Raw genomic sequence first — 115343 nt, forward strand, 5'->3', positions numbered from 1 at the left:
GATTTTAAAAAGATTAAAAATGAAATTCTTATGCAAGCTATTAAAACTAAAGCTAAACTTTCACCTGATCAATTGGGTCAAGAAGCAGGCAGAAAAATCTTAGAAGAAGAAATTGACAAATTTGCCGCTCAATTACACAAAGACAACGGTAAAATATTGCCTTTTGGTCGACCATTAGTAGATGTAATTGATGATAAAAACGAGTTTAAAGCAGTAATAAAATTGCAATTTTACAAAAGTGAAGAAATTGAAAAATTAAACATTGATGAAATCAATTTTGAATTTGATCCTAATATCGTTACGCAAGCTCAATTAGATGAAATTTTTAGTCAATTCATTAAAAATAGACCAACTTTTGAAGAAGTAACAGGCCGTGACATTATTGAAAAAGATGTTGTCAATTTAAGCATGAAAGCTACAAAAGATGGTCAAGTAGTTGATGAAAAAGAAAATGTTGACCTTCAAGCACTAAATTCTGAGTCTTTTTCAATAAATTCGCAGTTAATTGGCAAAAAAATTGGTGAAACCTTTACCTTAAATGATCCTGCTAATCAATTTTGAACTATCACTATTCACTCTGCTAAAGCTTTAAAAAATGTGGATTTACAACAAAGTGAATCTCAAGATGATAAAAAACTTTTAAATGAATTGCAAGAACAAAAATCTTCGTTTGAAAGCAACATCAAAAAAGAGCTAGCGGGCAAAACATTAGTGAGTTATTTCAATCTTTTTATTGATAAAGTTATTGAAAAAGATGAAATTGAATACAGCCCAGAAATTCTTGCTGATTTCGTTCGTATCAATGCTGAAAATGAAATTTATCCAGGCGGACTGCTAGAAGGTGTTGAAACAATGAGTCAAATTGATATTAGCAACCCTAAACATAAACAATTTATTTGACTGGCCCACAACGAAGCTAAAAGATCAATTGTGGGTAGCATGATTTTATCTTTATTTGGCTTACGTAATGAAATTGATGCTGATCCAAAACTATTTGAAATTGAAAGCAAATACGCTTGAGAAGTATTGCCACTTGTTTATCCAAATGCACCTAAAGCTAGTGTTGAACAAATTCATGATGTGTTGTTTAAACAACTTTGTGTATTAAAATTACTTGAAAAAAGATTGCCTGAGGAAGCAAAAACACTTAAAGAGCACCTAAAATACAATATTTAGGTGTTTTTTTGTTGCAAAAATATAAGTTATTGTTATCTTAAATAGTATTTAGTTTATAATATTAACGACAAGGGTGCTGGAAACGGCTGAGATTATACCGACGAGCAGATCATGGTAATTCATGCGTGGCTCAATAAAGACTTAAAAATATCCCCTTGTCACATAGAGGATATTTTTGTTTAATTTTTTAAATTAAATATATCAGTTCCTCTTTTGTAAAGGAACAATATGAAGATTAAAAAACACATATTCAACTCATTACTTTCTTCATCATTGCTATCTATTCCAATGTTAGCTATTGCTTGTGAATATACAGATAATGGCAATAAAACTAAAAAAACAAACACTCAAGTGGATCCTTATTTTGACGCTAGAGAAAATCTGCCACACGTTTTAACAGTAAAAAAAGCTAAGGCTTTATTTGATCAAAAAGCTAAAAGTGTTGTGATTCCAGATGAATTTACTGAAATTAGCAATAATGTTTTCAAAAATATGTACGATTTGGAAACTGTAGTTTTACACGATAAGATTACTGCTATTGGTCAAAATGCCTTCGATAATACCAATATTAGTACTTTGAAATTACCAAGCAAACTTACAACTTTAGGTGGTTTTGCCAACACTAAAATCAAAAGTATTCAGCTACCTAATACGTTAAAAAATATCTTGCCTAATACCTTGGATAATACCAAAATTGCACAACTTGATTTACCTAATGGTTTAGTTGAGTTAGGCGGTTTTAAAGACTCATCAATTTCATCACTTTCCCTTCCCGAATCATTGCTTGTAATTCACCCAGGTTCATTTGATAAAACTACAATTTCATCTTTACAAATCAATGAAAACTTATTGAAAATTGGCGGTTTTAGTAATACCGCACTAACTTCAATTAGCTTTAATCAAAAGCTTAAAGAAATTAGTCCAAATTCATTCTCACACTTACAAATAAATAAGCTTACATTACCTAAATCACTGCGTAAATTGGGTGGTTTTGCACACACAAAAATAGATACTGTTAGCGTTCCTGAAGGAGTTGTGGAAATTACTGCAGATGCATTTAATTCAGCTGATGCTTTACGATCATTAACATTGCCTTCAACACTGAAAAAATTAGGTGGCTTTGCCAACACTAATCTAGTGGCTGTAAATTTACCAGCTGGTCTAGAAGAAATAAGTAAAGGTGCTTTTGATACAACTTTAATTAGCGATATAACCTTGCCTCAAGGATTAATTCGTTTGGGTGGATTCGCTAATACTGCAATTAGAAACATTGAAATTCCTCAAAGCGTTCAATTTATTGAGCCTTCAACATTGGATTATCGCACCGAAATGACAGGAAGTTATCGCACACTAAACTTACCTAAAAATTTAAAAACTTTTGGTGGATTTAAAAACTGAAAAATTAAGGAAATTAGCTTACCTTCAACTCTTGAACATATCTATGGATCAACATTGGATTTTACAGATATTTCAGAGCTTTCCCTGCCTTCTAACTTAATTTCTTTTGGTGGTTTTTCAGATACCAATATCAAGTCAATAAATTTACCAAAAACACTGAAATATCTATATCAAGGAACACTAGACAATACAGCTATTAAAACTTTAGACTTGCCTAGAGGACTTGAAAGATTGGGCGGTTTTGCTGGAACACAAATAACTTCATTAAAAACACCAGCAAATCTTGAATCAATAGCACCTGGTTCATTTAGCAATACACAAATTGACTCGTTAATTCTAAATGAAGGACTAACCAGTATTGGCGGGTTTACTCGTACTCCAAAACTAACAGAAGTTATCTTACCTGATAGCATAAAAGTAATTGAGCCTTTTAGTTTTGAAGATTCAGCACTAACAGCAATTCAATTACCAAGCCAATTAGAAGTTTTAGGCGGTTTTGGTGGTAAAGACACCAAAATTAAAAAATTAATCATCCCTAAAACACTTAAATACATCAGTAGTGATGCCTTTAGAAGCAATCAATGAATTCGTAAAATTGAATTTCCAGAAGGTTTAATTGAGCTTAATGGTTTTGCCTTTAGTCGTGTAGCTCAAATTAATATTCCAAGCACAGTTAAACGTGTAGCAGGTTTTAATGTTTCATACGTAAACGAGTTAAATTTACCTGAAGGATTGCAATATTTTGAAGGTTTTCACGAAAGTAATGTCGATACATTGATTTTACCTAGCACTGTAATTTATGCTGAAATAAGTAAGCCACACTGAGCAACATTAGAACGAGTAATTGTTAAAAGTAAACATTTAATGAATAATATTGAATGAGTTAATGAGATGCGTGAGCAACATGTTAATTTAATCGATCAAAGTAATCAAACACAGGAGAATAATTAAAAATGAAAAAGAAATTAATTTTGTTAGGAACAGTGCCGAGTGCATTTTTACCCATTGCAGCCGTGGCTTGTACAACTAATGAAGATAAAAAAACACCAGGCGATGGCGAAGTAAAGCCTGGTAACCCAGATCAAGAAAAAACCCCATTACAATTAGCTAAAGAAAAATTGCACGAAGAAATTCAAATCGCAACTGAAAAACACAAAAAATACAGTGGCGACTATGACTTAAAAGCCTTTTATGAATCAGCCGAAGCTATTAATGAAGCTACAGCCGTATATCACAATGCAACTGTTGTTGATCAAGTTGAAGCAGGTATTACAAAACTAAAAGAAGCTATTAAAAAAACAGACGTATACTTTAGTTTAGGCAGAGAACAAAAACAAGAATTAGTTAAACAAACATTGCGTGAAGAAATTGCTAAAGCAAACGAGGTTAAAGCAACTTTAACTAAAGATGATGCTATCGAAGTAATTGAAACTAGCGTAGCTAGTGCAAATTCAATTCAAGAAGGAGCGGACCGTTACTACCGTAAACTAGGAGAAGCAACTAGAAACATTCACGATGCAGTTGAATTGGCTAAAGAGCTTGAACAAAAAACAAATTTAGAGTTATTTGAAAGATACATTAATACTGGTTCTGCAGTGTTAAACGAGTTTGAAAGACAATATGGTAACGATGCAATTTACCAAGATATTCAAGCTGATATTAGATCTGAATTCCAAAAAGCAGCTGAGTTATTAAACACACTTAAAGAGCAAGCACAAGTTCAACAAGGTCAAACGCCCGACGAAGCAAAACAAAGACAAATTGCAGAGGCTAACGCACAAGCGCAAACTAAAAAAGTTGAATTAAGAGCAACAATTAAGCGTTTAATTGATGGAGCCAAAAATGAAGCTATTACCCCTGAAATTGCACGCCAATTATTCAAAATTACTGATACAACAGTTGAAATTCCAGCAGCCGTTAAATTTATTCACGCTAACTCATTCAATGATTTTAGCGAATTAACAACGCTAACTTTAAATTCTCACTTAGTAAGCATTGACCAAGGTGCATTTAGTGACACAAAAATCACAGCCGTAACATTGCCAGCAAGCTTAACAAAACTAAGTGGTTTCGATAGAACTCAAGTTAGCTCACTAGTAATTCCAGCAAATGTTAAAACAGTCGATCACGCATTCAACAACGTTACTACACTTACAACTTTAACCTTACACGAAGGTCTAACATCAATTAGTGGTTTTGACAACACCAAGATTACTTCTTTAACTTTACCAGCAAGTTTAACCTCTTTAATTGGTTTTAGATACACACCAATTACTACTTTATCATTGCCAGCGGGTTTAACTACATTCAACACTAACTTGCCAAACTTAACTGAACTAACTATTCCAGCTGAATTTAATATTGATTCAGTAACATCAAACCAATCTTCAACTACTGGAGTTGTAATTTCTAAAGCAGTCTTTCCTAAATTAACTTCAATTTATGTAGCTACACAAGAACAAAAAACTAAATTAGAAGAAAAATTAGGTGGGGAAATTAGAATTGAAAATGAAAGTGAAATCCAGGAAAGTGTGACAACAGGTGAAGCCGCAGTAGCACAAAGACAAAAAGACTTAGAGGTTTATGTAGGATATCTTCAAGATATTGCTCATAAAAATGTGCTTGAAGCATGAGACACACTAACTGAAGATGTAAAAGCTAAATTAATTGAACATGTTGGCACATCAGCAACAGAATCCGATGAAATTAAACAAGCAATCTCAGATGAAATTGAATACTCAATGTCTTGAGCTTCATGAAAAAAACTTAATGTATTGGATACTTTAATTGAGAAAGCAAAAGAGTTGATTGGTCATGTCGGTTATAATTTTGAAAACGTTGCCCAAGATACAAAACTAACCCAAGAAACAAGAGATAATTTTGCTGCTAAAAACACAGAATACACTTCAAGAATTGATGAATTTAAAGAACTGCTAAAATCAATTGATGACAAGAAAAAACAATTAAAACAATATGAGGCAGCAGTCGCTTCGGCTGAATACTACTTAGAATACTTGAAATTCCTTTCAGAAAAACGTGTTAAAGACCGTTATTCAAGCCTAACAAGCGAGCAAAAATCAGCAGTTAAAGAAATTGTTAAACCAACAGCTGAAACTGAATTGGAAACTTGACCAAACGCCACCGATGAACAAGTAACAGCAAGAATTGAAGCTTTCTACTTCGCTAACCAATATAACGCTGCTCACAAATTATCTGAAACAGATGCGAAAATTAAAAAACTTACAGCTTTAGTAACAGCAGCTGGCTACACCCTTACGCAAGAAAATATTGCACAAGACTCTGAATTAGAAGATAGAGATCAAATCAAAACAGATTTCGACATGGAAAAAGATAAATATGAAGCAGCTAAAGGAAATGAATGAAAAACAATAATCAAAGTAAAACAAACAAGTCAAGCCTAAAAAAATTTATATTATCTTCGAGCCTAGCAACATCATTTGTTGCTGGCTCTTTCATAGCTGTAAGTTGTAGCAATTTACCTAAAACCACTGAAAAAACACACGTTGAACTGCTTAAATTCAAAGATTTTGATTTTGAAAATAAATCTGCTGAATACAAAATTGAAGGTGTTAAATTGCAAACCTTTAAAGACAAAAAAACAGATGATTTATATGTAAATATCAATGAATTCTTATCAAAATTACACGGTATTTTTGACACTAGTGATTTAAAATACACTAGGTTTGAAGATGGTAAATACTACTATAACCTTGGTGAAAATGTAATGATATTTGACGATAAAGACAATAAAGTCTTTATGTCTTCTACAGATGCGTTCCAGATGGTTAAAAAATCTTCAACTACTGATTATTTAAGACATTTAAATTACACAGATTTTGAATTAAAACGTTTAAGCAAAGACAAATATGCTGAGTTAAACCTTGGTGCCTACGGCATGTCAATTAAAGCAATTGATGACAACATTTTTATGCCTTTTTCAATTTTTAACTTGTTATTTTTAAGCCAAAATTATTACAATATTTACTTCAACAATGATAAATTTATAGGAACTACAACCACAGTAAATAAAGACATTAGTGCTGAAGAATATAATGCAGTAATGACTAACTCAAGAAATAACACTTCACCAAGCGAAAAAGAAAGAGTAAATAACTATAACTTCATTCGGTTCATATTTGATCATTTCTACGGCTTAAATAAAGCTTTTTTAGCTAAACATAATGCTAGTGATTTTGAACAATATTTTGCTTCAAGAGTGGTCAATAGCCAAGATGAAAGTATCCCAGAAGCAGAGCGTACAAAAACGCTTAAAGAGCGCTTACTTTCAACAAATGTGAGTGAATTTACTCACGCTTATGAAGATTTTATTTACCGTGAGTTAGATGAATTGCACACCTCAATTCAATCAGCTTCATACTTTCACCCTAAAGACTTTAGAGCTCACCCATCTGCTTCGGCTTTAAGTTCTAAAGTAAATCAATATATCAATTCACTTAATACTTTAAGTCGAATTAGAAGCAGAATTTTGGGTGGCGATAGAGTTAATAACTTTGTCAACTTCTACAACGATATTGCCATAATTTACCTTGATAAATTCAGCATCGGTACAGATGAACAACTGAAACAAGAAGACGCATTTAAGCACGATACCTTTACTAAAATGGTTAAGGCTATGGAACAAATTGAAGAAAGATCTAAAACTGAGCCTGTTAAACGTATCATTTTAGACTTATCTTTAAATGGTGGTGGCTCAATTGCTGCCATGGAAAAAGTTGCAGCCTTTTTAACTAATAAAGAACAAAAATTATACTTTTACGAAACGGTTAATAAATTATTGGCTTTTAGCAAATATAGAGTAGACGTAAACCAAGATGGTATTTATGACGATAAAGACGGCTACCCTGAGTATGAATGAATTATTTTAACAGGTTTAAATACCTTTAGTGCAGCTAACTTATTAACCCATATTGCAAAAGAAACTAAAACTGCAAAAATAATTGGCAACAAATCTGGTGGAGGAATGTATTCAATCTTGCCATTTGTATTGCCTGATGGCACCAGCTTTGAATTTAGTTCAAATAATGCTTGAACCTCATGAACTCCTAGCCCAGTTAACACCGAGGCTGATTTACCTTACACACAAGATGGAATTGACGTTGAAATTCAAATCCCTTATCTAGCTTATTCAAATTACGAAGTTATTGACGCGTATTTAACAAATCCTCAATTAGGAGAACAAAAATACAATAAATGATTGCGTGATATTAAAGTTTCGGCATGAAATAGTGAAAAAGAAAGAATTAATAAATACTTGCCATTCATTAAAAATACTCGTAAAAAAGCAGAATACGAAAACACATTGGCGCAAAACGCTATCGATGATAGCGATGATTTAGATCAAATTCAAACAAAAATTGAAAATCTACAAGAATTATTCCGTTTTGTTGAATTTGAATACACTCGTGAAAATAGATAACAAGTCAGTAATCTGGCTTGTTTTTCAATAGAAAAACACTCTTTTTGGTATAATTGAAAAATATTTATGGAGGTACACAATGTTAGAAGTTCAAAATTTAAGTAAAGTGTTTCGTGATAAAAAATTGTTTGAAAATGTTAATTTAAAATTTACCGAGGGCAACACATATGGAATTATTGGGGCAAATGGAGCTGGTAAATCAACCTTTTTAAAAATGTTAGCTGGTGAAATTGAACCTACAAGTGGTCAAATCGTTATTGAAAAAAATAGACGTTTAAGTGTTTTAAGTCAAGATCACAACGCCTATGATGACTTAATTGTTACCGAAGTTGTTGTAATGGGCAACACCGATTTATATAAAATCAAAGCTGAAAAAGATGCAATTTATGCTAATCCAGATGCCACAATGGACGATTATACTCGTGCAGGTGAATTGGAAGAAAAATTTGGTGAATTAGGTGGTTGAACCGCTGAAAACGATGCCCAAGAATTATTGGCAGGTTTGCAAATCCCTAAAGACAAATGAGATTTACCAATGAATCAGTTGACTGCTAATCAAAAAATTAAGGTTTTATTAGCTAAAGCGTTATTTGGTAACCCAGACATTTTGATCATGGACGAGCCAACTAACCACTTGGATTTACGTTCAATCAAATGATTAGAAAACTTTTTAGCTGAATACGAAAACGTTGTGATTGTTGTTAGCCACGATAGCGACTTTTTAGACAACATTTGTACTCACATTGTTGATATCGACTTTAACGAAGCCAAAATTTACACAGGTAACTACACATTCTGAAAAGAAAGTAGTCAGTTAGCACTTGAACTTATGAAGCAGCAAAACGCTAAAAAAGAAGTACAGATTGAAAAACTTAAACAATTCATTGCCCGTTTTAGTGCCAACGCTTCTAAATCTCGTCAAGCTACCTCACGTAAAAAATCATTGGAAAAAATAACTTTAGACGAAATTAAGCCATCAAATCGTAAATATCCTTACATTAATTGAGACATTAACCGTGAGCCAGGTAAAGACATTTTAAGCGTGGAGAATTTAACATACGAAGAAAATGGTAAAACTTTATTCCAAAATGTATCATTTAGCTTATCAAAAAATGAAAAAATGGTTTTAATTGGTGAAGACGACATTGCCAAAACTAGATTTTTAGAATGTTTATTGGGTCTAAAACAACCTACAAGCGGTGAAGTTAAATGAGGTCAAACCATTAAACACACCTACTATCCAAATGAAAATAAGAAATATTTCACTGAAGATATGACTATTTTAGAGTGAATTTCTCAATGACCTCTTGAAAACACAACTGAAGAAACTAGAGATGTATCTGACCAAAGAATGCGTGGCTTTTTAGGTAGAATGCTATTCTCTAATGATTCTGTGTTTAAAAAAGTTAATGTTACTTCTGGTGGTGAAAAAGCTAGATTGATGTTTTCAAGAATGATGCTTTTAGAAGCCAACTTTTTAGTTCTAGACCAGCCACTTGACCACTTAGATGCAGAAAGTATTGACTCATTAATAGCCGGCTTGAAAGCATACAAAGGTGGAGCAATATTTACCACATATAACCGTGCTTTAGTAAATCAAGTTGCCAACGTTATTTTGGAAATAGCTCCAGATAAAAGCTTTATTTACCATGGAACATTGGATGAGTACGAAAAAATAATGAACTATTAATACTGCTTTGGCAGTATTTTTTGTACAAAAAAACAACATTGCTGTTGTTTAGTAAACCATTAATGAATTAATATATTCAACAAATTCATCAGAATTTAATGGATACACTATGCCCGGGAATTTAACCGTGCAGCCTGTTCTTTTTGTTATTCAAACTGGCGAGTCTGATCTAGATTTGTCAGTTTTTTCCACTCTAATATAGAGGGTAATTAAACATATAATTGTTTTGCATATTTTTGGAAAATTTTACTTAATTATTATTTTAACGATTTAAAAAAATCGGTATTTCGTTAGAGTGTTTCTATTTGCAGCTCCGATACTTGTTTATTAATATAATCAGCAAATTTTAAGGCGTTCTCTAGATGTAATCTGTATTTTTTACGTGGATTTAACGTATAAATATTTAGTTGTCTTCAGCCATATGAAACGGTTGCAATGCTAACATCTTCCAGTCTAATGGTGTATCTTTGAAAAGCATTCTGAAATACTATTTCATTATATTGATTAACGATTATATCTCCCATAGATATATGATGGATAAATCAGTGAAGCAGTCATAGCATCAAGATTATTTCTATAAAGATAAAAAATACAAAAAAAGGTAATAGTAATGCATATAGACTTTTTTGAGTAATGCTTCACCCTATCAACAAAATAATGTTTGCAATAACATTGCCAAGTAAAAATAAAAATAAGTTGAAAAAACTTCAAAATATACGAGATTTAAATACTTTTCCTACCATGTTGCCTCTCCTTAAGATTTATAGATATTTTAATTGTTTAAATTTGAGTTTTTATCGATTTGTAAAAAAAAAAAACTCCAAAAATATGGAATTGTTATTCATATTTTTGCAAATAAAAATCTCGCGTGTGCGAGATTGATTGATTAAGTTATAAATTATTTGAATTCAACTGTAGCACCAGCTTCAGTTAGTTTTGCTTTTAGTTCTTCAGCTTCGTTTAGTGAAACGTTTTCTTTAACTGTAGCAGGTAGAGCTGAAACTAGTTTGTTTGCGTCCATTAAAGCTAAACCTAATGTTTCTTTAACAACTTTAACGATAGCTAGTTTTTTACCGTTGTCAGCTGTAATTACAACATTAACAGAAGATTTTTCTTCAGCAGCTTCAGCAGCAGCAGGAGCAGCAGCAACTGCAACAGCTGATGGGTCGATACCGAATTCTTCTTTCATTGCTTCAACTAATTCCATAACTTCTTTAATTGACATTTCTTTTAAAGCAGAAATAAATGTGTCTTTTTCTAATTTAGCCATTTTATGTTTTCCTTTCGTTTATAAATAAATTGGATTAATTATTCACTTTCTTTTTCACTGTAAAGTTTTAAAGAAAGGGATAGTTGTTGTAAAGGTGCGATAAGTGAACGAGCAAGAATTCCAAGTGCTTCTTCGTAGTTTGGTAAAGTAGCAACTTCAGCAACTCCTTGAGCGTCAAGAACTTTTCCTTCAAAAATACCAGCTTTAAGTACTAATAATTTATTTGTTTTAGCAAATTTGCTTAATACTTTAGCTGCTGCTAATTCGTCTTCATTACTGAATGCGTAAATGTTTGGTCCCACTAAGTGGTCACCTAATGATTCAAATTCAGTTCCAACTAATGCATATTTGAAGATACGGTTTTTGTAAACAACTAATTCAACACCAGCTTTTTTAGCTTCTTCACGTAGTTCTGTTAATTCTTTAACTGTTAAACCACGGTATTCAGCAACAACTAGACCTTTAGAATCAGCAAGTTTTTGAGCAATAACTTTAGCTTGTTCTTTTTTAATTAATTTGAAATTTGATTCTTTAGCTTGCATAATAAGCATCCCCCTTTCGTAATTAAATTATTGCAATACGAAAATTGAATTTAGACAATGAGTATGGATATACACTCGGTAACAAATTAAGTTGAAACAGTTACTGTCTTGATGTATTGCTTTGCTATTATAACCCAAATGAATTAAATATGTATATAAATATTTACTAATATTTTCAATATAAGTGAAGATTTCAAAAATTCAATGAATGAATTTATAATAATATTATATGAAAAATCAATTTATTAAGTTTTGAAATTATATTCAAAACGCTCAATATATCACACTTTGCACTCATAAAAACCCAGATGGAGATACTATCGGCTCAAGTGTAGCTTTTCAAGAAATTATTAAGTTAAATTGCCCAAACGTAAAAGATGTCAAAATCTCAGGTGGCGATTGCCCACGTAACTTAGAGTTTTTATTAAAAAGCAAACTTGATTTAGTTGAACAAGATTTCTTTGATATGTCATTGAAAGTAGTAGTTGATACTTCAACTCAAAAACGTGTTTTTGATCAAAGGGTAGTTGCCAGTGAATCGTTAAAATTTGATCACCACCCCGAAGAGGAAGAATTTATGTTTGGAATTGGAGGAGATCATTGACCCGCTACTGGTCAGTTATTAACCCAAATGGTGATGGATTTAAATTTAAAGCTAAATCAACAATCGCTGCGGGCTCTGGCCGTTGCAATTATTACTGATACAGCCGCTTTTCAAGAGCGTAATATCTCAAACAAAACTTTTGAAGCTATGGCTTATTTAATGACCCAAGGCTTAGAATACAAAAAAGTATTACAACAATTAAAGTTGAATAAGGAAGAAAAACAACTGATTTTTGACACAATTAATTCGCTAAAAGTTGAGAAAAATGTTTCCTACATCATCTCTGAAAAAGTAATTAGCAACGATATTGTGCGCCCTCTTGTCAACCAGTTAATGTCGCTGATTAACACTGAAGTAGGTTTAGTGATACTTAAGCAAAAACAAGGCTTTTACCGTTGTTCAATACGCTCAATTGATACTTTTGATGTAAGTTTAATAGCTAATGAATTTGGCGGTGGTGGCCACAAAAATTCATCAGGATTTAATATTGATTCATTAGATAAATTAACTCAAATTATTGATTTAATTAACAAAAAAATTCAAGGCTAACTTGAATTTTTGTTTACAAATTTAATTTTTTCTCTTGCTCTTTAATTAAATTATTTAAGTCTTTTAATTCTTTAAAAGTCAATGAACGATATGTTCCTGTTGGCATTTTTTCAACATTAATATTAGCAAAAGAAACTCTTTTTAGATTAATAACTTTGTGACCAATTGCTTCAAAAAGTTTTTTAACGTGGTGATATGAGCCAACATGCAGGGTAACTAAATATGATTTATTTTCAACTTGATCAACAATTTGCTTAGAAATTTTACCATTAACCTCAACACCAGCATTTAGTTTTTTAAACTCATTTAAGGTTAAAGGAGAATCAATTCTAGCACGATATGTACGTGGAATTTCATATTTAGGGTGAGTTAGTTTATTAACCAAAACCATATCGTTAGTTAAAATTAGAGTTCCAGTGGTATTGTAGTCCAAACGACCTACAGGTACAACTTTATAATCATTTGGCACTAAATCCACAACAGTTTGGCGCTTAAATTGATCTTTTACTGTTGAAACAGTTTTGACTGGCTTATTCAAAACATAATAAACAAATTTAACATCATTTCACTGAACAAGTTTGCCGTTTACACTCACCGCATCATCGCGAGTAACTTTTTGCCCAAGCGAGGCTAATTGATTATTGACTTTGACTTTACCTTTAACAATTAACTCTTCAGCTTCACGACGTGAGCACACACCTTGCTGTGAAAGAAGTTTTTGAATTCTAATTGCTTGATCCATAAAATACTCCTAATTCATTCATTTTTGATAGATTTTTTCTTGTTCTTGATCAAAAACAACACCTTTATCTTTATTATAATTATAGTTAATTCTAACCACTTCTTTAAAACCTTGTTCCAAGTTTTCCATGGCCAAAGCACGTAATTTTTGCACGCCATTGAATGCTCTGCCATCGCAAATTTTATCGGCGATAAACAAAATTTTATCTAGTTTTGATAATTCTAGTTTCAGTGTTGTATGGCATGAAATAGCTTCAAAAATTTCCTCATCATTGATCATATAAATGTATTTGACTCATAAACCGCCACAAACTTGGTGCAATTTATGTTTAGGGAATTTAACTTTATCATAACCTTCTAGCCCCATAAACTGAATAAATTCACGCGAAGCTTCTTCTGTTAGCTCTTTGCAAATATCATGGAATAGGCCTGCGTAGTATCCTTGATTATAGCTTAGGCCATTAGCTTTGGCTAATTTAGCAGCAAATTCAGCGGCCGCTACAGAGTGCTTTGCTCTTAAAGCACTCAACATTGAGTGAACAATTTCCTTAGCATAAAGTCTATTTTGGCCAATGTAAGCATTAACTTTTTCAGGTGTATACTCCAACGCACCCATACGAATTTGCGTAGAAGACTCCTCGTAGAATGGGTTATCTAATCTTAAAACATTAAAACGTTTAATGTTAGTTTTATCAATATTTGTTGAACGTTTAAACACAACAAATTGAGCTTTTTTACTCATTTGTTCAATAAATTCTCATTTATGTAAACTCGGTAATGAATCTGATCCAATAATGAAAAACAATTCATCATTTGGGTGTTTATGCGCAAAATAATCAATTGTTTGATACGTGTAGCTTAGTCCACCTTTTTTAGTTTCGTATTCACTGATTTCAAAATTTGGGCCAAGACCTTCAATAGCTAATTTAAGCATATTAATTCGATCTTGAGCGGGTGCATTTTTTTGTTTCTTTTTGAATGGGTTAGTTGCAGCAGGAATAAATATCAATTTGTCAAGATTTAATTCTTTATAAGCATACTTTGCAATTTCAACATGACCTTGATGCACAGGATTAAAACTGCCTCCAAATAGTCCTATTTTCATTAGTTTTTTACCTCCAAGTCAGTATCTAAATAACGCGAATGAATATTATCTTTAATTTCATCTTTAACAAATTCGCTTGCGATTTTTAGTCCTTTTTTCTTTATTTTGGTATTAATTTTATCAATTAATTGTGTTATTTGATCTTTTTCAATTGTGTTAGTTTGCACATTTGTGTCAAAAAGACTTTGTGGTTTATATGTGTCAAATTCGTTAACCAGGCTGGATAATTTTATACCAATTCCACGGATATATTCATCATTAAATACTTTGTTAAATATTCTGGAACCTATTTCATAAATTTCTTCTGTGTCGTTAGTAGGGATTTTGATGCTTTGTTGTTTTCTGAATCACGTTTTATCAACAGTGCGCATCGAAAAAGTGATTACATAGCCAAGTAAGTTTCTGTTTTTAGCTCTTAAAGAAACTTTTTTACACAATTGATACAAAATTTTCAATATTTCTTCACGCTCGTCAATATCAAATGATAAAAAAGTTAACTCATTACCGATTGATTTTAGCTCATTGTGTTCATAATTTAATTTATTTGGTCCCTCACCCCTAGCTTGCAAAACGTAGTCTTTAGTTAATGAGCGAAAAACAGTGTATAAGTAGGGATCATGCACATCTCGAGCGGCTAAGTCGCCAATAGTATTGATGCCAATTGCACGCAACTTTAGAGCAGTTGACTTGCCTATACCAAAATATTCTTCAATTTCCAGCGGCCAGATACGTTTTTCTATATCATCTCAAGTTGTGTGTAAAACGCCGTATGGCTTAGCCAAATTAGTTGATAGCTTTGCTAAAAATTTATTGTGTGAAATGCCTACAGAAATTGGTATTCTGAATTTTTCTCTGATTTGGCGTTGCATTTTGCGCGCTAAAAGTTCTGGGTCTTTATTTTTGCACATTTCACTAGCGTCTAATCAGCATTCATCAATTGAGTAAACTTCAATGTTTTTTGTGTATTTTTGAGCAATAAAGTTGAAAATTTTATTGCTCAAGGTAATATAAAGATTAAAATCTGGCTCAATAAAAATAGTTCTAGGTTCAAGCTCTAGAATTTTGTAATTTGGTCAACCAGATTTAGCCCCCTTATTCTTTAACTCATAGCTCACAGAGCAAGCAATTGAACGGCGTAATTTACGTCCGATAGCTATTGGTTTATTGTCGTATTGAGGATTAATTACTCTGTGTGCACTGGCAAAATAAGAGTCAAAGTCAATATGAAATATTATTTTATCCATTTAGTTTTTCTTTAATAGCACTTGAAAGCATTGTTGCACAATAAAAACGATTTGGGTGCTCTTTAACATTATTAAAAATTGCTAACTCACCTAATGTTTGTTCATTTTCAATGTGTCCATTTTTGACAAAAGATTCATATTTTTCAATAAAATCTTGAGCAAATTCAACACTTTTGCCTTGAAGTTGATCAATCAATAAATCTGAAGATGAGATCATAAACGCACAGCCTTTTGCATCAAAACTCAAATTATTAATTTTGTTGTCAACAACATCGAAATTAAATTCTAAGTAATCAGCGCACGCTTGACCATGCTTTATAGTTTTAGCTTCACCTTGGCTTTTTTTGTTGTTTGGTTTAAGGTAATGAGCCATAATGATGCTTCTTTTTTCGTTTTGATTATATGACAAGGAAATCACCTCCATTCCGCAACGCTTTAACAAGCTTACTTATTTCGTTTTTAGTATTATATACCCCTAGCGAAACTCTAACATATGAGTTTTGATCTTTAATATTTCTAACATAATGGGCACAAAATAATCCTGAGCGAACATAGATATTTTGTGTACCTAAATAGTGGGCAACATCGTGTGAATCAACACCTGCTATGTTAAATAAAATAATATGATCAGATGGGTTAGTATAAATTTGAATATTTGGAATTTTTTTCAATGATTTATACGCAAAAAGACTCAATTCTTCAAGAATTTTATTGCTTTTTTCATAGCCAATATGCTCGTTGAAAAAATCAATAGCTTTATCAAACATATACATACCAGCAAAATTAGCTGTGCCTGGTTCAAATTGTTCAATAGTATCTTTTTTAACTCATTGACAAGCTGAGTCAATATTTAATACTGATCCACCACCAAAATTTACAGGTTCAAGATTTTTTAATAGTTCGTTTTTGACCGCAAGCACCCCTAGACCAGTAGGGCCATAAAATTTATTGGCACTAAAAGCGGTTACGTCGCAATATTTCATTGAAACTTGTTCATAAACCACCGCTTGAGCAGCGTCATTAACGACTATACAATTAAATTTTTTAGCTAATTCGTAAATTTTAGCTAAATCATTTCTGAAATTGAAGTTATTGCTCATTTGCGTTAGTGCAACTACTTTTGTTTTAGGATTTATAGAATTAATTAAATTTTCCTCAACAATAACTTTTGCTCCTTTATTTTTAGCAATTTCAATTCAAGGTATAAAGTTTGAAGAATGGTTGTATGCTGAAATTAAAATTTCATCATCTTTTTCAATATTATTGGCAAATATTTGAGCAAACATGTTTAGTGATGCTGTGGTTCCCGATGTAAAAATTACACTAGTTTCATCAGTATTAGAATCTAGTAATTTAGCAACTTTTACTCGTAAATTATTGATTAAATCATTATTTTTTATACCTAATGGTGCATTTGCAGTTCTCACACTTACTGAAAATTTATTGTAAAAATCATTGCATGCTTGGACTGCAACGTCAGGTTTAAGTGATAGGGCTGCGCTATCAAAATATAAAATCTGTTTTGCCATATTAAAATGGTCTCTAAGTTTTTTCATAATTTAATTTTATTGCAAAAGTTAAAAAACACAATTTTGGATGCAAAAAGTTGTAATTTTGAACGCAAAATTCAGGTTCTTAAGCTAAGCTAAATAAAGTATAAATATTAATCTAAATATTTTGATTTTTTAACTTTTGTTGTATAGTTTTATTTATACCGAGCGAAACTGTGTCGTTAAGTTCGTTATAAAGTTCGGTTCGACGAACAAAAATCCAGTAAAAAATTATCCCGTTAACGCTATTGGCATGGCCAATGATTATATTGAGGAGAAAACAATGAGACAAACAACTATTGTAAATAAAGAAAAAGCAAACAAAAAATGATACGTTGTTGACGCCGAGGGTCAAGTTCTAGGTCGTTTAGCAGCTAAAGTTGCATCAGTACTAAGAGGAAAAAACAAACCAACATTCACTCCTAACGCTGACATGGGTGATTACGTAATCGTTATCAACGCTGAAAAAGTTGTTCTAACAGCTAACAAAGAAGAAGATAAAGTTTACTACCACCACTCAGGATATCCAGGTGGACTAAAAAGCATTACAGCTGCAAAATTAAGAGTTAAAAAACCTACAGCTCTAGTTCAAAAAGCTATCGCAGGTATGTTGCCTCACACAAAATTAGGTGACAAACAAATTAAAAACCTATTTGTTTACGCAGGTCCAACACATAAACATGAAGCACAAAAACCAGAAAGTTTAGAGGTAAAATAATATGGCATCAACTAAAACTATTGAATACCGTGGCTTAGGTCGTCGTAAATCATCTACAGCACGTGTTCTTTTAAGACCAGGTAAAGGCACATTTGTAATTAATGGTCGTGACGCTAGAGCTTACTTAGCATCAGATTTATTTTTACAAGATGCTTCACAACCTTTAGCTTTAACAGAAACTCTAGGACAATTCGACATTACAGTTAATGTTCGTGGTGGTGGTTTAAGCGGTCAAGCAGGTGCTATCCGTTTAGGTATTGCTCGTGCATTATTATTAGCAAGCGATTCATTTAGAGCTAAACTGAAACCAGCTGGTATGTTAACTCGTGATGCACGTGTTAAAGAACGTAAAAAACCAGGTTTACGTAAAGCTCGTCGTTCACGTCAATTCTCAAAACGTTAATTTTAATTTTTTTATTACAAAATACAAAAAGTTGCGGTATAATAATCCCGCAACACATAAGCGAGCGTAGCTCAGCTGGTTAGAGCACACGACTGATAATCGTGAGGTCGATGGTTCAAGTCCATTCGTTCGCACCATTTCACATAGTGACCAAAATAGCTTTGATGCTATTTTTTTATTATCTTCACTCAAAAGTTATATAATAAAAGTGACATCTTGGGGACAGGATGTCAACGTCAAATTATCATTCATCTCAAAATATTTTATCCATTTATTCGTATATTTGTTAGTTATCGCATATTAAGCTATTTTTTTATTAATTGCATATATAAGCCTCCTATCTATATTAAATTACGAGATAATAATACCTAGCAGACGTGCTAGGTTTTTAATTTACATATGTGCAATAATAATTTACAATTATCAAGTATGTCAAAACCAAATATTGAACTTATCACAAATATTTTTGATCTAGCTAATAAAATTAATATTTCACAAGCAGATCGTAGCGAAATAATTAAAACATTATCTAATGACAATAAAACAAAAGTTGAATTAATCTTTTCTAAAAACGCCAGCACTGATTGAATGAATTCAAAAATGTTTGAATTAGCATTCTTAATCCAAGGTAAAGCAGTCGTTGAAACAAATGAAAATAAAATAATCGAAATGACTGCTGGAGATTGCATATCAATACATCCTAATGCAACACATAGAGTCGTTAGCACTTCAAAAAATGCTTTGTGAATCGCAATACACACGGAGGAATAAATGTTTAAACCAGTAAAAAAACTTATAATACCCGCTGCTGGATGGGGAACTAGATTTTTACCAATGACCAAAAGCGTGCACAAAGAACTTGTGCCTATTTTAAACCGTCCCTCGCTTGATTTACTTGTTGATGAGGCTATTGATTCAGGCATTGAAGAAATAGTATTAATTATTTCCAAAAGAAAAGAAGATATGCTAAATGTATTCAATGTTAATGAACAGCTTGAACATGAATTAATGAACAAAAATAAACAAGATTTATTGAAAAATGTTCAAAAAACAAATCGTTTAAACAAAATTAAAGTTGTTTATCAACACCAACAATATGGCTTAGGTCACGCTTTGGCTTGTGCTAAAGAAGTAGTTGGTGATGAACCTTTTGCTATCATTTTGGGGGATGATTTAATTAAATCAAAGGTCCCGGCAATTAAACAACTAATTGAGTTTTATAACCACACCGGCGCAAATATTTTAGGAGTTCAAAACGTTGATATTTCCCAAGTAAGCAAATATGGAATCGTTAATCCTTTAGATTCAACAAAGAAAGATGAACAATATTTTGAAATTAGTGGGGCAGTAGAAAAACCACAACCTGATGTTGCACCGTCACAAAAAGCGATTCTAGGTCGCTATGTCTTTAATCCTGAAATATTACAAATACTATCAAATATTAAATATGATGGCCAAAATGAAATTCAAGTCGTTGATGCTTTTAAAGTGTTGCAAAATGAATATAAGCAAAAAATATACGCGTATGAATTTGATGGCGTTCGTTATGATCTAGGTTCTATTGAAGGCTTTGTTAAGGCCAATATTGATTACGCATTAGATGATTTAGAAATCAAAGATAAAATTGTAAAATACATTAAAGATAAAAACTTGTAGGAGTAATTATGAAAACTAAAAAAATTCTTATGACTTTAAGCCCTCTTGCTTTAGCACTTCCTGCTGCGGCGGTTAGCTGCAATAAAGAAAAAAATTTATCTAAAGATCACCAATATTTAATCAGTTTAAGAGCGAGTGCTGACACCATTGAAAAAAGATTAAAAAATAACAAGTTTAAAAATGAGGAACAAAATGTTTCTTTAGCTAGCCAATTGTCTGAAAAAATAGCCAAAGCTGATGAATTATTGAAACAAGAAAATTTAACCGACGAACAAATAAAAACATTGCTAGATACATTTGTTCCTTTAGCTAAAACTGCTTCAGATTTATTGAATTTTCAAGAAGATTTAGCTAAATTAGAGTTAGTCAAAACTCAATTGGAAACTAAAATTTCTGCAAAAGAAACGCCAGAAGACAAAAAGCAAAAATATCAAGAATTTGTACAAAAAATAACAAGTGCTATTGAATCAAAAAATAAAGAACAAGTTAGTGAACTTTTAAAACAATCTTACTTATTGTAGGATCCAAAAATGACAAAAAATAACACAAAATTATTCACAAATGATTGAATAAGCGTGTACGAATCAGAAAAAGGCTTTACCTACTGCCAACGTAAAAGCATAAACTCAATTGCTGCTTTACTGTATAGAAAAAATAAAGATAAATACGAATTTTTAATCCATTATCAACCTTTGCCTGAGATTGAAGAAAAACAAAATTGAGACGATTTGTATGCTTGCCCCATTACTGGCAGTATTGAGCCTGATCAAAGCCCTTTAGAATGCGTAATTAATGAGGTTTTTGAAGAAGCAGGATATAAAATAACACCAAACAATATTAAGGTAGAAAATTTTGCTATCGCCACTACTCAAATGAATGAAAAAGTGTTCAATTTCTTGGTGGAAGCTAGCAATCTAGAACAATTCCCTTTCTCAACCGACGGCAGCATTTTTGAGTCAGTAGCTCAAAATAAATGAGTTAGTGAAACTGAATTATGCAAAATTTTGGCCAAACAGATTCATCTTTCTTCGTTAGCTAGTTTATACTTAATGTTTAAAATTTACGTTCTATCTCAGTAATTTGGATACACTTGATAAGTGTATTTTTTTATCAAAATATTTATTTTAATATATAATAGAAAAGCAAAAACGGAACAGTACTCAAGTGGCTGAAGAGGCGGTCCTGCTAAGACTGTAGGGGTGGCAACACCCGCGGAGGTTCAAATCCTCTCTGTTCCGCCATTTTTTTTATTAATTTTTTCCCATTTTAATGACTTTAGATAAAATTATTATTAAATATTTTAGGAGTACAAATGAATAGTCAGCAAGCAAAAGAATATAAGGGTCTATCAACCCAACAAGCACAGGAATTGTTGCTAAAAAATGGCAAAAACAGTCTAATTAAAAACAAAAAAGTCAATCCTGTAGCTGCTTTTTTCAAACAATTTATTGACCCAATGATTATTTTATTGATTATTGGTGCGTTAATTTCACTTGGATTGGGCATTTATGAACACTTAAGTGGTAAAAAAAGCGGTATCGATTTGACTATTAGTTATGTTGAACCAGCAATCATTATGCTAGTAATTATGCTTAACTCAATGTTGGGTGCATACCAAGAGGTTAAATCAGATCGAGCTGTTAGAGCTCTAGAAAAAATGAATGAAACATATGCAAATGTTGTGCGTGATGGCGTAGTTCAAAAAGTAAAGGCCACTGAGTTAGCTGTGGGAGATTTAATAATTTTAGCGGCGGGTGATACAATCAGTGCTGATTGCAAAATTGTTGAATCTTCAAATTTAATGGTTGTTGAATCTTCGCTTACCGGTGAAAATTTACCAATTCACAAGCAAGCAAATTGAGATCAACAAACAAATGCTATTTTAGCTGAAAATACTCATTTATTGTATTCAAGCACTTATGTAACCAACGGAAAAGCTAGCGCAATAGTTGTTGCAACTGGAGTTAATACAGAAATAGGTAAAATCAATGATTTAATCCAAAAACAAGGTAAAAACACAACTCCTCTTCAATACAAATTGAATAAATTAGGTAAATGATTTGGTATTGGTGGTGTAGTATTACTTTTTGTAAGTTTAATCACTCAAGTGCTATTAAACAATTTAACAACCGGTTCTTGAGACAATTTAGATGTATATACTCATGCAACCGTTACTGCCATTAGTTTGGCTGTAGCTGCAATTCCAGAGGGACTTTTAACCTTTACAACAGTATTATTATCCGTTGGTGTAAAAAATCTAACTAAAGAAAAGGCTTTGGTTAAAAACTTGCTTGCTGTTGAAACTTTAGGTTCAGCATCAATAATTTGTACAGATAAAACAGGTACGCTAACTGAAAACAAAATGAAAGTTGTTGATGCGTACGCTTTAGCAACTGACAAAACATTAGTTAATGAAGGTTTTAACAATTCATTTTTACAAATAGCTAAAAATTTAGTAATTTGTAATGATGCCTTCATTAATTACGATGAGCAGACAAAAACATTTAATGAGGTAGGTGATCCTACTGAAACAGGTATGTTAATGTGAGCTCATGAACATAATTTACACAAAAATGAACTTTTAAGTCAAAACAAAATCATTGCATCGCTACCTTTTGATAGCGATCGTAAAATGCACTCAGTTTTAGTTAATGATGGTTCACAAAACTATGTAATAACCAAGGGTGCACCTGACGTTATTATTTCAAGATCAATTAATATTAATAAAGAAAAAATTAGCTCAATAAATGAAAATTGAGCAGCTCAATCATACAGAGTTATAGCCTTAGCACGTAAAATTGTTGACAAACAAAATTTAGATTTTAGCGATGAACAAAACCTTGAATTTATTGGTATGATAGCTATGGTTGACCCGCCGCGCGCTAACGTTAAAGAAAGCGTGCTTGCTGCTAAAAAAGCTGGTATTAAAACAGTAATGATTACTGGTGATCACATCACTACAGCTAAAGCTATTGCCTTAAATTTAGGAATTTATCAAGAAGGTGATATTTGTTTAACTGGTTCAGAATTAGCTACATGATCGCAAGAAAAACTGGAGCAAGAAGTAACTAAAATTTCAGTTTATGCTCGTGTAAACCCAGAAGATAAATTAAGAATTGTTAAAGCTTGACAATCACATGAAAAAGTTGTAGCAATGACAGGAGATGGAGTAAATGATGCTCCAGCATTGAAAGTATCTGACATTGGCTGTGCGATGGGTATTACAGGAACTGACGTTTCCAAACAAGCTGCCGACTTAATTTTGGTTGATGATAATTTCAACACAATAGTTTCTGCTGTTAAAAACGGACGTTCAACATTTGACAAAATTAAAACAATCATCATGAACTTGCTTGTTTCTTCAATTGTTGAAATAATTGTAATGATGGTTGGAATGATTGCGTTTTTCTTTGCATACAAAGGAAAATATGAAGAATTTTATATTTTCGGTGCCAGCCAACTACTTTGAATTAACCTAGTTTCTCACGGCTTACCTGCTATTGCTTTAGGTTTTGTTGATAGCGGTAAAAATGTAATGGACAGAGATCCATACAATAAAAAAGAAAGCATATTTGCACGCGGAATGGGAACAACATTGATTTGGCAATCATTATTGTTGAGCTTAGCAACATTAGTTTCTTATACAATAGGAGCTGAGTATGCTCTAGCAAATAATCTTGATTTAGCTAAAATCGCTTCAACATGTGCCTTTATCACCTTAGGTCTAGCTTGCGGAATTAACACAATAAACTTTATGAGTCAAAAATCAATCTTTACTTCATCAATTAAGAAATATTGATTAGTATGAGCAGCTATTTTATTTTCAGCAAGTACAATTTTACTGATTGGATTAATTCCAAGTATTGCACAAGTGTTTAGAATGGATAATATTGTTTCACATCCAACTCTAGTTGCTAGCTCTATTGCTTTAGGTTTAATCTTAGTTTTTGCAAATGAAATCAATAAATTGATTGCAAAAATACTGAAAAAATCACAATAATTACACACACGACCACATTTGGTCGTTTTTTCATACAAAAAAATAAGGCCTTCGCCTTATTCGCTTGGAATGATATTATCAGGGTCAACAAAAGTTTGTTTAACTTTTTCGGCTAACTCAAACATGTTGGCTTCAGATTCTTTGGCTTGGTAATAAAAATCAAGTCATTGTTTTTCTTTTTCATTATCATCCATATTATCATCATCAAAGTAAATAGCATCTTTAATGCTAATCAACAGTGGGTCGTGACGCACATGAGCTGGGATTAATGTATCCGCACCTTGACGATCGTTAAAAATAGTTCTAACAACATCTGTAGCTATATTTGCTAGCATTTGATTGAATTTTTTGCTTCCTTCTTCAGTATAAACTTGGTAAGGGTTTTTTTGCGAATATTGCACTAAGTTAACATTTGAACGTAATTTGTCCATAGTGTTGATATGATTTTGTCAATAACGATCAACCACAGATAAAACAGCTTGTTTTTCTGTATAAAGTAGGTAGTCTCTAGCAACAGAATCTTCAAAAACTTCACGTCAATGATTGTAGTAGGCAATATTTTTTTCTGTTAAATATTCCTTCATGTCACTTTCGTGAACTTTTGATAACTCTTCAAGAGTATACTTGTTTCTAATTCCCGCACCTAAAAACTGCGTATTTAAATATTCCAATAATTTTTCATAAATAAATGCACCATTTTTGTTGATAAATTCAGGATTAGTAACAATTGTATTGGTTGCGTTTTTGATCATTCTTTCAATAATGTAGCCTAAATCTTCATTAACTAAAATTAAGTCACGTTGTGCATAGAAAAGATCTCTTTGCTGACGAATAACATCGTCATAATGCAACACACTTTTACGTGAATCATAGTTGAAACCTTCAATTTTTTTCTGAGCCGCAACAAAGCCATTAATTAATGATTTAGTGGTAATTTCAGCATCGCCTTTGTCTTTAAATTGTTCTTTAAACTCTTCAAAGTTAGCAAAACGACGCATTAATTGATCATCTAGTGAAACGTAGAATTTAGATACCCCTGGATCGCCTTGACGACCACTACGTCCACGTAGCTGATTGTCAATTCTTCTACTTTCAGCTCGATCAGTACCAATAACGTATAGTCCACCTAAATCTTTAGCTCCTTGGCTTAATTTAATGTCAGTTCCACGACCAGCCATGTTGGTTGCAATTGTGACTGCTTTTACCTGGCCAGCTTGTGCAATAATTTCAGCTTCTGACGCATTTTGTTTAGCGTTCAATACGGTGTGAGGAATTAAAGCTTTAGACAAGAATTGGTGTAAGATTTCTGAATCCTCAATTTGGGCAGTACCGACCAAGACAGGTTGACCTTTTTCATATAATTCCTTGATTTTTTCAGTAACAGAGCTTCATTTTCCATACGCTGTAGCAAAAATTGAGTCAGGTAAATCTTGACGTAAAATTGGACGGTTTGTTGGCACCACATTTACACGCATGTTGTAAATGTCAATGAACTCTTGTTCTTCGGTTTTGGCAGTACCAGTCATCCCACAAAGCTTGTTAAACATACGGAAAAAGTTTTGGTATGTAATTGTAGCCAGTGTTTTGGTTTCGCTTTCAATTTCAACGCCTGCACACGCTTGAATTGCTTGCTGCAAGCCCTCTGAATATGAACGTCCTTCCATGATACGGCCAGTAAATGCGTCAACTAGTTCAATCTTGCCGTTACGCACAATATACTCAACATTTTCACGCATTACTTTATGAGCACGAAGCGAGTTTTGAATACGGTGAACCATCTCTGAGTTTTCAATATGATACAGGTTGCTAAACCCAAAATATGAATTAGCCTTTTGAATACCGCTATAAGTCAATGAAATTGCCTTACTTTCTTCGTCAATTTCATAATCATCTTCGGTCAAAGTACGAACAAAACGATCTGCCATGTAGTAATCACGAGTATCTTCACCTTCACCACCCGAAATAATTAGTGGGGTTTTAGCTTCATCAATTAAAATCGAGTCAGCTTCGTCAATTAGACAAAAGTGAAGCCCTCTTTGGACTTTATCACTCATTGATGTGGCCATATTGTCACGTAAATAGTCAAAACCTAGTTCTGAGTGCACTGAATAAGTAATGTCTGCCGCATAAGCTCTTCTTTTAGATTCAGGATCCATTTGGGCTTTGTTGATACCTACGCTCATTCCTAATCAGTTGAAGACTTCACCCATTTCAATAGCATCACGCTCTGATAAATATTCGTTAACTGTCGAAACAATGGCACCTTTACCCTCAAGCGCGTTTAAATAAACAGGAGCAATCGAAGTAATAGTTTTACCTTCACCTGTTTTCATTTCCGCAACTGAAGCTAAATCTAGTAGCAATCCACCAATCATTTGCACATCATAAGGTCTTTTACCTAGCACACGTTTAGTTGCTTCTCTAGACACAGCAAAAACCTCTGCACGCATCGATTCTAAGCTTTCACCATTAGCTAAACGAGATTTAAATTGATGAGTTTTGTTTTGCAAATCTTGATCGCTTAATTTCGAAATTATTGGTTCATACTGATTAATTTTCTTTAGAGTTTTTTCAGCAATACGCATTTCGGTTGATTTAAAGTCAAAAAATTTCATATTTGTAATTTTACAACAAATTATTATATTCATATTTAGATATTAATAGGAATGTTGTTATGTAACTAAAAACTGTTTGTTTATAGCGCCAATTAAATAGCGTGTAAATCGTATTGAAATTTATTGATATCAGTCTAATTTTTAACGTGTATTGATCTTTTAATAACATTTGGTAATTTGCGGTTGCAATTTACACACAAAAAAACGCCTCGGACAACACAAGACGTTTTTGATTTGCTTATTTATCTTCTTAATTTTGCATTTTGAGCATTGATTTTTTGTTCAATAAGAGCTTTTTCTTGCATTAACCTTGTTCTATAAACATAGTCAACAATTGCTTCGCCTAAACCGTTTTGTTCAACAGAACTTGTGTATAAAGACACTGATTTTTTGACAATTTCGCTTGAATTATCCATTGCATAAGCAAAGCCGGCAACTTTTAGCATACTTAAATCATTTTCGCTATCACCTATAGCCATAACATATTCGGGTTTAGTATTAAACACATTTTTGCAAGCGTATAAAAGTGCATCACCTTTGCTTACATTTTTTGCAGTTATTTCAATGTGGGTAGATAATAAAACAATATCAAGATCTAAATCTAGCTTAATTAATTCATTGTATATTTTCTTGATGTGATCAATTGGCTCAGCTATTTCAATCTTAAATACTGATTTTATAGCGTCTTTTGACAAATTATAGTCGTCAAAATCATTGAAAGTTTTGTAAAAATCACTCATTTCAAAACTCATGTTGTATAGCCCAAATTCTGTTTCATTGTGTCATGCGATTGAGCCATCATATTTATCAACAATTTTGATTATTTTTTGCGTATTTTCATCTGAAATTATTTGTTTGTAAACATATTCATCATTTAATATGTCGTATATCTGTGCACCATTTGAAGTTATCACATATCTTGAGTTTAGCTCTCTAGCTAAAAATTTGATTTTGTCATAAAGAGGGTTACCTGTTACTATAACAAACTCGACACCCTCTTTTTTTGATTCCAATACAGACTCTTTAACATCATTTTCTAGTTTGTGCTCTGGAAAAGAATATATTGTTCCATCCACATCGCTAAAAACTATTCTTTTAAACTGCTCATTCATTTTAAATTAAGCTCTCCTGTGTCATTTCTTTAGGTTTAGGTATATTTAAATATTTTAATATTGTTGGAGCTACATCTCCAAGGATTCCATTTTTTAATTCAACATTTTTGTCACTACATACAAACATTACTGGATTATCAGTATGTTTTGTGGCAGGTCCACCCTTTTTATCAATCATTACTTCAGCATTACCATGATCTGCGGTGATAAATAAAGTTACACCATTAGAATTAGCCCACTCTAAAACTCTAGCTAGTTGGGTGTCTAAAAATTCCACAGCCTCAATCGCAGCACTCAATACGCCAGTATGGCCAACCATATCGGGGTTTGCATAGTTCATAATAACCAAATCGAAGTTTAAGCCTTGTTCTAGCAATGTGCCCGTTATTTCTTTAGCACTCATTTGTGGTGCTAAATCATAAGTTTTAACCTTCAATGAATCAACCATTATACGCTTAGAATTTTGATATTCAACATCAACTCCACCATCCATAAAATAAGTTACGTGCGAATATTTTTGCGTTTCGGCCAGTCTAAGTTGTTTTAACCCTGAATTAGCAATAGCTTCACCGATTGGATTTTTAACTTGCATTTCTTCAATAGCAACAATTGAATCAATACCTTCATATTTCATCATTGTAACAAAACTTGAAAGTTTTACTGAATTTAAAGGCACATAATCAAATAAATTCGAACCGATTAGGCAATGTGACAATTGACGCGCTCTGTCTGGTCTAAAGTTAAAAAATATTACACTATCACCGTCTTTAACAAAATCCCCTTCAATGCTTGAGGCCGGAATAATAAATTCATCGCTAATGTTTTGTGAGTACATTTGTTCAACATATTCAATAACATTATTGAATTTATTGTTGCTTTTGCCAACAATAGCATCGAAATGCACTTGAACACGGTCGAACATTTTGTCTCTATCCATGCCATAGTATCTACCGCCTATTGAAGAAATTTTGTAGTTAAATTCACTAGTTAATTCAATAGTTTTACTTAATGAATCTAAAATTGATTTAGGTGCTACATCACGTCCATCGCCTATTAAGTGCAACGATACATTTTTTAATCCATTTTCGTGTGCTAGCTTCATTATTTCAAATAAGTGATCTTGATGCGAGTGGACTCCACCATCGCTTAATAAACCAATTAAATGCAATGTTTTATCAGTATTTTTTATTGAATTTATTGCATTTAACAAAGCAACATTAGATTTAAATTCACCTGTTTTGATTGACTGATTAATTAAACTTAGCCCAGTATAAACAATTCTACCTGCACCAATGTTTAAATGTCCTACTTCTGAATTGCCCATTTGACCTGCGGGCAAGCCAACATATTCGCCTGATGCTTGCAACAGTGAATGCGGATATTCGCTTAGCAATTTATCAAGTGTAGGAGTTTTAGCTAACGCGAAGGCATTGCCTTCATAATTTGGTCCAATTCCTAGACCATCTATCACTATTAAAACGCTTTTTTTCATATATTTCCTTTCAACTTATAGACATATATTCAAAAATTTAATGATTTATGCTGATTTAATTTTAATTGAATTTTTTTGCTAATTTTAAAATAATTATCTTAATATTAATATAATTAATAAACTAGAGGGGGTAAAATGAGTTATAAGGCACTATATCGAAAATACCGTCCAAGCATTTTTGATGAAGTTGTGGGTCAAGACCACATTGTGAAAACCCTAAAAAACATTATCCTAAATCATAAAATTTCACACGCATACTTATTTGCTGGTCCACGAGGGGTCGGTAAAACTAGCGTGGCTAAAATTTTTGCAGCTACACTAAATTGCTCGCATGCAGACACTTTAACTAATATTTGCGAACATTGTTTGCAAACTGTAAATCAAAATTTTGACATTATTGAAATGGACGCTGCTTCAAATAATGGCGTTAAAGAAATACGTGATTTACGCGACAAAATTCAACACACTCCCGCAAATGGTAAATATAAAGTCTACATTATTGACGAGGTTCATATGTTAACCAAAGGTGCGTTCAATGCTCTTTTAAAAACATTAGAGGAGCCACCTGCACACGCAATATTTATTTTGGCTACCACCGATCCGCAAAAAATACCTTTGACAATTCTTTCGAGAGTGCAAAGATATAATTTTAGAAAAATTCCAAACAACATTATTGTGCAACAGCTACAAAATGTATTGAAAAATGAACAAATTTTGTATGATTCTGAGTCATTAAACTATATTGCGCGTTTGGCGAATGGCGGCATGAGAGACGCTTTGTCTATTGCTGACCAAGCCTTGGCTTATGGCAATGGTAAAATCGAATTAAAAGATATTGTGTATGCCTTTGGAATTAGCGATAATCAAAATCTAGCCAATATTATTAATTTACTATACACAGGCGAAATCAAAAACTTGATATTGCTTGTTGAAGAATTAAAAAATGGCGGTATAGACCCCAATTTATTTGTTTTAGGTTTACTAAGTGCAATCAAGGATTTTTTGGTTTATGAACGCACTGCTGACGCATCATTATTGGAGCTATTCCATGTAGATGAAATCAACTCATTAAACATTGATTATCGATTCGCTCTTGAGTTATCAGATAGCTTTTATAAGTTAGCTCGAGAAACTGCATTTAGTGATGCACCATTTGAATTAATTGAACTAAGTCTAATTAGAATGTGTAAGCAGACAAAATCGAGCATCAACATTGGCAGACCTAAAGTAGATAATTCTGAGAATTTAGCAACAAAAAATACTGAAAAAGTTGAATTAAGCGCCAACAAGGAGGATTCAATGGGAAAAGAAAAATTACAAGACACAGTTAAAATTGCACTTGAACACAGTCAAGAGCTTCTAATTGAATCAAATGATGATTTAGCTGACGTACAAAATTTAAGTGATGATTTATTAAACCAAAACGATGATTTTAACTTTGAAGATGATGGATTAATTTCAACTTCGGAAATAGATTTAAGTGAAAAAACAAGTTTTTCTGCAAGTATTAAACTTCCAGATTTTGATACTGAATACAGCACTAAAACTGAGTACATAAACACATACACAAACGAAGAATTATCAAATCTGTTGAGACTTTCAAATATTGAAGCCGTAAATGATATCAACAACTCAATAAGTGTAGCTGTTAAGTTGAATATAGACCCAACTTATACGCAGTTAATTAGAATTTTGAAGGAAGTAAAAATTCTAGCAGCGGGACAACACTTTATAATATTGACCGCTAAAGATAATAGAATTTTGAACTATCTAAAAGATGTACAAAAAGACAGTATTTTTCAAGAGTTTATGCAAAAATACTGCGGAGAATACAAACATATTTACGCAATCGGAGACAGAGTTCAATACAAAGAGATTTCACGCCAAGTAATCAATGAATTTGATACAGGCAATGTAGGACCAACAACTCCATTAGAGCCAGTAAAAATTGATTCAATGGACACACCAACAGGTAAATTATTTAAAGAATTAAGTCTAGTATAAGGAGAAAAATTATGGATCAAGCAATGTTAAGAAAAATGCAAAAACTGCAAAAAGAATTACAAGACAAAACTGAAGAATTTATGGAACAAACATTCAGTGAAGAAAAATACGGGCTTGAAGTTGTTGCTAAAGGCAGCAAACGTATTGTAGCTATCAACATAAAGGACGAAGACTTAGTAGACCCTGAAGACCCTCAAACTTTATCTGATTTACTAACTCTTGTAATCAATCAATTGTTTACTAAAATTGATGAAGAGCAAGAAAAACTTATGCCGCAAATGCCAGGTGGATTTGGTTTCTAATGAAAATTAAAACTCTTGAAGAAGCTAATGAAATATTCAAGAAAATTCCAGGTATAAGCAAAAAACAAGCAGAAAAAATGTCTTCATTTTTGTTAAACCAACCTTCTGAATTTAGTACTGAATTAATTGAAAAAATCAATAATATACACACAAAAATTCAATTTTGCCACAAATGCAACTTCATTCGTGAAGAAGGCTTGTGTTTGAATTGTGATGATAAATTCAAGACTAATTCACTAATGGTAGTTGAGAGCCCAACAACACTAAACAAAATTGACGAAATGGGTATTTTTTTAGGATACTATTTCGTATTGCCATATTTAATGAGTGTTAAGGGACAATTAAATAGCCAAGATTATGAATACCAGCAACTTTTTGATTTTGTAGACCAATATAATTTCGAAGAAGTTATCATTGTCATTTCACCATCTTTGGAGGGCGAAATGACAACAAATCATTTACTTACACTTTTTGAAAATAAAGGTATTAAAGCTTCAAGAGCTGCCATTGGTATGCCGATGGGATCAAGTCTTGAATACTTAGATACTTTCACAATTAAGCAAGCAATTGAAAATCGCAACAAGTAAAAAGGGGTACATATGTTTATTACATTTGAAGGGCCAGATGCCAGCGGAAAAACAACTATTATCAATAAACTTGTTGAATTTTTAGCTAAAAAATGTCCAGGTTTGCAATATATTACAACTCGTGAACCAGGCGGAAAAGACATTATTGAAGCTGAAAAAATTCGCGAATTAATTCTTGACAAAAGGAGTGTTTTAAGCTCAGTTGCTGAAGCGTTGCTGTACACAACAAGCAGACGTATTCACCTTGAAAGAGTTGTCTGACCAGCTCTGAAAGAAAACAAACTTGTTATTAGCGATCGCTATGTTGATAGTTTTTATGCTTATCAAGGTTACGCTAGAAATCTTGGAGTTGAATATACAAAACAAATGTCTGCACTAGTAATTGAATCCACAATGCCTGACATTACTTTCTTTTTAAACATCACCCCTGAACAAAGTAAAGCTAGACTTAACGCTGGTCGCTTGGTTCAATACCACGATCGCTTAGATGCTGAAACTGACAACTTTAGAGACAAAGTTTATGAAGGCTACCTAAAATTGATAGAAAATGAGCCTGAGCGCTTTGTTGTTATCAACGCAAATCAGTCTGTGGATGAAGTATTGTCTGAACTTATCGATAAGCTGTTTGCTAACGAGAAATTCAAAAAATGATTTGATGAGGTTAATAAAGGTGATATCGAATAATTTTAAAAAACTTATTACCTCAGCAGCTTCGTTAAACAAAATAAGCCACTGCTATTTATTAAAAACATACAAAGGTGTAAATCTTGATGAACACCTTGTTTTTATGATCAATAATTTTACTAATTCCAATATAAAATCAATTGAAAACACACCAGCAAATATTATTGTTGCTGACGCATCTAAGTCAACAGGCGAAGGTCTTAAAAAAAATGACATTTTAACCATTTTTGAATCAAGCAGTTTTAGCAACATCACTAACTCAGAACAAAAAATTATCATTTTCAAAAATATTGAGTTAGCTTCACACGTTGCTTTGAACGCATTGTTAAAAACCATTGAAGAACCGGGCAATAACGTTACTTTTGTTCTAACAACAACCAACGCTCAGCTGTTGTTGCCAACAATTAAATCTCGTTCATTTATTATCAATATTAACAAATCAAGCAACGATGAAATTAAACATTTACTTGCTAGCAAAAATTTAAACCCTGAAATATCATGGCTTTATTCAAAAACGTTAAATGATGTCGATGAACTTGAAAATATCAATATATCAAGTGATCTGATTTTTTCACTGGTTAAAGCATTAGAAGATTCATTCAAAAATAAGTTTGCATTGTCTTATTTTCTAACATGTTTAAATAAAAAAGAAATGCATACTCAACTTGTCTTTTTATTCCGAATACTGAAATTTTTCTACAGTGCAAAATATTTGTATTTTCAATCAAAACCCAAGGAATTTCAGTCTTTATTCAGTAAAATTACAAAATCAAACAATGATTTTCGCAAATCAATAACAGCAATTGATTCATTTCTTAATAACATAAAAGAAAATATTAATTTGTTTTTACAGATTGAAGCATTAATTAACAAAATAATGGAGTGTTATGAGTAAAATTTATATAGTTGGAACACCTATAGGTAACCTAAAAGATATAACATTACGGGCACTTGAAACACTTAAATTTGTTGATTTAGTAGCCTGCGAAGATACTCGTGTGAGTGAAAAATTGCTGTCACATTTTGGGATCAGCAAAAAACTAGTTTCATACAGCAAAATAGACGAAAGTAAGTCAGCTGCATATATAATTGACTTAATTTTAAAAAACAATTTAAATGTTGCACTTGTTTCAGATGCTGGTATGCCTTTGGTGAGTGATCCTGGTTTTGAGTTAATTAAACTCGCAAGAGCAAATAATATTGATGTTCAACTAGTGCCAGGAGTAAATGCTGCGATCAGTGCTTTTGCACTGTCAGGTTTGTCTCAAACCTTTACTTTTCACGCTTTTCCAAAAGAAAAAAGTGGGCAAAGATTAAAACAAATTCAGTCTTTAGACACTGAAAATTCACATATTTTCTATGTTTCGCCACATAAAATTGATAATTTTTTCGCCGATATTCAAACATGTTGGGGCCAACAAGCAACAATTTTTGTTGCTAGAGAATTAACTAAAATTCACGAAAGTTTTTACTTAGGAAGCGTTGAGCAAGTTAAAGAACAATTAGCTCAAACATCGCAAAAAGGTGAATTTACAATCGTTGTTAAAATGAACGCCGCAAAACGCGAAAAGATCAACAAATATCAACATTTTTCAAAAGTCAATCATTAGCAATATTGGCTTTTTTTATGCTATAATAAACAATATTTATTGACTTTTTACTTTCCAAACAATAATGATAGGAGAAAAATGAATCATATAAACATATTTGCCCTTGGTGGCTTAGATGAAAACGGTAAAAACTGTTATGTTCTTGAATACAACAATAAAATCTACGTTATTAATGCCGGGACCAAAGTGCCAATTAACTCAAAAAATGGTGTTGATACATTAATTCCTGACTTTTCATATCTAGAAAAAAATAAAGATCGCATTGTTGGTGTGTTTATTAGCGATGTGAAAAATGAAACCTTCTCAGCTTTACCATGATTATTGATGCATGTACCAAATTTAAACATTTACACATCAGCATTCAATAAAGTAATGATTACAGAAAGAATTTCTAAATACAAGATTGAAAACAAAAGTTATAAGATCCATACACTCTCTAAAATGAGTAAATTCGGCGAAATATTGGTTCAACCTATTGAACTAGCAGGCTCAATGCCTGGGCACATTGGATTTGACTTTATTACACCAAATGGTGATGTTTTATTCATGTTTAACTTTGTTGAAGGTGATTTGGGAATTTACGGTAAACTTGATTTTGATTTTCTTAAAAAAGCCTTTACCAAAAGAAAATTATTAGCCCTTGTAGTTGATTCAGGTCGCGCTAACTATTCAGGCAAAGCAGTTGAAAAGATTAATTTACCTCAAACTGTTAAAGAACTTTTCTTAGCCGCTAGCCCTAACGAAAGAATTGTAATTGGTGCATATGATGAAGAAATGGTTGCAATTCACCAGATTTTGGATTTAGCTTACCAAACAAATCGTCCAATCGTTACATATGGTAAAACTTATGGTCAACTTTTCGAACTAATGCGTAAAGAGCACCCAAAATTGAATTTACCTAAATTAGTTGACTACAAACTTGCCAATAAAAACGATAACGCGGTTATTTTAGTTACTGGTTCAATTGAGCGTTTATACTCAAGATTTTTAAGAATCACAGATAATAACGACGTGTTTTTAAAGCTTAAAAACACTGATAATGTAATAATGATTGCTCCCCCAATTGCTGGTCTTGAAAGCATAGCAGCGGTTGCGTTAGATGAAATAGCACGCATTACTCCTAAAATTTCAGATGTTTCAAGTAAAGAATTTTACAGACACCGTCCTGCAAGTCAAGATTTAGTCGATTTAGTCAACAAATTGCAACCTCAATACGTAATTCCAGTGCAGGGTCTATATCGCTATTTATCTGAGGCTGCTAAACAAATTGCGCAAAATACTAACACTAAAGTGCAAAATTGTTTATTGTTGCAAAATGGTAAAATTGCTCACTTTATTGATGGCAAATTGGCAAGTACAAAAGGTAAAGTTAAAGGCGTTGGCGACGTGATTATTGATGGCTTTGGTATTGGTGATATTAGTACCGAAGTTATTGCTGAGCGTGAAATTTTAGGTCGTGATGGTGCAGTTATTGTCACTACAACTTATAATCCTGCAACTAAAAAAATTGTGGGTAAAGTACAAATTAATATTGTTGGATCACTTGACAAAAACGACAAAAAAGAAGCCGAAGAATTGATTATTTCAACAATTGCAAATCTTTTGGATACAGAAAAATTTGACGGTCTTAAAGATTTTCAAAACCGTGCAAGACACGTTGTTAGAAAGAAAATTTTTAAAACATTTAATAAAGAACCAATGATTATTGTGTCTTTAAATCAAGCAAATAGCAACTAAAAAACTGCCTAACGAGCAGTTTTTTTGCATTTGTGATTGTTTTGCTTTACTTCAATGTCACCTTCATCATCATTTGTACGAAAGTGACGTGGCAATGAGTTGTCTAATTTAATTACATCAACGTAGTAATCTATCAATTTTGGATTGAAAAAATACTGATTTTTTTGCTGTTTATCAATTAATTGCTCTAGGCCCTCATAAATAATTTCTTTAAGGGCTTCAGGATAATTGAATTTTTTGGCATTTTGACTAAATTCCTCGCGGTCAACTATTGAAATGTCGCGGCGTGGATAGCACTTTAAATCAAGGTCAAAATCAATAAATTTTATTGTATTATCTTCATAAATTGGCTTAGATGCTAAGTTGACATAAATGTAATTATGTTTCTTTTTTAGCATCACCAGTGCATTGTAATTTTCATTTTTAGGCATGAACCAAATCACTGGTTCACGGTATACTCATGAACTTTTTTCAGTTTCAGCTACCTTGGTTTTATAGATAAATAAAGCATAATGGTCTTCAGTGTTGCGTATTACCTTTACGCCATTTCATTGACGATAAAGATGACCATTATATTTGTAAGCCTGCACATTAACAATGGCTCCCAAGAGAGGAAAATTCATCTCTTTATTTTTACATATTGGCATATAATCCCCTTAAACAGATGGACTGTTATTATTAAAGCTCTAATCGCTATATTTTTAATTATAAGCTAAAGGCAACAATTTTGAGTGGTTTTAGTTGTTTAATTTGAGTTTTATTTAGCAAAAAGCAATTTTAGAATAAAATTAAAACAATATGGGATTTTTTAAATTTTTAAAAGAAAAAATATTCGGTAAAAAACAAGATAAAGTTGCCGAAAAAGAACAGCAAATCGAAGCTTTAGAAGAGCAAAAGCTTATTGAAAGTAAAAAACTTGAAAAATATGCAACGGGTTTAACTAATTCATCAAGTTTGGGGCAAAAAATATTCAATTTACAAAACAAACATAAAAAAATTAATGAAGAATTCTTTGAAGAATTAGAAGAAATTTTAATTATGTCTGATATTAGCGCTCAACTTGTTTATGCAATCATTACACACCTAAAAAATGAAGTTAGAGCAAGAAATCTAACTGATTCAAAGGATTTAGGTGAATTAACTGCTGATCAAATGTTTGTTATTTATACCAACAAAAGCGTTGTTGATACAACTTTAGATTTTCAAGATGGACGCTTAAATATCTTTGTTTTTGTCGGTGTTAATGGGTCAGGAAAAACTACTTCAGTTGCCAAAATTGCACATAAATACACATCAATGGGTAAAAAAGTTCTTGTAGCAGCTGCCGATACATTTAGAGCAGGTGCAGTAAGCCAACTTGAAGTGTGGGCTAAACGTGCTGGAGCTGATATTGTCAAAGCTGATAAAGAGGGAGCTGATCCTGCTTCAGTAGTCTTTGATTCATTGAAAAAAGCCAAAGCTGAAAATTATGATTTATTGCTAATCGATACAGCTGGTAGATTGCAAAATAAAGTTAACTTAATGAAAGAACTTGAAAAAATGTACGGAATTATTGAGCGTTTTCAACAAAACGCTCCACATGAGTGCTTGCTAGTGCTGGATGCAACTACGGGGCAAAATGGAATTAGTCAGGCTAAACACTTTAAAGAAGTGGCTAATCCAACAGGAATTATTTTAACCAAAATGGATGGCACCAGCAAGGGTGGAATTGTTCTTTCAATTAAAGATGAATTTGATCTGAATGTTAAATACATTGGTTTAGGCGAAGGAATAGATGATTTAGAAGAGTTTGATTTAGAAAAATTCATTTACACAATGACTAAGGAATTAATTGATGCAGCCCAAATCAACGATTAATACACTTGAGCAAAGAGAATACTACATCGACTTATTCGAAAAGTATAAAAGTTTTTTAACGCAAACTCAAGCGCAGTGTTTTCAATTGTATTTTTTTGAAAATTTAAGCTATCAAGAAATTGCAGATATTGGCGCAACCACACGCAGCGCTGCTTATGATAGTGTGAAAAAAGCTGTGCAAAAACTTGAAAAAATGCATCTTAAGATGCAACAAAACTAAATTAGCTCTTTAAAACAGGTTTTATATAAAAATTATTTTTGAAAAAATTAATAAAAGTTATAATTGAAAATGACTTCTTATTATTGAGAAGTAATATTGTCTTAGTTGACATTGACTCTTGTTATGTTTACAAACTTAACAAAGAGATAAAATCACACATAAATGTTCAATTTATGTGTCAATAACAATCAATATAGGAGATTAACATGGCAAGAGAAGGGTTTACATTCCAATGCACAGTGTGCAAAATGGAAAACTACATTAGTAAGAAAAACAAAAAAAACCACCCAGAAAAAGTTGAATTAAACAAATACTGTGGTAAATGTAACGCACACACCTCACACAAAGAGAAAAAATAAGCAAATGAAAAACGAGCTCAGGCTCGTTTTTTGTTTATCTATAACCATGGTTGAAATAGTATAAATGCGAATGCAACATTGGATAATATTAAGCCAAAAAGAGGAATTTTTTTGTTGTATAAAAACAAACTTAAACCAATTCCAATTGGCACATAAACTCATAAAGCAATGCGACGTCAACCACTTAAAAACTGGGCATTTGCACTGTTTTCGTTGAGTAAAATATACTCGCTAGCAGACTTATTAAAGCGGAAATTGGGAGCAATTAAAGCTATGAATAATTGTGCTGCCAAAGCAAAAATAATTGCTGTAACCACTGGGTTCATAACATTAATTAATTTTTTAAGAAAAGGCGAAGATTCAAACTTATCAATATACTTGAGTGCTAATTGCATCATTAAAATAGCTGGCAAAACAAAGGCTAAATAAGTTATAAACATTGCCAAATAACCTCACCAAGCACCTTGTGCAACCAAATAACCTGTAATAGCCGCAAATTTGGGACTTAATATTCCTGGCGTTGAATTTGAAATAGCAAACACACCTGCAATTTGTTCTGAAGTTATAGTTACGCCAAATCATTGTGACAACGAGGTTCACAGCCATGTAAAAATTGGCATAAATATTTGGCCACCACCAAAAACTGATAAGGAAATTAACGCTATTAATGGTATAGCTACTGCTAAGGCTAGTAACGTCATTATTCCTCTCTCCCTTGAACTTTTTCAGTATTTTTGTTAATTTTTTCCTTTTTTGGGTTTTTTCTGCGTTTTTGGATTAAATAAAATGTAGTGTAAATGCAAATTATTATCAGCATGATCGCCACAGGTATGTTATAGGGGGTAGGTATAAACAACGAGAAGCAAAATGTAACTAAAAATAATATAACTCAAAGACTTATTTTAATGTTTTTGATACCTTTTTTAAAATATCCTCAAGCAAAGCCAAGTAAACTTCCAACAATGGCCACAAGCACACCTGTTTGAACAACAATTAAATATTTTTGAGGTAATCACCCGATTGCAAAAATTAATAGTATTGTAAGTAAAATATGAGGTATAGCAGCTAATGTTACAACTAAAGAACCTTTTCAAAATCCTAAAGAACGAATCGCAATATATGCAAGCGCTTGAATAGCCATTGGTCCTGGCAACATATTGGTTACAACCACGTTTTTATCAAACTCATCAGAACTTAATCAACCATACTTATCAACAGCATATCGCTTAATTACTGGCATTAGGGCGTTACCACCGCCAAAACCTATGAATGTAACCATCAAGATCAGCACAAAAACATTTCAAAACGTTGGTTTTTTGTAATTTGTATTTTTCATAATTCAATTCTAAAATAATCTCATTTGATCTGTTTCATCAAGATGCGATAAAGCTCCTATTTTTTCTAATTTTTCAATAAGTGTTTTGTTAACTTTGCCCCTTAAAGATAAATCTTGAATGGAAGTAAATTCTTTTTCATTACGAGCTGCAATTATATTTTCAGCAACAGAATCCCCAAGACCATCTAAAGATTTAAACGGCGGTATCAAGCATTGGTTCTCCTCGTCAATAAGTCATTCATGAGCTAAGGAGCGACTTAAATCAATATTGGCAATATATAGCCCTCTAGCGTATAACTCGCGTGTAATTTCGAGTGTAGACATCAAATCACTATCTTTTGTTGATAATTCTTCCTTGGCGGTATTTTGCAGTGTTACTAATTTATTATGCGCGCGTCTACCATTTTTAATGTCGACCATTGACTCAATATCAACAGCCTTAGCGTGTGCCGCATAATAAGATGCATAAAAAGCTAACGGATAGTGAATTTTGTATCAAGCAAATCAATATGCCATTAATACATAAGCAACCGCGTGTGCTTTGGGGAACATGTAAGCAATTTTTTGCATACTGTCAATTTGTCAGTCAGGAACGTTGTATTTTTTCAACTCTTTTTCTTCATCTGCTGTCAGTCCTTTACCCTTACGTACTTTTTCCATAATATCAAATGAAAATTTATTAGGTACGCCTTGTTTAACTAATTTTTCAAGAATATCGTCCCTGCAAGAAAACACATCAGGCAATTTAAAACCTTGCTTCATAATTAAGTCTTGGTTGTTACCCAACCAAACGTTTGTTCCATGACTCAACCCCGAAATAGATACAAGATCGGCGAATGATCTTGGTTGTGCTTGATCAAGCATTTGACGAACAAAGCTTGTCCCAAACTCAGGTAGTCCTATTGCTCCGGTAGGTTCGCCCCCAATATCTTCAGGTTTGATGTGCAATGGTTTTGTTGAACTAAACACGGCAACCACATCATGGTCATTTTTAGGTACCGATGAAACTTTTATACCTGTGTATTTTTCCAACATTTTAATAACTGTTGGGTTATCGTGGCCCAGCAAGTCCAGTTTCAAAACATTATCGTGGATAGCTTTAAAGTCAAAGTGCGTTGTGAATCAAGTTGATTCAACATCGTCCGCTGGATAATTTATTGGCGTAAAGTCACTAACATCATATTCTTTTGGTATAACTATGACACCTCCAGCGTGCTGACCTGTTGTTCTTTTAACTCCTTCAATTTTTTTAGCTAAATAAGATATAAACGCTTCAGATGAAGACTTGCCTGTTTCTTCGAAAAAGTTTCTAACATAGCCTAAGCCAGTTTTAAAAGCAACAGTTGAGATGGTACCAGCCCGCAGTGTATGAGTGTCCCCAAATAAGCGTCTGGTTTCATTATGGATTTTGCCTTGGAATTCTCCAGAAAAGTTAAGATCAATATCGGGAACTTTATCGGCATTGAACCCAAGGAATGTTTCAAATGCTATGCTGTGGCCATCTTTGTCCATTTTAATATTGCAATTTGTGCAAACCTTATCGGGCAAATCATAAGCCGATGTGATGCCTGGTACATTGGCTAATTCAAATTTTTTACAATTATTACACAAATAATAAGGATCTAGTGGGTTAACCTCGCTAATTTCACACAATGTGGCAACAAGAGAAGAACCAACCGAACCTCTAGATCCCACTATGTAACCATCATCTAATGATTTCTTAACTAGTTTATGTGAAATTCAATATATAACATCAAATCCATATTTAATAATTGGTGTTAATTCAGCTTCAATTCTTTTTTCAATTAGTTCTGGCAATACCTCGCCGTATTTTTTTCTAGCATTGGCATAGACAAGCTCTTTTAATTTAACTGGGGAATTATCGAATTTTGGAGTGTAAAGACCATCTTTAAACGCTACAACTCTATCGCACATATCTGCTATTTTATTTGAGTTAGTGATTACAATTTCTTCAGTTAATTCAGTATCGCCTAAAAAACTAAACTGATTTAACATTTGCGTAGTGTTTAAAAAGTTTAGGTTAGGTACACTTAAACTGTGTTCTTTTGCTTTATCATAATTATACAAGTAGTGTCTTGCAGCACCTATACCTTTTGCATAAACTAAAACTTCAAAGGCTTTTTTGTCCACAGAGTCAAGATATTTAACATCCGCAGTTGCAACTGGTATTTTGTTATATTTTTTTGCTGTTAGAATTATTTCTTTTAAGGCATAGTTTAGTTGTTCACGAGTAATGAATTCACTGTCAATTCAATGTTGAAAAGCTTGAGGAGCAGGGATTTCAATGTAGTCATAACGTTGCACTTCATTAATAAACTCATCTCAAGATGAGTAAAAATAATCATCTATTAGTTTAGAACACAATGTTCCAGAACCAAATAATAAATCATCGTTAGGTTTAATATCCTCTAAAAAAGTTCTTGGGCGTGAATTGAAATTCGATGTCAAACATTCAGTTACCATATTAAATTGTTTTTTTAACCCTTTTTGCGTTTTCACCAACGTACTTATTGTATAAGGGAAACGCTCTTTAAACTTTGAATCAGGTTCGTAATTATATAAATCACTAAATGTCTCGATGTTTTTGAGTTTCATCTGATGCACAAGCTCAACTCAAATCTGTGCAAGCACAGCAGCATCATAATCTCCGCGGTGTGCAACATTCGGATTATAACTAACGCCTAAATTTGATGCCAAATCACCAAGACTGTGTTTTTTACGCTCAGGGAATAATAAGCGAGATAAAACAAGTGTGTCGATAACAGTTACATTCGGAAATGGTAGATCATGCAGTCTGAATTGCTCTTTAATGAAATGATAGTCAAATTTAGCATTATGTGCTAATGCTATTTTATTATTTAAATCATTATAAATTTTTTGTAAAGCTTCTTTATAATTCAAGCCATTTGTATCAACATCACGTTGAGAAATACCAGTTAATTTTGTAGTAAAAGGAGAAAGTTTTGATTGTGGCTTAATAAGGAATTGAACTATTTGAGGTTGAGAGTTATCGGCAGGTATACTATATGAACCATACTCTATTAGCTCGTGAAAACGAGGGCTCAAGCCAGTGGTTTCGATATCGAAAGACACATACGAAGTGTCGGAAATTTTTCCTTCTGGTAACGAACCTAGAAATAACACTGGTTTTTTTCTAAATGCAGAAAACGACGCACCGTAAATTGCTTTAACTTTAGATTTTTTTGCTTTTGCATAGAAATGTGGATAGCCTTGAACTGCGTCAAGATCACTTATTGCGACTGCACTCATACCTAATTTTTCGGCTCGATCAATAATATCGCCTGGATTTATTAAACCATCCATTGTGCTGAATTTGGAAGAAACGTGCAATTCAACTCTTTTATCTAATTGAGATAGATCATCTAATTCTATTTCATACATCGTTATAGATTTTTCAAAAGAATCAACAAATATTGTAGGTTCAGGTTTACCCATATTAGGTATAGTAATTGAACCTTTAATTTTTACAAATTGGCCAACTGAAATAATTTTAGTTTCATCATCATCTAGCTTGTTTGAACGAATCATTTTGCATTTAATCGCTTCAACATTATTTGTTAGAGCAAAGGAATAAATAAATTTACCATTTTTAGTTTCGCTGATATCAAAATCGAAAACTTGTCCGCAAAATTCTACATTTGTTTTTTCTGGCAGAGATAAAATTTCTTCGATTTCATGTTGCTCGTACTGTTTTTGAGACCATTTTTTTCTGAAAGTGTTAGCGCCAGATTCTGCAAAATTATTTTGCAATGATTTTTTCTCTTGTTGAAGCATTTGCAAAAACATATCTTGAGTTTTTTTAGCAGATGCATCTTCAATTTCGTCAAAAATATTATTGTTTTGTTTAGGCTTAACAGTTAGCTTTAGTTTGCTAAAACCATATTTTATTAAGTCTAATTCCAAAGATGAAACTAAATTTTGCATCTCTAAGTAGTTGGCGTCATCAACAAAATATATTTCGTATTCATAGTCCCTAACCACCTTAAGTTCATTGGCTCAATTTATGCGTCTTAACTTGAAGAATTTTTGTTTTTTTTGTATTAAAAAATCAATAAATTCAACTAATTTAGTGTGTTTATATTGTAAAAAATCAAAGTTAAATTTAGCAATAACTTTATATTGATTTGAAGATTTTATGGCTTTGTAAAAGGTGTAAAACTCATCGATTGAAATTTCATCAGCAAAGTCAATATTAACCAATAATTTATCGTTGTTTGACTCAAACTCCATTAATGTTAGTGAAGAATTTTGCATTGAATTAGGGATTGAATAGTTTAAAGATTCGCAAAATTTTTTAAAACGTAAAATGTCTTGATTCATATAAACCTCACTTATATTTGCAATTATAAAGCAAAAAGCCCATAGGGCTCTTACTCTTTTTCAAAATAGAATTTCATGATTTTGCTAGCCATTTCATTACGACGTTTGTAGTAAGTAGTTTTTGAACAAAACTCTTCATATCATTTCTTTTCGGCTGTATATCAGAAAAATTCACGTTCAAGAATTTCTATTTCAAATATTGTTAAAGTGCTTATAGCTAGTAATAAATTTTGTGAAAAGTAAGTATATAATGACTTAGTAAATTTGAAACTCTCATTTGATTTATCAGCATTTTGATAATAATTATTAATGTATTTAATTTTGGCATTAGCCATTTCCATTTGGCATAAATCTTGCACAAGTCTGTATTTGGCTAAAGATCCTTTTTGTGGTTTGTTTTTTTTGTTTTTGAAACATAAAGTTCATGTTTTTTTCTCCTTTTTAATTTAAAACCTAGCCCAAAAGGGCTAGGCAAAAAATTAATAGGCTCTCGCAAAAACCACAAACCGTTTGGTTTGTCTTTTACAACTAATGCATGGCGCAGTTTTAGTTGGTTTATCTAATGATTTAGGAATGCAACGTGTTGATGCACCAGTTTCAGATTTAATTCTTTCTTCATCTTCGTCATGACAGCAAAAAGGTGCGTACACAAATTTTTGATTTTTAATTTCTTGTTTAAATGATTCGTAATCATCAACAGTTACAATGTTGTTGTCCAAACGCGTTTTAGCATTTTGGTACAAATTATTGTGAATATCATTTAAGATTGTTTTTACGCTTGATTTTACTTGATCTACTGGCAGAATTATTTTTTCTAATGTATCACGGCGAACCAAAGTAACAAGACCTTTTTCTAAATCTCTAGGCCCTACCTCTATTCTCAGCGGTGTTCCTTGTATTTCTGAGTTAGATGCTTTGAAACCAGGGTTTTTATCCGAATCATCCAATCTGACTCTATATATACGACCTAGTTCTTTGACCAATTTGGCACATGTCTTTTTAACATCTGCATTTTTATTTCCGAATAACTCAAGTATATCAATTTGAGTTGGTGCTACTTTAGGAGGAATTATGATTCCCCTATTGTCTCCATGAGTCATGATTATAGCCCCTAATAATCTAGTTGATACACCCCAGGAAGTTTGATAAACATAATCTTTACCGTTGTTTTCGTCTTTAAAAACAATGTCAAATGTTTTTGAAAAGTTTTGAGCTAAATAATGGCTGGTTCCTGATTGCAACGCACGTCCATCTTTCATCATTGCTTCTACGGTATAGGTTGAGCAAGCTCCCGCGAATTTTTCCTTATGCGTTTTTTTACCAACTATAACAGGTATAGCTAAAACATTTTTTAAAAACTTAGCATATAAACTAATCATTGTTCTAGTGAAGTGTCTTGCTTCAATTGCGTTATTGTGACATGTGTGCCCTTCTTGCCATAGAAATTCGCGACTACGTAAAAATGGGTTGGTGGTTTTTTCTCATCTAACCACATTTGCTCATTGGTTATATATAATCGGTAAGTCTTTGTATGATTCAACTGAATTTTTAAATAAGTCAGCAAATAAAACTTCAGATGTTGGGCGAACAAATACACGTTCATCTAATTTGTCTTCGCCTACATGCGTAATAGTTGCAAGCTCAGGGTTGAAGCCTTCAATGTGGTCTTTTTCTTTATTAAATAAACGTTCTGGAATTAGCAAAGGTAAATAAACGTTTTTAACCCCTTGTTCTTTAAACTCGTCATTTAATTGTTGTTGTATCAATTCTCATATACCATAAGCATTAGGTTTAAATACTAATGTGCCTTTTAGTGGTCCATAGGCAATTAAATTACCTTGTTTGACTACGTCTGTATATCATTTAGCAAAGTCAACTTCTAGTGGTGTAATTTTTTCTAGTTCTTTCATAATTTACATTATATATTTTTTTAAAAAAGTTGATTACATTAAAAAAAAGCCCATTTTATGGCTTTTTCAAATTTATTTTAGAAGTCTTTTTATTCACTTTAACTTGCTATCAGTATATGGATGCGCGCTTAAAGATGTAGAAAAGCTCTTTCTTACATAACTACTAACAAGATTAGAAAATGTTAAAAATCCTTGATAACCGTGTGCTCTACCATTTCCCGAAGAGCCTACACCACCAAATGGTAGTTTATCATTAAGCAAACTAACAAGCAAATCATTTACAACTATTGAACCAGTTCTTAAGCTCTTGAACGCATGATTTATATTTTGTTTTGATTTTGTGAAAATATAGGTTGCAAGAGGTTCATTCTTAGCAAAGATTGTCTTGTATACTTCATTAATATTATCATATTCAATTACTGGTAGCAATGGTCCAAAGATTTCAGTTTGCATCTCTTTTTTAGTTCAATCTGATTCGAATGAAACTGGTATTATTTTATGTTCGTTGTCAATAATGTGGCTTCCTAATGGAGCTAATGAAGTTAGACGTTGAAAATGTAATTCTGTAATAATCTTTGGATATTCATTTAGGTTTGATTCAATTAATTCTGATTTTTTATTGAATTTTTCAATAAAAATATTAGATTTTCCCTTAGGAATCAAAACATAGTCGGGCGCAATACATGTCTGACCCGCATTTACACACTTAGCATCAAATATTTTATCAACAGCATAGTTAAAATCAGCATCTGGGTGAATGATGACTGGGCATTTACCTCCCATTTCTAGTACAGATGGCGTGTGGAAATGGGATATTTGCTGTGAAATGGCAGTTCCAGTTTTTTCTGAACCAGTGAAATACACAAAATCAAACCTGTTTTTAAGCATAGATTTTATGGAATCCACATCCTCATTCATTACATATATATGTTGCGAATTCAATTCTTGATTAATTAATTTCTTTAGTAATTTAGTTGTATTGACGCTATATTCTGATGTTTTTACTATCGAACGGTTCCCAGCGGCAATAGAAGAAATAATTGGCATAAACGTTAGATAAAATGGGTAATTTCATGGGCTTATAATTAGACATAAACCCCTTGCTTGAGGAATTATACTTGACTTGCCCCAGGATAAAGTCAGTGGGGTTGAAACCCTTTTACCTTTCATTCATCCTTTGAGTTTTTTAATAAATAAATTAACCTCTTTTAATACTAGTGCCACTTCACTAAAATAGGACTCGTTTTCATGTTTGTTTAGATCTAATTTTAATGCTTCATAAATTTTATTTATGTTTTCCATGATTAAAATTCTGATTTTTTTAAGAATTTTTATTCTGTCTGTATACGAAATATAAGGATTTTCGTGCAAATCCTTATATTGATCATTATAAACTTGTAAATCGTTTAAAATCATTAATTACTCTTCTGGATTAGAGAAAACATAACGACCTGTTTCGGTAACTAGAACATCGTCTTCATTTCTAGCTCCACCTAAGCCCTCAATATAAATACCTGGTTCAACTGTAATAACCATACCTGGTTCAAGAACATAGTCTTTTCCTTTAGCACTAACGTTAGGTAACTCGTGTACGTCGATTCCTAGTCCGTGTCCTGTGCTGTGCACAAAATACTCTCCATATCCTGCTTTTTCAATATATTCGCGGCAGATACGGTCAATTTCACTTGCTTTAATTCCGGGTCTTACAGCATCACGTCCTGCTTTTGCTGCTGCTTGTACTATTTCTAGAATTTCCTTAGCACGCGGGTCATTTGGAGTATCATCTCCTCTTTCGTCTCATAAAATAAATGTTCTAGTTATATCAGACGCATAACCTTTATATAATGCACCAAAGTCAATTTTCAGTAAATCACCAGCAACTAATTTTCTGTCAGTTGGGTGGTGGTGAGGTTCAGCAGAAGAAGGTCCTGTAGCAACAATTTCATCAAAACTTTCCTTGTCAACACCGTTAATTTTCATAATGTTGTTTAATTTGGCTGCAACTTGTTTTTCAGTAAAGCCTTGTGTAATTCATTTTTTCAATTGTCATAAAGATTTTAATGACTTGTCAACGGCTTCTTGGATTTTTTCAATCTCTTCTGCGGACTTGATTAGACGTAGCTCTTGACCTAATATTCACACCTCGTCACTAGGTTTAATTATTGCTTTTAAATACTCGTATGTTTGTAGTTTTAAATAATCTTTTTCAAATGCCACTTTTTGATATTTTTTAGCAGCAAAGAAATCCTTTAATGCTGTCCCTTGTAATAAGTGAATTTCAGCATTCTTTGCGTTGTTTCTAGCATATTCGATGTATCTACCATCTACAAATAAGTGCGCTTGATCTTTTTCAATTACAATGTATCCATCAGTAGTTTGAATACCTGTATATCATAGTCTAGTTTGTGGTGCATCTGAAACAATGGCATCCACGTTGTGTTCTTGAAACACTTTATCTAAATATTTTCTGTTCATTTTTGCTCCTATATTAATAACCAAATTTTTTCAAAAATTTAGCATCATTTATTCATTTATCAGCAGTTTTAACCTTAAGGCGTAAGTCAACATGTGCATTAAATAAATGCATCATTTGCTTGCGAGCATTGGTGCCTATCTGCTTAATCATTTTTGCTTCTTTCCCTATAACCATACCTTTTTGTGAATCTTTTTTTACAAATATAACTGCGTTGATGCTTATGCTGTCTTCATTTTCAATGAAGTCCTGAACCTCAACAGCGATAGAATGAGGAAGTTCATCTCTCAACAATTTCATAGCTGAAACCCTAATAATTTCTTTCGCCATGAACCTCATAGATTTATCAGTTATGTACTCACTGTCGTAGTATGGTTCCCCATCTTCAGTATATTGCTTTAATTCATCAATTAACATGCGCACAGAATTTGGGTTTGTGTTTGAAACACTCAATATTTTTTCGAAACCATATTCATGTATTTCGTCAATTTTCTCTTGCAATAATTGTGGGTCTTTAGCAAGGTCAATTTTGGTGATGACTGCTATTTTGTGTTGGTAATTAGATATTTTCTCTAATATCACTTTATCACCAGCCCCAATTTTCTCATTGATTGGCGTAAGAAATAATATACAGTCAACTTCTTGCAAAGCATCAAACGCGTTTTTATTCAAAACCTCACCTAGCTTATTGATAGGTTTGTGGATTCCTGGGGTGTCAACAAAAACAATTTGGTAATTTTCTTCGTTATAAACACCGCTAATTTGATCTCTTGTTGTTTGAGGGATGTTGGATACAATCGCTAGCTCATAATTCAATATTCTATTTAACAATGATGATTTGCCCACATTTGGGCGACCAATGATAGATACAATTGCAACTTTCATTATTTTATCTGCTCACTTCTAATTGGTAAAGGCACTAGCTCAACTAGTTTAAATGTTTTCATAACGTTGCCAACACCATTGAATAAATGAACTAATGCATCATCTTGCATAAATTCCGTCATAACCTGCCTGCATCCAGCGCACGGAGAAATCACGCCTTCGCCCGAAGAAATGATATAAATTTCCTTAAATGTACCCACTTTTGCTCCATGAGCTACAGATCCAAATAACGCAGATCTTTCTGCACACAAGCCTGATGGAAATGCTGCATTTTCAACATTAACACCTGGTCAATGTTTGCCACTTTCATCTACGGCTATGGCTGCTACTTTAAAGTTTGATCAAGGACTGTACGAATATTTTAATAATGACTTTAATTTTTCAACCATATTATTCCTCCCTTGTTATCCCTAGCGGACTGAAAATATCATCAACAATCTTATCCATTTCAATTTTATCTGTTTCTGTTTCGTGGTCATAACCCATCAAATGAACAAGTCCGTGTGCGAACAAATAGCAGTATTCCCTACGAATAGAGTGGTTAAATTCTTGTGCTTGTTGTTCAACCTTTTCGTGACTGATAATTAACTCACCAATTGGTAAAATCGGAAGTGAATCATATAATTCATCTTGACCAAAATCAAACGACAAAATATCAGTAGGATAATCTTTGCCTCGATACTCTTTATTCAACTTTTGAATTTTGTTATTATCAACGATTGAAACATCTAAAACTACCTTTTTATTAATGTCAAAATAATTCACTAAATTTTGTAATATATTTTTAAACTCTTGTTCAAATTTAAATGAATTACCATTTTCAATATTAATGTTAATTTCAATCATGCTTTTAATTATATTATTGTTTTTTATATATAGTTTAAATACTTAGTAAAAGATTTAAAATTTTAATTTGGTCATATACAAGAGTGCCGGCTAGGCTTGTAGATCCTTTCGATGAAATAACTTGTGGTATTTTTGCAAATTTTAACTGAATTAAATCATTAAACTTACTGTAGCCAACAATTTTAAGCGTGTAAACCTTGTCAAGATAATTAACATTAATTTTCTTTCCGATTTCGATATATTTTCAATAAATATCAGGATTTTTTATTCAAAAGTTTTTGTCTTCATCTAGGAAAATATCTAGTTTTATGGATCTTTCAATTTCAAAGTTCAATATAAACCATCCCACAGCCAACGTGGAAATTAAAAATAATAAAATCATTAAATAAAAGACTTTAGTTGGCTCTGTTAATTTCTTCAAGAACAACCTCCTGATTTTGATATAAATATTTTTTGGCATGACTTATTTCAATAAACCTTGCTTGATGTTGATAGTCGATAATGCTTTTTTGTAAATGCTTAAATACCTCATTATCAACATTTTCAAAAGCTTCATCTAGTAAAATTAACTTAAATTTTTGCGTAAAAAGTTTCAACAAAATAATAAATTGTCTTTGACCACTAGATATATTGGTTCCGTTATTTATTATTTTTAAATCAAATGTAATTTTTAATCGTTTCATCAATTGGTCTAATCCATAAACACTCATATTTTCCATCAAATTCTTGTGTAAAGTTGGATTTCCACACGTTAAAAAGTCGTATACAGACATCGATGACAAAAAGATTGAATTGTTTAATAGAATAGTGTTATTTTGTAATGATTTAGTGTTTATGAATTTGACTTCATGTCCGTTGAAACTTACTTCTCCTGAAATAGTTGAATATTTAAAATTCAAAATATTTAGCAACGTGCTTTTGCCGGAACCGTTATCTCCGCAAATTTGGATATTTTTATCTATTTTAAGCTCATTTATATCCAAAATGTCTTTTTTAGGTTCATACCCAAATTTTAAATTTTTAATAATGATTTGATTAATATCATTGATCTCTACACCTTTATTACTCATTTTAATTTCTTCAAAATTTAAAATAAAGTTAATCATTTGCGTGTGTTTTTCAATAATTTTACGCATCATTATTAAACTGGTTAGTGATATTAGAGGCTGGATAAAATATGGTGTAACAATTAGAATCATTACTAATGTACCACTAGTTATTTTATTGTTAAATATAAGTATGGAAGCTACAAAAATCAATATTAAACTTAAATTCCCAATTAACATATCGTTTACTAACGTATTAAAATTCTTTTTTATGTCTAATGAATATTCTTTTTCTTTAAATAAATAGTGTTTTTTAATGCGTTGTAATTCAACGAAATTTTGTGCAGATTGATTTTTAAAGCTATTAACAGAGTTAACTGCATCCATTTCAGAAACAAATTGGTCGTGGGAGCTAGCTATATAGTTGCCATACTTCCTATGAATGTAAAAATGAAAAATTATATTGATTATAGAAGTGATTATGCAAGCGACAACAACAACACCAAATAGAGGCAAACTAACCCAAATCAAGAGCACACCACTGAGAATAACTGAAACAAACTCAGTTAAAAGCGTGTAAATAAAATTTGCACGGTAGTTAGCGATAAAATTAACATAACTTAGGCGCTTTAAGATCTCATTCGATGTTAATTTAGAAGTAAAATCAAGACCAGAGTTGGATAGCTTTTGAAAAATTGTGTCTTTCAACTTAAATTCAATTTTATTAGTGAGTTTTTTAGTTAACAGATTTTTCATCATTAAGGATCCAAAACGGACAATATTTATTCATATGAATGCTATAAAAAGTATAAATAGAGTTTTGTGCAGATGACTTGGCAAAACATAATCAAATACAAGTTTGGCAAAAAATGAAGACGCAAAAGTGAGCGTTGAATACATAATTCCCAACATTAGCATCATTAATGTTTTTGAATCAAAACTAAATAAGTTTTTATATGTTGTGTCTATTGCGGTGATGGGTGGTTTTTCAGTATTAAAATCATCTTTATATACAAACGAAATGTAGTTAGCAAACACTTGTTCAAATCTTTCAAGAATTAATTTAGCTCTAGCTCCTGTTCTAGAATCTTGAAAAGTGACGAATTTAGTGTCGATTTTTTCAACAACTACATAGTGAAATAAACCCTCATCATTAATCAAGGCTATAAAAGGCATATCAACCTTATTTATATTAAGTAGGTCTTTAAAATTAGTTTCATAGGTTTCAAGTTTTAAACCAAACTCTTGAGCCATAGTATCTAATGTGGCTAAACTTATTCCTTGTGGACCATATGATGCTTTTAATTTCAAGTAGTTTATATCGACTTGTTTTTTTAAAATTTTATGCATGAAATATTGCAACACATAAATGCCGCAGTCTCGAGTGTCGTTTTGCTTGTTTATTCTCATATCTATTAATACTCAAAAATTTTATTTTTTGGCAAAAAAGGAAAAAATTATGTTTTTTACACCAAAAGTTAAACGTATTAGTAATAGTGTGAATGTTATAATTTAAAAAACATATAGGAGGTGTATATGCATAAAAAAGTTGTTGCTTTGGCTTCTGACCACGCAGCGGTAGAATTAAAAAATCAATTAGTTGAATATATTAAAAGTCTTGGATATGAACCTGTTGATTTGGGTCCAGTTGATGAAACACAAAAAGTTTCATATTCTCTACAAGGTCACAAACTAGCAAATTACGTAAAAGATAATGACGTGAGTTTTGGTATTGGTTTATGTGGCACTGGTTTAGGTATTTCATATGCTTTGAATCGTCACTGCGGAATTAGAGCTGCACGTGTAGCTTCGGTTGAGGACGCACATTTAGCTAAATTACACAATGATGCCAATGTTTTAGTATTTGGTGGGCGGCAAGTGAGTTTTGATGAAGCAAAAACAATGGTGGATGAATATATTAAAACAAACTATGAAGGTGGTAGACACCAACAACGTATTGAAGATATTGACCAATTTGAGGATTAAAAGCGATAATTCGCTTTTTTTATACACTTTTAATCAAAACGCAAGGAGTATAATTAATTATTATGCAAAGAATTTTCATTTCAACCATTACCAACGCCAATTTAATTGGAATCTGTATAGCTAGTTTTTTAATTATTTCCCTAGGTTATATTTTTGTTAAAAACGGAATGCTTAAATCCAACTGAATTAACGCTTTTAGCAAAATTGTTTTAGAAGTTTCTTTGCCTAGGCATAGCTATTAAAGGATTTATGTCTTCATTGACACTAAATACCCTTAAAGAGCAAGCCTGAATATTACTGATTTCAATCGCTTTTTATACATTAATGTCTTTAATTTCTTGACTTTGAATCAAATATGATTGAAAACTACCTCAATTTATTAAAAACGCTAACAATAAAAGTTTTGTGGGCTATCTGGCTTCAACATCAAATGGCGATGTACCAAGAGAACGTGTAATGGTAATGTGAATGCTACTTGTTTTTGGCATGACAACCACATTTGGTATTCCTGTATTAAGCGAATTTTATCGTGGCAGTGATTATCAATCAAGTGCCATAATAAGTGTAAGTATGTTTAACTTGCCACAGAGAATTTTCCTTTACACATATTGCCTTTCAATGATTACTGGCCTAAAAATAAATAAAAATAATATTGGCACAAGTATCAAAAAGTTAGCCACTAACTCAACATTATTGATCACAATAATAGGTTTTTTTCTATGAGTGAGTCAACTAATACCAGGGCTGGGCGGCAATAGCATTGACACTAACGCAGCACTTATTTTACCCGATGGAAGTGTTGTAAATTCAGTCAAAAAAGCTACATTTGGCACTAATTTTATGCCAATTTACTTTGATGCTCAAAATCAAGGTTATATATATGATGCAGCAGGTGGTTTTTACAATAAAACTAATATAGTTCCTTCGGGTTGAATGAATTTTAAAGTCACTATGCCATACTTGTATAATGTTGCCACGATGCTTGCATCATTATGTACGCCAATTGTTTGATTAACTGTTGGTATGAAAATGGGCGAAAGTAGCTTAAAAGAAACATTTAAAGACAAATATGCCTGATTTTACACAATAATTAAAATTTTTGTGATTCCAGCAATTATGCTGGGAATAATGAAACTATTTAACGTCTATGATGAAATAGGAAAAGTCCCTTCACTTTCAATGATAGTGGCAGCCGCTACTCCTCCCGGCGCAGTGCCTACAGCGCTTTGTTTATCTTACAATAAAGCACCAACATTTACCGCCCGTGCGTCCGCACTTTCAACAATAGTTTCGCTCGCAATGCTACCAATATGAATACTAATTAGCGAACTTGTCTTTGTATAAAAGTAAAATATTTGTATTTTGGTAAAACTTAATAAAATAAACACATGAAAAAAAGCACTGCTAAAACTATATATACCGGTTTAGATTTAAAAAAGACAAAGCGTTTGGCAAATCGCAAAATTAAAAAATCTTGAATTAGTCGTAACGTTATATCTAATGAGAATAAACAATGATGGATTATTGAAAAAACCATCAAATTTTTCTTAATGCTGATGCTGTGAATTTCCACACCTAAAATTGGCTGAAGAAATAAATCAAAAACCAGCGAATTAATTGACCGAACATACACCAAATTTATGGCAAAAGACTCAGCTTTTATACCTATTTCGCTTGCTTTTTACTTTTTGGTCTCATTTGTTCCAATTTTGACCATTGTTATAGTTTTGCTTTCTTTTATTGAGGGTTATAGCCAGGTTTTTCTTGAAACAATATTATCTAGAGTTATTCCCGGTGTGCATTCAATCCTAAAAATTCCAACCATCAATATTTCACAAGGTGCTCAATACACAACACTAGCCATTTTGCTTTTAACATCAACGTGACTAGGCTCAAGTGGTTGAGGTAGATTTATTTATTTGCAAAATTATATTTATGGACACGAAAATCTAGGTAACTTCTTTTTAAACAGAATTAAAGGCTTTTTTGTGGTTTTAAGCATCAGTATATATTTATTTTTAGTTAGTGCGCTCTATATAACTATTTACAATTTTATTGCTCCTAAATTGAATAACGTGGGCGAACAAATATTTTTCTATATCTCATTTGATGTGTACTTGATGTTGATTTTATACTTTGGTTTTACACTGCTATACAAACTTGCACCTAGCTTTAAATTGCCGTGAAACTCAGTGCTACCTGGAGTTTTGATCGCTTCATTCCCTACAATTATATTCATTGGAATGTTCGGATATTTAACTTCGTTAATGAATTACAATCAATACGGGGCCATCGGTACGTTTATGTATATTGCGCTGTTTGTTTCCTCGCTTTCATATTTTATTTACCTTGGTTTAATTGTTAATGAGTCATACTTCAAAACTTACTATTCGAGCTATACAATTTCCAAAGTTGCTTGATTATTCAAAAAGATTTAAATGTGGATTCCACATTTTTTATTTCTTTTAGCACTCTAAAGTCTTTTGTGCTAAAATATTAAACATGAGTAAAAAAGATTATTATGAAATCCTTGGCGTTTCACGCGATGCAACCGAAAAAGAAATCAAAACTGCATATCGTAAATTAGCCATGCAATATCACCCAGACAAATTAAAAGATGGAACTAGCGATCAAAAAATGCAAGAGCTTAACCAAGCTTATGAGGTTTTAAGTGATAAACAAAAACGTGCAAATTATGATCAATATGGTTCCGAAGAAGGTCCACAAGGATTTGGTGGCCAAGACTTTGGTGGTTTTGGTGGATTTGATGACATAATTCATAATTTCTTTGGTGGTTTTGGTGGATTCAAATCAAAAAACACTGGTCCTACAAGGGGAAGCGATTTATTAATGAATCTTAAAATTAGTTTTGAAGATTCTATCAAAGGTAAAGAAATAACCCAAAGATTGCAAAAATGAGAATCATGTTCAAGTTGTCACGGACGTGGAGCCGCTAGCGAAAGCGATATTAAAACTTGTTCAGGCTGTGGGGGTACTGGACAAAAACAAGTTCGTCAAAGATCAATATTTGGAGTTGTAAACAGCACAACAATTTGTAATGAGTGTCAAGGAAAAGGTCAAATCATTACCAATAAATGTAAAGAATGTAAAGGTAATGCCACCGTTCGCAAAGATAAAAATGTTACATTCAAAATTAGTGAAGGTGCTCAAACAGGAGACAGAATTAAAATTACAGGCTATGGCGCTAGTGGGGAAAATGGCGGCCCAGCCGGTGATTTGTATATTGAACTAGAAGTGGAACAACACAAACATTTCAAACGAGAAGGTTTGAATTTGTTCATGGATTATCCAGTTTCATTTATCGATATTATCAGAGAAAATGAGGTTTTAGTACCCACTCCATTTGGCAATGAAACAATTAAATTACGTCGCAATTACCAAAACGGAAAAACTCTTGTTCTTAAAGGCAGGGGTGTTCGTCGTAGTGGAAGAGCCGGTGATTTAAAAATCCAATTGCAAGTGGTCATTCCTGATTTATCTACATCTGAATTTGAAAAAATTTCAAAACAACTTTCGGACGTTAAAGATACAACAAATATTGACTTCGTTAAACAATTTAAGTAAAAGCGCCTTGCGCTTTTTATTTGCACTTCATCAGTATATATTTATAATATTTATATGAAAATTAACAAAAAAACATCTTGAGTTGAAAGGGCTAAGCATAATGACTATAGCAATGAAAGTATGCTGGCTAGCTTGGCAAGTGAAGATAATAAATTCAGTGAAGATTTAAATATTTTTAACACATTATTTCCAAATATTGATGTTGTTATTCCTATCAACAACTGCATTCTAAATGATGAATTTAAATATGAAGCTAAATTTGACAAATTAAAAATAAATACTGAAAATATTCAAAATATTCAAGCACAATTAATTGTATTTGAAAATAATAGCAAAACACCACAAGTAAATATTTTTAAAAAGGTATCTCTTCAGCGTAAAGATATGGTTAAATTTATTTCAGATAATATAGAAAATATTGATCTTAACGGCGAGTATGACTTAGGTTTAGAGTCAAGATTTAATAATGAAGATACATTGACTTTGATAGATTCAGCCGAAATTGTTATAAATAAGATACAACTTTAAAGCAAAAATACTAATTTTTAGTATTATTTAACTATTAATTTTTGGAGGTCATTATGAACAAAATCAACGTTGCTATTGATGGACCATCAGGCGCTGGTAAGTCGACTGTTTCACAAGCCGTAGCATCTAAAATCGGTTATACATTTCTAAGTTCTGGCAGTGTATATAGGGCTATCGCATACATCTTGATAAACAGAGGTATTAACTACACCGATGAACAAGAAGTAAGAAAACATCTTCAAGATTCAATTTTGCAAATATCTATTGATGAAAAACAAAGAATTTTTACATCAGATCAAGATATTTCAACCTTAATCAGATCTGATGAAGTTTCTAAGGTTTCGTCAAACATCGCTGTTTATAAAGATGTTAGACAATATGTTGTTGACTTTATTCAACGAATTACAAAAGCTTCAAAAGGATATATTATGGATGGTCGCGATACCACTTACCGTATTATGCCACACGCTGAGGTTAAAATTTACCTAACAGCCTCAGCATGCGAAAGAGCTCATAGAAGAATATTGCAAAACGAAGAATTAGGTTTTAACACTGACTTTGAAGAAGTTTTAAAAGAAGTTGAAGCAAGAGACCTTCAAGACACAAATAGAACCAATGACCCATTAAAAATAGTTGAAGATGCACATGTTATTGACTGTACAAAAATGTCTTTTGAGCAAGTTGTGGACGAAATAATTAAACTAATAAAGGCGAAAAGTGATGAGAAATAATATTATTGCAATAATTGGTAAACCAAATGTAGGAAAAAGTACTCTATTTAACCGTTTAGTCGGCAAAAAAAGCTCAATTACATATGATGAACCAGGAGTTACAAGAGATAGACTTTATGAGACATTTGAATGATCAGGACGTGAAATCAAAGTGATCGACACTGGCGGTATCGAGGTAGAAAATAGACCTTTTCAAGAGCAAATTAGAATCCAAGCATCTATTGCCATCGATGAGGCAAACATAATAATATTTATGGTTGATGGTTCTACAGATATGACTAATGACGATCAAATGATATTGAGTATGCTTAGAAAAAGCGGCAAGCCTATAATCGTTGCGGCTAATAAACTTGATAACGTAGATATGTTTGATTATTCATGATATTCTCTAGGAGAAAATATTTATAGAATAAGTGCGCAACATGGCCATGGTGTTGGGGATGTGCTAGATGCATGTTTGGAACACCTACAACTAGATGATCAAAAAACTGAAAAAAGATTCAGATTATCAATTATAGGTCGTCCAAACTCTGGAAAAAGTTCTTTACTAAACCTCCTATCTAAAGAAGAACGTTCAATTGTTAGCGATATTGCGGGAACTACTCGTGATGCCGTTAAAACTTTTGTTACAATTCGTGATCAGGAATTTGAAATAGTAGATACTGCGGGTATTACAAGAAAAAGTAAAATTGTTGATATGATTGATAAATATGCGTTAATGCGTGCAATCAGTGCGTTAGACGAATCTGATTTATCAATTATTATGATTGATTCAACACAAGAACTTTCTCATTTTGACGCCAGAATTATAGGTTATGCTCTTGAAAATTCAAAACCAATCATCATCGCGGTAAATAAATGAGATTTAATCGAAAAAGAAACCAATACAATGTCTGATTTTGAAAAAAACATGAGAAACAGGTTCCACTTTGTTCCTTGAGTTCCATTCTGCTTCATTTCTGTTCTAAAAAATCAAAGAATCGAGAAATTTATTGACACAATTTTGCAAGTTAAGCAAAATCTAGAGCGTGAAATTAAACCTTCATTGCTGTCAAATTTAATTCGTGAAACACAATTAATTCAACCAGCAGCTCCATACAATGGTGGCAGATTGAATATTTATTTTGCAAGAAAATACATAGAATCAAGAATCCCTACTTTTGTTTTCTATGTTAATAACAAAAAATATTTGCACTGAAGCTACGAAAGATTTTTAGAAAAACAAATTAGATCAATGATAGATTTCACTGGTTGCCCAATTAAACTAATTTTTAAAAACAAATCTGGTCTTGAATAGGCCATTTTTTTATGCAAAACTTCCACAAATTTTCCACAAAATACTGATAAAATGCTTGTTTTTTCGCTTTTTGCTTCCCAAAATAATCCTTTTTAATATAATCCAAAAAAATACAAGCGAAAGGATGTTTAAATGACTAAAAAAGAGTTTATTACAGAAGTAGCCGAAAGAATGGGTGTTCCCGTTAGAATTGCAAGCGACTTTTTTGATAAATTTGTTGTGGTTTTGAAAGATAAATTAGTTCAAGGCCACAAAATTCAATTAAGTGCTTTAGGCACATTCGAAACCAGCACAAGAGAGGGTCGTACAACCATCAACCCATTTACTAAAGAAACAATTACTGTTCCTTCAAAAAAAGTTGTTAAATTCAGAGTTTCAAAATATTTAAAAGACGCTGTTATTGAAAATTAAAAATTTCTTAGATATGGTAAAAAATCTATAATACCGGGAAAAGTTAATTCTACTTTGTACCCGGTTTTTTTAATCTCTTCATATTGCCAGCTTTTCTTATCAAAATTCAAAAATTTGTTTACCCCCAATAAGTAAAATTCGTCAACGTGACTAAACATAATAACAAAAAATGCAATACCCCCCATTTCATAAACTTTTTTAAGATATTCTAATTGGTGCTTCAAAATATTAGAGTTAGGAAGCCGCTCACCGTTGATGGTTTTGGCTTCAAAAGCAGTGAACATCCCGTTCACGCACCCAATATAATCAACAGTGCTTTTTTTATAAATAAAAGCACTTTCAACTTTATTATCCTCCTTGACACTTTTAAATTTAATTGGTAATCCTTTCTTCTCAATTAACGCTAAATTATTGCGTTCATAATAAGCGATTGTTCTGTTGATGATTTGTTCTAATAACATTCCTTTGTTCTTCATATTTTTGTTTACTCTGTTTTGTGCATAAATTTATAAAAAAGGAAAAATTTAACATTTTTATACAAAAAGTTCAATGGCAAACATATTAGTTTTGAACATTTAAAAAAATGCTTTTTTTAATATAATTAGCATATGAAATTAGGAATTGATGCCACCAGTATCTCACGATTTGAGGGTGTTTCGAGTAGCTTTGCTTCAAGATTTTGCCACATTGATGAGATTAATCAGTTGCAAAATCAACCCAATAGTGCTGAATACCTTGCCGGCATTTGAGCTATCAAAGAGGCAATGTTTAAGGCTGATAATTCGATGAGTAATTTCAGTAATATTTGTTTAAAAAGAACACAAAATCACTGAAAATACGATGGTTGATTGATTTCTATAACACACGAAAAAGATATGTTAATAGCAGTAGTTATTAAGGAGGAATAGTATGAGCTTTAATATCAAAATGATTTTTTTATGATGACACTTTCTTTGATGCATTTGAAGACTAAATGCAATGGCGATTAAATACCGTCGCCAACCGGATACATTGCCAGCGTTGCAAAGAAGTAATTATTTACTAAAACGTGCAAAGCAACTAATGTGATATTTCAATGTTAAATTAGAAGTGGATGGCTATGACAATTTAGCTAAAGGACCAGTTATTTTGATGCCTAACCACAAATCAAACATTGACTCATTATTAGTTTTAGCTGCGTTAGAAAAAACCGATTACCAAAGAATCGGTTCAAATAAAATACCAACATTTTTAGGTAAAGTTGAACTAAAACGTAGAAAATTAACTAGAAGAATTCTTGAGTTACTTGACACAGTATTCATCAATCGTTCAGACTTGCGTCAATCAATAAAAGCATTAGACACATTTGGAAATTTTGTTAAAACCAATAAAACATATGGGGTAATTTTCCCTGAAGGAACAAGAATTAAAACCACCGAATTAGGTGAATTTAAAGCTGGAGCTGTTAAAGTAGCACAGAGTTATTATTTGCCTATTGTTCCTGTTGCTATTAGCGACACACGTGAAGCTTTAAATAAAAATAGAGGCAAAAAATTGCTTGTTAAGGTAAGTTTTTTAAGAACCATTAAACCTGCAGAATTTGTTACTATGGACAATCAAGCTGTAGCGAATAGAGTTAAACAAGAAATTGAGAAAGCACTTGGAAATGTATAATACTGAAAATGAAGATGTAAAAGTTGAAAAAGTCAATAAATTCAACATCAAAATTGAAAATTATGATGGCCCTTTAGATCTATTACTTGCACTTGTACAAGACAAACACAAAAATATAATGGATGTAGACGTGGCTCAATTAGCCAGTGCATATTTAGAAATAATTCAATCTTTACAGGAAAATGAAATTGACTTAGCTGGTGAATATTTAGTTATGGCAGCAACTTTGCTAGCTTTAAAAACAAAAATGATGCTTTATACCCCAGAAGAAAAACCTGAAATTGAAGAAGATAAACGTGAAATTTTGCGTCGCTTGTATGAATATCAACAATTTAAGGAAATTTCTAAAGCACTGCGTGAACGTGAAGAAGCTCGTAAAGAAATTTTCATCAAAGCGCCAAGCAATATTGACGAGTATTTAGTTGATGATGATAAATCACAACTGGATGGTCAATCAAACCCACTAAAATTGGTCACAATTTTGCGTAAAATGTTTGAACGTACATACGCACAAAAATTACGTAAAACTAAGCTGGAACACTTCCATTTAACACCTCAAGATCAAATTCCTTTTATTCTTGATTTATTCAAAAAACACTCAGAAGTGGACTTTAAAATGATTTTTAATCAGCCAAGCTTAAACCACTTTGTAATTACTTTTTTAGCTATTTTAGTTTTAGTTAAAACACAAAAAATTGTTCTTGAGCAAAAAGAACAATTTGGCACAATAACATTTAAGAAAGGACCTGAATATGAAAAATAATATTTTAGAGGCACTTTTATATATTCAAGGTGATGAAGGCTTAAACTTAGAACAAGTTAAAGAAATTTTTAACCTAAACACGCCTCATGAAGCCAAAAAAGTAATGAATGATTTTACCAAAGATTACAACGGTCGTGACGGTGCACTTAAAGTTGTCAATTTCAACGACGTTTTTAAATTAGCTACTCGTGAAACATATAAAGAATACGTAACCAAACTTGTTCAAGTAACCAAAAAACACCGTTTATCTAACGCGGCTATTGAAGTGGCTGGAATTATCGCTTACAAACAACCAGTTACTCGTTCAATGGTTAATAACATTCGTGGCGTAGCCAGCGAACAAGTAATGAACACATTGTTAGTTAAAGGCGTTATTGAAGAAGTTGGTATTAGTCCTACACCTGGTAACCCTGTTTTATACGGCATCACTAATAAGTTTTATGACTACTTTAGAATTAAAACTATGGCTGATTTACCAAAATTAAGTGAATTCAATTACATTGACGGTTTGGAAAATGATAATCCTGATGATTTTAGCTTTTTTGATTCACAAAGAGCTGATCAAAATTCATAATAGTGGTTTAACCACTTTTTTACTTTAAATATGGCAAAACATACATTTACAGCGAGCAAAAACGACCAAAATCGCAAACTAATTAAATTTTTAACTTCTGTTTTTAAAGACGTACCTTTTTCCAAACTGCAAAAAACTTTGCGTTCAGGCGATGTTAAAATTAACTCAAAACGCACACGTGATGGCAATTATTTACTGCACCAAAACGATCTAATTGAGGTTTTTGGACTGCAAGAAGATGACTTAAAACTAGCCAAATTTGATCAAAAAATAGCACTAACGAGCCCAATTATCTATGAAGATGACAACATATTGCTTATCAACAAAAATGAAGGTGTTGAGGTTCATGGTGCCGATAACTGCCTTGACCAACAAGTGTACTCATATTTGAATTTCACACAGCAGGATGCCTTTAAACCTTCACATGTTGGCCGTCTAGACAAACAAACTAGTGGCATAATTATTTACGCCAAAAACTACGCAACCTTATCTTTATTGAACAAAAACCACAAAAACATTGAAAAAATATACAAATTTATTTCAAAAAATCCAATAAAACCAGATTATTACACTGTTTACTTAGTTAAAGACGAGCAGAACGAAAAAATGAAAATAGCTAGCAAAAATGAACCAGGCGCATTACAAGCTATAACCAAGATTTGAATTCAAAATGGTGAGTATTTTGCTCAATTACTAACTGGCAAAAAACACCAAATCAGAATAACATGCTCATCACTTAATGCACCAATAATAGGTGATATTAAATATGGCGGTCTCAAATCTGCTCGCATGTATCTGCACTCATTCTCAATAACATTTACCAATCTAGATCAACATCTAGAATACCTAAACAACAAAACATTTATAGCGCAACCAAAACACTGAATTTAAGGAGGAAAAATGAAAATTATTGACAAACAAAAACTCGTTGGAATTGTTAAAAACTTGATGCTTGAACCTAGTGATCAAGTAATAGATCAAATTCTTTCTGAATGAGGAACAATTCAACAACAACTAGAATACATGAATAAAATTGACACTACTAATGCAAAGCCTTTGTCACATATTGATGAAATAGTGAGAATAGATTTTTTACGCGATGATGTTGAAGATAATTCATGAGCAATCAGTAAACAAACAGCATTAAGCAATGCGTTTGAATCAGATCAAGACTACATCATCACTGAAAAGGTGGTTAAATAATGGAATTAAAAATTAAAGGTGATTTTTTAAAAGCACAAAATGAATTAAAAAACGACCAAAATAACTCAGTTTCATACGTTTATGAACAAAATATCAATCCTAACAAAGGCGGCTTACTTAGCGGAGCTACATTTACGATTAAAGAAGTTTTTGCAACCAAGATTGCTAAAACTACTGCATCAAGCAAAATTCTAGAAACTTTTCAACCTGGTTATAATGCAACACCAGTACAAAAACTTATTGATGCTGGCGCAATTCCGGTTGCTAAAGTGTATAACGATGAACTAGCGCTTGGTGGGACCGGGACTTATAGTGCTTTTGGTCTTATAAAAAATCCTATTGATCCACTAAGATTAGTAGGTGGCTCATCTTCTGGTTCCGCTGCTACACTAACAAAAAATATTTCATTTGCTTTAGGTTCAGACACGGGTGATTCAGTTCGTTTACCAGCTTCATATAATGGCCAAGTTGGCTTTAAACCTAGTTATGGAGCGATTAGCCGTTATGGTATGTTTGCGTACGCTTCTTCTTTAGATACAGTTAGTTATTTTGCGCACAATGTTAATGATATTGCCCTTGTTTCACAAGCTTTATACGGACTTGACAATAAAGATTTCACAACAGTTGACGTTGAAATCAATAATGTTACTAAACGTCAACCAAAATCAATTTGTTTATTAAATATTGATGGCCAAATTTTAAATCCTTGAGTGTTTTCTGAATATACTAAACTACAAAAAAGATTGAAAAATACAGACATAAATCTTGAAATTGTTGATGTAAATGCTGATTTACTTAGAGCTGTTAAACCTGTTTACGATATTGTTTCGTACTCTGAAGCATCAAGTAATTTAGCTAACTTGAATGGCATTGCTTTTGGTTCACGTAAAAAAGGCAACAACTGAGAGCAAATTATGACTAACACAAGATCTCAAGGTTTTGGAACCATGGTTCAACGCCGTTTAACTCTTGGTAGCTTTTTCTTGTTTTCAGAAAACCAAAAAGAATTATTTATTAAAGCCCAACAAGTTCGTCGTTTAATTAAGGAATATTGAGACAATTTGCACCAAAAATTTGATTTAGTATTATTTCCTGCCAGCGCTGATATTGCTCCTTTTATTGACTCAAGCAAAAATAAAAGCTATGACTACATGGACTACATTTTAACAACCAGCAACCTTGCAGGATTGCCATCAATTACTCTTCCATGAATCAAAAATGAACAGGGTTTAGGTGTAAATATTGCGGCTGAGTGCCCAATTTATAAAGACCAAGACTTGTTATCATATGCATTATGGCTAGAAGAATTTTTAGGAGGCCAACATGAATAGTTTTGAAATGGTTATTGGTATTGAAATACACCTTGAATTAAGCACAAAAACTAAAATGTTTTCGCCAGCTCGCATTGACTTCAATGCTGAGCCAAATACCACTATAAATCAAATTGATTTGGGCTATCCAGGTACATTGCCTTTATTAAACAAAGAAGCTGTAATTTCAGGAATAAAGCTAGCTAAAGCATTAAACATGCAAATTGACACCGAATTGCACTTTGATCGTAAAAATTATTTCTATACAGACTTGCCAAAAGGCTACCAAATCACTCAATTCTTTAGACCAATTGGTTCAAATGGTGAAGTAGTTGTTGATGTTGAAAGCGGATCAAAAGTGCAAATAGAACGTATTCATCTTGAAGAAGATACAGCGCGTCAACACCACGGCGAGGTCACTAAACTGGACTACAACCGTGCCGGCGTTCCTTTGATTGAAATTGTTACAACGCCATGCATACGCAGTGCTGAACAAGCTGTAGCATATGTATCAACAATTAGACAAATAGCGCTTTCACTTGGTATTTCTAACGCCAAAATGGAAGAAGGCTCATTGCGTGCAGACGTAAACATTTCACTTAGACCAAAAGGTTTAGATGTTTTTGGAACAAAAGTAGAAATTAAAAATATCAACACCTTTAGAGGTATTGCCAAAGCAATTGAAAATGAAGTGGAAATTCAAACAAAAAAACTTAGAACTGGCGAAAAAATCCTTCAACAAACAAAACGTTTTGACCCTGATACTCAAAGTAACATTGTAATGCGTACAAAAACAGGCGAAGTTGATTATAAATACTTTCCCGAACCAAATATTCCAATTATTCAATTATCTGACGCATTTGTCAATTCTGTCAAACTAAATGAATTACCGTGAGAAAGAACACAAAGATATCAATCTTACAATATTCAACAAATTTACATTAATTCATTGATTAACGATTTGGAATTGGCTAAATATTTTGATTCAATTGAATATGCTGACAAAGAAAAATTGTCTAAATTATTCTTTGCCGAAGTCGTTTCATTGGCAAACGCTTCGCAAAAACATGTTTGCGAATTAAATATTGATCCTAAACAACTAAAACAAGCTGTTGAACTGCTAGATCAAGAAATCATAAGTGGACGCTCATTTAAAAAGCTAGTTCCATTGTTACAAAATTGCTCACAAGATCTAAATGAACTAGTAAAAGAACATAACCTTGCTCAAATTTCTGATTTAGCAACAATCACAAAATGAGCAAACGAAATTATTGAACAAAACGCCACAGCTGTATTGGAATACCCAACCCGCCCAGAACGTGTATTAAAAATGGTGCAGGGTGCAATGATGAAGGTTTCGGGTGGACAGGTTAACCCAACTAAGGCTGCTGAAATTGTTAAAAATATTTTAGATGAAAAATTTAAATAGGCTTATGCCTATTTTTATTGCAAAATTATTGAAAAAACGTTAATTTTTTACTTTTTTTGTGCAAATAGCAAATAAAGGTTTATTTAAGTATATGGTTAAAAATAAATCTCTAGGTTTGATTATTGCTGGATTACCTTTGATATGTGTGACTTGCGCTAATCCGTGAAGCGAACATTATAATCGTTATAAAATAAATGAATATTTTATTGCTGATGGTGACACAATTTATGCGAAAATTGGCGGTAAAAAAGTTGGCATTAGATTGCTTGGAATTGACACACCAGAAACAAGAAAAGGCAAAGAACACTTAGCGCCATATGAAAATCATTTCGCACAAAAAGCAAAGAAATTTGTTGAAAAAATACTGAAAAACGATCAAATTTCAATCACTAAAATCACATCAGATAAATATCAAAGGTGAGTTTGCCGTGTTTCTACTGCGAGTATTAATGATTTGGGAATTGAAATAATAAAAAATGGGCTTGCTCGTGTAAAATACCTTGAAAAAGAAAGAAAAAATCTTGTTTATTGAAACAACAACGGCACAGTTATAGATTATTATAACTCACTTAAAAAAGCTGAGAATGAAGCTAAAATTAACTCTGTAGGAATTTGGAAATATAGCGAGAAAGATGTTTTTCACAAAAAATAGATATTTGCGACTGTAAATTTCAGTAAAAATAATGTAAATATATGCTTTTGTAAAAAACGACTTGCTATATAATTAAAAAGCAATTTATCATAATTGCCTCTAAACTAGTGGGAGATATATATCGCTAGAACCACATTTATCGAAAGGATAACTTAACAATGGCAAAATCAAAAGCTGATATTGTACGTGTTCGTAAATTACAGTTCAAAGCCGGACAAGCAAAACCAGGACCTGCTCTAGCTGGTGTTGGTATCAACATGCCTGACTTTACTCGTGCATTTAACGACGCTACTCGTGATAGAGGGGACGAACCAGTTCCTGTACAAATTACTGTTTACAAAGACAAATCATTCGACTTCAAAATTTTTACAGCTCCAGCAAGCTACAAATTAATCAAAGCTGCTAAGCTACCTAAAGGAAGTTCAAACGCTAAAACTACAAAAGTTGGTTCAATTACAGTTGAACAACTAAGAGAAATTGCTGAATACAAACTAGTTGACCTAAACACAAACGATGTTGAAGTTGCTATGAAAACCATTGCTGGTACTGCAAGAAACATGGGTATCACAATTGAAGGTTACACAGATGTTAAGGGAGACAAATAATGTCTAAAGTTGGTAAAAAAATTAAAGCTGCTTGAGGCTCATTTGACAAAACTGTTGCTTACGATCTAAAAGAAGCTTTAGACTTAGCAAAAAGAACTTCATACACAAAATTTGATGGATCAATCGAATTAGTATTCAAATTAAACCTAGACGTGCGTAAAGCAGACCAACAATTACGTGGTGCTGTGTTATTACCACATGGAACAGGTAAAACAGTTAGAGTTTTAGTTGTAACAAACAACCCTGAAAAACAAAAATTAGCTCAAGCAGCTGGTGCTGATCAAGTAGTTGACGGTGCTGCTCTTGAACAAAAAATTAAAGAAGACGACTTTGATTTCGATGTTATGGTTGCTGACCCAACAATGATGCCTGTTTTAGGTAAATACGGTAAAAAACTTGGACCTAAAGGTCTAATGCCAAACCCTAAAACTGGTACAGTTACTCCAACTCCTGAAAAAGCAGTTGAAGAATTGAAAAAAGGTAAAGCAAACTATAGAACTGACAAAGCAGGTATTGTACATACACAAATTGGTAAAGTGTCAATGGACACTGACAAATTAGTGGAAAACGCACAAACAGTTATTTCATTAATTAAAAGACTTAAACCTTCAACCGTTAAAGGTGCTTACCTACAAAACTTAGTAGTGTCACCAACAATGGGTCCTGGTATTAAAGTTAAAATTGAAAAATAATAATTAATCAAGTGTAAACTTGATTTTTTTATACAATAATGTTATGAATTTATTATCTAGCACTATAGAAATACCAAACAATATTCCCAGCAGGCAAATGCCTACATCATTAATTTGATTAGATATTGCTTTTTTAGTAATGCTATATGTATTGCTAATTACGAAGAAAAAATATATAAGTGCAATCTTTAGTTTTGCTGGCGGAATATTATATTTTTTAGTTGATTGAGGAATATTTTATATGGCTTTGGGTTCGCGTCAAGTTCATGGAGCTGATCCTGCTGCCTTTCTTTTCTGATTGTCAATGAGTTATGGCACCACAAATTTCTTGTTTATTTGATTAGCTATCAAAAAAGATAAACATTTATTACACTTTAGCTTGCTAATTATTATTTGATGAATTTGCTCGCCAATGATCGCAAGAACGCTTTCTGATTCGCAAATAATTATTTGAAGAACAACAGGAAAATACCACTGAGTAATGGCTGCAATGTTGATATTTGGTTATTTTGGCGTTATTATTTACAACTTATTTACCAAACAATCACAACTTCCTATTCTAAGAATGTTAGCTATTGGAATTATTGTCCAATTCGGTTGAGAATTTGCTTTAATGATCAATGGAATTAGAAAACTTCAATGAGGCCCAATAGTTATAGACTCACTTATCGAGACAAATCTTGGCATACCTTACATTTGGTTCATCTATAAAGGCATAGCCAAAAGATGAAATGATGATTTATCAAAAGTTATAAAATCTGTATAAATTTCAGTCTTTAAGACTGATTTTTTTATAAATTGATATAATTGATTAACGTATATTAAAGAGGTAATCATGAGTTCAATTAACTTTAATGTTTTATGGCTAGACGGACAACCAAATGGAAGAATTAAATGCAGTTCGGTGTCATTTAATGGTGTTGCCATTAAAATTCCTAAAAATTTATTAGAGCAAAGTAAGGGCATGGAGTACATGAACAATGCCGGCATTTATTTTTTATTTGGTGCAAACGATGACGGAAAAAAATGAGTGTATGTAGGTCAATCTAACAGTAGAAAGAATAATTCAGGAGTATTAAACAGAATTATTGAACATGCTCGTGATAGAGAAAATAAAGATTTCAATGATGCAATTATTTTAACACCGCCATCTAACTACTGGGGGGGCAACAGAATTAAACTGATTGGAAAATAGATTTGCGAAAATAGCTTCGCAAAACACAGATCTAGAAGTAAAAAATGAAAATGAACCTCATATGGGGAATATAACTCAAGAACGTGAATCTGAATTGCTTAATTTTATTGACTTTTCAAAACATTTATTAAGCGTTTTGGGATACAACATTTCTGAGGTGTATGAAGGTAATAACGAAAGCAATAGAAAAAAAGCAATTTTAGGATATGAATTTTTTGTTAAATCTGAAAAAAGATCAGTTGATGCAAAATGTATCTATACTGACGGTCGTTTCGTGTTATTGTCCGGTTCAAAAGTAAGTCCAGAATTTAGAAAATCTTGTGATGCATCTATAATTTCAAATCGTCAAAAACGCGAAAAAGAAGGCTTAATCGTAAATTCAGTAGTGAAAAAGGATATTGTTTTCAACAGACCTTCAACTCTTACCGGTTTTGTGCTTGGAGGTAATTCCAATGGAAATAGAGATCTAAGAACTAAAGAAGGCAAAACATTCCGTGAATGAGAGGAAGAAAATTTAAAATAGCAGGAAATTGCTTGCTTTTTCTACGCAATATCACCAAATTTTAGCTTCATAGTTTATAATATAACAACTATGGAACAAACAATGTATAAATCACTGCTTGGTATCAAGTCAAAATATGATGAATTTATTGAAAAACTGAATGAAGAATCAGTAATTAACGATATAAAGGAATACACACGAATCAATCGTGAAATTGGAAAAATTAAAGATATAGCTCTAGCTTTTACTACTTACCAAAACCTAGAAAAAGATCTAAATTCAGCCAAGGAGTTGTTGTCTTCAAAAGATGAAGAAGAAGTAATGCTAGCCAAAATAATAATTGATGAAAATGAACCTAAACTAGAAGAACTTGAAGCTGAGTTAAAAATTTTAATTCTGCCTAAAGATGAAAATGATGATAAAAACGTTATTATTGAAATCAGAGGTGCAGCTGGTGGTGATGAGGCAAACATCTTCGCTGGTGACTTATTCAGAATGTACACTAAATATGCCGATGAAATAGGTTTTAAATATAAAACTGTTTCTTCCTCAGCAGCTAACGCTGGTGGTTTTAGCCAGATAGTTTTTATGGTTAGAGGTGAAAATGCTTATTCAAAACTAAAATTTGAAACAGGTGTTCATAGAGTGCAAAGAATTCCTACAACCGAATCTTCTGGACGTATTCACACATCTACAGTTACTGTTACAGTTATGCCAGAATTAGATGACAGCATTGATATTGAAATTAAACCTAACGAAATTACAGTTGATACATTCCGTTCTTCAGGAGCTGGCGGACAAAGCGTTAACACCACTGACTCAGCAGTTAGAATTACACACATTCCAACTGGAATCGTAGTTACTTCGCAAGATGAAAGAAGACAAATCGCAAACCGTGAAGCAGCTATGTCTGTTTTAAAATCTAAGCTTTATGATTTAGAGATGCAGAAAAAACAAGATGAAGAATCTAGCTATCGTAAATTGGCCGGTCATGGTGATCGAAGCGAAAAAATTAGAACATATAACTACCCTCAAGACCGTGTAACTGACCATAGAATTGGCTTTTCAACTTCATTAAAACAAGTAATTGAAGGCAAATTAGAGCCAATTATCCAGAGTTTATTGACCGAAGAACAAAACCAAAAAATTGCAGCGAGTGGTTTAAAATAATGCCTACAGTTGAAGAATTAATTCAAGAGAAAAGAAGATATGGTTTAGATTTAACCGTATCTGAAGACGAATTAAACAAATTAAAACAAGGTATGCCTATTCAATATATCATGGGATATGTTGAATTTTTAAATACTAGGATTAATTTAAATCATAAAGTATTGATCCCTCGGTACGAAACTGAAGAAATGGTTGATTTAATACTCAATAAATACGCTCAAAACAACACAAATTTCAGTGTTTTAGATCTGTGTTGTGGTTCTGGATTCATAGGGTTGGCACTTAAAAAAAACATGCCAAATATTCAGGTTACTCTTTCCGATATTGATCCAGAGGCATTACAACAAACTCGAGAAAATGCCTTAATTAATTTTGGGAATGCTGATGTCGTTAAAATAATTCAAAGCGATTTATTTGCCAACATAGATCAAAAATTTGATTTAATCGTAACGAACCCGCCATATCTTGATGAAGATATTTTGTTGCCTAATGATAAAGATTTAATGTTTGAGCCTCAACACGCATTGTATGCAAGTGAGCAAGGTTGATATTTCTACAGAAAAATATTGGAGCAATACAAAGATTTTTTAAAACCGGGTGGCAAAATTATTTTTGAAATAAATCCTTTGCACTTTGAAAAATGAAATGAAGTTGAGGGAGCAACTATCCTAGAGGATATTAACCGCAAAAAACGCTTTGTTATTGTATAATAGCACTATGAATATTAAAGATTTAGTAATAAGTAAAGTACAATCTCATACCAAAATTAAGGTTGAGTTACACTCTTTACTTAAAGAGTTAAAAATTGACTCGTTAACTCTAGCAGAATTAGTCTTTGACCTTGAAGAGCAATTACAAATTCGTGTTAGTGATGAAGAATTAATGAACATCAAAACAATAGAAGATGTTGTTAGACTAATTGAAAATACACAAAAATAGAATACAGATTTTTATTCTGTATTCTATTTTTAATACTGTAAAACGTGTATTTTGGGCTTACATTTACCTTCAATAATGGGTGTGATAAAAAAGTTTAGTGTACTTAATAGAGTGCTTGCAAGAACGGAAATATGGGCAGTTTGCAACATCATTTGTTCTTTATAAGCATCGTTACTATTTAGTGCTCACATCATGCGAGTATTCAATGTTTGTTGTGAATAAAGAAGCGAATATGTAGGTGAATTTACGGTTCCTGCGGTCAAAAGCAATGAAGAAGTTTCGGCTAAAAATAGTATGTATGTTAGCGTGAAAATATTAAATACTGTCGGTAACATTGGCTTGATTTTATATTGCCATAAAATCTCATTTTGCGTCGCATTGTTGTTGTAAGCCACTAACAATAACTTTTCGCGTTTTTTAAACGCTTTATTTCAAATTTTAACAAGTGAAGGAGTTAGCAATAACGAAACCGCAATTATACCAGCGATCATAGAGCCATTATTATTTGGTGTTTTAGTTAGGCCAAAAAACTCAATAAACACTGAATAAACAAATAAACCGTGGACTAATGATGGGATGCCAACATTGGCTAATATCAAAGAGTTAATAACACGTGGAATTACTTTTTTTCTATCAAAAAGATTGAAAAACATTGACAAAAAGTAGCTAAAAGGAATAATTATCAAAGCAACTATTGTAGAAGATATCAATGTATTAACTGATGAATGTATAGTTTGGTTTAAACTTGATTTGTTTTCAATATCCAGAAAACTTTTTTGACCCAAAAACAATATTGAACCAAACATGAATATTAAAAGTCCAATTTGAACTATAAAGCTAAAGTATTCTCAAGTTAGATGATAGTAATGAAAAATAAGCCCTTTTCTTGTGTGGTTTGGTTTATTAGTTAAGATTTTAATTAAGTTTTTTTCATTTTCGTTTGTAAATTTAATCAAGCTGATTTTACGTATTATAAAGTTAATTAAACCAATAAATAATATTAATGTAATTGACAATGAAAATAAATAGTCTCTAACATGTGGTTGGGATGAATAGTTAAAAAAACTTGTTGTGATTGTTGAGGCCACAGTTTTAGTTTTGGATTCCACAAAGTTACTTGCTGACATAAATATATTTAGCGAGTCATTAGAATTCATCAAAAATGCGACTGCTGAAGCTTCGCCCACAACCTTGACAAAAGCAATAAAAACACTTTGAAATATTGCTTTTTTCTCTTTTCTAAAGATGATTTTGTATATTATTAAACTTTCATGAAGGTTATTTTCTTCAGCATAAGTTTTATTATTAAATTCACTTTTATTAAACACATTTATCAATAAATTTGTGAGTACAGCGCTATTAAAAATAATAAACATTAATATTAGCGAAATAAAATTGAAACCTGATTTAAACCCAAATAAGAAGGTGGTTAGTTTTGTGATAAAAATATACGCAAATAAAGCAAAAATTACTGATGCTAAACCGCCGATTACCTTAAAAAATCATTGTGCAAGTTTAGATTGCGCTGGTTTAAGTCTATAAATAACAAATACAGATGTTTTGATTGAAAGTGGAATACTGATAACTAGAGTTAAAAGACCAATAATCAACGTGTAAATCAAATTGTTAATAATGCCGCCTTTAATATCGGCAACTTCAAAATTAAAAAATCAAGGTTTTAAACCTCATAATTGAATAGTTTTATAACTTTTAAAACCCACAACTCCTAAGAAAATAACCATTATTGCAATAAAAAAAATAGCAGAAATTATTGATAAAATGCTGATAAAACGATTATTTTTAAACTTCCATTGGAATGTTGTTGATTTCATGCCATAATTATAGAAAATTATTAATTTATTTATCAAAAAAGGACAATTTATGGAGAAGGTTGATATTTACAATAATGAACGCGAAATAGTGAGTAGCAACGTTGAAAGATGAGGGAACCTAGCAAACGGTGAACACTGTATCTTTGTATTTTTATGCCTTTTTAATCAAGAAGGAAAAATGCTTATACAAAAACGTTCTGCTAGCAAAGAAATCTATCCTTCGCTTTGAGATTTCAGTGCCGGCGGCGCAGTACAGTCAGGAGAAACTAGTTATCAAGCTATCATAAGAGAAACTAAGGAAGAAATTGGTTTTGATTTGCAAACTAAATATCCTAAACCTTCATTTTCTATTTACTTACAAAATTACATTTGTGATTATTATATTGCTTCAACTCATCTAGAGTTGAACGAGTTTAAATTCGCGAGCCGTGAAATAGATGTACTAAAATGAGCCAGTTATGAAGAAATTATTGAATTAATAGACACAAATGAATTTTTACCTTATCATAAATCACTTATAAAATTCTTGTTTGATACACAAAATATGCCTTATTCTAGACTCAATCACCCAGTATTGTTTTAAAGATTTTATTTTAATGTAAACTTTATATTATGAATCATTTTGAAACATTAAAAAATGCGTTGCCTGCTGCCATTTATGAACAATTAAGCAACATTAGTTTTGAATACAAAGGCTTTCACAATTTCACATTTAAGGCTGTTTTTCGAGGTTTTTTATGCCAAGTGCGTGTTCCTATAAATTCGCATGTTGAACACAGTGTTGAACAAACCGTTTTGTCTACGCTACCTACTACACTTTATTACGATAACGGAGTTTTAATCCGTAAATGATTTGACGGCAATACACTTGAAAAAGTTGAACTTACTGAGCAAGTTCAAAACGCTGTAATTGACGAAGTAATCAAATTTCATAATACCGAAATTGATGTGCCAACAATAAATTGATTTTATTACGAAAAGGGAACATATAAGTATCAACAATTAGTCAAAAAGTACTCAATTGCGAGTGATTTGGTCACATCACATTGCGATCTAAATTCCAAAAATGTATTGATTAATAAAGATAATGTAGTTAGTTTGATTGACTTTGAATGGGTTAGAAAAGCACATCCATTTTTTGACGCTGTGACCTTAGTACAATCACAGGGATTTGATAAAAATTTAATAATGCATAGATTCAATATGAGCGGGCAAGAATTTGAAGAAATGAGCTATATAGCTGATGAATTTAGAGAGCAAGCTTACAGACATATATATGCAAATAAATCTATTGATGAAGAAAGTAAACAACTAACACAAGGTTATACTAATTTGTCATATGTCAAAAATGATTTATTTATTCAGAAAAAAAGAAAAAATGGATTCAACCACCTTACACCTTTAAAAACATTTGACTCTTTACCGATGTGTGAAAAAGTAATATATGAAGATGAAAATACAATAATTAGAAAATTTATTCAATCAAAAGAGTTTGATTTCGCTGACGCAGCCATTAGGGAAAAGATAGCAAATGCAATTGCTCTTTTGCATACAAGTTCTATAAAAATTCACAATAACCAAATAGCACAAAGAATAGAATATTATCTAAATTTATTGAAAAATCACGAAAAATTCAATAATACATTTAATAATTCTGTTCGTGAAAAAATTTTAAAAGCAGCAAAAGAACTTAAAAACGAAGTGTTGAGTCATAATGATCTAAATCGGGCAAATATATTACTAGATAACGCAAATAAAATTAAATTTATTGATTTTGAATATGCTTCAATGAATAGTAAATATTTTGATATAGCCTATCATTGCTCAGACCTAGACTATAGCACTCAAGAAGAAAGAAATTTTATTGAAATTTACTCACAAAAGACTGGTTTTTCTATAGATTTTGATGAGTACTATAGAGTGAAAGCAATCGTTAATTTTTACGGTATTGCCTGATCACTTACCTATGATCCAGACTTTAACTTTGATTGACTAGCAAAACACGTGTTTGCAAATCTTAAGTATCTTTAGATCTGACGTATATTAATACTTAGATTTAATATATAATATACACATGCTAAAATTAGATGTTAATTATAAAGAACGTATAGACAAATACATTTCAGATAATAGCGAACTATCGCGCAATGACGTAAAGCAATTGATATTGCAAGGAGCTGTTTTGTTAAATGACAACACAGTTCCAGTTAACAAACCTAACTATATTGTTCAGCCTGGTTGAAATATCACCATTACCAAATTGATTGATAAACAAACAAATGTTGTGCCAACAAAGATGGATTTAGATATTGTTTATGAAGATGATGATTTAGTTGTACTAAACAAGCCAAGTGATTTAGTTGTACACCCTGCACCAGGACACCATGAAGATACATTGGTCAATGGCTTATTGCACCATTTCAAAACATTATCGAATGAAAATGGATTATTAAGACCTGGAATTGTTCATAGAATTGACAAAGATACAAGTGGATTATTAATCATCGCTAAAAACAATGAATCACACATTAAACTTGTAGAAATGCTAAAAAATCACGAGATTAAGCGTTCATACATTGCTATTTGTGATGGTTTAATCGAAAATAAAAACACAAGAATTAATTTACCTATCAACAGACACGCTAAGGATCGCAAAAAAATGGCTGTGCAACGAGATGGTAAAGAATCAGTAACAAATGTGTATTTATTGAAACATTTTTATCTAGATAAATCACCAAAATCACTTGTGCGTTGTGAGTTGGAAACAGGTCGTACACACCAAATTCGTGTACACCTAAAATATGCTGGCCACCCCGTGTATGGTGATGCAGTATACAACAAAAAAGTGGATGATTTTAATCAACGTTTACACGCTTATAAACTTGAATTTACTCATCCAATCACTCAAAAACACATTCAAGTTTTTGCACCAATACCTGAGCAATTCAATGTTGCCGACTACGACTTTAGTGAGTTATTAAAATAAGGAGAAAAATGAAGGATTTTTTCAAAATAACAAATATAAGTGAGCTTTGAAAACTGGAAAAAAAAGAGTTTAGAAAATATGTTGTTGGCTCAATTACTTCAGCAATAGTTCTATTTAGCTTATATGTTTCGCTTTTTGTGTTAAAAATTGTTGATTATTTTTCGAAAAATAAATTCGACAAAATTCCTGCTGATGTATTAAGTGATATTTTTATATCTGTGGTTGTTCTTTCAATAGTTTTATATATAGCAATACGCTTTTTTGTGAGCGTGCATAAAAGCTACAAAAATCAGTCTTTTGAACATTTAGATAGTGGTGCTTTATTATTCGCAGGATTTTTATCATTCTTTGCATTTATTAGCTTAATTGTCATGGCATTTACTCGCTTCAATAAAACTAACACTTTTGTTGGCTGAATGCAAATAACAACTATTGTCTTACAAATTATCTTTTTATTGCTTTGCGTGGCTGCTTACTATATTTTCTTTAGAAAAGCTAGAATTATTCAATCAGTATTCGCTAATGCCAAAAGTATTAGTCAACTTAAAGAACAATTAAGTGAGGAAGACTTAAACAATCCTTTTGTTAAAATCTTAATGCAGCAAGATGAACAAAACACTTCGCCTAACCATCAAGAAGAAAAAGCTGAAATTATCAACAAAGATACCGTGCACCGTAAAGAACAAGTTAAAAAACTTCTAGAATTACCAAACGAAAACCTATATTCTATCGCTAAAAAATTAAATATTAGTGGCTATGACAAAATGGAAAAAGAAGAACTAGCTAACTTAATTTACGACATCACAAACAAAAACAACTAGTGGCAAAGCCACTTTTTTTATGGAGATATATGTACAATCTTGATATTGAAAAAGAATACTCTCAATACTCAAAAATATTGGGTATTGATGAGGCTGGAAGGGGATGCTGTGCGGGTCCACTTGTTGTGGCGGGTGTAATATTGCCTGGCGGATTTAAAAGCGATTTAATCAATGATTCCAAAAAGCTTTCTGAATCCAAACGTGAGCAAGCCTATCAACAAATTATTGCTAACGCAATAGCATATTCAATTAAGTTTGCTTCTGCTCAAGATGTTGATAAATTTAACCCTAAAAAAGCTACACATGTGTTAATGCAACAAATTGTTGATGAGTTGCATCAAGCAGATTTAATCATTACTGATTTTGAAAAAGTGCCTAATACTGCTAAACCACAAATAAATTTAATTAAAGGTGATTCGCAATCGCTAAGCGTAGCCGCCGCGTCTATACTGGCTAAGGTTTCAAGAGATAGGTATATGCTTGAATTAAGCAAGAAATTTCCTCAATATTCATTCCAAAAGCATAAAGGTTATGCAACAAAACTGCACAATGATGAAATAGCAAACCATGGCGTATGCAATGAACACCGCATGAGCTATAAAAATGTAGTAAATCAGCAAAATATCTTTTTAAACTCTCAGAAATTGAATAATATTTAATAAAGGAGTAATTATGGATTTTTATACAAAAATTATTAATCGTTATAGTGTTAGAGAATACGATATGACTAAACCTGTTTCTCAAGAGGATTACAAAAAAATTATTGATGTTGTTGAGTCAGCGCCAACATCATCTAATTGACACTCGTCGAGTGTTATTGTGGTTAAGAATCGTGAAATCTTAGAAAAATTGGGGGCAACTAGCAAATACACTGGCTCAATTAAAACCTGTGATATGTTTTTAGTGTTTGTGGCAGATTACAATAGAATGGCTTTAGCTCAGCAATCTGCACCTGAACTAGTTTACAATAATCATTCGTCTGAAGCTTATACAGTAGCTGTAGGTGATGCGTTTATTCAAGCGACAATGGCTCAAGATATGGCAGCAGAATTAGGGCTAGGAACATGTTTTTTAGGATTAGCTAGAACAATGCAAAAAGAGTTGATCGAATTATTAAATATTAAAGGTCAAGCTTTCCCAGTAATAGGTCTAACAATAGGTCATATTAAAGAACAAGGTGTTGTCAAACCTAAACTTACAAGAGTGTTTAATGACCAATACGATATAAATAGACTTGAGCAAGATATCAAAGATTATGAGCTTCCATTGCAGCAATACTTTGAAAAAGTTGCGCCTGGCAAAAAAGCGTGAAGCTACAAGGAAGCAACAATTAAATCTGCTTCTTCATACAGAATGGATACAGAATTAATCGAAGACATTTGAGGTCTAAAATTACAAAAATAAACAATAAAAACAGGCTTTTTAGAGCCTGTTTTTTTGTTGTTAATAAGTAACTTAATTAAGCAGCGATTGTTTGGAATGTTGCGTGAGCAGCAACTGTTCATATTGGCATAAATACCAAGCACAATAGTGTTGATAATGAACTTACTTCTGCAGTAAATCCACTGTGTTCATGTTTGTAAGCAACTGAGAAAATAATTGTAACAGCAGCAGGAGGACATGAAGCTAGAACAACTAATAATGTACCTGTTTCTGGTGTAATAGCTTTAGATGCAACTAGAGCAAGAGTAATTAAGAATACAAATAGAGGCATTGTAATTAATTTTCTTGCAGTTGTTAATCATACACCTTTGTCTTTTACAGCTAATTTTAGGTTAGATGTAGCTAGTGAACCACCAATAACGATTCATGCTAGAGGTGAAATAATTTTAACACCAGGAATAATAATCGCAGCGAATACTGGGAATCTTTTTAGGAATCCAGCTCAGAATTGAGCTCCTTCTTTAGCTACTGTAAAGTTAAATGGATCTTTAGCATTTGTAGTTAGAGTGGCACCAATTTGTGGAATAAATTGTAGAGCTCATAGAATAATTGAAACGTATAAAACAACTAACATTGGGTGAACTAATGCTTTTAAAATTGGTTTAACTTGGTCTTTAGAAATTTTTTGACCTGAGTATGCAATTTTAACGTATGAGAACGCACCAATCATGTATGGTAAGTTTCAAACTTGTAGTAAAGCAGTACCTGATTTACCAAATACCGACGCACCTAGAGTTTCGATCAATGGTACGGCGAAGAATTGTAGAGAAGCATATCCAACCATTAACTGTGCAGTTAATAATTTTTGAGCATAGCTGTTTACGTATGCTTCTTCATATTTAGCTGATGTAACAGCTTTGTCTGTTCTTTCTCACATTTCGTGTGCTTTCGCTTTTAATTTGTGAGACATCAAACGTGGGAAGAATCTAACAACTAGTGTTGTGTAAACACCAATCAAGATGTAGAATGCGGCTGATAAACCAAGAACTATACCAACTTCTTTACCAATGGTTGCGTTTGCTGGTTGCATGAAAGCAACTAAACACAAGAATGGTAAGGCAAAGTCTAATAGAAACTTAGATAGTTTACCGTTGATTTCTTTGTTGAAAATACCTTTTCTAGTAACAAAGTAACCAATCAACACAAAAACTAATGTAGCTAGAACAGCACCATATAGCCCTTGTGAGGTTAGAATACTTTTTAAGTGTTCCATATTTTCCTTTCCTTATTAAGAATATCTTACTTATTCATTTATAAGTGTTTTGGCACTATCGTACCGTTTATATTATATATAATTGGTTCCATAAAAAAGCATTTTCAGGTGTTGCTAAACTTCATAATCGGGCGTTTTTTATTGAAATTTGACAAAAAAATCGATTTTTGTCCACTTAATATAACAAAAATGAATTTTTCACAAAAATTAACGCTTAAAAATTTTTATGCAAAATGTGGAAAACATATTCACATTTTAAGCTTAAAACATCCTAAATTAATATTTATATATAAATAAAGTATAATTTTAATAATATAAATTTATTATTATATTAAGGAGCCGCATGGAACAAAAGAAAAAATTTATGTTCGCAATCGACTTGGATGGGACCTTACTTTCATCTAGTGCAAAAGGAACAATCCACCCTGTAGCTTTTGAAGCTATACAAAGAGCAAAAAGAGAATGACACGTTGTTTGTTTAATTACTGGTAGACCTTGAAGATCTACTCGCCCTGTTTATAAAGAGCTAGGTTTAGACACAGTAGTTACAAACTACAACGGATCTCAAATCCATAATCCAAGCGATGAAAACTTCATCCCCCTAATCAAATATTTAAACTTAAACGAAATGCTTTACATTTTAGGCGATCCTAAAGTTAGAAAAGAAATCAGCAACCTAGCAATCGAAGGACCTGGTTGAGTGCAAATTGAACACCGTGACGATGCACTTGAACAAGTTTTTGGTTTTGCACAAAACCCTAAATTTAAAGTTGGTTTAGACTTTAATAAAATTCCTTTAAGGCCAACAGGTATTATTTTTGATGTACAACCTACTACTGATCCAGATGATCTTAGAGACTATTTACGTGCTAAATATGGTGATTTAGGTGAGTTTTCTTACTGATCAAAAGGAGAGGGTTTAACACCTGTTTTTGACATTACTAACGTTTCAGTCAACAAAGGACGTGCAATTTCATTGCTAAGTAGATACTACGATGTACCACTAGAACACATTGTTGCTTTTGGTGATGGTCATAACGATGTGCCAATGTTTAAAGTTGCTAAAACTGCCGTTGTCATGAAAAACGCTAAAGAACCAGTTAAAAAACACGCTACCGTGCGTTTAGAATACTCAAACGTAGAAGGCGGTGTAGGGCACTACATTAATAAATTCTTGGACAATCCAGATGCCGAAATTGAAAAAAGCCTTGAAGAACGCAAAAAAATGAAATCAGATTCATACTTAACTGCTGATTTGGACTAATAATGAAATTTATTGAATTTAATGAACATTTTATTGAAGAAAACTATCAATTTATTGGGATTGACGAGGTCGGAGTAGGTGATTATTTTGGCCCGCTTGTGGCAGCAGCTGTTTATATTCCAAAAGAAAACATTCAAAAAATTATTTCTCTAGGTGTTAAAGATTCTAAAAAGTTAACGGATAAAGATATAGTTAATATAGCATCTAAAATAAAGGAGCTAACCATAAATAGCGCTTATGTTCTTTCCCCTAAAAGCTATAACAGTTTAACCTCTACATACAACGCCAATGAATTGAAGATGTTTACACATCTTAGTGCTTTGGAAGAAGTTTTAAACAATAATGTTGAGTATGATTATATTTTTATTGACAAATACTCAACAACAAAAAGTATTGAAAAATACTGAAAAATATTCACAGAAAGCAACAAGATTAGAGATTTTAATATTGTTGCCAAAGATGTTGTTTTAGCTAACAAAGCAGAGGATATTTGCCTGCCAGTCGCTTGTGCTTCAATACTGGCTAGAGATGCTTTTTTAAAAAAGATGCAGTTAATGAATCAATACTATTCAATCGAATTTCCACTAGGAGCTTCCAACCAGGTAAAAATGTTTGCTAAAGAATTATGGTTGAATAGACCTGATATTGAACCAAATAAAGTATGCAAAACTAGTTTTAAAATGGACATTTAATTCAAAAAAAGATTGAAAAAATACACATAAGTGTTGAATTTATGTGTATTTTATTTTTTGCTTTTGAATAGTTTGCTCATTCATTTAGGGAATGTTTTAGCATCTGCACTAGGTTCTTTAAGCATTAGTACACCTACAAGTGCAAGTGCTGAGAAAATAACAATTAAGCTAAAGCCAATTGCTGCGTATGTATGGTGAGTACCCACGCCGCCAGCTTTTCCAACTAATGAAATTAGTGAAATAATAATTGTTACCAATGTAAAGAATAAGTATCCTAGACCTCAAATCAAGCTAAACATTCAACCAATTTTCTTAGGATCATTGTCTTTGTACTCGTGAGGTGTGTTCAACATAACACCTTGAATTCCTCATAAACTCATTCCAGTTAAGAAACCAAAAATGTAGAAAAATACTAGAGCAACTACACTACCTTTAGCAACACCAGTGATGAATGTTACCATTGATAGAATGTAGAAGAAAATTCCTAATGAAATAACTGTAGCAATATATCATTTACGTTTTAAGTTAAATCTAGATCATAAACCAATTGAAATTGGACCCACAAACACAGCGGCTAAGAATAGTAATGATCAAATACGAATTTGTTTTTGATATACATCTCTACCAATTTCAGCGATGTCTGCGAAGAATGGTACTGAATATATTGTTGGGAATACTACCGCACATAATCATCCCCCATATAGCAATACTCAAGCTCATGTAGATTTTTTCTTCAAGTAGCTTCTTAGAATTGATCAGCCACTTGGACCTTTATTTTGTTGTTTTTCCTCTTTAGTTTTAACGTCAAATTTAGAACCAAAGAACACCATAATTAGTAATGGAATTACATTTAACACAGCAAGCACTGTGAAAATGATTTGTCAGTTTGCTCTAACTGACTCAACATTACCAACAAATACGAATGGAACGATTGAAAGAATTGTTCCTAGTGGATAGAATCAAATACCAAATTGTGAGGCAATTGATTTTTCCTTTTTAGTAAAGAAATTAGCAGCAATAGGTTGAGTTAGAATAATCAACATTGTTCCACCAATAGCCATTAATGTTCTTAAAATTAAGAATAATACATAGCCATAAGCGTTTGCTGGCATAAATTGGGCAGGAATTCCCAATAATGTTAGGGCAAGGGCAATAATTGTTGTGTTTTTGTGTGCAAATTTAACTAATAATAAAGCAACCGCAACAGATCCAATACCCCTTCCAATTGTAATACCTCAGTTGACAGCACTGTTGACTAAGTCGAATGAAGCATTTTTTTCAATATTAAAGTAACCAAGTACACCTGCGTCTTTAACTCCATTGTGCACGCCACCACCGGCTAAGCCAACACTAAATCCTCAGTTTGTAACAAATAGTAAGTAGGCAAACGAAATGAACGCCCATAAGAAAAATCCATATGCAATTTTCTTTTTAGGGTCGTTTGCAAATTTGTCTGTTCAAGACTTCTTTTGTTGCAAATTTTCTCCTTTCTGTACCTAAGGTACAAATTATTTGCTAAGTTATTATAAAGATGTTATGCCAAATCGCATAAAAATAATGTTATTTTTGCCATAAATTTTTAAAAAAGTTAAAAATAAGCTTAAAGACGGCCATTAAACCGTCTTTTTTACTATATTAAAATGAATGTTAATGAGCCCGCAAACAACAAAATAGGTAAAATACTAAAAGTTATTTTGTAGAATTTTGTGCCTGTTTTTGTGGTCGTAACAATGTTTTTATTCTTGACTAATGACTCATTTTTAGCTTTAGCGCGATACAAATCAATTCTTTTTTCGCCAATAAATACCAGCAATAATGTAAATGCAGATAAAAGCGTAGGAATAATTATTTCGCCCATTCCTCTAATCGAAGTTAAAAGCGACGAACGTTGCACAGCACTATAGCCATTAATTTCATCAGGTTTAATGATAAACTCATAGATCGTTTTGCTTATTGCGTCTGAAGTACCTATGCCGCCTGGAGTAGGCGAAATTGAATTTATATTTCTTATTAAAACGTTTGCAACTAACATATTGAAATATGAACCGCCTTGTAATCCCGATTGTAGCATATCGGTCGAAACTGCAAATCAGGCTACTGGAACATAAAATCAAGGTAAAAGTTTTCAAAACAAAATCTCAATAAAGTTGAATCAATTTCGCATGACATTTTTTAGGCCAAAACGAATTTTATAGAATTCATATTGATATTTTGAGCTTAATGATTCAGGGTCATACAAATTAACAAAAGGCATTCACTCAAGAGTTTTAACAAGCATTTTTAGAATAAAGTTTTGTGCTTTTGCACTCATCGATAGCAGTAAAAAACCTAGTGCAAGTGTTGTGTCAATAGTAATTCCCAAAATAAGCGAAATTAGCATAATTAATACACGTTTATCAGCTAAATTCGCAAAAAAGTTGCCATAGAATTTAATACCTATTGGTATAAAAATTGCAATCAATATAAGGTTAGAAATTTGCCAAATGAACGTGTTAACCACGATTGAAGAAACTAGTTGTGCACGTGGTATATTTCTACGTCTTAAGAATCAATATGTTGCCAAGTCGCCACCAATTGATTTAGGTGTGATATTTTGGCTTACAAGTGATATTAATGAGCCTATAAGCAAGTCTGAAAATTTAGCCTTAACTCCTTGTCAACCAAGAAGCCGCTTGAAAATTATTGCATTGATTATTGAATATATTATAAAACCTACCACAAAAGCAACAAAGGAAGCCTTAGAAAGCTGGTTTGTGTTAATTTGTTCTCACATTGTTTCAAAAATTGCCCTAATATTTGCAGTACCAACATTATCCGAGTCTTTAAAGTTATAGACAGAGTTGAATAAAAAGATAAATATACCAAATAAGAAAGCTACTAAAAACAAGTATTTTATAACAGTGAATGGTTTAGTTTTACGGGTTGTACTCGTTTCTTTTAAATCCAAAATATTGTCCAACACTTCTTTTTCACGCACAATTAAATCAACTTTATCAGTTTGATTATTCGTTAGTTTTACGTCTGTTAATATACTTACTTTTTCACTTAAAGCATCATATGAAAGAACTGCTTTATCACCTTGCGCAAAATTGATTTTAAGGTACACGTTTGTGCTCAATGAATTATTAATATACTCATGCGAACTGACTATTTTTTGATTTCCTATTTTTTCAAGATTTTTTAGTCTATTAAAGAATGAGCCAACTGAATTTTTGTCTAGATCATATGTTTTTTCTGTTGTGTGAGAATAGCCAAATTCAGTATAAGTTGTCTGCAATACATCAAAAAGAGTCATATTTTGAGCTTTATAATATTCAATTACACGCATCATTTCCAACATGAATAAATGTGCATCAAAAATCAATGATTTTGAATCTAGCATATACTCAAAATTGTTGTTGAATGCTAGCAAAATGTTCTTGTTTTTTGCCTTATCAAACAATTGCGATCTGTGTGTAAATTCAATAACCTCAATGTTGTGTTTATTAACAATTTTATTAACCAATGAATCTGTATTAATACTGCGTGCGACAGTATATTTTGATATAGAAGATTTATCAAAATGTTGATCATGATTAAGCTTGAAATATAAATATATTGAAGCCACCTGTGAAGATGTTAAATATTTATAAACGCCTTTGTGTTTATATGAAATAGTTAAACCGCTTCCAGAATTATTTATTGCAAAATTGGCATCATTTTTATTGAAAAAAGTTGATGTATTTAAAAAAGTAAGTTGTTTGGGGTGAGCAATAAACCAATGCTTATCTTGATTCAATTTTTTCAATGAATATCTAAAATTACATTGTTTTAATAATTCAGAGGTAAATTTGTAATCGTTGATAGAAGAACAATGTACACCAAACTTAGCAGTATTGATAGTTGTGTATTTTGAATAATTTTTATTGAAAATTTCTTGAAAAATTGAATTTTTATACTTTATATTTTCAATCTCTATCATTTGTTCAGGTATATCAATATGGATATAATTAGCTTTGTTTAGTTCGCTGCTTAAAAGCAAAATATCTTGTTCGCTAAAATCTTTACCGTCTCCTCAATAAAAGCCCATTTGCATTGTATTTTTAACATCTTTGAAATTACTAATATAAACTCTTAGAGAAATATTATTATGTTCAGCCAAGTTTTTGTGATAAATTCCAGGCAATTTTTCATCCTGGTCTGGTACGCAAATAGTGTAGCCGTGTTCATTTAGAACACGTGATAAAATGCCTGAATAAAGTTGCGATCTAAATGTATAATCATTGCAAACTAATATTCGTTGATTTTGGATATTTTTAAGCCTAAGCACGTTCGCCAGTGCTTGCGAAATTGCTGTGATGGTGTATTCATTAAATAGATTGGTTCCAATTCCAACTTGAGCAATAATTTTGTTTTCTATGAAGAAAAAACGCTTATTAAAAGCACTATTGATTTCGTTATCGTTGCTAACTAAACCAAAAGACAATAATTTTTTTGTAAAATTTTTGTCTTTTGATTCTCTGGCTCTTCACTTCTCAAAAACTGGATTCATCTATCTCCTTGATATTTATTAATTATATAGAATAAATTATTTTTGCCGCTTAGGCCTTATAATGTAATTATGATCAAGTTATTATTAGCGGGTACACCTGAATTTTCTGTACCAATTTTTGAAGAATTAATCAACAATTTTGAGGTAGTTGGTATAGTCTCGCAACCTGATAGACCTAGCCAAAGAGGTAGAGTTAGTGTTGCAACGCCAACAAAACAACTGGCTCAAAAATATAACATTGTTTGTTTTCAGCCAGAAAAAATTGGGGATATATACGACGAATTATCGAAATTGGAATTTGACTATTTAGTTACGGCTGCTTTTGGCCAATTTATTCCAACTAAAATTTTAGGTCTAGCAAAAAAGCTTAACATTAATGTGCACGGTTCTTTGTTGCCTCTATATAGAGGTGCTGCACCAATTCAATATTCCGTGTGAAAAGGGAATAAAACAACCGGGGTTTCCTTAATGGAAATGGTTAAGGAAATGGATGCTGGCGACGTGTTTGCACAAGCAAGCGTTGAAATTGATGAAGACGATACATCAGCTAATGTATTTGAAAAAATACAGCAATTATCGAGCAAAAATATAGTTTCATGAATCAATCAACTAGATAAAGATGAACTAAAACGAGTATCACAAGACCCAGATAAAATAACATACAGCCCAAAACTAAACAAAGAAGATGGATTCATTAATTCAGAAATGAGTATTGATTTGGCTCTTCGAACGATTAAAGCATTTTATCCTAACCCATGTGCCTACACTTTTATAGACAATAAAAGAGTGAAAATAAATTTTGCTACAAAAACTATGGTGAAAAATGCACCGGTAATTGAGCTTGCTGACGGGAAAATTTACCTAACTGATTATCATTTTGAGGGTAAAAAACGAGTTATTTTGAAATAAAAATCCGCTTGCGCGGAGATGAAATAACATATGGTGCCGACAACAGGACTTGAACCTGCGACCCCATCCTTACCATGGATGTGCTCTACCGACTGAGCTATGACGGCGTGCATATATTATAACTTAAAATTTTTAAAATAAAAACACAGATACACATTATTGGATTGATCTAAACGAATTAGCAAATTCAACAAATAAATCAATTAGATATTGTGTATTTTTATTATTTTTAGCGTAATTTTGTGTAAATTCATCAATAATTAGGTAAAAATCTTTTCGTGTTGTGTATCCATATTCAACTACAATACTCAATAATTTATCAACTTTATCTTTGCTTCAACCATTACTAGGATTCGATAAATCTACATAGATAGCGGCTGATTTATCTTTGTTGTATCCATAATCGATTGAAATTGAAGATGGTTTTGCTTCATTTTTAGTATAGTTAATTTTTATAAAATTGTTGTTTTCAGGTTGTTTTTCTGTAAAAATCACTATTTACCTCCTAGTTTTTTCTTCAATATTTTTTCACGTTCAAGAAAAATATTCCATCCACCCTCTAAGAAAAATGATTCGGGTGTGTCGTTTTGGCTTAAGATCGGTTGATCATTAATTTTGTTTTCAAAATTTTCATCTGGAAAATCAATTACTATTGGTTTACCATCCAATAATATTCCTATGTTAGGGTTGTGGGTTACTATAAAAAGCTGTTTGCCAGAATTCGCTAATCTTTTTAACTCGGGAACCACTGACTCTACAACTGTGTTGCTGTCTAGATCATCCTCAACTTGATCCAGCAACACATATTCATTGCGTATACCTTTATCAATATTTTTAATAGTTTCGGTTATACCAATAATTGATCTTTGCCCATTTGAAAGTGACGAATATTTTTTATCATTTATGTATAATTCAACTCTATTTTTCAGCATAGATTCAATCATTTTTTCAATGTTTTGCAACGAAATATCAGTATTTAAATTCAATTTTTTCAATAAATCTCAAAAGCTTTTTGTTTTATTATCAATTTTAAGATTAAACGATTTTATTATTGTTTTTATATCATCTTCACTTAAATTGAATTTATCACAACCAACAGAAAAACCGTTGCTTTCATCAATATTTATACGCTCGTTTCATTCCACTTCAACATTTTGTGCATATTCTTGTACATCGTAATACGAGTTGCGAACTGCTGATAAATAAATTGGTGCCTTGCTAAAATAATCCTTTAAATCTTTATAATTTTGATTAATTTTGTCTTCTTGCTGTAGATTAGATAATTGTTTTTTTCTTGTACTTTTCAGTGAGTATTCAAATGAATTAACTGTGCTAGCTAGCTCATTAATTTTTTCAAGTTGTTGTGTGTGAGCACTGTGCAACAACTGGAGTATTTTAACAATTGAATCTAGCTTTATTTCGTTATGACTGTATTTATTTAGATAATTTTTAAACTCTGGGTTTAAATCCTTAATACCTTGTTCGATGTCAGTTTGGTTATTAATTAAATTGTTTATAGATATTAATAGAGAATCAACTGATTTAGCTAGCGTGTTTTTTAATTTATCAAGCTTATATTTATCTTCATTGTATGAAAAATTAATTTCCGATATTGAACTTGATTTTGATTCGACAAGATTAAGTCTATCGTCGAAAACAGATTCAAAATCAACAATTTTAGAACTAAAATTAGTGTAATTGTTTATGCTAGAAGCTAAATTTTCAAATGGTTTTAAAAAGTCAATATTTGATTTATTCTTAAGTATCTCTGAAACCAAAAGAGATAACTTATTGTTGATTTTATTCTTGAAAATATCGGTTTCATCAAGTGAAATTTTTCTATCATCATTTTGAACAATATAGCACGCAAAATGTTTAGTTAATTGTTTCAAGTTTTCTTCATACTTTGATGAACTTTTGATTGCTGATGTTCATCCACCATCCATTGACAAAGCAATATCATCTACGTTGGCTTTTTTTACGTAAATATTGTATTTAGACTCAACAAAATCCTTATTTTTTTCAAAAATCCTATTGTTTGATAGTATTTCAGCAATTATGCGTAAAAAGGTACTTTTGCCAGAACCTTTTTTTCCTAAAAAAATGTTAACTTTATCGAAATTAATTTGTTTAACATTACCATTATTGTCAAATAATTCTATGTTTTTTAACATTTATACTCCTGTAATTCCTGTTTTATTATTCATCAAAGCTTCTTTAATTGATTTAAACGTTGGTTCGGCCTCAACTCATGTTTGGTATTTAGTATTGTCGAAAGGGTATTTTTTTCAATCATGTGTATCACTAAAACAAACAATTGGGGCTTGTATGACTTTTCTTATTTTTTTTAAATTTGGGCTTTTTAAACTCGTAGAGTCTAGCCCATGAACATTGCTATCTAATAAATCTTCAGCAACCATGTTGTCTTGACCTTTTCCTGAATGGGGAAAGATCATATATTCAAAATTATTAAATAACTCACACGCCTGTTTATAAGTTAATCATTTGTTGTTGGCACGCGAAAAATTGTCTTTTACTATTTTAGCAATTGCATATAAATCCTGATTTGGGTCAAAGACAATTACAGCCTGACCTTTAGACTGTTTACTCAATGATGCTAAATCGATTTCGCATCCAGGCAATAAAACTATATCAATTACTTTATGATTGGCTATTAGATCTACTCTTTTGTAAAAATTGTCAACAAATAATTCGTAATGATCGGCAAAACAAGCTACTTTAACGTAATTTTTGTGTAATTTTTCAAGCATTTGCAAGTCGGTAAATTTTGAAATATTACTCCCACTAAGGTTTGAATCAGACGAATGAATATGTAGATCAATAATTATTTTTTTACTCATAAACACTTTGTCCTCGCTCACCATAATTAGTTAACTTTTATTATATATTAAAGTAAATATTAGGTTTTATAACTTAATACACGTCTTTTGCTCAATTATTGAATAAAAAGGAAAAAATTATTATTTTACGAGTAAAAGTTCAATAAAAAAAGCGTTATCATGAAACGCTTTTTCTTGAATCGTATTTTTGTTTTAAACCTAAGATAGGTAAATATAGTAAAACCGCCATTGAAACATTGAATATAGGTTCGGCAATTAGGTTAACTGTGTTTGCTACTAGCATTTCATAGAATGGCGGTAAACCAGCTAATGGTCCGATGTATGTTGTGTGTAAATACAGTGCACCAAATACAAATATTGAGTTAAATTCAGTAGCAACCAGTGTTAAAACAACAAATTTTCATAATTTTGGTCTTTTACTTATACCCAAGATTCAATAAGCCAAACACACAACCGCACCCACTAGAACTCTAGATAATATTGAAACATCAATATATTGGAATCAAATAAATCCTAGTAACATAGCAGCGATAAATGAAGATAAACCAAAGCCAAAGCCTGCTAACATAGCTCCTGAATATCCTAGTTGCAATGTTGCCATAGCTACTATTAATGGCAAGTAGGTTAATCAAGCCGGTCCAAAAGGAATATAGGCAAAAAAGATTGAAAATCCAGACACAATAAAGTAAGCTAAATAAACTGCAAGTGATACCATTTTAAAAATTAATGCCGATTTACTTGCGTTAACGCTTAATCCAGTTTTTGTTAAAAACCCATTTGGTAAAGAATTATTAGTTTTCATGCATAAAATTATAACAATATATTCATTTTAATTTAATTCTTTGTTATAATATTATCGCAAATGCTAGGAGTGTAGTTCAATGGTAGAACAGCAGGCTTCAACCCTGCGTGTTATGGGTTCGAGTCCTGTCACTCCTGCCATTTTTTTATACTTTTTTTAATAGCAATTAAAAAATACGGAAATGCGTTTTCCGTATTTTTACTTGATTTTATTAAATAATTCTTTGTATTTTGCAATAATTTCTGGTTCAATTTCAAAAGCTAATACTGCTAAAGCTTCAGGTCCTGTGTGCATTGCCACAACAGGAGCAATTAAATCTACTATTGGTTCAACACCTAAAACTTGACTAATATGTGAAGCAAAAGCATTTAGTTCCTCTTGAGGCGACATTGAGTGTAACGCTAGGGTTAAAAGCTGTTTACCTGGTTGAAGAGGTAAAATGTCTGCTTTATTATCGACTGCTTTTAAAATGGTTTTGGCAAAACTTCTTCCCACGCCTTCTTTTTTAAGTGAGCCTTCTTCTCAACAAATCATTGGTACTATTTTTAATAATTTAGCTACTGCGGCCGCAGTTGGATGCAAACGACCACCTTTTACTAGGTAATTATTATATTTAGGTATCAGTGTTGCTACCTTACGCCCAACACCTTGTTCCATTTGTTCAACATATTCATCAAATTTAGTAGGATCTAACTCCATTTGGTGTTCAAATCAAACTAAATCCATAACTATCATTTGTAAAACTTGAATTGATTGTACTACTCTAACATTTTCATAATCACGTGCTAGAGTAGTTAGTGATGAACAAGTTCCAGATAAATTTTTTGAGATTGGATAAACCAAAACTTTATCGTATTCTTTGGTCAATTTGGCAAATAGCTCGTCAGCTACACCAACATTTACCGCAGAGGTTTTGCCCTCTTGTTTTTTGCCATAAAATTCAAATAAGTTAGTTGTGTTAATATCAACACCATCTCTATATTCTTTACCATCTATTAGAATGTGTAGTGGTAAATAGTGTCAGTTTAATTTATTTGCTTGTTCTTGTGCCAGTGCACAAGAAGAATCAACAACGATTGCATATTTCATGTGAGTATTATAAATTAAATAAGTTAAAAAGCAAAATTGCAATATGCTTGCTTTAGCGCTACGTTAATAAAATGTTTAAGCTGATAAAATGTGGAAAATTTTGCATCTTTTTTCATAAATTGAACGCGTTTTGGGGCGTAAATTTATCCAAAAAACACTCTAGTTTTAAAAAGCAAAATTATGAAAATGTTTTTTAAACAAAAAATTAACACAAAAACGCTTTTTTTGACTAAAAAAGACAAATTTACGCGTTTTTTTATTTTTGAAGCATCTTGAATTATTGTTTTAAATAAATAAGGTTCTTTTATATAATATGGATGTATAAAAAATATACAAGCTTAATTCTATGAAAGGAAACGCATATGAAATACAAATTCATCGAAGCGGGCAAAGTGATGAGCTGCCCAGAAACAATGATTCGTTTCTTAGACATTAATGGTGATCTAATCGACAAATCATTTAAACCTACAGCGTCAAAAGAACTATTGAGAGACATGTACCAAAACATGCGTAAATCTCGTTCATGAGACGAATATGCATTAACACTACAAAAAACCGGACGTTTAGGAACATTTGCTCCTGCATTAGGAGAAGAAGCATTCCTAACAGCGTTAGGTTTTGTAATGAGAAAAGAAGACTGATTTGTTCCTCACTACCGTGTACTATCAACATTATTAGCACGTGGTGAATCAATGGAATCTGTATACCTATACTGAAGAGGTTCAGAACTAGGTTCAAGATTTAAGTCAAATACAATGCCAATGCAAGTTATTATTGCATCTCAAATTTCACAAGCTGCCGGAGTTGCTAAAGCACTTAAACTACAAAACACAGGTGCAATTGCTTTCGTAACAATCGGTAACGGTGGAACAAACGAAGGTGAATTCCACGAAGGTTTAAACTGAGCATCATTATTCCACTTGCCAGTTGTTGTTGTTATCTCAAACAACAGATGAGCTATTTCAGTTCCAGAACACAACAGCTACCCTGTTAAAACTCTTTCACAAAGAGGTCTATCATACAACATCCCTGCACTACGTGTAGACGGTAACGACCTACTAGCTGCATACGAAGTTCTAAAAGAAGCTGCTGACTGAGCTAGAGAAGGAAATGGACCAGTTCTAATTGAAATGGTTACATGACGTCAAGGTCAACACACTACAAGTGACGACCCACGTGTATACCGTACAAGAGAACAAGAAATCGAACACGAAAAATGAGAACCATTCCACCGTATTGAAAAATACCTATTCGAAAACGGAATTATTACTGAAGCTGATAAAGAAAAATTCATCGCTGACGCAACTGAAGATGCTAAAGCATCATACGACAAATCAACAGCTACATTAGCAACTGAAGGATTTGACGACATTTTCAAATACACCTACGAAACATTACCTGAAGAAGTTCTTGAACAACACGAAGCTCACAAGAGATTCCAAAAATAAGGTAATTAAATTTAATTTAAGGAGAAATATTTATGGACAAAATTCAAGTAAATAACATTGCTGCCATCACTAATGCTATTGACATTATGATGGAAAGAGACAAATCAGTTATTGTTTATGGTCAAGACGCAGGTTTTGAAGGTGGTGTTTTCCGTGCAACTCAAGGTCTACAGAAAAAATATGGTGTAGATAGAGTATTTGATGCTCCAATTTCAGAATCAGCTATCGTTGGTACAGCTATTGGTTCAGCAGTTGCAGGTCTAAGACCAGTTGCTGAAATTCAATTCTCAGGTTTCGTATTCTTCGGTTTAGGTCAATTATTCGGTAACGCAGCACGTATCAGAAACAGATCACGTGGTAAATTAGGCGTACCAATGGTATTAAGAATGCCTTGTGGTGGTGGTGTTAAAGCTCTAGAGCACCACTCAGAATCAATCGAAGCATTATTCTGCCACATTCCAGGTCTAAAAGTAGTTATGCCAGCTACACCATACGACGCTAAAGGTCTATTGATTTCAGCTATTGAAGACAACGACCCAGTTGTATACCTAGAACACAAACACGACTACCGTGCTTTCAAACAAGAAATTCCAGCTGGTTACTACACAGTACCATTAGGAAAAGCTAATACAATCGTTGAAGGTGATGACTTAACAATCGTAACTTACGGACACATGGTTCACGAAACTACAGGTGCTCTAAGATTACTACAAGAAGAAGGAAAAGAATACTCAATCGAAGTTATTGACCTAAGAACTCTAAAACCAATTGATACAGATACAATCGTTGAATCAGTTAAGAAAACTGGTAAACTATTAGCTATTTCTGAATCAGTTCAATCAGGTTCACTAACAGCTGAAATCGTTACACGTGTAAACGAAAGAGCATTCGATTACTTAACAACAGCTCCAGTTCGTCTAAACGGACCAGACGTTACAATTCCTTTACCTGCTCTAGAAAGCAAATTCATCATCAACAAAGACAAAATTGCTACAGTTATTAAAGAAATTTTAAAATAATTAATAATTAGCTAACAAAGTCCTCGCGGGCTTTGTTTTTTGTTTTATCAACTACAACCGCAAACAAAAAGCAGCCCAAATGGACTGCTGAATGGATGCTTATAAATAATTAAGCTTCAACTTGAGCATTTTGTGCGTTAACAAACTTGTCTAGACGTGATGATTTTCTCGCACCTTTGTTTGGGTGGAATACGCCTTTTTGAACAGCTGTAGCAATAATTGAGTGTGCTTTTTGCACTAATTCTTTAGCGTTTTCTGCTTTAGCTAAAACTGCTTCTCTTGCTGCTCTGATTGCTTTACGCACTCTAGTTTTCATTGCGTTATTTCTTAATCTGTTTTCTTCAGATTTAGCAATGTGTTTTACTTTTGATTTGATATTTGCCATTATAAGCCTCCTCTTTTTTCATGTTTAGTTGCTTTGTGCAACTGAAAAAATCTTTTTTATTATAAAGCAAAAAAATAATTACGTAAACTTATTTTGCTTATTTTGACTCTTGAGCTTCAATTTAGAATACTTTTATACAAAATATCAGTGCTATATGCTATAATTTGTTTAAACAAGTCAAATAATATTGAGTTGCCCACAGCAACTCTTTGTTATTTTTAAGGAGTAAATTTGAACTGAAAACACATTTTACAAACACAATTTGGCGAAGTTATTTTAGACGCTAAAGAAGAAAATATTGACGGCTTAATTGCGCTGGATATTACTGTAAAACACACACAAATGGAACAAGTAAATAATGCTAGTCGCCAAATAAATGAGTTTTTAGACACTCAAAATATCGACCGTTTTGACACTATTTCAATTCACTCGCCCGGTCTTGAACTAAACTACACAGTTGAATCACTAAGCGACCACGTTGGCGAAGATTTAAAAATCAAACTTGTGAAAGCACAAAACAAGACTAACGAGCTAGTGTCAAACTTGCTAGAAGTAAATGAGCAAGAAATAGTAGTTAAATGAAACCAAAAAGGAAACATTAGAAAAATCACCATCGACAAAGGCAATATTGCTAGCGTTGAAAAACATATTAAATTTTAGGAGTAAAAATGAGTAAAGAATTGCAAAATACAACAATTGCACAAAACTTTTATGACATTGTTAAATCATTTGAAAAAAACCAAGGTTTAAATCTTCAAGATATCGTAAACGCTTTTAGTGAAGAAACAACTAAAATTCTTTCTAAAATCGACCCAGAAGTTGTTGTTGAATACCATCTAGATGAGCAAAACAAAACACTAACACCTATTCTAAAATCAATCAGTGTTATCAGCGACGAAGAAGCTGAAGAATACGAAAACTCAAGCGAAGAAAGCTTAAACAAAGTTTTAATGTTAATTTCATTCATTTCTTTAAAAGATGCTCACAAAATCAATAAAGAACTGCAAGAAGGTGACACAATTGAGCGTGAATTGGATTTAGTTGCATTAAATCAAGTGGTAAAAAACACTAAATATGCATTTATTTTAAAAACAATTCACTCTTCAATTCAACAAGGAATGTCTGTACTTAGAAAACAAAGAGTTTACGAACACTTTAAAGACAGAATTGGCGAAAGAGTTAGAATTAAATTCAACACCAAAAACTCAGATGGTTCATGAAACGTACAAATTAGCGAAGAAAATGAAACATTGACTCCTGCTTACTTACCTGCAAACTTTATTAGCTCGAAACGTGAAATAAAAGGTGGTCAATATGGCCACGCAACCATTATTAATGTTGAAGAAGACGCAAAATTAAGCCAAGTTCAAGTTTCAGTTGACTCAAAAGAAAACGTTGAAGAATTATTTAAACGTTCAATTCCAGAAATTAGCGAAGGCTTAATTGAAATTGTTAATACTGTACGTAATCCTGGTGAAAGAACCAAAATCGCATTCAAAAGAAGTGCTATTGCACCTGCTGATTTTGATGTTTATGGTGCTGTAGTTGGTCCAAATGGCCAAAGAATTGTGTCTATTAACGCAGAAATAGGTGAAAAAATAGATGTTATTCTATATGATGAAGACATTAAAAAATTCATTATCAACGCTATGAACCCAGCACGTGTACATGATGTTGTGGCTAAAAACGATGGCAAATACTGAGTTATTGTACCTAAGGACGCTTTAACTCCTGCTATTGGCCGTAAAGGCGTTAACGTTTCACTTGCTTCAGGTTTAACTAATTGTAGTTTAGATATTTTAAGCGATGTGGATGCTGAAAAACAAGGAATTGTTTTTGAGAAAAATGCAGCTCCATTTGAACGTAAGTTACCTGAACGTAAAAGTCCTAGAACAGTTCGTAAAAGTCCACTGTTTGATCTTGACAAAGTTAGCGTTTCAGCAGAATCATTTGAAAGAGATGTTCTTAAATTTACTGAACAAGAATTTGAAGACATTGACACAACAAGCTTTGATCTAGATTTTGAAGAATTATTCAAAAAACACTCAGATAATGAGAAAAAAGTTGAAGAAAAACCGCAAACTATTGATGAGATTGCAGCTGAATTAAGCCAAAAAGAAGAAAACAAAGCACAAGCCAAAATTGATGTTGAAGACTATCGTAAAGTTAAAGAAGCTATTGAAGGCTTTAAAGTTGATGATGACTTGTCAAGCTTTGGCCTAGATGAATTCGACCTTGAAGACTTCATGGACGATGAAGACTGAGAAGAATAAATGGTTACACGTAAATGTATTGTCACAGGCCAAATTAAGCCAGTTGATGAACTAATTCGCATTGATTTTGATCGCAAAAACAATCAAATCAATTTGGATTTAGCACAAAACAAAAAAGGTCGTGGAGCTTATTTCATTTTAAGCGATCAAAACTGAGAACTTGTTTGAAAAACTAAAGCTTTTAACCGTAGCTTTCGTACAAACATACCCAGAGAATTTTACTTACACATAGAAGAGCAATTGAAGGAGGCACAATGTCTAAAAAGAACAGATTATCTAACCAAAAAGATGTAGAGTCACAATTAAAAAACATCAAAACTGAGGTTAAAAATGGCGTTTTCATTTTCACCAACTCAATGCCGTTAGGTGAATTTGCCAACAAAATTGGCGTGAATGCAAACGATTTAATCAAAAGTTTTATGATGAAAGGTAAAATGTACCAAATCAACCACATTTTGGAAGAGGAAGAAATCGCCGAAGTGTGTTTAGAAAAAGGTTTAGACTTTAAAAAAGAACAAAATATTGATGCTTCTAACTTTTTAAACCGTGTGGAATTAGTCGACGATGAAAGTATGCTTTCTAAGCGTCCACCAGTTATTACAATTATGGGTCACGTTGACCATGGTAAAACTACTTTGCTTGACTACATTCGTAAAAGTAAGGTAGCTGAAACTGAATCAAGCGGAATTACTCAACACGTGGGTGCTTATCAAGTTATTAATGAAAAAGGCACAATTACTTTTATTGACACCCCTGGACACGAAGTTTTCACTGAAATGCGTTCACGTGGTGCTCAAGTCACTGATATTGTTATTTTAGTTGTAGCTGCAGATGATGGGGTTATGCCTCAAACAAAAGAAGCAATTCAACACACCAAAGCCGCTAATGCACCAATGATTGTTTTTGTCAACAAAATGGACAAACAAATCAAAGATACTGAACGCGTTAAACGTGAATTAAGCGAAAACGATGTTATCGTTGAAGAATATGGTGGTGATGTACCTATCATTTATGGTTCAGCCAAAACAGGTGCTGGTGTAGATTTATTGCTTGATACCATTATTGCTCTATCTGATTTAATGGATTTAAAAGCAAACAAAAACAGATATCCAGCTGGTATTGTGCTTGAATCACGTGCTGACAAAGGTGTGGGTGTTGTTTCAACACTAATTATTGCTAATGGAACCTTATTTAAAGGTGACTTCGTAGTTGCGGGATCAAGCTTTGGGCGTATTAAATCACTTAAAACTACTTCTGGTAAACCTATTGATCAAGCTACTCCAGGTATGCCAGTTGTGGTTTCTGGACTAAACACTTCGCCTTTAGCAGGTGATCGTTTCATTTCGTTTGAAGATGAAAAGTATGCTAAAAAAATTGCATTAGAAAAACAACAAATGGATAAAAAACAAGATCTATTTAACCGTTCACAAAATGCAACTGACGAAGAAGGCAAAAAAGTGCTTAACGTTATTATTCGCTCAGACGTGCAAGGTACTGCCGAGGCCTTAAAATCAAGCCTAGACGGCATGAGCAATGATGAAGCTGTAATCAAAGTCATCGGTGCTCAATCTGGACAAGTTACTAACTCAGATTTATTGCTAGCTCAAACTTCAGACACAGTTATTATTACTTTTAGAATTAAAGCTAGTGCCAACATTAAACAAAGCGCTAAACAAGCGGGCGTAAAAATTGCCTACTATGATGTGGTTTACGCAGTTATCGAAGATATGCAGGCATGATTAGACGGCGAAAAAGCAGTTGTCTATGAAGAGAAAAAAATCGGATCTGGGCATGTTATCAAAACATTTTTCTTCTCAAAAGTGGGTACAATTGCTGGTACCATGATGGATGAAGGTGTTGTTAAGGCGGGTTGCAAGGTTAAAATCTTTAGAAACCGTAAACTTATTCATGAGGGCGTAATTGACACGCTAAAACGTGATATCAACGATGTTAAAGAAGTTGAAAAAGGTAAAGATTTCGGTATGACTATTAAAAAATTCAACGACATCAAAGCTGATGATATTGTTGAATTCTTTGAAGATGTTGCCGTAACTATTTAATTTGGAGAAATAATGAAATTAGAACAATTTATTCGTGATATTCCTAACTTTCCTAAAGAAGGAATTTTGTTCAAAGATATTAGCCCACTGCTAGCTAATGGTGAAGCTTTACATTACACCATTGAGCAAATGGCAAAACTGGCTCACGATTGTGACATTATCGTGGGCCCAGATGCGCGTGGATTTTTATTTGGAACTCCAACTGCTGCCGTTCTTAAAAAACCATTCGTGATGGTACGTAAACCAGGTAAATTACCAGGTAAAGTAATTAGCAAAAACTATGATCTTGAATATGGTAACAACGTATTACAAATTCAAGACGGCTTTATTACTCCAGGACAAACCGTGGCAATTATTGACGATGTTTTAGCTACTGGCGGCACAACCAAAGCCATTGTTACCTTACTTGAAGAGCAAGGTGCAATTGTAAAAAGAATTATTTTGCTACTAGAACTTAAAGACTTAAACGGTCGTGAAAAGTTTGCTAACTCAAACATTGAAATATCATCACTAATTGAAGTATAAATAACTTTATTAATCAAGCATAATCCCTTATGCTTGATTTTTATACAAAAAAATCCACTTGGAAGTGGATTAGTGTTCATCGTTGGGATCTAAAATTAAATCGTAGCTAATAGGGCTGTGGTCTGAAACACCATCGTAAACATAGTTATATTCTTTGCTTCTTGCTTTGGTTGAATGTTGATTGTGGTATGCTGCCCATTGCTCGTATGATGATATTTTCGCATATTGGAAAATACTTGGGTCAGTGACAAAATCATACAATTTATAGATTTTGGCGTTTTCAAAATTCATATTTGATTTATGGACGATTTTGTCATAAGGTTGAGAATATGCACCAATTGTTTTCTTAGAAAGCGAAGTAGAGTTTGCCTTATTATCTGCAAGTGGCAATACTGCTCCGTATTCAGTGGCTCAACCAAAAGCAGCGGATTGCTTACCAACCTTAATATTTGTATCACCTTGGAAAATTAAATCATCATCCCCACCAGTAATTCTTTTAGCTCATTGAAAAACATTTTTAATGTTTCAAGCCTCATTATATTCGTGGCTACCACCACCATTATAAGAAACTTCGCCACTATTTTTACCAACGCCTGGCCCATCAAAGTGCGCCACCATATAAGTAAAGTTAACACGTTGATATCCTGGAATGTTAACTTTGAAACGAACCGCAAATGGGGCTTTTTGATATACATTAGCAGCTCCGCCAAAGCGGTTTTCATAGCCACTATTATCATATAATCTACCAGCCTTACCGTCTGAAAGAACCATGGGCGCAACTATATTTTGTTTGTAAATGAACGAAGCATGTTTTTCGCTTACACTTATGTATGGGCCTTGTGGTACATATTGAGGTGAAGAAATAGCTTTTCATACATTGTTAGTTTTATTCGCTTTCTCCAATTCGTTTAGCATTTGTGCTAACCGTTCGGCCACACCTGTGTCTTCAACTTCGGTTAAACCAACAACGTCGTAACCTTGCGTATAAATTATAGAAACAATAGCTTGTGCTTTTGGTAAAGACTCATTGAATAGTTTAGACGAAAAGTTCAATACATTTCATGAAGCTAATCTAACTGTTGCTTTTGCTAGAGGTGTGGGCTCACTAGGTGGTTTAGGATTAGATGGAATATTTCCATCATTATCTGGATTTTTGGGTTGCTCTGCGTTTGGCGGAGTTGGCTGTTCTGCTGGCGGATTAGTATCAGTATTTCCCTGGCTTGGGTCTTGTGTGCTTCCTTGATCTGTACCATCAGTTGCTTCTGGTTCTTTTGCTTTATCCCCAGAGTTGACATCTGGCGGATTAGGTTTAACAGCATCACCACCGCCAGATGTGCTTTCTTCCGGCATTATTTGATCTTTATTAATTAAAATTTGTTTAATTTTGGATTTACGTCCATTTTGAGCACTAATGTAATAGCTAATCTTAATATTACCATCTTCATCTTTAAAAATGTCAACAATATTTAAGCTTAAAGTATCAAGAGATTTCTTTGAATAATTAAAAATTTCACTATTTGGCTTTTTAGGGTTGAAATAAGACCCAACTCTAAGAGCAATATCAATGCTATCTAAATCATCTAAATTTTGCTTTGTATCAACATCGTCTTTTTTGCTCGTATTAAAACATGATGCCGTTAATAAACCAGCACTTAGTGGCAATAATATACCTAAACTTTTAAATTTTTTAAGTTTATTCATACTTTAATTCTATCATTTTTACTGCTGTTTTTAAAAAAGAAGGCTTTGAAGCCTTCTGTAATGTTTATTGTGAAGTGTTTTCGGTGAAAAGAATTTGTTCGTAAACAACATCATCACGTGTTCCATCTTTTAGGATTAAAACAAATCTTAGAATTATGCTGTTATTTTCGTAAACAATGTTCACACCTTTTTGATTTCCGCTTGCAACTGCCGCTGCAACCGTAGCATTACCTTTATGTGTAGCAATTAAATTTTTAACTGATTCTTTTAGTGTTATGCCAATTGGTTTACCTTTACTGTTTTTATCAGTTACTTTTCCGCCATTAACTGCTATAAATTGCGGGGTTTTTGCTTGAGCGTGTTTAATTAATTTTTTTCTATTTTCAGGTGTATCTTGGAAAATAAATAAATCTTTTGCGCCTACTTGAGCTGCTAATTCAGGGCTTTTGTATTCTTTTGCTACACTCTTAAACCCTGTGTATTCGTAATGTTTTACGTATGTTGCACTGCCTTCGTTCACTAAATCAGTATAAGTAACAGTTACAACTAGAGTTGTGTTATCGCCTGATTTAGGTGCTAATGAAGTAATTTCAGCTGAAGCTGCTTTAGCATCTACGGTTGGCAATGTAATACTTGATTTAGCAACATCTGCAGCGAATGTTTCTGATTTATTAACACTTTCAGCTATAGTTGGTTGCGCTAATGCATCTGCATATGTTTGAAGAACAAATTGAGTAACTTTAAATCCTGTTAAATCAAATGATTTAGTTCATGTTTCTGTGCCTTTTGTTAACACTAAAGTAACAGATAGCGTACCTTTATAATCGTTTTGAGAATCTTGGGTAATGGTAATTTGTTTTGTTACACCATCTGGCAATTGGTATTCTGTTTCACTACCATTTGTTAGTTTAAATGTTTCAACATTAACTTGTGAAGGAGAAACAGTTTCTTTGTTTTCGTATTTTAAGTTAATATTTGTGAATTGCGAACCAAATTCATTACGTTTGAATCCGTTAATTTGAACTGTTCTTTCTTTACTTTCTACAGTAATACCATCATAGGTCGCTGTAACAGTGATTTTAACACTTACTGAGTCTTGACCTTCCATTGGTGCAAATTCTTTAACCACAAGTGTGTAACCTTCATCAACTCCTGTTTTGGTTAATGAATCTTGTCTTGCTTCTCTATCAAATACATTTGATTTATCTGGATAGTCAAGTGCAGCTTTGTCAACTTGGGCATCAACTTGTGCTTTGGTAATAAATTGGAATTGTTCAGTTGGTGTATTGATCAACTCATCAAAATATTGGTCTTTTGAACCATTACTTGCGCCTCCAAATAGGCTTAATCTAAAGCTAATTCCATATTGGTCACCATTTTTAACAAGTGTAGCTTTATTATTAGTGTCTTGGTTAGTTTGATTTTCACCTTTTGAAGTAGCCGTATTAATTCCTGAAGGTACTGTGTATGGTAATTTAACCTCAAACAATTTAACTCTGACTTGTTGAGCGTTATTTTTGTCAAAAGGCTTATCAAATCACGCTTTTAATTTACGGTCTCAATAAACTACCTCGCCTGTTTGTTTAGTAGATAATCATTCGGCGGTTTCAGCTGATTTAACTAATTTAACATGTTTAGAAATTTCAGCATAAGTTTCCCGAATTTTCTTTGGAAGAGCAGCAGCAAAACCTGTTAATTCCTTCTTGACTGAATGTGTTTGGCCATTATCAACCACACTTAAAGTAACAACTACAACCGTGTTGTTTTTATCGCTTTTTACTTTTACTTCACTAACACTTACAGTTAATGAATCGTCAGTTTTTGTAACAATAATCTCTTCAGCAGTTACTTCATTGGCTTTTTTAGCTTGTGTTTGTTCACTAACACTAACGTTTACTAGAGTTGAATAGTTTTTTCGTTTTGGTTTTTGATCACCAGGTATTGTATCTGTGCCAGGGTTTGGTGTTGATGGGTTATTGCCAGCACCAGGTGTATCACCAGAATTTGTGCCACCAGTTTGGCTCCTTGATCATTACCAGGTTGAGGTGTAGGTGTGTCTGTTCCTCCCTGTGCACCGCCTTCGCCAGGCTGAGGAGCTGGGCTCGGAGTTGGTGCGGGTTCTGGTGTTGGGGCTGGTTGAGGTTTTTCACCAGGATTTCCTTGTGAAGGTGTTTCAGCAGCAAAACCGGTGATTTCTTTTACAACAACTTTTGATTCTTTAGTAATCTTATTTACAACATTTACACTTACTACTAAAGTTGTTTTGTTGTTTTCTTTTACATTGTGTGAAACTAGTGTAGCTTCATAATCTTTGGCATATTTGTCTGATATAGTCAAGGTTATATCGCTATCTTGTACTTGGCTTGCCGGTTTTGATTTATCCTCCTCTCTTACAGTCACTGTTAATACAGATTCAAATGTTGGCTTTTTATCATCTGTTATCTTATCTTGGTTGCCACAGGCAGTGGCAACCATCGGAAACGCAGTTAGCGATGCAACCGATAATGATAAAAATCCAATTCTTTTCTTACTCATTGTTCTCCTATGTTAATATCTTAATTTTTATACTTTCATTGTAGCATATTTATTTATCTGGAAACGTTTTATAGTAGTTTTAAGTGGAAAAAAGCATAAATTTATGAAAATCTTTTCACAAATTTATGCTTTGGTTAATTATTTGATTATTTTGAACAAATTTTTATATTTGCTTATTGCAGCTGCTAGATCAAAATTATTTAATTCTGCAAGGCCTTTTTCAACGTTTATTTTGACAATTGAATAACCGTCAATTTGCTTGTCCATGTTGACACATTTATTTAGCTTGGTTAAATCTTTGCAAAATAACGCATCATTTTTGCCATCAATTAATTTCTTTTGAGTTGCACCTTTAATTTTGTCAATATTTTCGTAGATAGATTCAATTGAACCATAAGTATTGATTAGGTTAATTGCACCTTTAGGTCCAATGCCTGCTACACCTTTTATGTTGTCTGAGCTGTCCCCAGCCAAACCTTTTAAATCTGGTATTTGGTGCGGTTTAATTTGGTGAAAATATTCAAAATTATCCAATGAATATAAATCAAAATCGCCTGCTTTCGTTTTATAAATAACATTTGTTTCTTCATTAACAAGTTGCAACAAATCTTGATCCTTTGAGTAAATAAATTTTGCAGGGCCATCTATTTGCGAAAGTGTGGCGATTAAATCATCAGCCTCATCGCCTACTTGCTCAAATCAACGTATATTAAAGCTAGTTAAAATCTGCTTGATATATCTAAACTGATCAAATATTTCTTCAGGAGCTTTAGTTCTACCCGCCTTATATTCGTCATAAAGTTCATGGCGTTTTGTTTTTCCAAAAGCATCAAAAGCAATAAAAAGATAGTGTGGGTTCACGTAGTCAATTACTTTTTTTAGCGTCATCAAAAAAACGTGTACTCCATTAGTGCTTCTGCCATGCGAATCTTGCATTAATGGACCTCTGGAATTTAAAGATGCATAAAACGATTGGAACATTAAAAAGTTGCCATCAACTAGCAAAAATCTTTCTTTAGTCATAAAACTCCTATTTAATTGGCTCAAAATCAATAAATTTTAGCTTGCCATTGTTGTTTTGAATGTTTGCTGCGATAATATCACCTTTAGAAATAGGTGAAAACTTATCTCAAAATCTGTTGTTGATAAAGAATACTTGTACACCGGTATTATCACTTAACTCAATAACAAAGTAAGATTTTTGAGCTAGTATTCTTTTAGCATTGACTTGAACTGCAACAAATTCACTTTGACCCAGTGGAATTGAATTTAATTTATATTGAAATTGATCTTCATATTTTGCGGTTGCAAAGGCATTATAAGCCATTCCTAAAAGCGCATTTTCATTATTGGCTTCGTAATCAATATCTCGTTCTTGTTGATCGTGTACTAAATCTAAATAACCCATTGATTTCAGTTTAGTTTTAGCTTCTGGTCAAGTTAAACTCGAAACAAGTTTATAGCAATCAAGTAATGTTTGGCAAGCACTTTCCACATATTTTGTGTGGCCATATTTTCTAAAAACATTAGCTTTAATTAAAATGCCTAGTGCACTTTCGGTTATACCTGCAAAACGTAAACGCAAAATTGTTTCGTTTAAATTATCATTAAATTCACCAAATTCATTCAATGTTTTCAGTATTTTATTGATTCCCTCATTGCCAAAACCTTTAATTAAACTGAATGGTAAATATAATGACTTGTCTTTGACAACGCAAACATCTCTAGATTCTTTTATATCTGGTGAATAAATTTGAATGTTTTGCTTACGCATTTCTTCTACATACAGAGCTATTTTACTTTGATCTCCTCTTGAATTAGAAATTAGAGCAGCATAAAAACGCAATGGATAATATGTTTTATAATATGCCATTTTCATTGTTAAAAAGGCATAGCTTACAGCGTGTGATTTATTAAATCCATACTCAGCAAAACGTTCAATATTGGCGTAAATTTTACCAATTTGTTGTTTGCTCAATCCTTTTTGACTGGCACCTTCGATGAATCTAGTTTTGTATTTTTTGATTTCAGTTTCATCTTTTTTGCTGATAGCTCTACGTAAAAAATCAGCTTCCACAAAGCTTAGCCCAGCAACTTTTTGGGCAATCAACATAATTTGTTCTTGATAAACCATTATCCCATACGTTGGAGCTAGAATTTCATCATATATTGGATGTATTTTATCTACCAATGTAGAATCTTCCTTATTGCGCGCATATTGTTTAATATAGACCATTGGGCCTGGTCTAAATAATGAAATGATTGCGTATAAATCATCAAAAGCGTTTATTTGTACTGTAGAAATGGTTTTTTTCATACCCGGCGATTCTAGTTGAAAAATTCCTTCAGTAAAGCCTAAATTTAAGCGTAAAAATGTTTTTTGATCATATAACGCCATCTTGTATTCATCGGCTTTCAAAATATTGTCAAAAATATATTCTGCAGGTAACGTTTGTTCGATGTGTTGAAGTTCTGTTAATGTTTTTAAGCCTAATAAATCTATTTTTAAAAGACCAAAATCTTCTGTATATTCCATAGGTAATTGAACTTGTTGAAACACGCCATCATTGCTTATTGATACTGGTGAATATGTATAGATAGGTTCTTGAGCAATAATTAAACCGGCGGGGTGGAAGCTTTGTTGACGTGGCAAACCTTCAATTTTCAATGCATGTTCCAGTAATTTTGGGTGTTTTTCAATAACTTTTTGAAAACTTAAGTTTTTTAGCATTGCTTCTTTTAAGCTTTCACTTGCACTCAATGTTTTACTGATTACGTTTATTTCAACTAAACTAATGCCTAGCACGCGCCCAACATCGCGAATGGCCATTTTTGCACCTAAAGTTTGAAAAGTTGAAATAAGTGCAACTCTATTGTCACCATATTTAGTTCTTAAATATTCAAAAACTTCGCCTCTGCGATCATCTTGTATATCAATATCTATATCTGGTCAAGAAACTCTTCCAGGGTTAAGAAATCTTTCAAATAGCAAATCATATTTTAGGGGGTTAATTGTTGTGATATTAAGCAAATAAGAAATGAATGAGCCAGCAGCACTTCCCCTACCTGGCCCTATAGCAATATTGTTATCTTTGGCTCAGTTAACTAAGTCCTGAATAATTAAAAAATAATCAATAAACCCAAGTTCTTTGATGACATCAAATTCATAGGTTAGTCTAGAATGCCACAAATTTTTATCGCTTGGAAGCTCTTTTTTAACACGTTTTAGGCCTTTATTTAATAACTCAATAAAGATTGTTTCATTTTTTACTGAATCATTGTTTTCATAGTGCGCCAAATGCAATTGTTTGGGCGGTAACTCAAAATTACACTCATCAATAATTTTATTGATTCTTTCAATAAAAATAGGTTCAATTTCAGTATTTTCAAAGTAATTATGCTGCTGAGTTGTTATTTCATTGCCGGCAATTTGTTGAATAATGTTAAGCGTTTCATTGTCTTCAGTATTGAACACTTGATTTTGTTTAATCAGTATTGAATTAGGTAAGGACGTATCAACACTATTGACAAAATAGTTGCCATTATTAATAATATTATTGTGTCCACTCAATGCATAGTATCCTTTTGTGGGATGATCCAGCACAAATATATTTTCATCAATAATTTGCTCAATTTCAATATCAATATTTTTGCTTTTTTGCAGAATTAATTTATTGATTAGTTGAAAACCTTTGTAGTTTTTTGCCAACAATATAAAACGATATGGTTTCACATCTAAATCGACACCAATTATTGGCTTAATTGAGTGTTTTTTACACTCACTTAAAAATAAACCCAGTCCGAATAAATTATTATGGTCAGTTAAACAAACTGCATTTAAGCCTTGTTCTTTGCTTTTTTTGACCAAATCGCTTATCCTAATTAATGAGTTTAAGAATGAATATTCAGTTGTGTTGTATAAGTTTACAAATTTGTGCATATACATATGATACTTAAAATTTTTGATTTTAGGCATAAAGCGGAAAAAAATGAAAAAATGAGACAAAAGTCTCATTCGTTTTATTCGTAAATTAATTTACCTTGGATTCTACCACGTTCTAAATCATTATCTAGAATTTCAACTTTGATGTTGTCTCCTACTTTAACAACATCTGAGGGGTGTTTAATGTAGTGTTTTGGATCTTTCTTCATGTTGCTAATGTGAATTAATACATTGTTTTTAATTCCAATATACACAAAAGCACCAAAATCGGTTACACTCTGCACAGAGCCATCAAGCACCATACCTTTTTGCACATCTTCGGCATTTAACACATCTTTTTTCAGTATATATCCGTCTTTTTCATCTCTAATATCTTTGGTTGGGTTTTTCAATGCATCCACAATTAAGGTTACATCATAAATATTAGAACTTAGCTCTTTTGCTAAATTATTTAGATCAATATTTTCAAGGATTTTTGTATCAATTTCGTGTAAATCAATGCCTAATTTGCCGCACAATCTAGTTGCTAGCTCGTAAGATTCAGGGTGAATAGATGTACGATCAAAAAAGTTTTCAGAATCATGAATGCGTAAAAAACCAATACTTTGTTCAAACGCTTTTGGGCCTACACCTTTTACTTTTTTCAATTCGTTTCTGTTTTTAAAACGTTTAATTTCGCTACGATAATCAATGATATTTTGGGCCATTTTTTCAGAAAGTCCAGAAATATAAGTCAAAATCGTTTTAGATGCTGTGTTTAGATCAACTCCAACTTGGTTGACAACTTTATCAATTTTAAATGCTAAGGCTTGAGTTAGTTCTTTTTGGTTAACATCGTGTTGATATTGACCAACACCAATTGATTTAGGATCGATTTTAATTAATTCATTCAATGGATCCTGGAATCTACGTCCGATATTTACAGCTGAACGTTCTTCAACACTAAAGTCAGGAAATTCTTCTTGAGCAATCTTAGATGCTGAATACACTGATGCTCCAACTTCAGAAACTACAACATAAGAGATGTCTTCGTTTGTATTTTTTGTTCGTTTATTCAATAAATTTGCAATAAATTCTTCAGTTTCTCTAGATGCTGTACCATTTCCTATTGCTATAACATTTACTTTGTATTTATCAATTAATTCATTGACAATTTTGCTTCCTTGTTCAATTTGTTTTTTTGGTGGCGTTGGAAAAATCAACGCTTTTTCTAAAAAGTTTCCTTGTGGATCTAAAACAGCAATCTTGCAGCCGTGAATATAGGCTGGGTCAATAGCTAAAACAGTTTTATTTTTAACCGCTGGCCAAAGCAACATGTTTTCTAGACTTAAGGCAAATAAATTAACTGCTTCTTTTTCTGCACGAGCAAATAAATCTGATTTAATTTCGCGAGTAATTGAAGGGATAAGTAATCTATCAAGAGCATCTTGAATAGACGCGTTCATAATTTTTCCCGTACGTTTGTTTTTAAAGTATTTGTTGTTTAACTCGTACAAAATATGTGTTAAAGAGAATTCAAAATCATATGAAATAATCTTTTTATCTTCACCACGACTAATAGCTAAAACTCTATGGTTGGGTATTGATTTAACTCTTTCTTTGTAGTCATAATATTGCTCAAAATTACGGTTTTCATCTTCAGCATTCTTTTTCAGTTTGGTTACGATAAAACCAAAATTAAATATTTGATTTTTTACATAATCCCTTGTACCAGGGTCTTGAGAAATTCATTGACTAATAATGTATTGAGCTTGTTCTATGGCTTCATCAACACTGGTAACCTTGTCTGTAATGAATTTTTCAGCAAAGTGGTAAGGGTTGAATTTTGGGTCTGTATTTGTATAAATTTCTTTAGCGAGTGGCTCTAAACCTAAAGCGATTGCATCGCTTGCTTTTGTTTTTTTGCCAACTTTAAATGGTTCATAGATGTTTTCAACCTCTGCTTTAGTTTCGGCCTGTTTTAATTTCTTTTCAATTTCAGCAGTAAGCAATTGTTTTTCTTTAAGAATTTCAATGATTGCTTCTTTACGCTTGTTTAATTCAACATCGTATACATACATTGTGTTGATGTTGTTAATTGTTTCTTCATCAAGACCGCATGTTTGTTCTTGACGGTATCTAGCAATAAAAGGAACTGTTGAATTTTCGGCTAGTAAATCCAACACAGTTTGAACTTGTTGCTCACTAATATTCAGTTTTTTAGCAACAAATTTTACAGAAATATTCATTAATCCTCGTTTCTATCATCTAGCAATGAATCAAAAATATTCAGTGCAATTTTTGTGGTTTGTTCATCATCTAAACCAACAAATTTTTCAACAAGCGTGCTAATAACTTGTTCTTTTTGTTCTTTAGTTAGCTCCGCTTCAATTTTTTTAACGTCTGGTGGCAAGATAAAGTCAACACTTGTTTTTGTTGGATCGTTTAAGGTTGCCGTTACTAAGCCTTTCATTTTCTCAATTTCAGTTCTAATTTTTTGCTTGTCAGATTCGCTAACGTTAACATTTTTTAGTGCTTTTTCAAACACTTCAAAAGATTCCTTGGTTTTACCCACTCCTGAAAGAACAATTGAAATTGTTTCGGTAAGATCATTTAACTGTTTAACTTCTTCTTTTGTTGGCTCAGTTCTAAACGGTTTAACAGTTAAAGTGTTGTCAATAGGGTCATATTTTGCGTCTGGATCTTTAAACGCAGTTGAAAGATCTTGAATTTTTTCTGGAGAAAGCTCTTTTTTGTATAGCTCACCAAGTGTTGTAAATAAAGGTAAAAATCTTGAAATACCTTTAATTTTGCCTCCTGATAAGGTCTCCAGAATAGTATCATTAGTTTGAATTGGTTTATTTTCATAACCAAATAAACCAGCAATGTTTATTGTTGCAACAGCAAAAGGTAAAGTTGATATTGGTGCAACAACAGCCCCTAAAGCACGATTAAGTTTTACACCCTTGCCTTTGGATTTAAGTTTTTTGGCACTCAAGCCAGAAACATTCATAATTATGCTAGTAATTGCTAAAGCTACCGAATGCATCAACGCAATCGAAAGAAGCAATACAGCACCAGCAAGCACTTTTTTCAATTCTTCATGATATCTCTCTTGCTGTGGATCATTTTTATCGATAAAATATTGAGCTAAATCAGTATTTGTTGCAATTATAAAGGCAATTATTGCTACAACAATACTTAAGCCGACCATTGTTAATGCTGGCCAAAAACCTTTAGATAGACCTCAAATGAAGCCAATTCCAAGGAATAGACAAAGAATTACAATAGCTAAAATTCCGACAAATTCTTTATCTGCGTTTTCCGAAATTTTGGCAAAAAAACCAAGTGTAGTAGAGTTAGAAAAAGATGTGTTTGTATTCATGGTTTTATTTTACTTTAAAAACTTGAATAGACAATAAAAATGCACTCGCGTGCATTAGTTAATTAGTCTTGAGTTTGGGATTTGCCGTCATGGAGTTTTTTTGTCAATGCGGTCAATAAACAATTTGCCATCTAGGTGATCTAACTCGTGTTGAGCAACTATTGCTAAATAGCCTGTCAAATCAACACGAACGTGTTTTTGCTCTACATATGAATAAGCTTCAAACACAATTCTATTTGCTCTATAAACCAGTCCTTCTTGACCTTGAATGTTGGTGCCCACACTTAAGCAGCCTTCACCTTCTGAAAGAGCAACTTGAAAATCGCTTTTTGCAATAATTTTTGGGTTAATATACACATCTTTTATTGGTTTTTGGCCATTTTCCAATAAATCTGGATCAGCAGTGCCAAAGTTAATATAGAACATATTTTTCAAGATTCCATACTGTACAGCTGCCACGCCAATTCCAGGTTGATACTCAGTTTCAGGTGTTTGAGAATCATCAATATGATAAATCATTGCCTCTGCTAAATCTATATCTTCTTGACTTAAAGGCAAAGGAACGTCTTGAGATTTTTTGCGTAAAACGTTCTTAGGTAGTTGAGTTATAGTATATTGCTTAACTTTTAATTTATAATTCATAAAAATATGATACCACATTATAAGGAGGCTCTATGTTAAGAGTTATTTCAGGCAAATACCGCAGATTATTGCTTGTTAGCCCCGATAAATCAAATACTAGACCAACCAAAGACAATATTCGCGAGGCAATATTCAACACTTTGCGTTTTGATTTGGCAAACAAAATTGTTTTAGATTTATTTGCAGGCAGTGGGGCAATGGGTATTGAAGCATTGAGCAATGATGCAATGAAATGTGTTTTTGTCGATAATTCGCGCGAAGCAATAAAAGTAATTGAACAAAACCTTAACACATTAAAAATCAATAATGCGCAAGTATTTAAAATAGATGCAATTGCATTTTTGACCAGTATGCACGGCAGAGTGTTTGATTTTATTTTTATTGATCCGCCTTATAAAAATACTGAAATTATCAACAAAAGTTTGGATTTAATTGTTCAAAACAGCTTCCTGAATGATTTAGGTTTAATAGTTGTTGAAACAGATAATCCAACGGAAGTTGCAATGCCTGAGGGCTTAATTATTCAAAAAGAAAAAAAATATGGCAAAACAACAATTTTGTTTATTGCCAAAAATATATAAAAACCAACAGACACAACACTTATTGATGTGGCTGCTGCGTTCCCGCCCTGACCAGGTTACAATGTTATTGTTCTATTGGCTTATTAATTATAGCAAAAGCCGTCAAAATTGTATATATTGTAATATAATAAAAATATGAGAAGTTTTTCATATAAAGATATTTCCACACTTGCAAAAGTATCGATAAGTACAGTTAGCCGTTTCTATAATGGCGGTTATGTAAGCAAAAAAACACGTTCAAGAATTGAAAAAGTAGTTAGAGAACACGGATATTATCCAAATAATGGTGCTAGATTAATAAAAGGTAGAAGTAACTCAATTTTTGCAATTGTTCCTGATGTTTTTGATAGTTCATATGGTCACATCATAAGTGGTATTGAAGGCAGTGCAAATGATAGAAATAAAAAAGTTTTTATCACTCATTCTTCAATTGAACAACACAAATATATTGAAACTATTAGATACTGCTTAGCTTGAAAACCTAATGCGTTGGTTCTGTTTTTACCTAAGCGTGAAAACGACATGATCTTAAACTTTTTGAAAGATCACCCTATTGATTCAACTTTGGTTGTGTATGGAGAGCCTGTTGAGGGTATAAATTGAATTGATGTAGATGTTAAAAATGCATTTTATTCAGTTACTAGAAGTTTTCATGACTATATCGAAGAAAATCAAAAAATTATTTATGCCGACGATGTTAAATTGTCAGAGCGTCAAAAAGAGTTGCGTTTTGAAGGCTTTAAAACTGCCTGTGAATATTTAGGAATTGAATATGAACGTTATTCAATTGATAACCGTAAAAATCAAGATGTTCAAAAATTCCAAAAGTATCTAATTGATAATAAACATGTTAATGTTGTTTGTTCTACACACGAATCATTTGTAAACTTAGTTTCATCTAATGATAATCAACTTCGCCTAACTGATATTGGTACACACTCTATCTACGATACTCAGAAAAAATATAAGGCTAAAATCTTTATTGATTATCATAAAATTGGTGAAAATATCGAAAGAGCTATCCACGATACCGATATTCAAAAACTTGATGAAACTAAAAAAGAATTCGACACTATTAAAACTGAGTTTAGACCAATGATAATTACACAAAAATAAAGCAAAAAACACAGAAATTCTGTGTTTTTCTATTTAGATATTTTGTCAATTATTGACTCAAATTCAGCATCATTTTGGTATTTGAAGTCAAGAGCATCACGGGTGATTATTAATGGAATATCAAGGGTGTTTGTTTGTTGCTTATAATATGTCCATAAATCTGGCGATTTTAAAATCAAGTTATTTAAATATCCATTTACATGTCGATTATAAGCATCAGTACTGTTTACGTAAACTGCAAATATGTTTTCTAAGCCGTCTTTTTGTACAATTTCAGAGATATCATAAGATTCTAACGAGTTATCAGGTTCATTTTTTCTACCAGAATAATAGCTTATAAATTCATCAAAATACATAGCATTTTTAGGAACTTCTTCGACCTGAATATTGATAATTTTTTTGCCATTTATATTGATTACTTCAGTGTTAATGTCAATACGTTTGTTTGCAGCATTATTGATATTGAAAGTGACAAAGAATTTATCACGGTTTTGTATTAATTTAACATTTTTCACGCGAACTTCATTTGAGTGGTTATATAG

111 protein-coding genes, 4 tRNA genes and 1 other RNA gene (2 of these 116 cut by a window edge) are annotated in these 115343 nt (G+C 32.3%); 69 read left to right on the plus strand and 47 right to left on the minus strand.

What is annotated here, in order from left to right; genetic code table 4:
• The 5 genes from T329_RS0100290 to T329_RS0100310 form a co-directional block, all read left to right on the plus strand.
• Positions 1-1176 carry the 3' portion of a trigger factor-related chaperone gene (locus T329_RS0100290; protein WP_029608451.1) on the plus strand. Its footprint begins 48 nt before the window's first position, so only the last 1176 of its 1224 coding nucleotides appear in the window; the start codon falls outside the window, past its left edge; it ends in the stop codon at positions 1174-1176.
• Between the two features lie 228 nt (positions 1177-1404).
• Positions 1405-3525 (plus strand): leucine-rich repeat domain-containing protein, encoded by a 2121-nt coding sequence (locus tag T329_RS0100295; RefSeq protein ID WP_051630097.1) that lies wholly within the window; start codon positions 1405-1407, stop codon positions 3523-3525.
• Positions 3526-3527: 2 nt separating this feature from the next.
• Entirely contained in the window at positions 3528-5996 is a 2469-nt protein-coding gene (locus T329_RS0100300) for a leucine-rich repeat domain-containing protein (RefSeq protein ID WP_029608453.1), read from the plus strand.
• Entirely contained in the window at positions 5954-8032 is a 2079-nt protein-coding gene (locus tag T329_RS0100305) for a S41 family peptidase (RefSeq protein WP_029608454.1), read from the plus strand. The genes T329_RS0100300 and T329_RS0100305 overlap by 43 nt, the downstream gene beginning before the upstream one ends.
• Positions 8033-8111: 79 nt before the next feature.
• The gene (locus T329_RS0100310) at positions 8112-9722 is read left to right on the plus strand and encodes an ABC-F family ATP-binding cassette domain-containing protein (RefSeq protein WP_029608455.1); all 1611 of its coding nucleotides are present in this window, start codon (positions 8112-8114) and stop codon (positions 9720-9722) included.
• 48 nt (positions 9723-9770) lie between these two features.
• Here the strand turns inward: T329_RS0100310 and T329_RS03850 are convergent, their stop codons facing one another.
• The 4 genes from T329_RS03850 to rplJ form a co-directional block, all read right to left on the minus strand.
• The gene (locus T329_RS03850; protein WP_156933751.1) at positions 9771-9914 is read right to left on the minus strand and encodes a hypothetical protein; all 144 of its coding nucleotides are present in this window, start codon (positions 9912-9914) and stop codon (positions 9771-9773) included.
• A 98-nt stretch (positions 9915-10012) separates the two neighbouring features.
• Positions 10013-10246, minus strand: coding sequence for a hypothetical protein (locus T329_RS03855; protein WP_156933753.1), 234 nt, complete (start codon positions 10244-10246; stop codon positions 10013-10015).
• A gap of 374 nt (positions 10247-10620) precedes the next feature.
• The gene (gene rplL, locus T329_RS0100320; protein ID WP_029608457.1) at positions 10621-10992 is read right to left on the minus strand and encodes a 50S ribosomal protein L7/L12; all 372 of its coding nucleotides are present in this window, start codon (positions 10990-10992) and stop codon (positions 10621-10623) included.
• 38 nt (positions 10993-11030) lie between these two features.
• Complete coding sequence (gene rplJ / locus T329_RS0100325; RefSeq protein ID WP_029608458.1) at positions 11031-11534, minus strand: 50S ribosomal protein L10; 504 nt, start codon at positions 11532-11534, stop codon at positions 11031-11033.
• Between the two features lie 229 nt (positions 11535-11763).
• Between rplJ and T329_RS0100330 the strand changes: the two genes are divergently transcribed.
• Complete coding sequence (locus T329_RS0100330) at positions 11764-12687, plus strand: DHH family phosphoesterase (RefSeq protein ID WP_029608459.1); 924 nt, start codon at positions 11764-11766, stop codon at positions 12685-12687.
• Between the two features lie 13 nt (positions 12688-12700).
• Here T329_RS0100330 and T329_RS0100335 read toward each other — a convergent pair whose 3' ends face one another.
• Genes T329_RS0100335 through T329_RS0100355 form a run of 5 tightly spaced genes read right to left on the minus strand, consistent with a single transcriptional unit; the run spans position 12701 to position 17306 of the window.
• Entirely contained in the window at positions 12701-13429 is a 729-nt protein-coding gene (locus T329_RS0100335; protein ID WP_029608460.1) for a pseudouridine synthase, read from the minus strand.
• A gap of 9 nt (positions 13430-13438) precedes the next feature.
• Entirely contained in the window at positions 13439-14533 is a 1095-nt protein-coding gene (locus tag T329_RS0100340; RefSeq protein WP_029608461.1) for a nicotinate-nucleotide adenylyltransferase, read from the minus strand.
• A complete protein-coding gene (locus tag T329_RS0100345) occupies positions 14533-15777 on the minus strand; it encodes a Y-family DNA polymerase (RefSeq protein ID WP_029608462.1) in 1245 nt (414 codons plus the stop codon). Before T329_RS0100345 ends, T329_RS0100340 begins: the two co-directional genes overlap by 1 nt.
• Positions 15770-16186 carry an iron-sulfur cluster scaffold-like protein gene (locus T329_RS0100350; protein ID WP_036461305.1) on the minus strand — a complete coding sequence of 139 codons (417 nt, stop codon included), beginning with the start codon at positions 16184-16186 and terminating at the stop codon, positions 15770-15772. The genes T329_RS0100345 and T329_RS0100350 overlap by 8 nt, the downstream gene beginning before the upstream one ends.
• Complete coding sequence (locus tag T329_RS0100355; protein ID WP_245595520.1) at positions 16176-17306, minus strand: aminotransferase class V-fold PLP-dependent enzyme; 1131 nt, start codon at positions 17304-17306, stop codon at positions 16176-16178. Before T329_RS0100355 ends, T329_RS0100350 begins: the two co-directional genes overlap by 11 nt.
• Positions 17307-17610: 304 nt before the next feature.
• On the opposite strand from T329_RS0100355, the gene rplM reads away from it, so the two are divergent.
• The 9 genes from rplM to T329_RS0100400 all read left to right on the plus strand — a co-directional run bounded on the left by rplM (position 17611) and on the right by T329_RS0100400 (position 24104).
• Entirely contained in the window at positions 17611-18045 is a 435-nt protein-coding gene (gene rplM, locus T329_RS0100360; RefSeq protein ID WP_029608465.1) for a 50S ribosomal protein L13, read from the plus strand.
• Position 18046: 1 nt separating this feature from the next.
• Entirely contained in the window at positions 18047-18448 is a 402-nt protein-coding gene (rpsI, locus tag T329_RS0100365) for a 30S ribosomal protein S9 (RefSeq protein ID WP_029608466.1), read from the plus strand.
• 60 nt (positions 18449-18508) lie between these two features.
• Positions 18509-18585: transfer RNA gene (locus T329_RS0100370), tRNA-Ile, on the plus strand.
• A 292-nt stretch (positions 18586-18877) separates the two neighbouring features.
• Complete coding sequence (locus T329_RS0100375; RefSeq protein WP_029608467.1) at positions 18878-19219, plus strand: cupin domain-containing protein; 342 nt, start codon at positions 18878-18880, stop codon at positions 19217-19219.
• Entirely contained in the window at positions 19220-20104 is an 885-nt protein-coding gene (locus T329_RS0100380) for a UTP--glucose-1-phosphate uridylyltransferase (RefSeq protein ID WP_029608468.1), read from the plus strand.
• A gap of 8 nt (positions 20105-20112) precedes the next feature.
• The gene (locus T329_RS0100385; RefSeq protein ID WP_029608469.1) at positions 20113-20625 is read left to right on the plus strand and encodes a hypothetical protein; all 513 of its coding nucleotides are present in this window, start codon (positions 20113-20115) and stop codon (positions 20623-20625) included.
• A 9-nt stretch (positions 20626-20634) separates the two neighbouring features.
• Positions 20635-21183 (plus strand): NUDIX domain-containing protein, encoded by a 549-nt coding sequence (locus T329_RS0100390; protein ID WP_029608470.1) that lies wholly within the window; start codon positions 20635-20637, stop codon positions 21181-21183.
• 71 nt (positions 21184-21254) lie between these two features.
• Positions 21255-21345: transfer RNA gene (locus T329_RS0100395), tRNA-Ser, on the plus strand.
• Positions 21346-21416: 71 nt separating this feature from the next.
• Complete coding sequence (locus T329_RS0100400; RefSeq protein ID WP_029608471.1) at positions 21417-24104, plus strand: cation-translocating P-type ATPase; 2688 nt, start codon at positions 21417-21419, stop codon at positions 24102-24104.
• A 56-nt stretch (positions 24105-24160) separates the two neighbouring features.
• On the opposite strand, the gene secA is transcribed toward T329_RS0100400, so the two are convergent.
• From secA to gpmI, 3 genes are all read right to left on the minus strand, one after another.
• Positions 24161-26719: a preprotein translocase subunit SecA gene (secA, locus tag T329_RS0100405; protein WP_051630100.1), complete on the minus strand. Its 2559-nt coding sequence runs from the start codon at positions 26717-26719 to the stop codon at positions 24161-24163.
• A gap of 242 nt (positions 26720-26961) precedes the next feature.
• Positions 26962-27831 carry a Cof-type HAD-IIB family hydrolase gene (locus T329_RS0100410; RefSeq protein ID WP_029608473.1) on the minus strand — a complete coding sequence of 290 codons (870 nt, stop codon included), beginning with the start codon at positions 27829-27831 and terminating at the stop codon, positions 26962-26964.
• Position 27832: 1 nt separating this feature from the next.
• On the minus strand, positions 27833-29323 hold the full coding sequence (gene gpmI / locus T329_RS0100415) for a 2,3-bisphosphoglycerate-independent phosphoglycerate mutase (protein ID WP_029608474.1): 1491 nt from the start codon (positions 29321-29323) through the stop codon (positions 27833-27835).
• Between the two features lie 135 nt (positions 29324-29458).
• On the opposite strand from gpmI, the gene dnaX reads away from it, so the two are divergent.
• The 7 genes from dnaX (at position 29459) to T329_RS0100450 (ending at position 36247) form a co-directional block, all read left to right on the plus strand.
• A complete protein-coding gene (gene dnaX / locus T329_RS0100420; protein WP_029608475.1) occupies positions 29459-31327 on the plus strand; it encodes a DNA polymerase III subunit gamma/tau in 1869 nt (622 codons plus the stop codon).
• 11 nt (positions 31328-31338) lie between these two features.
• Positions 31339-31629, plus strand: coding sequence for a YbaB/EbfC family nucleoid-associated protein (locus T329_RS0100425; protein ID WP_029608476.1), 291 nt, complete (start codon positions 31339-31341; stop codon positions 31627-31629).
• Entirely contained in the window at positions 31629-32216 is a 588-nt protein-coding gene (locus T329_RS0100430; RefSeq protein WP_029608477.1) for a toprim domain-containing protein, read from the plus strand. The genes T329_RS0100425 and T329_RS0100430 overlap by 1 nt, the downstream gene beginning before the upstream one ends.
• Before the next feature lie 12 nt (positions 32217-32228).
• Positions 32229-32900: a dTMP kinase gene (tmk, locus tag T329_RS0100435; protein ID WP_029608478.1), complete on the plus strand. Its 672-nt coding sequence runs from the start codon at positions 32229-32231 to the stop codon at positions 32898-32900.
• Positions 32872-33795: a hypothetical protein gene (locus T329_RS0100440; RefSeq protein ID WP_169734328.1), complete on the plus strand. Its 924-nt coding sequence runs from the start codon at positions 32872-32874 to the stop codon at positions 33793-33795. Before tmk ends, T329_RS0100440 begins: the two co-directional genes overlap by 29 nt.
• The gene (gene rsmI / locus T329_RS0100445) at positions 33788-34510 is read left to right on the plus strand and encodes a 16S rRNA (cytidine(1402)-2'-O)-methyltransferase (RefSeq protein ID WP_029608480.1); all 723 of its coding nucleotides are present in this window, start codon (positions 33788-33790) and stop codon (positions 34508-34510) included. Before T329_RS0100440 ends, rsmI begins: the two co-directional genes overlap by 8 nt.
• 78 nt (positions 34511-34588) lie before the next feature.
• A complete protein-coding gene (locus tag T329_RS0100450; RefSeq protein WP_029608481.1) occupies positions 34589-36247 on the plus strand; it encodes an MBL fold metallo-hydrolase RNA specificity domain-containing protein in 1659 nt (552 codons plus the stop codon).
• Positions 36248-36255: 8 nt separating this feature from the next.
• On the opposite strand, the gene T329_RS0100455 is transcribed toward T329_RS0100450, so the two are convergent.
• Complete coding sequence (locus T329_RS0100455; RefSeq protein ID WP_051630101.1) at positions 36256-36894, minus strand: DUF402 domain-containing protein; 639 nt, start codon at positions 36892-36894, stop codon at positions 36256-36258.
• Positions 36895-37045: 151 nt separating this feature from the next.
• Here T329_RS0100455 and ftsY point away from each other — a divergent pair, with 151 nt between their 5' ends.
• The 3 genes from ftsY (at position 37046) to rpmG (ending at position 38683) form a co-directional block, all read left to right on the plus strand.
• The gene (ftsY, locus tag T329_RS0100460) at positions 37046-38104 is read left to right on the plus strand and encodes a signal recognition particle-docking protein FtsY (protein WP_029608483.1); all 1059 of its coding nucleotides are present in this window, start codon (positions 37046-37048) and stop codon (positions 38102-38104) included.
• Positions 38082-38324 (plus strand): sigma factor-like helix-turn-helix DNA-binding protein, encoded by a 243-nt coding sequence (locus T329_RS0100465; RefSeq protein WP_029608484.1) that lies wholly within the window; start codon positions 38082-38084, stop codon positions 38322-38324. The genes ftsY and T329_RS0100465 overlap by 23 nt, the downstream gene beginning before the upstream one ends.
• Positions 38325-38530: 206 nt before the next feature.
• Positions 38531-38683: a 50S ribosomal protein L33 gene (gene rpmG / locus T329_RS0100470; RefSeq protein ID WP_029608485.1), complete on the plus strand. Its 153-nt coding sequence runs from the start codon at positions 38531-38533 to the stop codon at positions 38681-38683.
• 38 nt (positions 38684-38721) lie between these two features.
• Here rpmG and T329_RS0100475 read toward each other — a convergent pair whose 3' ends face one another.
• From T329_RS0100475 to T329_RS0100535, 12 genes are all read right to left on the minus strand, one after another.
• Positions 38722-39384: a chromate transporter gene (locus T329_RS0100475; protein ID WP_029608486.1), complete on the minus strand. Its 663-nt coding sequence runs from the start codon at positions 39382-39384 to the stop codon at positions 38722-38724.
• Positions 39384-40019, minus strand: a complete 636-nt coding sequence (locus tag T329_RS0100480) for a chromate transporter (protein ID WP_029608487.1) — start codon at positions 40017-40019, stop codon at positions 39384-39386. Before T329_RS0100480 ends, T329_RS0100475 begins: the two co-directional genes overlap by 1 nt.
• Before the next feature lie 9 nt (positions 40020-40028).
• Entirely contained in the window at positions 40029-44381 is a 4353-nt protein-coding gene (locus tag T329_RS0100485; RefSeq protein ID WP_029608488.1) for a PolC-type DNA polymerase III, read from the minus strand.
• A 50-nt stretch (positions 44382-44431) separates the two neighbouring features.
• Positions 44432-44722 (minus strand): hypothetical protein, encoded by a 291-nt coding sequence (locus tag T329_RS0100490; protein ID WP_156933757.1) that lies wholly within the window; start codon positions 44720-44722, stop codon positions 44432-44434.
• A 138-nt stretch (positions 44723-44860) separates the two neighbouring features.
• Entirely contained in the window at positions 44861-46291 is a 1431-nt protein-coding gene (gene proS / locus T329_RS0100500) for a proline--tRNA ligase (protein ID WP_029608490.1), read from the minus strand.
• Between the two features lie 72 nt (positions 46292-46363).
• A complete protein-coding gene (locus T329_RS0100505) occupies positions 46364-47707 on the minus strand; it encodes an aldehyde dehydrogenase family protein (protein ID WP_051630102.1) in 1344 nt (447 codons plus the stop codon).
• 3 nt (positions 47708-47710) lie between these two features.
• The gene (locus tag T329_RS0100510) at positions 47711-48766 is read right to left on the minus strand and encodes an aminopeptidase P family protein (RefSeq protein WP_029608492.1); all 1056 of its coding nucleotides are present in this window, start codon (positions 48764-48766) and stop codon (positions 47711-47713) included.
• 13 nt (positions 48767-48779) lie between these two features.
• Entirely contained in the window at positions 48780-49649 is an 870-nt protein-coding gene (gene era / locus T329_RS0100515; protein ID WP_029608493.1) for a GTPase Era, read from the minus strand.
• On the minus strand, positions 49649-50038 hold the full coding sequence (cdd, locus tag T329_RS0100520) for a cytidine deaminase (RefSeq protein WP_029608494.1): 390 nt from the start codon (positions 50036-50038) through the stop codon (positions 49649-49651). Before cdd ends, era begins: the two co-directional genes overlap by 1 nt.
• Before the next feature lies 1 nt (position 50039).
• Positions 50040-50495 (minus strand): rRNA maturation RNase YbeY, encoded by a 456-nt coding sequence (gene ybeY, locus T329_RS0100525; RefSeq protein WP_029608495.1) that lies wholly within the window; start codon positions 50493-50495, stop codon positions 50040-50042.
• Between the two features lie 34 nt (positions 50496-50529).
• A complete protein-coding gene (locus T329_RS0100530; RefSeq protein ID WP_029608496.1) occupies positions 50530-50916 on the minus strand; it encodes an MAG1140 family protein in 387 nt (128 codons plus the stop codon).
• Positions 50891-52951 carry an Mbov_0121 family peptidase domain-containing ABC transporter gene (locus T329_RS0100535; protein ID WP_084273859.1) on the minus strand — a complete coding sequence of 687 codons (2061 nt, stop codon included), beginning with the start codon at positions 52949-52951 and terminating at the stop codon, positions 50891-50893. Before T329_RS0100535 ends, T329_RS0100530 begins: the two co-directional genes overlap by 26 nt.
• 126 nt (positions 52952-53077) lie before the next feature.
• Between T329_RS0100535 and T329_RS0100540 the strand changes: the two genes are divergently transcribed.
• From T329_RS0100540 to T329_RS0100575, 8 genes are all read left to right on the plus strand, one after another.
• A complete protein-coding gene (locus tag T329_RS0100540) occupies positions 53078-53527 on the plus strand; it encodes an RpiB/LacA/LacB family sugar-phosphate isomerase (RefSeq protein ID WP_029608498.1) in 450 nt (149 codons plus the stop codon).
• Between the two features lie 249 nt (positions 53528-53776).
• Positions 53777-54871 (plus strand): AEC family transporter, encoded by a 1095-nt coding sequence (locus tag T329_RS03620; RefSeq protein ID WP_051630104.1) that lies wholly within the window; start codon positions 53777-53779, stop codon positions 54869-54871.
• 44 nt (positions 54872-54915) lie between these two features.
• A complete protein-coding gene (locus tag T329_RS0100550) occupies positions 54916-55965 on the plus strand; it encodes a YihY/virulence factor BrkB family protein (RefSeq protein ID WP_029608499.1) in 1050 nt (349 codons plus the stop codon).
• A gap of 64 nt (positions 55966-56029) precedes the next feature.
• A complete protein-coding gene (gene dnaJ / locus T329_RS0100555) occupies positions 56030-57112 on the plus strand; it encodes a molecular chaperone DnaJ (RefSeq protein WP_029608500.1) in 1083 nt (360 codons plus the stop codon).
• Between the two features lie 54 nt (positions 57113-57166).
• Positions 57167-57640, plus strand: a complete 474-nt coding sequence (locus tag T329_RS0100560; protein WP_029608501.1) for a hypothetical protein — start codon at positions 57167-57169, stop codon at positions 57638-57640.
• 53 nt (positions 57641-57693) lie between these two features.
• On the plus strand, positions 57694-58371 hold the full coding sequence (gene cmk, locus T329_RS0100565; RefSeq protein WP_029608502.1) for a (d)CMP kinase: 678 nt from the start codon (positions 57694-57696) through the stop codon (positions 58369-58371).
• The gene (gene der, locus T329_RS0100570; protein WP_029608503.1) at positions 58361-59668 is read left to right on the plus strand and encodes a ribosome biogenesis GTPase Der; all 1308 of its coding nucleotides are present in this window, start codon (positions 58361-58363) and stop codon (positions 59666-59668) included. Before cmk ends, der begins: the two co-directional genes overlap by 11 nt.
• A 132-nt stretch (positions 59669-59800) precedes the next feature.
• Positions 59801-60079: an HU family DNA-binding protein gene (locus T329_RS0100575; protein WP_029608504.1), complete on the plus strand. Its 279-nt coding sequence runs from the start codon at positions 59801-59803 to the stop codon at positions 60077-60079.
• Here the strand turns inward: T329_RS0100575 and recU are convergent.
• Positions 60076-60555, minus strand: coding sequence for a Holliday junction resolvase RecU (gene recU / locus T329_RS0100580; protein WP_029608505.1), 480 nt, complete (start codon positions 60553-60555; stop codon positions 60076-60078). The genes T329_RS0100575 and recU overlap by 4 nt on opposite strands.
• A gap of 132 nt (positions 60556-60687) precedes the next feature.
• On the opposite strand from recU, the gene T329_RS0100585 reads away from it, so the two are divergent.
• From T329_RS0100585 to T329_RS0100660, 17 genes are all read left to right on the plus strand, one after another.
• Positions 60688-60987, plus strand: a complete 300-nt coding sequence (locus tag T329_RS0100585; RefSeq protein ID WP_029608506.1) for a holo-ACP synthase — start codon at positions 60688-60690, stop codon at positions 60985-60987.
• A gap of 1 nt (position 60988) precedes the next feature.
• Positions 60989-61732: a lysophospholipid acyltransferase family protein gene (locus tag T329_RS0100590; RefSeq protein ID WP_029608507.1), complete on the plus strand. Its 744-nt coding sequence runs from the start codon at positions 60989-60991 to the stop codon at positions 61730-61732.
• Positions 61725-62495, plus strand: coding sequence for a segregation/condensation protein A (locus T329_RS0100595; protein WP_029608508.1), 771 nt, complete (start codon positions 61725-61727; stop codon positions 62493-62495). The genes T329_RS0100590 and T329_RS0100595 overlap by 8 nt, the downstream gene beginning before the upstream one ends.
• Positions 62485-63069 carry an SMC-Scp complex subunit ScpB gene (gene scpB, locus T329_RS0100600; protein WP_029608509.1) on the plus strand — a complete coding sequence of 195 codons (585 nt, stop codon included), beginning with the start codon at positions 62485-62487 and terminating at the stop codon, positions 63067-63069. The genes T329_RS0100595 and scpB overlap by 11 nt, the downstream gene beginning before the upstream one ends.
• A 30-nt stretch (positions 63070-63099) precedes the next feature.
• Positions 63100-63960, plus strand: coding sequence for a pseudouridine synthase family protein (locus tag T329_RS0100605; protein WP_029608510.1), 861 nt, complete (start codon positions 63100-63102; stop codon positions 63958-63960).
• Positions 63961-63969: 9 nt separating this feature from the next.
• Positions 63970-64272 (plus strand): Asp-tRNA(Asn)/Glu-tRNA(Gln) amidotransferase subunit GatC, encoded by a 303-nt coding sequence (locus tag T329_RS0100610; protein ID WP_029608511.1) that lies wholly within the window; start codon positions 63970-63972, stop codon positions 64270-64272.
• Positions 64272-65603, plus strand: a complete 1332-nt coding sequence (locus tag T329_RS0100615; RefSeq protein WP_029608512.1) for an amidase family protein — start codon at positions 64272-64274, stop codon at positions 65601-65603. Before T329_RS0100610 ends, T329_RS0100615 begins: the two co-directional genes overlap by 1 nt.
• The gene (gatB, locus tag T329_RS0100620) at positions 65596-67011 is read left to right on the plus strand and encodes an Asp-tRNA(Asn)/Glu-tRNA(Gln) amidotransferase subunit GatB (protein WP_029608513.1); all 1416 of its coding nucleotides are present in this window, start codon (positions 65596-65598) and stop codon (positions 67009-67011) included. Before T329_RS0100615 ends, gatB begins: the two co-directional genes overlap by 8 nt.
• A 91-nt stretch (positions 67012-67102) precedes the next feature.
• Positions 67103-67663 carry a thermonuclease family protein gene (locus T329_RS0100625; RefSeq protein WP_029608514.1) on the plus strand — a complete coding sequence of 187 codons (561 nt, stop codon included), beginning with the start codon at positions 67103-67105 and terminating at the stop codon, positions 67661-67663.
• Positions 67664-67821: 158 nt separating this feature from the next.
• The gene (rplK, locus tag T329_RS0100630) at positions 67822-68268 is read left to right on the plus strand and encodes a 50S ribosomal protein L11 (protein WP_029608515.1); all 447 of its coding nucleotides are present in this window, start codon (positions 67822-67824) and stop codon (positions 68266-68268) included.
• Positions 68268-68960 carry a 50S ribosomal protein L1 gene (rplA, locus tag T329_RS0100635; RefSeq protein WP_029608516.1) on the plus strand — a complete coding sequence of 231 codons (693 nt, stop codon included), beginning with the start codon at positions 68268-68270 and terminating at the stop codon, positions 68958-68960. The genes rplK and rplA overlap by 1 nt, the downstream gene beginning before the upstream one ends.
• 97 nt (positions 68961-69057) lie before the next feature.
• Positions 69058-69726 carry a hypothetical protein gene (locus T329_RS0100640; protein ID WP_156933761.1) on the plus strand — a complete coding sequence of 223 codons (669 nt, stop codon included), beginning with the start codon at positions 69058-69060 and terminating at the stop codon, positions 69724-69726.
• 69 nt (positions 69727-69795) lie between these two features.
• Complete coding sequence (locus T329_RS03715; RefSeq protein ID WP_051630106.1) at positions 69796-70155, plus strand: GIY-YIG nuclease family protein; 360 nt, start codon at positions 69796-69798, stop codon at positions 70153-70155.
• A complete protein-coding gene (locus T329_RS03720) occupies positions 70145-70678 on the plus strand; it encodes a DUF4357 domain-containing protein (protein ID WP_051630108.1) in 534 nt (177 codons plus the stop codon). Before T329_RS03715 ends, T329_RS03720 begins: the two co-directional genes overlap by 11 nt.
• Before the next feature lie 69 nt (positions 70679-70747).
• A complete protein-coding gene (gene prfA / locus T329_RS0100650) occupies positions 70748-71827 on the plus strand; it encodes a peptide chain release factor 1 (protein WP_029608518.1) in 1080 nt (359 codons plus the stop codon).
• On the plus strand, positions 71827-72537 hold the full coding sequence (gene prmC, locus T329_RS0100655) for a peptide chain release factor N(5)-glutamine methyltransferase (protein ID WP_029608519.1): 711 nt from the start codon (positions 71827-71829) through the stop codon (positions 72535-72537). Before prfA ends, prmC begins: the two co-directional genes overlap by 1 nt.
• Before the next feature lie 7 nt (positions 72538-72544).
• The gene (locus T329_RS0100660) at positions 72545-72766 is read left to right on the plus strand and encodes an acyl carrier protein (RefSeq protein WP_029608520.1); all 222 of its coding nucleotides are present in this window, start codon (positions 72545-72547) and stop codon (positions 72764-72766) included.
• A gap of 29 nt (positions 72767-72795) precedes the next feature.
• Here the strand turns inward: T329_RS0100660 and T329_RS0100665 are convergent, their stop codons facing one another.
• Positions 72796-74487, minus strand: coding sequence for a hypothetical protein (locus tag T329_RS0100665; protein WP_029608521.1), 1692 nt, complete (start codon positions 74485-74487; stop codon positions 72796-72798).
• A gap of 160 nt (positions 74488-74647) precedes the next feature.
• Between T329_RS0100665 and T329_RS0100670 the strand changes: the two genes are divergently transcribed.
• The 6 genes from T329_RS0100670 to T329_RS0100695 are packed head-to-tail and all read left to right on the plus strand — an operon-like array spanning position 74648 to position 79809.
• Positions 74648-75181 carry an NUDIX hydrolase gene (locus T329_RS0100670; RefSeq protein ID WP_051630110.1) on the plus strand — a complete coding sequence of 178 codons (534 nt, stop codon included), beginning with the start codon at positions 74648-74650 and terminating at the stop codon, positions 75179-75181.
• A gap of 29 nt (positions 75182-75210) precedes the next feature.
• Positions 75211-76629, plus strand: coding sequence for a phosphotransferase (locus tag T329_RS0100675; protein WP_029608523.1), 1419 nt, complete (start codon positions 75211-75213; stop codon positions 76627-76629).
• A gap of 43 nt (positions 76630-76672) precedes the next feature.
• Positions 76673-77584, plus strand: a complete 912-nt coding sequence (locus T329_RS0100680) for an RluA family pseudouridine synthase (RefSeq protein ID WP_029608524.1) — start codon at positions 76673-76675, stop codon at positions 77582-77584.
• Between the two features lie 8 nt (positions 77585-77592).
• Positions 77593-78405 carry a hypothetical protein gene (locus T329_RS0100685; RefSeq protein ID WP_029608525.1) on the plus strand — a complete coding sequence of 271 codons (813 nt, stop codon included), beginning with the start codon at positions 77593-77595 and terminating at the stop codon, positions 78403-78405.
• Between the two features lie 29 nt (positions 78406-78434).
• Positions 78435-79064 (plus strand): ribonuclease HII, encoded by a 630-nt coding sequence (locus tag T329_RS0100690; RefSeq protein ID WP_029608526.1) that lies wholly within the window; start codon positions 78435-78437, stop codon positions 79062-79064.
• A gap of 13 nt (positions 79065-79077) precedes the next feature.
• Positions 79078-79809, plus strand: a complete 732-nt coding sequence (locus T329_RS0100695) for a nitroreductase family protein (protein ID WP_029608527.1) — start codon at positions 79078-79080, stop codon at positions 79807-79809.
• 55 nt (positions 79810-79864) lie between these two features.
• On the opposite strand, the gene T329_RS0100700 is transcribed toward T329_RS0100695, so the two are convergent.
• Positions 79865-81061 carry an AEC family transporter gene (locus T329_RS0100700; protein WP_029608528.1) on the minus strand — a complete coding sequence of 399 codons (1197 nt, stop codon included), beginning with the start codon at positions 81059-81061 and terminating at the stop codon, positions 79865-79867.
• 343 nt (positions 81062-81404) lie between these two features.
• Between T329_RS0100700 and T329_RS0100705 the strand changes: the two genes are divergently transcribed.
• Together T329_RS0100705 and T329_RS0100710 are read left to right on the plus strand one after the other, a co-directional pair.
• Positions 81405-82325: a Cof-type HAD-IIB family hydrolase gene (locus T329_RS0100705; RefSeq protein ID WP_029608529.1), complete on the plus strand. Its 921-nt coding sequence runs from the start codon at positions 81405-81407 to the stop codon at positions 82323-82325.
• Positions 82326-82327: 2 nt separating this feature from the next.
• On the plus strand, positions 82328-83017 hold the full coding sequence (locus T329_RS0100710) for a ribonuclease HIII (protein ID WP_029608530.1): 690 nt from the start codon (positions 82328-82330) through the stop codon (positions 83015-83017).
• 50 nt (positions 83018-83067) lie between these two features.
• Here T329_RS0100710 and T329_RS0100715 read toward each other — a convergent pair whose 3' ends face one another.
• Complete coding sequence (locus T329_RS0100715; RefSeq protein WP_425411724.1) at positions 83068-84396, minus strand: hexose phosphate transporter; 1329 nt, start codon at positions 84394-84396, stop codon at positions 83068-83070.
• 251 nt (positions 84397-84647) lie between these two features.
• Positions 84648-87548, minus strand: a complete 2901-nt coding sequence (locus tag T329_RS0100720) for a lysylphosphatidylglycerol synthase transmembrane domain-containing protein (RefSeq protein ID WP_029608532.1) — start codon at positions 87546-87548, stop codon at positions 84648-84650.
• A gap of 69 nt (positions 87549-87617) precedes the next feature.
• Between T329_RS0100720 and fmt the strand changes: the two genes are divergently transcribed.
• Complete coding sequence (fmt, locus tag T329_RS0100725; protein ID WP_425411723.1) at positions 87618-88457, plus strand: methionyl-tRNA formyltransferase; 840 nt, start codon at positions 87618-87620, stop codon at positions 88455-88457.
• A gap of 31 nt (positions 88458-88488) precedes the next feature.
• Here fmt and T329_RS0100730 read toward each other — a convergent pair.
• The 5 genes from T329_RS0100730 to T329_RS0100755 form a co-directional block, all read right to left on the minus strand.
• Positions 88489-88564, minus strand: a tRNA-Thr gene (locus T329_RS0100730).
• A gap of 49 nt (positions 88565-88613) precedes the next feature.
• Positions 88614-88952 carry a hypothetical protein gene (locus T329_RS0100735; RefSeq protein ID WP_029608534.1) on the minus strand — a complete coding sequence of 113 codons (339 nt, stop codon included), beginning with the start codon at positions 88950-88952 and terminating at the stop codon, positions 88614-88616.
• Positions 88952-90631, minus strand: coding sequence for a hypothetical protein (locus tag T329_RS0100740; protein WP_029608535.1), 1680 nt, complete (start codon positions 90629-90631; stop codon positions 88952-88954). Before T329_RS0100740 ends, T329_RS0100735 begins: the two co-directional genes overlap by 1 nt.
• Positions 90632-91318 carry a PHP domain-containing protein gene (locus T329_RS0100745; RefSeq protein WP_029608536.1) on the minus strand — a complete coding sequence of 229 codons (687 nt, stop codon included), beginning with the start codon at positions 91316-91318 and terminating at the stop codon, positions 90632-90634.
• 154 nt (positions 91319-91472) lie between these two features.
• Positions 91473-92120, minus strand: a complete 648-nt coding sequence (locus T329_RS0100755; protein WP_029608537.1) for a hypothetical protein — start codon at positions 92118-92120, stop codon at positions 91473-91475.
• 65 nt (positions 92121-92185) lie between these two features.
• Here T329_RS0100755 and T329_RS0100760 point away from each other — a divergent pair.
• Positions 92186-92260 (plus strand) — tRNA-Trp (locus tag T329_RS0100760).
• A gap of 58 nt (positions 92261-92318) precedes the next feature.
• On the opposite strand, the gene T329_RS0100765 is transcribed toward T329_RS0100760, so the two are convergent.
• Positions 92319-93209, minus strand: coding sequence for a DegV family protein (locus tag T329_RS0100765; RefSeq protein ID WP_029608538.1), 891 nt, complete (start codon positions 93207-93209; stop codon positions 92319-92321).
• Positions 93210-93571: 362 nt separating this feature from the next.
• Between T329_RS0100765 and T329_RS0100775 the strand changes: the two genes are divergently transcribed.
• Entirely contained in the window at positions 93572-94657 is a 1086-nt protein-coding gene (locus T329_RS0100775; RefSeq protein WP_029608539.1) for a thiamine pyrophosphate-dependent enzyme, read from the plus strand.
• 32 nt (positions 94658-94689) lie between these two features.
• Positions 94690-95676: an alpha-ketoacid dehydrogenase subunit beta gene (locus T329_RS0100780; protein WP_029608540.1), complete on the plus strand. Its 987-nt coding sequence runs from the start codon at positions 94690-94692 to the stop codon at positions 95674-95676.
• Between the two features lie 109 nt (positions 95677-95785).
• Here the strand turns inward: T329_RS0100780 and rpsT are convergent, their stop codons facing one another.
• Positions 95786-96061, minus strand: a complete 276-nt coding sequence (gene rpsT, locus T329_RS0100785) for a 30S ribosomal protein S20 (RefSeq protein WP_029608541.1) — start codon at positions 96059-96061, stop codon at positions 95786-95788.
• 231 nt (positions 96062-96292) lie between these two features.
• Between rpsT and T329_RS0100790 the strand changes: the two genes are divergently transcribed.
• From T329_RS0100790 to T329_RS0100810, 5 genes are read left to right on the plus strand one after another with little or no spacing between them, the layout of a single operon-like run.
• Positions 96293-96721 (plus strand): ribosome assembly cofactor RimP, encoded by a 429-nt coding sequence (locus T329_RS0100790; RefSeq protein WP_029608542.1) that lies wholly within the window; start codon positions 96293-96295, stop codon positions 96719-96721.
• 8 nt (positions 96722-96729) lie between these two features.
• Positions 96730-98334 carry a hypothetical protein gene (locus tag T329_RS0100795; protein ID WP_029608543.1) on the plus strand — a complete coding sequence of 535 codons (1605 nt, stop codon included), beginning with the start codon at positions 96730-96732 and terminating at the stop codon, positions 98332-98334.
• On the plus strand, positions 98335-98628 hold the full coding sequence (locus T329_RS0100800; RefSeq protein WP_029608544.1) for a YlxR family protein: 294 nt from the start codon (positions 98335-98337) through the stop codon (positions 98626-98628).
• Positions 98589-100394, plus strand: a complete 1806-nt coding sequence (infB, locus tag T329_RS0100805; RefSeq protein WP_029608545.1) for a translation initiation factor IF-2 — start codon at positions 98589-98591, stop codon at positions 100392-100394. Before T329_RS0100800 ends, infB begins: the two co-directional genes overlap by 40 nt.
• Positions 100395-100406: 12 nt before the next feature.
• Entirely contained in the window at positions 100407-100919 is a 513-nt protein-coding gene (locus T329_RS0100810; RefSeq protein ID WP_029608546.1) for an adenine phosphoribosyltransferase, read from the plus strand.
• Between the two features lie 69 nt (positions 100920-100988).
• On the opposite strand, the gene T329_RS0100815 is transcribed toward T329_RS0100810, so the two are convergent.
• From T329_RS0100815 to def, 8 genes are all read right to left on the minus strand, one after another.
• A complete protein-coding gene (locus T329_RS0100815; protein WP_029608547.1) occupies positions 100989-102620 on the minus strand; it encodes an MnuA family membrane nuclease in 1632 nt (543 codons plus the stop codon).
• A 64-nt stretch (positions 102621-102684) separates the two neighbouring features.
• Positions 102685-104355 carry a lipoprotein 17-related variable surface protein gene (locus T329_RS0100820; RefSeq protein ID WP_029608548.1) on the minus strand — a complete coding sequence of 557 codons (1671 nt, stop codon included), beginning with the start codon at positions 104353-104355 and terminating at the stop codon, positions 102685-102687.
• A 161-nt stretch (positions 104356-104516) separates the two neighbouring features.
• Positions 104517-105155 carry a hypothetical protein gene (locus tag T329_RS0100825; protein WP_029608549.1) on the minus strand — a complete coding sequence of 213 codons (639 nt, stop codon included), beginning with the start codon at positions 105153-105155 and terminating at the stop codon, positions 104517-104519.
• Positions 105156-105293: 138 nt separating this feature from the next.
• Entirely contained in the window at positions 105294-106178 is an 885-nt protein-coding gene (locus T329_RS0100830) for a 5'-3' exonuclease (RefSeq protein WP_029608550.1), read from the minus strand.
• A 7-nt stretch (positions 106179-106185) separates the two neighbouring features.
• Positions 106186-109095 (minus strand): DNA polymerase III subunit alpha, encoded by a 2910-nt coding sequence (gene dnaE, locus T329_RS0100835; protein WP_029608551.1) that lies wholly within the window; start codon positions 109093-109095, stop codon positions 106186-106188.
• Between the two features lie 80 nt (positions 109096-109175).
• Complete coding sequence (locus tag T329_RS0100840) at positions 109176-111326, minus strand: helix-hairpin-helix domain-containing protein (protein ID WP_029608552.1); 2151 nt, start codon at positions 111324-111326, stop codon at positions 109176-109178.
• Positions 111326-112462 carry a hypothetical protein gene (locus T329_RS0100845; RefSeq protein WP_029608553.1) on the minus strand — a complete coding sequence of 379 codons (1137 nt, stop codon included), beginning with the start codon at positions 112460-112462 and terminating at the stop codon, positions 111326-111328. The genes T329_RS0100840 and T329_RS0100845 overlap by 1 nt, the downstream gene beginning before the upstream one ends.
• A gap of 54 nt (positions 112463-112516) precedes the next feature.
• Complete coding sequence (gene def / locus T329_RS0100850; RefSeq protein WP_029608554.1) at positions 112517-113104, minus strand: peptide deformylase; 588 nt, start codon at positions 113102-113104, stop codon at positions 112517-112519.
• 32 nt (positions 113105-113136) lie between these two features.
• On the opposite strand from def, the gene rsmD reads away from it, so the two are divergent.
• Positions 113137-113685, plus strand: coding sequence for a 16S rRNA (guanine(966)-N(2))-methyltransferase RsmD (gene rsmD, locus T329_RS0100855; RefSeq protein WP_029608555.1), 549 nt, complete (start codon positions 113137-113139; stop codon positions 113683-113685).
• On the opposite strand, the gene ffs is transcribed toward rsmD, so the two are convergent.
• An RNA gene (gene ffs, locus T329_RS03820) (signal recognition particle sRNA small type) lies at positions 113676-113772 on the minus strand. The two genes, rsmD and ffs, sit on opposite strands and share 10 nt — an antisense overlap.
• A gap of 48 nt (positions 113773-113820) precedes the next feature.
• Between ffs and T329_RS0100860 the strand changes: the two genes are divergently transcribed.
• Entirely contained in the window at positions 113821-114801 is a 981-nt protein-coding gene (locus T329_RS0100860) for a LacI family DNA-binding transcriptional regulator (protein ID WP_029608556.1), read from the plus strand.
• A gap of 29 nt (positions 114802-114830) precedes the next feature.
• On the opposite strand, the gene T329_RS0100865 is transcribed toward T329_RS0100860, so the two are convergent.
• Positions 114831-115343, minus strand: the 3' portion of a protein-coding gene (locus T329_RS0100865; protein WP_029608557.1) for a hypothetical protein. Its footprint extends 639 nt past the window's final position; only the last 513 of its 1152 coding nucleotides appear in the window; the start codon falls outside the window, past its right edge; the stop codon is at positions 114831-114833.

The organism is Mycoplasma simbae ATCC 49888 (assembly GCF_000702705.1).
GTDB lineage: Bacteria > Bacillota_I > Bacilli_A > Mycoplasmatales > Metamycoplasmataceae > Mycoplasmopsis > Mycoplasmopsis simbae.